The organism is Hymenobacter sp., from assembly GCF_036388155.1.
Lineage (GTDB): Bacteria > Bacteroidota > Bacteroidia > Cytophagales > Hymenobacteraceae > Hymenobacter.
On record NZ_DASVSI010000044.1, the window covers coordinates 1 to 88,500 of the forward strand.

Consider the following 88,500-nt stretch of genomic DNA (forward strand, 5'->3'; position numbering starts at 1 on the left):
AGGCCGTATGCTTTTCGGTCGCCGGCCTCGTCCAGCTCCCGGTAGGGCTGGTACCCAACGGCGGGCAGCCACTCCAGATTCCGGAAGCTGCTGCCGTTTGCCACCACCTGCGCGTCGGCGCCGCTGTTGGAAAAGCCCTGCGGGTTATACATTACTCGAAAGGTTAGGCGCAGCGAGTCGCCGGGAGGCAGGGGCTTGGCCAAGGCGTACATGTGCTGGCCGTGCTCCTTGTCCACCAGCACTGCCTTCGCGGACTGGTTGAAGTGAATGGCGGTGGTTTCGACTCCTCCCGTTCCCATGGCCAGATGCACGGAGTCGATGGGCGCTCCACTGTTATTCACCAGCAAGTAAGTGCCTTGTATGGCCACCCTCCGCTGCTGGGGGTACATTTCTACCTGGAGGTTTACGCCGGTCAACTGGGGCTGGGGCACGTGCAAGTAGTGCCGGAAGCGCTGTTCGTAGGCCGCCCGCAGCGCCTTGGTGGCAGAGGCGCTGGTGTAGTCGTGCAGCACGTTGGTGTTGTAGAAAATAAACCCGCCGAACACCACAACGCCCCCTCCCGCGGCCGCAGCCACCCGCGCCAAAGAACCCGTGAAGCGCCGGCGGGCCAGCTGGAGCCGGGCGGTGGCACTGGCTTCCCGCCCCCGCACCCAGAACAGCACCGCTACCACCGCCAGCAACAGCGCCCACGCCACCCAGTAGCCTTTGAACCACAGCCAGGGCGCCAGCGTCGGCCCAAAGCCGGCCATGTCGGTATAGGTCCAGGGCGGGCTGGCGGCATAGAGGAGCAGCTTGTGCTCAACGCCCAACTTCGGAGCGAAGGCGATGCACCCGTAGGCCAGCAGCGCCACCAGATGCCCCACAAACTTCTGATTGACGAGCACGTGCACGGCCAGGGCCAACAGGGCAAAGAGCAGGCAATCGACCAGTTGCAGCCCGAACAGGACCTGCACGTACAAGCCACTCTCTCCCCTGACCCTGCCCAGGGCTGCCTGTGCCACCAGTCCGGCGGCCATCAGGAAGGCCAGCCACACCACCAGCACGAGGGCCAGGGCCAGAAACCGGCTCAGGAACAGCACCCATTCGGGCACCGGCGCCGCGTTGGCAATTTCGCTGAGGCCGGTTTCCCGCTCCCGCCACACCAGCTCTCCGGCGTAGAAAATGATGAGCAACACGAGGATGCTCCAGAACGTCGCCGGCTGCGCCAGGGGCGCGGTCAGGTAATCCAGGACGAAGTCGGTTCTTGGGAGCAGGGGCACGCCCCGGCCCTTCAGGTTTCCGGATACGGTGGCCCCGACCAGCAAGGCCAGGAGTGCCAGCAGGGGCAAGCCGGCTTTGCTTGTGGCGAGCAGCCCAAAGCCTTGCCCGGTGAGCAGGCGCAACTGCTGCAGCTGCGTGGCCACCCCGTGCGTGCCCCTGGCCGGCGGCAGCACTGGGCCGGTTTCCCAGTCCAGTTGCTCCCGGGCCGCCAGGGTGGGTGTTGGCTGTTTACCCGGCTTAGCCTTGGGGCTGGCTTCGGGCAGCATCAGCTGAAAGCGGGAATAGGTAAATGCCAGCGCGCCCAGCGAGACGCCGAGCCACAGAAGACGGTTGGCAAGAAAAGAGCCCTCTAGCAGATACAGGCGCGTATTTTTCTCCAGTGGGCTCCAGTCGTTAGACATATGGTCGAGCACCGGCCCGAAGCTCATGGGGTCGGCCAGATTCCGCCATTGCCCCCCCGCATCGGGCAGCACCACCCACACCATGTAGGCCGCCACAAACAAAACCGCGCCGCCCAAGTAGCTTCCCATGGCCCGGCGGCTGAGCGCCGCCACCGAGAACTGAATGGCCGTTGCGAAAAAAGCGTTGGGCAGCACGATAAAGCCAAAGGCCGTGAGGTAGGCCGCCATCCGGAACGGCCCCAGCAGTTCGGCCTCTACCCCGCCGGCGTACATGCCCAGCAGCAGGCCCGCCGGAACCGCCAGCAGCACGAGGCCATTGAGCGCCAGGGCGGCCAGAAACCGTCCGCCCAAGTAGGCCGCTTTGCTGACGGGGGCGCTGTAGGTGAGCAAATGCATGCGCGTTTGCACGTCGCGGGCCGCGGCATCGCCCGCCACCGACGCGCCTACCAGCAGCCACTTCACGCTGCAGATTACCGCCACGCCCGCAACGACAATGGGCGCATTCACCAAGAAGTACCCGTCCCGCGCATCGGAGGCGTAGTTGGCCACGACAATCAGAAAAGCCAGCACCAGCATAGCCGCGAAGTAGAGCCAGGTAGTGGCCCGGCGCAGCTGGTACCAGAATTCGAGCGCAAAAATTCGTTGGAGCTTCATCGCGCGATTCCCTCCACTTGTGGCTGCCGGCTGGCCGTGCCGAAACAGCCCGCCATGGCCCCGAAATAGACGTCTTCCAGGTCCGGCTCCACCGCTTCGAAGCCGTGGCCGGGCCGGTCGGGGCTGTGCACGTGCACCAGGGTGCGGCCGCTCAGCAGCTTGGCCAAAATGACCTGGTGCTCCCGCTTCAGCGCAGGCAGGGCGGTTTTATCGGTCAGCTTGCGCCACATGCGGCCTTTGAGGGACGCCACGGCCTCCAGCGGCTCGGCTTCCAGCAGGATTTGGCCCTGGTTGATGATGGCCATTTTCGTGCACAGCTCCGACACATCTTCCACGATGTGCGTGGAGAGAATCACCACGCTGTTCTCGCCTAGCTCGCTCAGCAGGTTCAGAAAGCGCACCCGCTCGGCGGGGTCCAGGCCGGCGGTGGGCTCGTCTACTATCAGCAGCCGGGGGTTGCCCAGCAAGGCCACCGCCACGCCAAAGCGCTGGCGCATGCCGCCGGAGTAGCCGCCCAGCTTCTGCTTGCGCTTGTCCCAGAGGTTGGTTTGTCGGAGCAGGGCCTCGGTGGTGGCGCGGCGCTCTGCCCGGTTGGTGATGCCTTTCAGCACCGCGAAGTAGTCGAGCAGTTCCTCGGCGCGGGCTTGGGGGTACACGCCGAACTCCTGGGGCAGGTAGCCCAGCGTTTGGCGCACGGCTTCCTTTTGGTTCACCACATCGATGTCGCCCAAAAACAGCGCTCCTTCATCGGGCTCTTGCAGCGTGGCCAGCGTGCGCATCAGGGTCGATTTGCCCGCGCCGTTGGGGCCCAGCAGCCCGTACATGCCCGGCGGAATGTCCAGCGACACATTATCCAACGCCTGCACGCCGTTCGCATACCTTTTGGAGACGTTGCGGATGGCCAGGCCCAGCGGGTGCTTTCTCATATTATCTGATTTTCTTCGGTTTACTTGTTATCAGAGAAAGAAGGGCAGCCCCTGAACTGGTGCTTTTTCTCTATCTCGGGACGAAGCAATTCTTGCCGGGCGGGAAAGCGAAACCCGATATGCTAACGCGTCAAAGGAATCTGCCAAGCGGGGATTTGCTTCCGCCAAAGCCCTGGCAGGCCCCTTTCCACATCCCGTAGATTGAAAGGAGCAGCTGGTCGAAACGGTGGCCCGGGCAAGGACCGCAAGCCGCAACTTTGTGCCATGGACCGAGTCAAAAAAATCTTCCGGCTGATTCACCTATCCGTCTGGGTCTTGTTCACCTCGCTGGTCTGCTTGCAGTTGGGCGGCGACGGCACCGCCCACTGGCGTAGCACCGCCGTGGGATTCCTGGCAATCTGCCTGTATGTGTTTTACAGCCATTTCTACCTGCTGACCCACCATACCGGCACGAGAAGAAGCTATTTGCTCCGGCTAGCGGGCATCTGGCTGACCGGGCCGCTGCCTTTTCTGCTCTTCAACCACCAGCACCTGGATGCCGGAAATCATGCCATGCACCTGCTCACCACGGTGCCCATCTTCATTTTCCTGAGTTGGCTGGCCCGCATCACCGAGACGCTGGTGCTCAACACCATCAAGAAAGAGCAGCTGGAAAAACAGGCCGTGGAAGCGGAGCTGCACTACTTGAAATCGCAGATTAACCCGCACTTCCTGTTCAACACCCTCAACAACATCCACACGCTGGTGTACAAGCAAGCACCCGCCGCCCCGGAGGCGGTCATGCACCTGGCCTCGTTGATGCGCTACATGATTTATGAGTCCAACGCGGCCACGGTGCCGCTGGCCCGGGAAATGGACTACTTGCGCGACTACGTGAGCCTGCAGCAGCTCCGCTACAAGAACAGCCCGGTGGTGGACTTGCAGGTAGCGGGCGAGACGGAATCCCACTACATTGCCCCGCTGCTGTTCATCCACCTCCTGGAAAACGCCTACAAACACAGCCCCGCCCGGCTAGAACCCGGCGACCTGCAGGTGCGGGTGGACGTGCAAGCCGATACCCTGGCCTTCCGCGTGCAGAACCCCGTCGGAAGAAGCTTCGCTCACGCGCTGGAAGAACCCGGTGGCATCGGCTTGCCCAATGTCCGGAAAAGGCTGTCGTTGTTGTATCCGGACCAACACACGCTCACCATTCAGAACACCGGCGACACCTTTACCGTCCTTCTTACCATCCACGGCTTGGACGGACACGTCTGCACATCGCAAACGGAATTGGGCCCTCTTAAAGCCGTAGGCATTACTGTATCCCATGATTAAAAGAGTGTTCCTTCTATGCATTATCGTGTTTGCGTTGGCGACTGCGCTCTCGATGCGCTTAGAGGCCATGTCCGATGGTTATACAACGCTCGGTTTTCCCGTACCCTTTCTGCAATACACGAGCGGAAAATGTGTGGCCTGTGCACACTATTTTAAGTGGTATGCCCTAACCTTTGACTTGCTTATCAGCCTGATTGCTGCCTGTGGTGGGTTGAAGGCGTGGAAAATTGTGTTGGACAGGAGTGAGTAGCAGCCTAGTTTCAGTAAATCCACGGCCTTCAGGCCCCTGTCCATGAGAGAAAAGCTCACCTGCTACATCATTGAGGACGAGCACCTGGCCCAGGAAATACTGGAAGAATACATCCGGAAGGTCCCTTTCCTGGAGTTGAAAGGCTCCTACGTGAGCCCCTTGGAGGCCGCCTCTCAGTTAAAGGAAGACAAGCCCGACCTGCTGTTTCTCGACATCAACATGCCGGACCTGGATGGGCTCAGCTTCATTCCGATGCTGAACCCCAAACCCATGATTGTCCTCACCACCGCCTACGACCAGTACGCACTGAAGGCGTACGAGCTGGAGGTGCGGGACTACCTGCTGAAGCCCTTCACGTTCGAGCGGTTTTACAAAAGCGTTTTACGCCTGTACCAGGACCAGAGCCCCCGGCAACCCGCAGAAAAGAGAGAGGAAAAAGCAGCGCTCAAAAACGAGCAGGAGTATATTTTTCTGAAGGTGGGCCACCGCATCCAGAAAGTCGCTACCCGCGATATTCTCTTTGTGGAGGGGATGAAAGACTATTTACGGATTCATACCAGCGAGGAGAAGATTATGACGCTGCTGAATTTTGCCAAATTGGAGGAGCTGCTGCCCGCCCGGGATTTTGCCCGCGTGCACCGGTCCTTTCTGGTCGCCATCGACAAAATCGACCACATCGAGAAAAATCGGATTCAAATTGCCGACCAAATCATCCCCATCAGCGACACCTACGCCGAGGCTTTTTATAACATGCTGAAGGGGTTGCAGTAAGGTGAGGCTGGTAATAATGCTGTTTAGGAAGTGTTTCGCTGGCCGGTCCGACGCCCTAGGCGTCCGACCGGTTGTCGGTCCACGGCTATTGCGGTGTTGGGCTTGCGGCAACCGGTCCGACGCCTAGGGCGTCGGACCGGGCGGGGCCGACTTGCTGAATGCCTTCATTTTATTAGCTCCAGGCCTGAGAGTCGGCGTCGGCTTCACCGGGCATTGCTCCCTTGGCCACGGCTGGCACTGCGGCCCGGCGGCGCCCTAGTTGCCCACCCGGCCTTCCTCGTCGGAGCTGGCGGCGGCGCGGTGGGCCTGGGTTTTGCCGTTGCCGATTTTGCAGGTGAAAGTGAGCGTCACGCGGCGGCTTTCCCACTGGTTGTTCCAGGTCTGGTTCACGTTGTTGTAGTTGAGCGTGCTGCGGAAGCGGCTGGTGTTAAGCAGGTCGGCCACGCGCAGGCTGAGGGTGGCGCGCTCGGCCCAGAGCTGCTTTTTCAGGCCCAGATTGACGGCGCCGCTGGCTTTGGTGCGGTAGAGGCCCGACACGCCGGGCGAGTCGTAGCTGCCGCCCACCATCAGCTTGTAGCTGCGGGGCAGCACGAAGGTGTGCTCGGAGCTGGCCGCCCAGTTGTAGCTGGCCAGGCGCACGGGCCGGTCCTGGACGGTGGTGCGCACCTGGGTGTAGCTGCCGCTCAGCTGGTTGTCGACGCCCCAGTACTTGGCAATGTCGGTGTGGCCGCCCGAGCTCAGGGTGAAGGTGCTGGTTTCGGCCAGGTTCTGCAGGGTGCTGGTCGATACGCTGGTGTCGTCGTTCTGGGTCACCACGTTGTTCACGGTGTTGGTTTCGTGCAGGTAGCTCAGGCTCAGCACCTGGAAGTCTTTGTGCAGGTAGTTGAGCACGAAGGACTGCGAGAGCGCGGGGGCCAGGAAGGGGTTGCCCTGCTGGGCGGTGTAGAAGTCGGTGTAGTTGAGGAAGGGGTTCAGGTTTTGGTAGGCGGGGCGGCTGATGCGGCGGCTCACCGAGGCGCTCACCTGGTTGTGGCCGTCCAGCTGGTAGCTGGCGAAGGCGCTGGGAAACAGCTGGAAGTACTTGCGGGCAGTGCGCGGGCCCACGGCCGGCGTGCCGGTGGTTTGGGTGAGCTCGCCGCGCAGGCCGGCTTTCAGCTCGAGGTGGCCGAGGGCGGTGTTTACGCTCACGTAGCCGGCGCTGATGTGCTCGTCGTAGGCAAACTGGTTGGTGCGCAGGGCGTCGAGCCGCCAGCCGCCGTTCAGCAGCTGGTCGAATTGGATGGCGCTGCGCGAGGTTACCCAACTGGTTTTGGCGCCGGTTTCGGCCCGCCACTTGGTGCCGGCAAAGGGGTGCACGTAGTCGATTTTGGCGGCCCGAATGGCGGTTTCCGACGACGCGTCGCTGCGCAGCTGCTCGGCGGGCCGGCCCTGCTCGGCGCGGGGCGCAAACACCACGTTGTTGAAGCGTTGGTCTTTGGCGCTGGTGTAGCGCACGTAGTCGGCGGCGGCGCTCAGCTCGCGGCCGGTGCTGTCGAAGGCGTAGCGGTAGTACAGGTTCAGGGCCTGGTTGTTGCCGGTGCTGGTTTGGGGGTTGGTCATCTGGCGGCGGCCGCCGGGGGCACCGGCGCGGTCGGTGGTCACGGAGTTGCTGGTGCTCACGGCCTCGGTCTGGTTGAAGCCGCCGCGCAGCTGGACGCCCAGGCTTTGCGCGGGGGTGAGGGCCACGTCGGCGCCGGCGGTGTAGGTGGCCGAGTAAGAGAGGGGGCGCCACAGGTTTTCCTGGTTGAAGATGCTGTCGCGGATGTTGCGAATCATCGTCAGGCGGTTGAAGGAGTTGTAGCGGCCGCCGTCGAGGCGGGCAAAGAGGCGCACTTTGCCCGCGTTGTAGGCTAGGTTGGTGCCGGCCCAGCTTTTCTCGTAGCGGCCCTGGCCCTGGCCCAGGGTGTAGGTGCCGCTCAGGCCCGGCAGCTGGCTGCGGCGCAGCTTGATGTTGAGCACCCCGGCCGTGCCGGCGGCGTCCATCGAGGCGGGCGGGTTGGGCAGCAGCTCAATCTGGCTGATGGCCGTGGCGGGCAAGGACTTGAGGTAGCTGCTCAGCACCTCGCCCGACATGTAGGTGAGCTTGCCGTCTATCATCACGTTTACGCCGGTGCTGCCGCGGTACATCACGTGGTCGTCCTTGTCGAGGGTCACGCCGGGGGCTTTCTTGAGGATGTCGAGGGCCGTTTCGCCGGCCGTGTTCAGGCGGGCCACGTTCACCACGGTGCGGTCGGCGTGCTGTTCGAGCAGGGGCGTGGTGCCCACTACGGTCACTTCTTTCAGGGCCGTGGCGGCGGGCGCCAAGCGCAGCGCCGGCACCGCTACGGGCTCGTTGGCCACCACAAAAGCGGCGCTGCGGGCGCTGCGGTAGCTCAGCAGCAGGGCCTTCACGCAGTAGCGGCCGGGCTTTACGCCGCCAAAGGTGTAGGCGCCCTGCTCGGTGGTGGTTTGGGAGTTGGCAATGGTGGAATCGGGCAGCGCCAGCAGCACGGCGGTGGCGAAGGCCAGGGGCTGGCCGGTTTCATTGTGCACGGTGCCGGTGGCGGTGGGTTGGGCGGCGGCCCGCTGCGAAAGCGCCGGCAAGGCCAGGAGCAGCAGGACGAAGAAGCGGCGGCAGCAGGTAAAGGTGTTCATCGGAAAAGGGCGTTGGCTGATGGATGGCTCAAAGGTGAGCGGCCCCCTTTTCGATATAAAAAACATTATCCCAACGCCCCAAAACCCGCTGCTACTGCCTACAAAAGCACTTTTTCCATTTCGCATTCCAAAACCGGCCTTTCGCATAAAAAAGGTGCGGGCCCTGGCGGCTGGCGGTAGTTTTGGTTTCTCGGGTCAAAATGGGGCCGGCCCGCTGCCTGCCCCTACCCTTTTCCGCACTCCCATGAAAAACAAAGTCGTATTCTGGCACATCCTGGGCTGGCTGCTGTATGGCGGCTACGAGTTCCTTGGCGTGGCGCTGCACAGCAAGCACTTGCGCATCAGCCTGTGGCTCACGGCGTCCATGCTTTTTATCCGGATTATTGAGTTTTACCTGTGCTACCTCGTGGTGTACCCGCGCCTGCTGCGCTCGGGCCGGGGGCCACAGTTGGCAGCGGCCGTAGCGGGCGTGCTGGCGCTCTACATCGGCTTGCGGGCCCTGATTGAGGAAGCCATTTTCCCCGCTGTCCTGGGCTTCCATAATTACACCATTGACGGGTCGATTTATTATAAAATCGGGTACTACATCGGCGACAACCTCTTCTTCGGCAGCCCCATGATTGTGCTGAGCGCGGCCGTGTGGAGCGCGCAAGCCGCCCTGCGCCGCGAGCGCGAAAACCGCCAGCTGCGCGAAGAAAAACGCGCCGCCGAAGTGGCCTTTCTCCGGACCCAAATCAACCCGCACTTCCTCTACAACACCCTCAACATGCTCTTCAGCATGGCCTACCCGGTGGCTAAACCCGTGGCCAACGCCATCCTGAAGCTCTCGGAGCTGATGCGCTACATGCTGCACCAAACCCCCGACGGCCAAGTGGAGTTGGAGAAGGAAATCGACTACCTGCGCAACTACCTGGACCTGTACCGCCTGCGCTTCCCCGACAGCTTCTTCGTGGATTTCACCGTTACCGGCGAGCCGGCCGGCCGCCGCGTGGCCCCGCTCGTCCTCATTCCTTTTGTGGAAAACGCCATCAAGCACGGCGTGCTGGACGACCCCGAAAACCCGGTGCACATTCGCCTGAACATCGAAGGCGAGCAGGTGCAATTTGAAGTAGAAAACCAGCGCAGCAACGACCAGAAGGACGCCACCACCGGCATTGGCCTGCCCAACCTGCGCCGGCGCCTGGAGCTGCTGTACCCCGAGCGCCACGCGCTGCACGTGAATTCGCAGAACGAGCAGTTCACCACCTCGTTGCGCCTGGTGGGGTAAGCGAGTCGCCACAACCTCACCTCTACCGGGTACGACCCTGGTTCGCTTGACGCGCGAAGCCCGCGGAGAGGGGAGCCGGACGAGTTGTAGCGCGGACTTTCAGTCCGCGAGCTGCTCACATCTACACAGTTCACGCGCGGACTAAAAGTACGCGCTACAACTCGACGCCTGCCGTACTTTGCTCCCCAACTTTCCCGCGCCCATGATTCGTTGCCTTGCCGTTGATGACGAAGCCCCGGCCCTGCTCATCCTGGCCGATTACATCAGCCAGCTCCCTTTCCTCACGCTGGTGGGCACCACCACCAACCCCATCGAGGCGCTCACGCTGGTGCAGCAGGGCCGGGTCGACTTGGTGTTTCTCGACATTCAGATGCCCAAGCTCACCGGCCTGCAATTCCTCAAGCTGGCCGGCAACAAGTGCAAGGTCGTGCTCACCACCGCCTACCCCGAATACGCCCTCGAAGGCTACGAAAACGACGTGGTCGATTACCTGCTCAAGCCCATTTCCTTCGAGCGCTTCTTCAAGGCCGCTCAAAAGGCGCTGGCGCTGTTGCCGGGCCCGTCCGCGGCGGCCGTGGCTCCGGTGCCGATGGCCGCCGCGGTGGCGGCCCCGCTCGCGCCGCCAGCCGCCGGCCACATGTTCGTGAAGGGCGAAAGCAAGAACAAATTTCTGCGCGTCAACTACGCCGACATTCTCTACATCGAGGGGCTGAGCAACTACGTCTCCATTCACTTGCCCACGCAGCGCGTCGTCACCTACCAAACGCTCAAGGAGCTGGCCGAGACGCTGCCGCAGCCGCCGTTTCTGCGGGTGCACAAGTCTTTCATCGTGTCGCTGGACAAGATTCGCATGGTCGATGGCAACACGATTTATATCCTGGACAAGGAGATACCGGTAAGCGACACTTACCGCGAGCAGCTGTACCGGCTCATCCGCGAAGCTTAAGGAAGGACCTTAGCGGCATGTGGAGCCTGTTTATTATTGGTTTTTATACTGGTTAGCCGCCCGTTCATGCAAGGCCAGGGTGTAGTACTCGCCCTGTTTGCTAACATGCTCCGGCACTTCTCTTTCTTTCAGCCAATCGACGTTGCAGTGGAGCCGGCCGGCGTTGAAAGGGTTTGAAACTGGTGCCAGCAGTTAGCCCAACTCATCCCCGCCCAAACGCCTCAAATATGACGTTGGAACGTCTCTAATCGTGATGCGGGACTAATGCAGCAGCGCGCCCGCAGCGCCAATGTGCAAGCCGGGCGGCTGGCACCGCCCACGAAAAAGGGTAGCTGCGCTTTGCAGCTACCCTTTTTCATATGTCATGTCCTGCAACAATGACCAGCAGGCGTTTACTCGTCTTTCGTTGGCGAAGGCGTCGCTTTCTTCGTCGCCTTCATCAGCCAGTTCGCCACGGCGGCCACCGTTACCGTACTGGCCGCGGCCACCGCGGCCACCACTTTGTGGCCGTCCGGGGTTTCGGGTGAATTCACCAGGTCCTGGTACCGCTTCAGGGGATTGGCTTCGCTGGATTCAGCGGTCTGCTTGGGCGTGGAACCGGCGGTTGACTCGGCCGAAGAAACACTGGTAGGGAAGTCGTCGGGTTGGTTGCCGGAAGTGGTGGAATCGGTCATGGAAGGAACGGTTAGAGTGGTGGAAGCAGCAAGTGGGACACGTTGGGCGCTGGAGGAACGAAGTAACCAAAAGGCGCGCACCAAGAGGTACCCTCCCACCACCGCCAGTACCGCATGAGTTGGACGCATACAAGGATTACCTAACGTAAGGCAAGCCAGGCGCGTTATGGTTGAGCTACGCCCAACCGGCCAAGTCCCGGAAGCCCCACCCGACGCAGATGCCAAAAACCCAGGCAGAGAACAGCGGGCCCCATACGATGACCACAGGCCGCCTACGGGAAGAGGAACGGCCGCGCTCGTTGCAAGCGGACGAACAGGTTCTGAAATCCGGCTTGTTTACGCGGTCGGAATGCAGCTCAAACCGACTGGCTTTCAGCCGCCTACCTGAGCATGCCTTTCCCCGCCGCTTCGGCCCGGGCCGGGGTGGCCACCAACCGGGCGACCTGCTCGTAGTGGGCCAGCTCTTCGGCCAGCGCGGCCACCCGCCAGCCGATTTCGGCTTGCCGCGCGGCCTCGTGCGGCACCGCCCCCGAAACGAGGTGGGCGCGCTGCAGCCACGCGTACGCCCCGGCAAGGTCGTCGAACACCACGACCGTGGCCGACAGCGGGCGCACGGCCTCGTTGGCGAAGTGCTGCAGCAGCAAATTGGGCGCGCACACCCAGGCCAAGTACTTGATGCCGGCCAGGCCCAGGTGGGGCAGGAACTCTCCGGCCAGCCACGGCGCCGCCTCGGGGCTGATGCTCACCACGTCGCAGTTGCTGTTGAGCACGCGGGCGTAGGAGCGTTTCAGAAAGCAGCGGGCCAGCGTCAGGCACCCGGCTTGCACTTGCTTCAGGGTGAGGGTGCCGCGCCAATCGGCAAACAGCCAGTCGTTGGCCTTGTCGTAGTAAACGGCCACGGGCGCGGTGTCGTAGAGCAACTTAAGCATTGGGTGGGGAAAGCAGCAAGCGGCGCTAGAAAGCGCCGGCTATTCGGCAAAAGGACAGTGCAAATATTTAATTCAAAGGTAATTCTGCTCTCTCTACATTGAAAATGACATTCGCCTTGATTTATAGTGCATTATGCTGCTAATAAATTAGATTCCAGTAGCTTTTCCCGCGTTATGCCGGAATTTTATAAACAGAGTACAACAAGTGACTAGTTGCTACTACTGGTCTTATTTCCCCGGCACCCGCCGGGCCTTGCCAGCTAAAGTTCTTCCTCGTCCATCTGCGGGCTCGGACGGGGAATTGCACTGCGCTGAAAACAGTTACCAACATCGAAACCACAACTCTCCAACTGCTGGGCGCTGAGTTTCACGGGCCCACATGCCCGCCCAGTGGGCTCACCGGCCCCAAGAGCTGAAAGCAGAGCTGGAAGCGGATGCGCAACTACGCGGCGCGCATCGGGGGCAGGCCGACTTGGTGCAGTGGGAAAAGGGCAGCACAAACGAGCTTTGTACGCGCTGGGTGCGACGCACTGCTGAATCGGTTTAGAAGTCGGCTCCGCCCGGTCCGACGCCCTAGGCGTCCGACCGGTTGTTGGTAGCACAATCCCCTGAAAGCCCTGCCGACAACCGGTCGGACGCTTAGAGCGTCGGACCGGCCAGCGACATCCTTCTAAACAGCTTCACTTTGAAAAACACCGGCCCTCTTCACCGAATATGAAGCATTGCCTAGCCCTTTTGTACATCCTTGTTGCCCGGCCCGCCCTGGCGCAGCAGCCGCAGTTTACCGTCCACAACCTACCGCTCCCCCGGGAGCTGTCGTCGGCCGACAACCAGTTCTCTGGGCTCTCTATCAGCGCGGGCAAGCTGTTTCTGTTATCGGAAAGCCGGCTGCAAGACAACGCCGAAGCCAAGCTGTATACGGTGCAGCTCAAGGACCTGGAGCGGCAGCTCGCGGACTCGACGTACGTCCTGCCGTACCAGAAGCTGCCCTTGATAAACCTTCCTGCGCTTCGCACAAAAATAAATGCAGCGGGGCAGCGCTACGAAGGCCTTGAGGCGCTGCTTATCGACCGTGGGGTGGTGTACCTCTCCGTGGAAAACGACACCCACTCCCCCAACGGCTACCTGCTTCGGGGCGCGCTGAGCAGCAACGCCGTGGTCCTGGACACCACTTTCCTGGTGCCGCTCGCCAAGCCCGTTGCGGCTGATGGGGCGCCCATCTACAACGCCGGCTTCGAGGCGCTGGCAGCTTCGCGCAGGCGCCTGTTTGGCTTCTTCGAATTCAACTACTTCTCGGGCGAAAACTGCGCCTACGAGTTCACCAAGAAGCGCCTGCCAGCCGTCCGCCCGCCCCGCAAACGGCGCGTCGAGCGCGTACCGTTCCGCCTCACCGACATCACCGCCGTTGGCAGGCACCGCTTCACGGCCATCAACTATTTCTTTCAGGGCGGGGGCGAGGATGCGGTTTACCGGACGCCCGCCGGCGACCTTGCCAGCACGCAGCTTATCCAGGACCGGGGCACGTATCGCAGCTATGCCAGGCTGCTGACCATGGAGTGGAAAGGCCAGAAATTCACGTGGCGCCCCCTGTGGGAATTTCCGGAATCGTACCGGGGCTACAACTGGGAAGGCCTCGCGGCCTACCACGGCGGCTACTTCGTCATCAACGACAAATACACGCCCCAGCGCCCGTTTCGAACGACTTTGCTCTACCTTAAACGGGTACCGTAGCTGGGAGAAGCCTGCGTTAGGCAGCACGAAAGCTTCCCATCTGGTACCGTAGCTCCTTCGATTGCTCGTCCCCGGCCTACTTACGCCTGCTTCTGCGGTACGCCCCCGGCTTCTGACCAACCGCTGTGGGCCGGGCAGCCCATTGCCCGCAATTGCCTCGCCGCACTGTTTGGGCCGCAACCGCGCCTCTCTGCGGCTCCGCAACTTAAGTTAGCGCGTCTTTAACAAGCTGTTTGGGTTGGTTTCAGGCGTTCTTGGCCGCGGTAGAGACGCAACATCTTGCGTCTCGTCGTTCGCGCCGCCTAGCTATCGTTCGCCGCGTAGCTGTCGTTCACCGCATCGTCGTTCAACGACGAGACGCAAGGTATTGCGTCTCTACCGCGGCTCTTTTTTTAGCCAACTCAAACAGCCTCTATGTAAACTGCGTGGGCATGGCGCCAAACACCGCAGTTCGGTCCAAGTTATCAAGCAGCGCGCCGCAACCGAAGGCCGGCCTTGGGCCTACTTTCCGTTCCCTATTTTAGCCCCCGGCCCGGCGCTTGTGCCTTCCATCTCCTTATTCTAAGCCCCAAGTCCATGACTGCCGAACACCAGCGCCTGGCCGAAACCAACGCCCATCAAGTGCCGTGGCGCAAATTTGGGCCGTACGTGTCGGAGCGGCAGTGGGGCACCGTGCGCGAGGATTACTCGGCCGGTGGCAACGCCTGGAACTTCGTGACCCACGACATGGCCCGCTCCTACGCCTACCGCTGGGGCGAGGACGGCCTGGCCGGCGTCTGCGACGACCAGCAGCTGCTTTGCTTGGCGCTGGGCCTCTGGAACGGGCAGGACCCCATTCTCAAGGAGCGCCTGTTTGGGCTGAGCGGCCCCGAGGGCAACCACGGCGAGGACGTGAAAGAGGTGTATTACTACCTCGACAACCTGCCCACCCACTCCTACATGCAGCTGCTGTACAAGTACCCGCAGCGCGCGTTTCCGTACGAGTGGCTGGTGCAGGAAAACGCCCGCCGCACCCGCCAGCAACTCGAATTTGAGCTGCTGGACACGGCCATTTTTCACGACAACCGCTACTTCGACGTGTGCGTGGAGTACGCCAAAGCCGGGCCCGAGGACTTGCTCCTGCTGGTTACGGTGAGCAACCGGGCCGCCGAAGCGGCCACGCTGCACCTGCTGCCCCAGCTCTGGTTTCGCAACACCTGGGCCTGGGAACCCAGCGCTCCCCGCCCCCAGCTCGCGGCCACGCCGGACGGTGCCATTGCTGTCCACCATTCCAAACTGGGGGACATGAGCCTGTATTGCGACGAGGCGCCGGACTTGCTTTTCTGCGACAACGACACCAACACCGGCCGGCTCTACGGCGCGGCCCCGGCGGCCGGCCCCGGGTACTTCAAGGACGGCATCAACGACTACGTGGTGCACGGGCAGCACGCGGCCGTGAACCCGGCCCGCACCGGCACCAAAGCCGCGGCGCACTACGTGCTGCCGCTTCCGGCCGGGGCCAGCCAGACGGTACGCCTGCGCCTGGGCCCCGCCGGCCTGGCCCAGCCGTTTGCTGATTTTGACGAGTTGCTGGCCCTGCGCCGGCGCGAGGCCGATGCCTACTACGCCGTGCTGCAGGCCGGCCTGGCCGACGCCGACGCGCGCCGGGTGCAGCGCCAGGCCTGGGCCGGCATGCTCTGGAGCAAGCAGTTTTACTACTACGACGTGCCCGAATGGCTGGCCGGCGACCCCGCCCTGCCGCCCCCGCCGGCTGCCCGCGCCCACGGCCGCAACGCCGGCTGGAAGCACCTCAACAACGCCGACGTCATCTCCATGCCCGACAAGTGGGAGTATCCCTGGTACGCGGCCTGGGACTTGGCTTTCCACTGCGTGCCGCTGGCCCAGCTCGACCCCGGCTTCGCCAAGCAGCAGCTGCGCCTGCTCTGCCAGGACTGGTACATGCACCCCAACGGCCAGCTGCCGGCCTACGAGTGGTCGTTCTCGGACGTGAACCCGCCCGTGCACGCCTGGGCCACCTGGCGCGTGTACAAGATGTGCCAGAAGCAGAACGGCGGCGCCGGCGACCTAGACTTTCTCGGCACCGTGTTTCACCGGCTGCTGCTCAACTTCACGTGGTGGGTGAACCGCAAGGACCGCGACGGCCGCAACGTGTTCGAGGGCGGCTTCCTGGGCCTGGACAACATCGGGCTGTTCGACCGCTCGGCGCCGCTGCCCCCTGGCGCCTACCTCGAGCAGGCCGACGGCACCGCCTGGGTGGCCATGTACGCGCTCAACATGATGCGCATGGCCCTGGAGCTGGCCCGCACCCAACCCATTTACCAGGACCTGGCCAGCAAGTTCTTCGAGCACTTCCTCTACATCGCCGGGGCCATGACCAACATGGGCCACGAGGAAATGGACCTCTGGGACGAGAAGGACGAGTTTTACTACGACGTGCTGCACACGCCCGAAGGCGGCCGGCAGTTCCTCAAAACCCGCTCGCTGGTGGGGCTCATTCCGCTCTTCGCCGTGGAAGTGCTGGACGACGAGGTGCTGGCGGCCGTGCCCCAGTTCGTGGCCCGGCTGAACTGGTTCCTGGCCAACCGGCCGCACTTGGCCCGCCTCGTCAGCCGCTGGGAGCAGCCGGGCCAGGGCGCCACCCACCTGCTCTCGCTGCTGCGCGGCCACCGCATGAAGCGCCTGCTGGCCCGTGCCCTCGACGAGGCCGAGTTCCTGTCCGAGTACGGCGTGCGGTCCCTGAGCAAGTACCACCAGGCCCACCCCTGCCGCCTGCGCTACGCCAACCGCGACCTCGTGCTGCGCTACGAGCCGGGCGAGTCGGAAACCGACCTGTTCGGGGGCAACTCCAACTGGCGCGGGCCCGTCTGGTTCCCCACCAACTTCCTGCTCATCGAGAGCCTGCAGCGCTTTCATCACTACTACGGCGACGATTTTAAGGTGGAATACCCCACGCGGTCGGGCCAGTACTGCACCCTGCTCGAAATCGCCGACGCGTTGAGCGCCCGCCTCACGCGGCTGTTTTTGCGCAACGAAGCCGGCGTGCGCCCCGCCCTGGGCCCCGACAAGCGCTTGCAGCACGACCCGCACTTTCGCGACTACCTGCTCTTTCACGAATACTTCCACGCCGACACCGGCCGCGGCCTCGGCGCCAGCCACCAAACCGGCTGGACCGGCCTCATCGCCAAGCTGCTGCAGCCCCGCCCTGACGCTCGCACGCCGGACATTGGCAGCGGTTCCTGACATTGTTCAGCACCATGAAATCGGGGCCGACCATTCGAAAGCCCTGTTCAAGCACCACGTCAACGACGTGCCCATGACGGCCATTTGCCGCCCCATCGAAATCGAGTTGCCCCAGATGCTGGGCGAAGCCGAGGTGCCCGCCCGCGTGCTGCCAGTCAACGCCACTTTGCTGTAACGACGAGGTAACCGGTGCGGCCGTAGCTGCCCCGGCCTAGCCACGTTGCAGCACGCAGGCAATCGCCGCGGCCGGCACCGCCGAAATCGTAATGCGCAAAGCGCTAGCGACTACCAACGCCTACTACTGAGCCGGCGCAGCCCCGACCACAACCAAGCGGCCTCGGCGAACACCTGCGCAAGTAAATGGTTGAGCAAGAGTTAGCAATCTGAGTTACATCCCTTCTTAATTTAGAATTAATCTAAATAGATGTTGCTGAATGAGGCAATAGTGCAGAGCTTTGCGCTGTTTATAATCATTCTAAATAAGCATGCGTCTTCTTACTGCTCAGCGCCTCGTTCTGTTTTCCCTGCTCTTGCTGCTCCCCACCTTCCTCTGGGCCGCCGACCCCGGCCGCGGCGTGTTGTCGGGCACCGTGCGCACCGCCGACGGCCAGCCGGCGCCGTTTGTGAGCGTGGCCCTGAAGGGCACGGCCGTGGGCACCACCACCGACGAGCGGGGTTTTTACCGCCTCGCGGGCCTGGCCCCCGGCACCTACACGCTGGTGGTGCAGGGCCTGGGCTACGACGCCACGGAGCAGCAGGTGGAAATAAACGACCAGGCCACTGCCGACGTGGCCCTGGCCCAAACCACCCGCGAGCTGAGCGAGGTGCAGGTGCTGGGCCAGAAGCGCCGCACCGCCTCGGCCACGCGCACGGTGCAGGAGCTAATAGACATTCCGATGTCCATTCAGGTGATTGGGCAGGACGTGGTGCAGCAGCAAAACGCCTTCGACCTGGCCACGCTCACGCGCAACATCAGCGGCGTAAACCTGACCGGTACTTACGCGGGGCAGGATTCCTATCAGTTCTTCAACGCCCGCGGCTTCAACTTGAATAACTCGCAGAACTACCGCCGCAATGGATTGATGGTATGGAACATGGGTGCCCACTTCAACGACAATATTGAGTCGGTAGAATTCCTGAAGGGCCCGGCTGCTATTCTCTTCGGCGACGTGGCGCCCGGCGGGGTCATGAACTTCGTGACCAAGAAGCCGCTCAACTACGACTACCGCCGCCTGGAGCTGAAGGTGGGCGAGTACGGCTTGGTTCGGCCCACGCTGGACCTGTCGGGGCCCATCAACGAAAAAGGCTCCCTGCTCTACCGCGTGAACACCACCTACCAGCAGTCCAATAGCTTCCGCGACCAGGTGCGCAGCAACGCCGTCATGTTTGCCCCCAGCCTGACCTGGAACGTGACGCCGCGCCTGAGCTGGAACGTGGAGTATACCCTGAAGAAAACGGAAAGCTCCGACGACCCCGGCCTGGTGTCGCCGACGGGCACTTTTGAGGGCCTGCGGCAGTTGCCGCACAGCCGGTACCTGGGGGAGCCCCGCATGCAGTACGGCTTCACCGACCAGGCGGTGTACTCCACGCTCACCTACCAGCTCAGCGACACCTGGCGGGTGCGCAACCTGAGCTCCTATGGCTACACCACGCGCTCGCCTTACGGCCTGAGCCTGAGCCAGCCCGACGAAGTGGGCAACATCAGCCGCTACGAGTACAACTCCAACCAGTGGTTTGACACCCGCACCGTGGCCCTGGACCTGACGGGTACCGTGCAGACCGGACCCGTGAAGCACACGCTGCTCTTCGGCGCCGACTACTTCGACACGAACTCGCGCTTCACCGAAAGCGCCGGCTACAATTTGATAGACAGCACGTTCAACGTGTTCAACCCACGCTACAACCAGGCCTGCATCAGCTTCGACAATTCCACGTACAGCCCCTTCCGCTTCTTCTACGAGCGGGTGGGCGTGTACGCCCAAGACCAGCTGAGCGTGCTCAACGACAAAGTGCAGGTGCTGCTGGGCCTGCGCCTGAACCGCACCCGCCAAGGCAATAAGTACGACAACCCCGCTGACCGCCCGACCAACGTCAACCCCATCGCGACGGCCCGGCCCATCAGCCCACGCATCGGCTTGGTGTACAAGCCCATGCCGTGGCTGTCGGCCTTTGCCTCGTACACCAACAGCTACGAGGTGAACGCGCCCGCCGACTACGTGGGCGCCGTGAACGAAAACGCAATTGGCAACCTGGAGCCCACCGTGGCCACGCAGTACGAGGCGGGCGTGAAGGCCAACCTGCTGCGCGAGCGGCTGGGCGCCACGCTCACGGCCTTTCACATCGAGAAAAACAACATAACGGGCACCTACTACGAAAACCGCCTGGACCCCGCCGCGGCCGACTTCCGCTACTTCGTGTACTCTGGGGGCCAGCACCGCAGCCGCGGCCTGGAGCTGGACGTCAACGGCCGCGTCACGCCCGAGCTGGCCCTGACGGCGTCGGCGTCGCTCATCGACGCCCGCATTGTGGACGACCCGGCTTACACGGCCGGCAACCGCCTGGCCGGGGCCCCGCGCACGGGCTTCAGCGTGTGGGCCGATTACCAGGTGCCGCTCCGGACGCTCAAGGGCCTGACGCTGGGCTACGGCGTGTTCAACCGGGCGGGCTACTACGGCACCAACGAAAACCTGTACCGCACCCGCGGCTACACCACCCAAGACGCCGCCGTGGGCTACGCCTACAAGCAGTTCTCGACGCGCCTGAGCGTGACCAACCTCACCGACCGCCGCTACTTCCTGCAAAATTTCTCGCCCACCACCTGGGAGCCGCAGTGGGTGCGCCGCGCCGTGCTGAGCCTGGCCGTGAAATTCTAACCCTCCCCGTCCTGCCATGGCCACGTTCACCAAACGCGTCTTTACGCTGCATGCTTGGCTGGGCCTGATTGCGGGCGGGTTCATTCTGGTGTTTTCGCTGACGGGCGCCGCGCTGGTGTTCAGCCACGAGCTGGACGCGGCCCTCAACCGCCAGCAGCGCATCATTGCGGCCCCGGCGGCCGGGCAGCACCCCCTGCCCTACGACGAGCTCTATGCCCGGACCCGCGCCTACGCCGCGCCCCGGGGCTACGCGGTGGGCGCGTTTCGGGAGTTGCCCAAGCAGCCCACTGGCACCATCGACGTGGTGTTGCTGAAGGGCGAAGAGTACCAAAACGTTTTCCTCAACCCCTACACCGGGCAGGTGCTGGGCCCCCAGCAGCACGAGCTCACACGCTGGCTGCTGGAGTTGCACTACCAGTTTTTTCTGGGCCAGGTGGGCGAAGCCCTGGCCGCCTGCTTTGCGCTGGCCTTGATTGGCTCGGTGCTCACGGGCTTGGTGGTGTACCGCAAGCACCTGCTGCCGGTGCTCTTGTTCCGGCAGAAAATCAACTGGCGCAACTGGCGCACGGCTGCTTCGGGCCTGCACCGGGTGCTGGGCGTGTGGACGTGGCTGTTCAACCTGATGATAGCCACCAGCGGCGTGTGGTTTCTGCTGTACCTGCTGGAGCCGGCTTCCTGGCAACAAGCGCCGCCCACGGCCCCGCCCGCGCCGGTGGCCACCTCGCTCGACGCGGTGGTGCGCGAGGCGCAGCGCCGGCTGCCCGGCGCCCGGCTCACGTACCTGAACTTTCCCCGCGCTGCCGGGGCCACCACCGGGCAGCTCTACCTGGACCTGCCCGGCCGCTGGTGGCTGGGCGAATGGGCCACCACCGTCACCTTCGATGCCCGAACGGGCCAGATTACCGAAACGCAGTTGGAGGCGGACTTGCCCTTAAGCACGCAAGTGAGCAGCACGCTCGGGGTGCTGCATTTCGGGCAATACGGCGGCTTGCTGCTCAAGCTCCTCTACTGCTTCTGCGGCCTGCTCACGTCCACCATTAGCCTGACGGGTTTCCTGCTGTGGTGGCGCCGCAAGCGGCCCGGCAGCGCCCGCCAAGGGGCATTGGGGAAGCGCGCCTGCGTTTCGGCCTAAGCGCCGCGCTTCGCAAATGCATCATGGGCCAGTGGCTCAGCTTTGCTGGGGCGCTCAGAGGCGCTCATCACCTGCGCGGCACCAGCCTCAGGCGCCGCCAAATTGCTGTTTTAGCTTGGTCGGCAGGTGCGGCAAGGCCACTACTGCGGCCAACAACCCGGCTTCGGCGCGCCGGGTGAGGAGGATGTCGGCCACGGTTTGGATGGTGATGGCGGTGTCGGCGGCTTCGAGCAGCGTCAGCGCGTCGCCGGCTTGCACGGCGCCGGGTTTCTCTACCCGGAAGTAGATGCCCGACCGACCCGCCCGGGCAAAGTGCGCCACCATGCCGGGGTCGTCGAAGCGGGCGTTGAGCTTGTAGCAGGGCACGCGGGGCTGCACCGCCCGCAGCACGGCCGTGCCCACCCGAAACAGGTCGCCGATGCGCACCTGGGTTTCGAGCAGGCCCTCGGTGGTGAGGTTTTCGCCGAACAGGCCGGGCGTCCAGTCCGTCCAGGCGGGCAGTTGGGCCTGCCAGGCGGCGTAGTGGGCCGCGTCGTAGGCGTACACGGCCTTGTCGGGGCCGCCGTGCACGGTGAGGTCGGCTTGCTGGTCGCCGCGGAAGTTGTGGTGGGCAATGGGCACCGGGCCGGCCACCGGCGCCTTCCAAATGGCGGTGCGAATGGCGCGGCCGTGCCACTCCACCTCGCGCGGCAGCCCAACGTTGACGGAAAGTATGTTCATCGGCAAAAGTGTAGTAGGAACGTCAGAAATCCATCCATAAAACAGAAGTAACGTCATGCTGAGCTTGCCGAAGCATCTCTACCGCAATACTAAAATCAGTTAGTTGCGCGGCAGAGATGCTTCGACTCCGCTCAGCATGACGTGCTGCTTGCCACCAAGTGGCTTTTTGAACAGCTTCTACCGCAGCCGCCGCTCGTCTTCGCGAATGGCCAGGTCGTTGATGCTGGCGAAGCGGCGCTGCATGAGGCCATTGGGCGCAAATTCCCACATCTCGTTGCCGTAGGCCCGCCACCACTGCCTGGCCGCGTCGTGAAACTCGTACTCGAAGCGCACGGCCATGCGGTTTTCACCGAAGCTCCACAGCTCCTTTTTCAGGCGGTAGTCCAGCTCCCGGTCCCATTTGCGGCGCAGGAAGGCCCGGATTTCCTCGCGGCCCCGCAGGAATTCGGTGCGGTTGCGCCACTCCGAATCGGGAGTGTAGGCCAGGGCCACGCGGTCGGGGTCGCAGCTGTTCCAGGCGTCTTCGGCTGCCTGCACCTTTTGCAGCGCCGTTTCGAGCGTGAAGGGCGGAAAGGGCGGGCGCCCTTCGGCCGTTGGGGCGGGCTGGGCCAGCACGGCGTCCCACATGGTGTCGCCGCATTCCTCGTGCACAAACGGCGGCTCGTCGTCCGGGGCGGAGTTGCTATCAGGTAAGCTCATAAATTGAAGGTAAGATGGTGCAGCTTCACCTATCGACGCGCCGCCCCCTAATTCCTTACACCAGGCAAGCGTTGGCCGCGAGCCGGCTGCCGGCCACCCCGTTTTTCTTCGAATGGGCAGACTGAAGCCGGCGCTATGTTTCGGGCCCGTTACCGTTCGGTTACAGTTGCCGAAAAGCCTTTTTTGGCGCCTTCAGCAGGGTACTTTTACATCGAAAAGAGGCAGATAAGCCCCGCGTGGCCAGTGGGTGGACCACGCGGGCACTACCGACCTGTTAGCGTTAGCAAGTATCCCGGGTGGTTTATTGGTGAGTATATACAGAAACAGCCCCAACCTGCAAGTTGGGGCTGTTTTGCTGTTGGAACGGTGCCGGAGCAACGCGGCAACCCGAGTGGGCTATTCCACCGCTTCGGCCTCTTCGGCGAGGGCAGCGGGGGCTTTGGGCGCAGGCTTTCTGGCCGGTGCGGGACGCCGCGCCGCAGCCGGGCGGGCGGTTGGGGCCGGGCGCGAGGCGGTGGCTGGGGCGGCAGCTTCGGCGGCGGGAGCAGCAGCTTTGCCTTTTTTGCCGGCTTGCTTCTGCAGCTTGACGGCTTGCTTGGCTTGTTTGCGCTGCTGCTTTCCCAGTTGGGTGGCCAGGCGCTTGAGGGTTTTGCTTACGCCCTTAGGGATTTCGCCACCGGCTTCGGCCGTGGTGCCGAGGAAGGGCTGGAGCGACGCGGCGAGCTCGCTGGTGAGGGCTTTGCGGGCGCGCTTGCTGGTGGGCGCGGCCGGCTGGGCGGCCTTGGCGGATTTGGCCTGTTGCTTGGCCACTTGTTTGGCGAGTTGGCGCAGGGCTTTGGCAACGGCTTTGGGCGCTTGGCCAGCGCTGGTTGCGGTGGTGTTGCTGAGGTGGGGAGCTACAGCCTCGGCCAGGAGGCCCGCAAGCTGCTTTTTGGGGGTACTCATAACGGTACAGAATGGTGGTTTGGGAGTGGATGCGGCTTAGCGCATTGCCAGCAGCACCAGGGCCAGCACAACCATGCTCGCCATGAAAATGGTGACGATGAGGGTATCGCGCGAAGAAGGCGGGGCTGGTTCCATGGACAATATTACCGCAGCACTGGGAAACGGAGCCTCAAAACACCCCTTTTCCAATGTTAAGCTTTTTTGGAAAGGGCCGTATTGCTTGGAATTGGCGTATTCCCGGCCTTCGCTGCATTTGGTTGGCCGCCGCCTCCGGTTGCGGTTAATTAGCGGCCAGCTCTTCCACCGCCTCCCCCGACGGGGCGGGCACCTCGATGAGGCCCACCGTGCCGGCTTTGGGCAGGTACTGGCCGCTCACCACCGTGGTGCCGCGCAGCCAGCCTGCTACCGGCGCCACCACGTAGCCGTTGCGGGCGTAGCGGGGCACGGCCGCCAGCCGGGCCCGGGCCTGCGCCAGCGCCTGGGCATTGGCGGGGGTAGGCTGGCGGCGGTAGGCTTCGGCGGCGCGGCGCAAGGCCTCCTGCCCGCGTTGCAGCTCGGGCGTGCTCACGGGCACCCGGAGCCGGACCAGCACCTCCCCTTTGGCCACCGGGCGGCTGCCCCACACCAGCACTTCGGCTACGTGGCCGGCCTCGGCGGCTTGCGCGCGGCGGGCCACGGCGTCGGGGCGCCACGGGCGGGCCGGCTCCGGCGCGGAAGGTTGCGAGGCCGCTGGCCTGGGCCGATGGGCCACGCCCACTATCGAAGCGCCAATTATCAGTACCAGAAGCGCGAAAAAGTATTTCATGACAATGCGAAGCAAGCCGCCGCAGCAGTGGGCGGCCCGTCGGGGGTGTAGACGGATGAGGCGCTCACATCTTACATGAAACGGGTTGCTTTATCGTTAATTATTTGCTGAAAGAGCTCGGCGCGGGTTCGCAGGGGGTAACGGGGCCTGGCATTCGCCACCTTGCTCGCGTTGCCGGCGCGGGAGGGCGCCTAATGACCGGCGCGCCAGTCGTAGCCCAGCCCGGCTCAGCAGTCTTTGGGGCGGGCGTCGGTGAAGGCGCTGGTGCCCATGCGCTTGATGTGCTTCAGGCCGTATTTCAGGGGCGACACCAACCGCACAGTGCACTCATTTCCACGCCCACGTAGGGCGCAACAGGGCCTTGGGTTGCTTGATGGTGAACTGATGCGTGCAGGCGTGGGAACTTTGCCGCTAGCGGCCAGCGGTGCAGCGTTGAATTAAATAGCCTCGGCCCGCGGGACCTCACCCCCTACTGGGTACGCCCCCGGTTCGCTTGATGCGCGAAGCCCGCGAAGAGGGGAGCCACGGCGGCGCGGCCGTAGCGCGGACTTTTAGTCCGCGCGTGAACTGTGTAGGCGTAAGCAACTCGCGGACTAAAAGTCCGCGCTACAACTCGTCAGGCTCTCCTCGGGGGAGGAGCCGGGGCCGTGCCCGGTAGGGCTGGGGGTAAGGCTAGCCGGCCGCGCGATTACTTAAACCAGTCAAGCGGCGTTGGGCGAAGCAGTGTGCCCGCTTCGCCCAACTCCGCTTAACGTTCTTATCGCCCCGCACTTAGAGCGTGAGGCCTTATTTCCTGGCTCCGGGCAGCGCAGCCGAAGCTTTGGGCGGCGCCACAGCACCGGTAGTTGCGGCCAGCCCCAGGCCGGCCAGGTCTTCCCAGCGGTAATAATGGAAGGTCTGGCCTTCCGACATGGCCACGAACAGGCCGTGCGGGAAGCCCGGCAGGGCCGTGCTGGTCACCTCGGAGCCGTCGCTGATTTGGGCGGCTACGCGCACCACTTTAAGCAAGGGGTGGCTGTAGGGCTGGCCGGGAGTGCCTTCGCGGCGGAAAATCTGAAACTGGTTGGCGCCTTGGTCAGAAACCAGCAGGTAGCCGGTGGCCGGGCCGGTTTTGTAGATGGAAATGCCTTCGTGGTCTTCGGTGAAGCCGGTGGTGGCGAACAAGGCCAGCTCGGCGTTGCCCTTGGCGGGGTCGGCGAAGTACTGGCGCACGCCCACGCCCTCGTCGGAATAGTAGACGTAGCCGGCCTCGTTGTCCACGGCCACGGACTCGACCTCTTTTTTGCCGCTCCACTTGCCAAATTTGCGCACCAGCGTGGCTTTGAGGTGGCCGGTGCCGTCGTCGCTGAGCTGGTATTGCCAGAGGTAGTTGTCGCGGGGGCCCACTTTGCGGCCCACGATGGCAAACAGCGCACCGTCGGTGGGGCGGGTGTAGAAGGCGATGCCCATGGGCAGGCGCTCGGCCAGCGGCTCGCCGGCAAACACGTCCAGGTTGCCGCGGTCCAGGGGCTGCATGTCGGGCAGGCGGAAAGCGCGCAGCCGGAACATTTCGCGCTCGGTGGTGAGGGCAAAGTCGGTGGGTTGGCCGTTCAGCTTCAGGCCGTAGGCAATGTCCACGTTGTTGGGGCGGCGCAGGTTGCGCACGGTTTTGGCCGGCAGCATTTTGCCGTGCAGGTCGAAGACGTAAAGGCCGCCGTCGGAGTCTTTGTCGGTGCCCACCACCAGGCTCTGGGCGGGGTCGACGGGATTAAGCCAGATGGCGGGGTCGTCGGTGTCGTGGGGCACCGGGTCGGTCACGACGGCGGGCTGCACCACGGCCGCGGCACCAAGCGGGGCGCCCAGGGTGGCGGTGCTGGCCGACTGGCACTGGGCCAGGCACAGCGCCGCAGCCAGGTACCCAGCCAGCTTCAGCGCAGGAAAAGGAGAGAGATGCACAGGCCGAAAGAAAGGAGATTAGGGTTTGGGGTACTAGTTGCTGGTTGTCAGTTGTTAGTTGTCAGTTGTCAGTTTTTGGTTGTCAGGTTATTCTGATAAAATTGACAACAGAACCCTGACAACTGACAACCAACAACTGACAACCAGCAACTGACAACTAGCAACCACTTAATATTGGTTGCCCGAGCCGTTTGACTGGTAGGCGCCGACATCAAGGCCCGGTGCGGAGCCGGTGGGCGTGAAAACGCCCGGCACGTTCACGCTGCTCACCGCGTTGAGCGGCTGAAACGACGTGCGGCCCTTGCCGATGGCGGGCGAGCCGGCCTGCAGGTGCAGGTTGTCGGCGGGCTTCAGGAAGTTGGTCCACTGCATGAGGGTAGTGGGGGCCGCGGTGGTGCCCGAGGCCGTGGTCAGGTCCAGGGCCTGAAAGCGGGGGTTGTTGGCCTGGGCCGCGCCGCGCATGTCGGTGATTTTGCTGGTGGTGAGCGAGCCGGCGGTGGCGGCGTTGAACTCGGCGGCCTGGTCGGCGGTATTGGCGTAGTAGAACTGGTTGCCGTAGCGCACGTTGGCCGTGTCGGGGCGGTCGTCGGAGCGCAGGCGCAGGCCGAAGCGACAGTTGGCAATCAGGTTGTTGTAGACCAAGCCTTTGGCTTGCACCTCGTAGTTGATGGAGCCGCCGCGGCCCGATTTGGTTTGCCGGTAGCCGCAGTTCACGAAAGTGTTGTTGTAGGTCACTACGTTGGTTTGCACCGGCGAGCCGGCCACCGACGCCACCTTCACGCCGTTGGTGGAGCCGCCCACGAACACGTTGTAGGCGATGTCGCCCACGCAGCCCGCTTTGATGTTCACGGCATCGCCGCCCGCCTTGCCGGTTTTCTCAAACTTATTGCGCACAACGCTGAAGGTCGCGTTTTGCAGGCGAACGCAGTCGTCCACGGTGCCGTGCACGTAGGAGTCCTCCATCACGAAGCGGGCGTTGGGCTTGCGCGCCAGCAGGGAAATGCCAAACTTGGGGTCGCCGGCCGCGTAGCCGCTGGGCGCGTTGGCGCCGTAGGGCCCGCCCACGTAGGCGATGTTGGTCCATTTCAGGGCTATGAGCGTGGCACCGTCGCCGTTGATGCCGCCCCAATAGCCCTTAAACGCCGGGTCGGTGGCCGCGTCCACCACCGTCGAGCTGCCCTTGAGGTTGTCGGCCACGCTGATGTCGACGGGGCGGTCCTTGGTGCCCGTGCTCAGCAGCACGCCGTTGATGACAAAGCCGGGGTTGTTGGTGGCTTGGCCGAAGGTACTGAGGCTGCGCGGGTTGCCGAGGACGACAATCTTCACGCCGGCCTGTAGCCAGAGGGTGTCGCCGTCGTTCACGGTCACGTCGCGGGTCATGTAGTAGGGCGCGGTGCGGCCGGGGATGGTGCCCTTTAGCGGGCTGCGCAGCGTGTCGCCCGAAAACTTTTCGCCCACCACCCGCTCCGGGGTAGCCACGTCCACTTGGTTGTTGCAAGACGACAGCGCCGCGCCGGCAGCCAGCAGCAGCGCCAGGGCCGCCCGTGAGGTAAAGGTATTTGTCAGCATATAGGTTGGGGAGTTGAGGCGAAGCGAGGCTTTGCCAAGTCAAAAAGGGTTTGTGTTGATGATTGCGGAGACGATTTTCCAAACGGTCCTGCTGCGCTTGCCGAAGCAGCACTCCCGCGGCGCCTGTCATGCCGAGGCAGCAGCATCTTCTCACCGCCGAAAGAGTCGTGGAGACGTGAGAAGGTCCTTCGCAAGCTCAGGACGACAGGCGCCGCGGGAGTGCGGCGCGGACGTCAGACGAGCGGGCCAACTCAGAGAATTTTCTTACAGGTTGAAGCGTAGGCCTACCAGGTAATAGGCCTGATAGGTCTGGTTGATGACAGCCAGCCGGTCGGGCTGGGTTTGGTAGGGAAATTCGTTGACGGCGTAAGGATTGGGGGCCCGGATGTCGACCTGGTAAGGGGTGTTGAGCAGGTTTTGGGCTTTCACGTAGGCGGTCAGGCCGTAGCGGGCGGCGGCCCTGGTCAGGCGCTTTTCGGCCGACAAGTCCAGCTGCGACTGGGCCCGCTGCCAGTAGTCGAGGCCCACGAACTGGCCCACCTGCACGATGCGGGCACCGGTGTACACGTAGGCCAGCTGCAAGTCCAGGCCGTTGCGCACGTTTTTGTAGAGCACCGAGGCGTTGGCCACGTGCTTGGACTGCCCTTGCAAGGGCCGGGTCTGGGGCAGCAGGGTGCGGGCGTCGTCGGCGGTGGCCACGCGCTTTTTATCGGTCGTGATGCTGGACACCGTGAAGGTATAGTTGGTCGAGAGGCCCACCGAGCCCCAGAATTTCACGCCCACCCATTCGAAGCCGTAGTTGGTGGCCGTGCCGAAGTTGTTGGGCTGGTACACGGTGAAAGCCGTGCTGGGCAGCGTGACCAGGCCGTACTCGATGGGGTTGCGAATGTGCTTATAGAAGGCACCGGCCAGCACCTGGTCGTTGCCGGCCCCGAAAAACTCGTAGCGAACGTCGAGGTTGTGGGCCTGCGTGTGCAGCAGGTAGGGGTTGCCAGCTTCGGCGTAGGTATCGGTCACGCTGCCCGAGTTGTTGTAGGGCGTGATTTCGAAGTAGCTGGGCCGGCTGATGGACGCGAAGTAGGACCCACGCAGGTTCTGGCGCTTGCTCAGGGCGTAGCGCAGGTGCAGGCTGGGCAGCACATCGGTGTACCGCTGGCGGCCCTGGTAGGCGGGCTCGGTGCGGGCCAGGCTGGTGACGTAGCCCTGGTCGGTGTACTCCACCCGGACGCCGCCCAGCACTTCCACGGCGCCCGTGGCGTAGCGCAGCTGCCCGTAGCCGGCCCCGATTTTTTCCGTGGCCGTGTAGTTGTTGGCCCCCACGTAGATGCCCAGCGGGTTGAACACCGTGTAGGGCTCGCTGCGGATGTCGCGCTCGTCCACCGCAAGCTGGCCCGAGGCCCGCAGGCCGTAGGAGAGGTAGCGGTTGCGGCGGTCCTTGTGGCGGTAGAGGCCGCCGGCCGACAGGTCCAGGGCCTCGGTGAGGCGGTAGGTCAGGTTGAGGTAGGCGGCTTGGTCCTGGTCGGTGTTGTCGAGCCAGATGCGGAAGGCGTCTTGGTAGCGGTTGCCCGCCAGCCCGAGCTTGAGCGGCTGCTGGGCCAGGTCGGGCACGTGGTTGGTGGCCCGCGAGTACACCGCCGACCAGCTGGCCAGCAGGCGCCCCCACCCGTGCTCGCCCTGCAAGGTGCCGCTGGCAATGCCCTGCTGCTGAAAGCGCGAGCGCAGCAGCACGTCCACGTCGGGCTGGGCCGGGCGCTTGTAGGTGGTGTCGCTTTCGGCGCGGGTCTGCAGCTCGTCGAGGTTCAGGTAGAGGCCGTAGAAGCGCAGGGTGTGGCCGGGGCGCAGGCGGTAGTCGAGCTTGGCGTTCAGGCCGGTACGCCGCTGCTGGGTGGAGTACTGCTGCACCCGCAGCTCCTTGATTTGGGGCTGGTTGCTGATGTCGATGGTGGCGTCGTAGAAGTAGCCGTCCGAGCCGCGGCTGGTGTTTTGGTAGGAGCCGGCCAGCAGCAGCCCCAGGCGCTGGTCCTTGCCGTAGCGCCTGCCAAAGGTCAGGTTGCCCAGCAGGTTCGGGGCCGGCGGGCGCTTGGTGAAGCGCAGCCAGGGGAAGTCGCCGGGCGTGGCTTGGTAGGCGGGGCCAAACCGCTCGGCGGGCGACTGCTGGTTGATGTCACGGACGTCGAACCCCTGGAAGGGGCGGTCGAAAAACAGCTGGCCGTAGCCCGTGCCCAGCTGGCCGGTGAGCTGCCGCTCGGCGGGCGCGTCCTTCATCACCAAGTTCACCACGCCCCCAATGGCGTCGCCTTCCATGCTGGGCGTGAGGGCCTTGGTAACTTCCAGGCGCTGCAGCAGGTCGGCCGGGAAAATGTCGAGCGGCACGTAGCGGTTGTACGGGTCGGGCGAGGGAATCTTGATGCCGTTGACCAGCGTGTAGTTGTAGCGCTTGTCCATGCCGCGCAGGATGGCGTAACGGCCGTCGCCGTTGGTGCTGCGCTCCAGCGTCACGCCCGACACGCGTTGCAGCACGTTGGCCACCGTGATGTCGGGCGAGGTCTGGATGGCCTGGGCCGACACCACGTTCATCACGCTGGGCGCAATTTGCTCGGTGCGGCGGGCGGCGCCGTCGTCTTCCGGGTCGAGCCGGCCCTGCACCGTGACTTCGCTCAGCTCCTGGTTCTTATCGGTTAGGCGCAGCAGCACCGGGGCGGCGCTGGCCGCGGTCACGTGCAAAGCCAGGGAAAAGGGAGCGTACCCGGCCATCTGGCCCACCAGCTCGTAGTCGCCTTCGGGCACGTTGAGCAGCGCAAACGAGCCGTCGAGTCCGGCCTGGCTGTTGTGGGGGGTGTTCTTCAAAAACACCACCGAACCCACCAACGGCTCCCCCGTGCGGGCATCGGTCACACGGCCTTTTACGCCCCCGGCCAGCGCCGCCAGCGGCAGCACCAACCCGAGAAAGAAACAGAGGGATAAAAAACGCATGACGGAAAAAGAGGTAGCGGAATCGGTGGCCCAAAAGTCCCGTCAGCCCCACCCTATCGCCAAGAAACGCCCGTGAACAAAAAGGCAACACCCCGGATTTTGCCGTGAACAATCTGTTCACACGGCAAAATTATGCAGTGCAACTACCTGATTTACAACGGTAATTTCACCTGCACCAGTAGCCATTATGGTTGTGTTACCCCAACAAGTACGCTGCGTAAAGCGCCATCAGATGCCTTGCAGGAAGGCCGTCAGGCTCTCGCCCACTGGCAGGTTCAGGCGCTTGCGGAGGCGGTAGCGCATCACGCGCAGGCTGTCGAGCGACACGCCCAGCGAGGTGGCAATGTCCTGCGAGGTCAGGTTCATCTTGAGCAGGGCCACCAGCCGGCGCTCCCCGGCCGTGAGGGTGCTGCAGTGCTGCTGCAGCTTGTCGAAGAACGGCTGGTGCACCTGCTCGAACGTGGTGCGGAAGTCCTCCCAGTGCTGGTCGTGGTGGAAGTTCTGCCCGATTTGGTGCAGCAGCTGCTTGAGCTGTTTTTTCTGGTCGCGCTTGTCGTCTTTCACCAGCTCGCCCAGCTGGCCGCGCAGCTCTTCCAGCAGCTGGTTTTTCTGGATGACGTGCAGCGTGTGCGTGCTGAGCTCCCGGCTGCGCACGGCCAGCTCCTGCTTGAGGTTTTCTTCCTGCAGCTGCTTGTTTCGGAGCTCCAGCTGCAGCAGCTCGCGCTGGGTGTCGTACATGCGCTGGTTTTGCTCGCTCAGGGCCTGGCTGCTGCGGATTTTTAAGCGCTGCCGGCTGATGGTGGCCCAGGCCAGCCCCAGCAGCAGCAGCCCCACGCCGGCCCCGGCCAGCCCCAGCAGCCGGTTGAAGTAGCGCGCCCTGTCGAGCTGCGCAATCTGCTGTTGTTTGTGCTCCAGGTCGTAGAGCGTGTGCAGCAGGGCGAGCTGCTGCTGGTTGGTGGCCGAGTAGGTGGCCTCCTCGTATTTGCGGCTCAGGGCGGCGTAGTAGTAGGCGCTGTCGTTGCGCCCCAGCAGGCTGAACGTCTTGGCCAGGTCGCTGTAGGCCCCGCTGGTTTGGTGGTGTTCGCCGGTTTTTTGGGCCAGGCCCAGGGCCTCGCGGGTGCGGCCCAGCCCGGCGCGGTACTGCCCGGTTTTGCGCAGCACGTCGCCCAGGTTGTTGAGGATTTCGATTTGGCTGATTTCGTCGCCGCTCCGGCGGCTGCGCTGCAGCGCTTGGGTGAAGTAGTAGTGGGCCGAATCGTAGCGCGCCCAGTTTTCGAAGATGCTGCCCAGGTTCTCGTAAATCTTGCCCACGCCGGCCTGGTTGGCGCTGCGCCGGTAGTGCCGCAGGGCGAGGTGCTGGTAGTAGAACGCGCTGTCGTTGCGTTGCAGCTTTTCGCACAAGTGCCCGATGTTGCCGTAGGTCGCGGCCAAGCCGTTTTCGCTGGCGCGCTGCCCGTACAAGGCCAAGGCCCGCTTGTACTGGCGGCGGGCCTCCACGGGCTGTTTGTTGGCGTAGTAAAGCCTGCCCAAATCGTTGAAATTGTTGGCCAGCTGCTCGTGGAGGCCCAGTTTCCCAAACAGGCGGCTCGCCTGGCGGTAAAAGTCGAACGCCTGCGGATATTGCCCCAGGTGGTAGCAGAGCTGCCCCATGGCCTGCAGGCGGGTGGCCGCGGCCCGGGGCTGCTTGTTGGCCAGGGCCTGGCTGTACTGCGCCTTGAGTGCCCGCAGCAGAGAATCGGGCTGCTCCCCCAGCCGCACCCGGGGCGTGAGCTGCTCAATGGCGCTCACCAAGGCAGGCTGGGCCGAAGCAGGGCGGGCCGACGCAGCCAGTAAAAGTAGCAGCAGTAAACGTAGTGCACTCGGCTTGGTGGCAACGGCGCTTGTCATTAGCGGAGGGAATGGGTCCAATCGGTTAAAGGTATTTCATTCCGCCGGGGTCGGGATTTTATCAAATTGTGACCCGCGCAAAAGAAAATGCAGCCGGCCGCGCAAGGACGCCGGGCGCCCGGCGGGGGGCACCACAAAAGCCTCGCTTGGTGCGGCCAGCCGCCCCTTCCTTCCCCTGCTGAGCTTGCTGCCGCAGTCGGCCGCCTCCCGCTACGAAGAGCTGTTGCGCCCCGCCTTGTTCAACCAAGCGCCCGTCAACCAGCCGGCCTCCTACCTCGGCATGGCCAAGGAAACCCTGAGCCGGCTGCCCAGCCGGGCAAAAGAGCGAGCGAGGCATCTCATGAAAAAATCCGTCCCGCTCTCCCGCAGCGGCCAGGCCCTCCTGCTTGCGGCGGGCAGCCTTTCCCCAACGGGGGCATACATTTATCCTTGTATATTCAACCTTATGAACAAGCCGAAGGAAATAACTGGTTTTTTGGCTTTGCGGCGGGGAAATCACACCTTTTACGAAAATCAGGTGGCCACCCTTCTCCTGCAATGGCCGCCGGCAGCGGGGTGGGTGCACCCCTGGCTCGTTACGGTGCCCACGGGGCTTGAGGGCGCGTCTGCCCTGCTGGGCTACCCCGACGACCCCGAAACATGGTTCGACGCCGCGTTTACAGAGGCCCAGACCGACGCTGGCTACCAAAAAACCTACGTGGGCAAGATGATTATCAACGCCACCATCATGGACGCGACCACCTGCCGGGTGGTGGAGCCCCTCACGGTGCAAATCACGCAAGTTGCTCCGCCCCAAGAGGCTTCTTCCCAAAGCCGCCAGGCGTGGAAGCGCTGGAAAGGCCTGCTCGACGAGCCCCTCGGCTGGCCTTCTTTCTACGCGCCGACGCCGTTTGCCTCCCGCATTTCCTACAAAGCGCCGTATTTGGGCACTTTCTAGTTGGCAGCGAAAGGAAGGAGTACCCGTGGCGCCACAAAGAAGAAACCCCACGTCGCACAGCCAGCGCCACGCACGCACAGGACTGGCCAAGTGCCCCTCCGGTCGAAGGTCTTCACAAACACCCAATGAGCCCCGCCAGCAGCTGGCGGGGCTTTTTGTTGCGCCGGCAAAGCGTTTATCAAGCAGGCCGCGCCAGTGATGCCCGGTTAGGGTGTGTGGACAATAAGGACTCCGAAAGAAAGACCGTCATGCCGAGCGCCGCGAACCGAAGGTCGGCGTAGCCAAGCATCTTGCCCGAGCTTTTTGTCATCCTGAGCGCAGCGAAGGACCTTCTCACAATGAAACGACTTGTTGTGGCCTGAGAAGGTCCTTCGCTGCGCTCAGGATGACAATAAATGCGCTTAGGATGGCAATATATTGGATACTACCACACGCGCGATGCTTGGCTACGCCGACCTTCGGTTCGCGGCGCTCGGCATGACGGTCTTATGGTTGGCTGTCCACACAGCCTGGGCTGCCCGAGCAACTTTGGTGGGGGCTGAAGATGCCAGAGCGCCAATTTGCCGGGCCCATCAGGTGACTACAGAACGGTGCGGACGGGAAGAACGCGCTTCTTTGCGCCGTTCACCATTTTTCCCGCCCCATGAAACTTGTCATTGCGCTGCTAACCGTCTGGTTGGCTGCTTTCTCGTTGCCTTTCCAGGTCCAGACGCCGCCGCAGAAGACCGCCGCGCCCAAAGAGTACGTCATTACCCAGTTTGGGGCCGGCACCGACAGCACCAAGCTCAACACGCAGGCCATTCAGAAGGTCATCGACAAGGCCCATGCCGCCGGCGGGGGCACGGTGGTGGTGCCGAAGGGCGTTTTTCTGAGCGGGGCCCTGTTTTTCAAGCCCAACACGAAGCTGCGCCTGCAGGCCGGGGCCAAGCTCAAGGGCTCCGACAACATTGCCGACTACCCCCTGGTGCCGTCGCGCATGGAGGGCCAAAAGCTTGATTACTACGCAGCGCTGGTCAATGCCTACCAAGTGAACAACTTCAGCATCACAGGGCCCGGCACCATCGACGGGAACGGGCTGAAGTTTTGGAAAGGCTTCTGGGCCTACCGCGACTCCATGAAGCAGATTGGCAAATCGGCGACCAACCTGGAGGTGCACCGGCCCCGGCTGCTCTTCATCTGGGGCTGCAACGACGTGAACATTAAACAGGTAAAGCTGCACAACGCCGGCTTCTGGACCACGCACTTGTACCAGTGCAACAACGTGCTCATCGACGGCTGCGACATCCGCTCGCCCTTCCGGCCGGTGAAGGCGCCGAGCACCGACGCCGTCGACATCGACGTGTGCAAGAAGGTCACCATCCGCAACTGCTACATCTCGGTGAACGACGACGGCGTGGTGATGAAGGGCGGCAAAGGCCCCAACGCCCACAAGCTGCCGGAAAACGGACCGATTGAGGACGTGTTGGTGGAGAACTGCACCTTCGGCGAAGTGCACGCCGCCATGACCTGCGGCAGCGAATGCATCAACGCCAACCGCATTACCATGCGCAACTGCAAAGTGGAAAACGACCGGCCGCTGCTGCTGTTCAAAATGCGCCCCGACACCTACCAGGTGTACGAAAACATCACCGTGGAAAACGTGACCGGCCGCTGCGGCACCCTCGTCACGCTGTCGCCGTGGACGCAGTTTTTCAACATGGCCGGCAGCACCGAGAAGCCCTTCGGCACCATCCGCAACATCCGCATTGCCAACGTGAAGGTGAAAACCAAGCAGTTTGCGGTGCTCAACGGCAACCCGGCCGACAAAGTGGACAACATTGTCTTCGCCAACGTGGACGCCACGGCCGAAACGGCGGCGTTCCCCAACATGTACCCGAACGTGAAATTCGAAAACGTCACCCTCAACGGGGCACCGCTGAAGGCGTCGGGCGTGCGGGAAGGCACGGCGGTGAAGCCCCTGCTGCCCGACTAAGGTTCTGGGAAAGTCCCGTCATAAAAAGCCTCGCCAGCCACTGGCGAGGCTTTTTTCATGCTCAAGTTCTAAAAAGCCGCCTGCCTGCTGTAACCATTCCCCGGAAGCCGAGTGTCCGGGCTTGTGTGCTTTGGCCGCCATCACGCTCACTCACTTCCCAAATGCCTTGCCTTATGAACCAGAATAATCCCAACGTCCGACTCACCCGGCGGCCCTTGTTTCGGGCATCATTACTGCTACTTTCCGCGTGCCTGCTTCAGCAGCCAACCGCTTCTGCGCAACCAGAGCCCGGCAGCCTGCGCCCAGTTCCTCAAGTAGCGCTGCACGTGACCCCGCGTGTGGCTCCGCAAGTAGACCCGCACCACGACCTGCTGGCCACCGAAGGCGTCTGGCAGGCCGATGTCCGGCCGAATGGCATTCAGATGCGGTTTGAGAAGGAAGGCTACGCGGGCAAAGGCGTGAACGGCACCAGCTTTTCAGAATCCGAATTCAGCCGCCTGCCCCGGGAACAGCCCGGCGCCTTCACCCTGACCCGGGAAGCGGGGACCATGGAGTTTACGGGAAAGTTTGACGGCAACAAAGGCCAGGGCCGTTACCGCTTTGTGGCCAACCCGACCTACCGCGCAACCATGCAAAAGGTCGTGGCCGACGACCTCAACGACCTCGACCAAATGACGCTTTTCTTCGTGAATGCGAAAGCGGCCGATGCCCAGATGTTCAACCGCAAGGGCTACTCCGAGCTTCGCAAGGACGACGTGATTGCCCTGACGGCCCTGCACGTAGACGAGGCGTATTTGCAGTCGCTTCAGCAAAGCGGCATGGCCTCGCTGTCGCTGGAAAACGTGGTGGCCTTCAAAGCGCTGGGCATCGACGCGCCCTACATCAAAGCGCTGCGGGACGCAGGCTACACCGACTTCTCGGCCGAAGACGTCATCGTCCGGAAAGCGTCGGGCCGCGCCCCCAACCAACCCCGCACCATCCGTCCCCTCCCCAAAACGCCGCAGTCGAAAAAAGCCGACGACCGGTAGGCCCGCACAGCTCTTTTATTGGACACAAAAAAGCCCCGCCAGTAGCTGACGGGGCTTTTTATTGGTGCATTACCCTTGGGGCAAGGCCAGGGGCGTCCGTTATTTCTTGTCTTTGAGCGGGTCGTGGCCCCAGTTCATGAGGGAGTAGCGCCAGCGCGAGGTTTCCACGTCCTTTTGGTCGTGGGGGCCTTGGGCCGAGTGGCGGGCCACGTAGCTGTGCACCTTGTGCATGTGGGCTTCGTCGTCGGGCGTGAGGTCGGCCTTTTTCTTGTGCAGGATGTCGACGATGCGCTCACCGGAGTGGCGGCCGATGCTGTTGCCGTCGCCGCTGTCCTGGCCCACCGACTTCGATTCGTCGGTTTTCAGCCATTTTTCTATTTCGGAAGCCGTCATGTTGACGTCCTGCTTGAAGGTGGCGAAGATGTCGCCCGAATCGGAGGAGTTCGAGGTAGCCATGTGGAAAGGAGTTAGTGGAAGAAAGTACTATTCAGCTTACCCCCGTCGGCCCGACTAGGTTGCAACAACCACCCCGGCAAAGCCCCTTATTCGCGCCTTGCTGTGCGCACGAAACCGTTGTGCCAGGCTGCGCAAGCATGCGCTCAACCCGCCCGTGCCCGCGCTATTTCTCAGGCCGCCACGGGCGCCAACAGCTTCTCCATTTCGGCTTTCCGCAGCTCCAGCCAGGGCAGGGTGCTTTGGGCGAGGCCGCGGTGGAGGTAGTCTTTCCGCAGCGAGGCCAAGCGGCCCTGCCTGCGGGTGGGCATGGGGCAGCCACTGGATGCCCGCTGTAATGATATGGGCCCGGCCGCTATTCAAGAAGCGGAGCGGCACGCACGCATTCGAATACTTGCCTGCTCCTACTTTTGTGCCCTCACCTACCCCCTGCTTCAACCGCTATGAGCTCGCTGATTCAATTTGTTGCCAACTACGACGACTTGTCGACCGACAAGGGTTTTCAGTTCAAGTTTCACTGCGACCGGTGCCGCAACGGCTACATGTCGCGGTTTCAGCCCAACGCCATTGGCATCGCCGGGGGCTTGCTGCAAGCGGCCAGCAGCCTGTTTGGCGGGGCCTTCAGCGGGGCGGGCAATGCGGCCTACCACATTCAGCGGGCCGTGGGCGGCAAAGCCCACGACTCGGCCCTGGAAACGGCCGTGGCCGAGGGCAAGCAGCAGTTCAAGCAGTGCACCCGCTGCGGCCACTGGGTGTGCCCCGATGCCTGCTGGAACCACAGCGCCGGCCTCTGCGAAGACTGTGCCCCCGACGAGCAGGAGGAGCTGCGCGCCCAGCAGGCCCTGGCCGCCAAAGAGCAAATCCACACCAAAACCCGCGCCCAGGACTACACCCAGAACCTCGACTTCCTGAACCGCGACGCCCTGCTGCAGTGCCCCAACTGCCAGGCCAAGCTCGCGGCCGGCCAAAAGTTCTGCCCCAGCTGCGGCACGCCCAACCCCGCCGCCAAAGCCCAGGAGCGGTTCTGCACCGGCTGCGGCACCGGCCTCAAGCCCGAGCAGAAGTTCTGCGCCGACTGCGGCACGAAGAACTAAGCGGCCTCCTGCCGGGTGCCGGAATGGCCTGCCGCACAAGTGGCAACAAGCCCCGCCAGTGTCTGGCGGGGCTTTTGGCATAAGCCATTTACGAAGATTCAAGAATGAGCTGTGATTGAAGATTAGTACTCGATAAATTATTTAATCAAAAGTTCCTACGCCTATGATATGCCATTCATTAAGAAATCCTCAGACTGTTCTTCCTCTATTTCTTTGGAAATGGCTTTTATCATTGCATTAGCTTTTGCTTCATCAACGAAATAACCACTAGTAGAGAAGCTGTTTACCAGCATATTTATATCTATTTCTTTAAAATAATCATCGCATGATTCTGCACATAGAACATAAAATTTTTCACGTTCAAGGTTTAAAAACTTATAATCCGAAGTAGGTTCGGGCCCAAAGTCACCTTGCTTCTTATTACTTTTGTAGCGATTGATAAACCCTAATTTTTTAGATGCCATCAAGTTGATTATAGCATTATCTGAGGTATGACCTGACAAGACTTTGAGTGAATCATATTTCTCTTCATTCTCATGAAATATCGACAAACTACCGTAAATATCATCGTCTCCACCCCCTTCTCGCCATGCATTTACCTCAGAAAATACTTTATTTGCATTAATTCTCGCGAATACGTATTTTGAAGTCAGTAACACAGCAGCAGTAACAGGCTCTATATCTGGCCAGGCTTTTCTTAATTTCTCTAGACCAGCCAAGTAGTCCTGCAAAAATGTGTTTATCACATACTTTCTGAAGGAGCTAGGGTCAATACTGTAATATATATCAAGTGTATTTATATACCTATAACCCTTGCTACGAGCAATAGCTGATAGTATTTTCCCTTGCTTTGATTTTGAGTCCGTGAAGATGAAGCTAGCAGCAAAGTATTCTTGAATCGATTTATGCGCCCATTTGATATACAGGCCATCCTGTACAAAAAGGGGAACCTTGGTCAAAATATCTTTTAAAAAGTCAGATGGACTAAATTTCAGGTCTACACAAAAATCTTTAGCTTCTTTAATGATGGCCACAAGCTCATCTTTACTGAATTCAATCTTATTGAGACTCATGGAACGGTAACCCAAGAACCTTAATATCCTATGAAAATCATCGATTTCAAGTTTCGAATACTTATTTCTTGTGTAAGACTCCCCTTTCGTTAAATCATGACGTTCAAAAAACGCATCATATACTTGCCTGTAAAACAAATGCTTTTTTAAAGGAATTGTATGCTTGTGCTCAAACGCAGCAAATAAAAGAGAAACAAGTAGAGGATTTTTTAAGAATTCATCAATATTATCATTCTCTTTTTCTTTTAGCTTTTTTATCAATAAAGTAGAAATCTCACCACCAAAGTCATAATTTTTCAACAGTAAATAAGCTTCTTCTTTACGCAGAGCTCTTATTTTGAACTTTACAAAGTCTCCAAATGCTGTCAAAGCATCTTCAGGGCGCGATGTTAGGAGAAAGTAATTTTTTCTTGCCTTGTCTATAAAGTCCCTAATATTAGCAACTACATCTCGTCTATCCTCATGCTCAATTTCGTCAAATCCATCGAGCATGAAAACAAATCCGCCTTTACTGATTAACTCCAACACAAACGCTTCATCTGCTTTCTCGTTAATCATAGATAATTGACGAAAAATTTCATCCATTATAGTCGCGTCTTTCTTTAATCGACGCAATTCAATCAATAAAGGCACACCAACCTGTTGCTCAACAGCAGCTAAGAACAACCGTTTAGACAGGGTTGATTTTCCCATCCCAGCTGTATCAATTATAATTACTTTTTTATGATGTGGAATAAAATTACTTTCAAAAGAATCTATTAAGTGATTTTCTATTTTACCATTATCAGCATTGTTTACAACCTCTAAAGGCACATAAATATCTTTAAGATGACGCTTCTGATTACCAAGAACCAAAATACTTGGATTAGAGTACTTGTCATACGAATCAATTAAATATTGTTCGAATTGATTTTTAAAAGAATGTTCCGTTATTTGAATAGAAACGCCTTTTCTTTTGACAAGTCGTTTGATATTCGGCGTGATAAATTCATCTATTATTGCTTTGACAAACGGGGCTGCTATCGAAGCAATATCTTTGGCTTGAGTCAGGTCCATGTTATATAAATTCGCATTAGAAGTTGGTATGCTATTTTGAGCAAATGCAAATAAGCACAAAAACCTCCAGATTTAATTAAAACTATAAGTTACACCAAAAAGCCCCGCCAGCAACTGGCGGGGCTTTTGGTTTCTTCAGCGGCTTAGGTGGTGCGCTCGGCAGCGGGGTCGGCTTTGGCTCCGCCCTAGTTGGGAAGCTGCTAGCTTTACTCCATGCAGCTACCGGCAGCCACCCAGGAAGAACACCGCATTGCTTTTCAAGCATTCAATACTTCGTCGGGACTGGCGGAGTTCCTGCTCGACAACCGCTGGGAGAAGGTGCACGGCACCGCGCCTGGGGTTAGGCAGGTGCTGGTGGTGGTTGGCGGCACGCTCACGGTCAAGCCGCACCACGTTACCACGCTGGCTTGCCTACTGGAAGAATACCGCCTTGCGGGCGTGGCAATCCGATTTGAATCGGGTAATGCGACGGTGTACCGTTACTTGAAAAGCATTCACTTTTTCGCGCGTTTTACTGAGCCCGCCGCGGCTAATCAGGAATTTATTCAACCGCACGACCCCACTGCGTTTGGCTTGTGGCCGGTGGAACCCGAGGGCATGAACGATTTCGTGCGCACTGCTTACCAACATTTCAAGGCCCACTTTTTTCAGGACAAGAGCCTCGACTTTCTGACCATCTACTTGGGCGAGATGTTCAACAACGTATTCGACCACGCGTTCGCCGCCACCGCCACGGAGCGCGTGGCCTTTGCTATGCTGCAATACTACCCCACCAGCAAGCGCCTGTTGATTGCTGTTTCGGATTTCGGCATGGGCATTCCCCAAACGGTCAACCGCTTCCTGCAAAGCCAGCACCAGGAACCCGTAACGGCGCCGGAGGCGTTACGCAAGGCCCTGGAATTACGCTTCACCGCACAATCTCGCCCACACAATCAGGGCCGGGGGCTCGACACCCTTCGCACCGGAGTGCGGGAGTTGAACGGCACGCTGACCATCCAAACCACCCGCGCCATCTACCACGTCAGCCGGGAAGGCGCCGAATACGTTCACGAGTTATCCGACGTCGCGTTTCCCGGCACAACCCTCACCGCCAGAATTTATTACCAGGGAACGAGACCCGAAGAAAACGACATCCTCGAAGAAGAAACCGCGCTTTTTTGAGCAGAACAGCGTATACTAGGCTATTATTTCCCGCACCATCCGCCCCACCCCATGTCCACTACAGTTCACAACGGCCCGGTTCTGAGGGTAGCTATCCTTACCCCCGGCACTATTTCCAACGCCGACGGCTACCAGTTGTTGTTGGCGCTGAAGGAGGCCATGGCCGCGCAGCCCGGCCCCGTCACGCTCGACCTGACCGGCGTCATTGGCTTCTCCAGTTCGTTTCTAAATTCCTCGCTCGGCGCCTTGTTTGAAGAAATGGGCGCGGCCGGCTTCAAGCGCCTGCGCCTGAGCAACTACAAACCCACACAACTCAAGCAGCTAAAGGACTATATGACCGACGTAGCGCAAACGCACAACGCCGGGTAATCTTAGCCTCGTTTGCAACACCACCCAAAAAAGCCCCGCCAGCAGCAACTGGCGGGGCTTTTTGTTTCACTCACAGTTTAAGTGGCAGCATGGGACTTCCCAGAGCACACGCCGCCAGCAGCTGGCAACTACAGTACGGTGCTCACGCCGCGGCAATGGCCTTTTGCGGTGTTCATCATTCGTCAGACTTATGAAAATTGCTTTGCGCTGCTAACTGGTTGCCTGGCTGCCTTTGGCTGCTTTTTCGCGCGGCAACACCGCGCAGGTAGGGGCTCCTTCTAAGGAGTAGGTCATTACCGAATTCGGGCTGGGCACCGACAGCGCCAAGCTCCATACGCCGGTTTGGTGATTTTGGGCAGGGGCTCACGGGGAGGCCAGGAGCCTCGACAACTTCCGGCGCCTGGCCCGGTTTCATCAGCAATTGCTGGCCCAGAAACATGAACACAACGGGCCGGGCTCAAAACGCCTTGCAATGAGCTCACGGCACTGGAAATGACGCTAGCCGGCGCCATTTAGCAACCGCGTGCTTTTCGTGAAGCGGTACTGAATCAACGGCCCAACCGCCGCCGCTCTTGGAGCTGTTTGCGTAGTACTCCCCGCCCCGGCTAGTACCTTAGAGCCGCTGTCCCCTGCGTTTAGTAGCGTTTTCATGCTCGACTTCCCTGCCCCAGCACTCCCAACCGACCTGCCCGCTTCGGCCGAAATGGTGGAAGTGCTGCTCAACATTTCGCTGAGCGGAATGATGGCGCTGCGCCCCGTGTACGACGCCGAGGGCGCCACCATCGTCGATTTTACCTGCGTGTATTTTAACCCGGCCGCGCAGCAACTGCTGCGCCTGCCGGCGCGCCCCGCCGAGTCGTTTCTGACGCTCTACCCCACGGCCAGGGCGGCGGGCGTGTTTGAGTTCTACCGCAACGCCTTTCGCTCGGGCCACCTTGAGCGCCGCCAGAACAACTACCAGCAGGACGGCCTCGACGGCTACTTCCTGCTGGTGGCCCAGCGCCAGGCCGACGTCCTGCTCGTGAGCTTCACCGACACCAACGACCAGCCCCGAACCGAGATAGAGCAGGAGCTGCGCGCCAGCCAGGCCCGCGAGCTGAAAGCCCGGGCCGAAGCCGAAACCGAGCGCAACCTGCTGCGGGCCATGCTCACGCAGTCGCCCGTGGCCATTGCCCTTTTTAGCGGCGACGACTGCGTGGTGACCACCGCCAACGAGCTGGCCTGTTCCCTGTTGGGCCACTCGCCCGCCGAAGTGCTGGGCCGCCCCCTGCTGGAAGGCGTGCCGGAACTGCGCGGTCAGGGCTTCATCGAGCTGATACAGGAAGTGGCCCGCACCCGCCAGCCCTACATAGGCACCGAAGTGCCCGCCAACCTACTGCGTAACGGCCGGCTGGAAACGAGCTACTTCAACTTCGTGTACAAACCCTTGCTGGGCTCCCGCAACGAAGTGCTGGGCGTCATCGACATTGCGGTGGAGGTGACGGAGCAAGTGGTGAGCCGCCGCCAGGTGCAGAACCTGAACGAGGAACTGGCCATCCTCAACGAGGAGCTGCAAGCCAGCAACGACGAGTTTCAGTCCACCAACGCGGCCCTGACCCTCTCCGAAGAAGCCCTGCACGCCCTCAACCACGAACTGGAAGCCCGCGTGGCCGAGCGTACCCGGCAGGCGCAGCAGCAGCAGGAGCTGCTCCGCCAGATTTTGGCGCAGGTGCCGGCGTCCATTGCCACCTTCGCCGGCCCCGAGCACCGCTTCACGTTCTTCAACGAGCCTTTCCAACAGCTTACCCGCGGAAGGGCGGAGCTAGGCCGCACCGTGGGCCAAGCTTTTCCGGAGGCGGTGCCGCAGGGCTTTCTGGACCTCATGGACAAGGTGTACGCCAGCGGCGAACCTTTTGTGGGCAAGGAGCTGCCGGCCGAGCTGCTCGACCCCGCCACTGGCCAGCACGGGTCGTTTTTTATCGACGTCGTCTACCAGCCCCTGCGCGACGACCGCGGGCGCACCACCGGCATTCTGGCCTTCGTCATCGACTCGAGCGAGAAAGTGCGGGCCCGCCAAGCCTCCGAAACCACGGCCCAACGCCTGCGCCTGCTCACCGACGCCCTGCCCGTGCTCATTGGCTACCTCGACCGCGAGCGGCGCTACCGGTTCGTGAACCATGCCTACCGCACGTGGTTCAACATCGACCCCGCCGCGCTGCTGGGCCGCCCAGTGCGCGACGTGGTGGGCGAACAGGCCTACGCCAACACCGAAGGCTACATGACCCGCGCCCTGGCCGGCGAGCGGCTCTCCTTCGAGGCCCGCATGCCCTACCGCGAAGGCTTCGTGAAGCACGTTCACACCGACTACATCCCCGACGTGCAGCACGGGGCCGTGCAGGGCTTCTACACCCTCGTCACCGACATCACGGACCAGGTCCTGGCGCGCGAGCAGGTGCAGGAACTAAATGAGGAGCTGGCCGCCATCAACGAAGAGATGCTGGCCGCCAACGAAGAGCTGCGCGACACCAACAACCGCCTCAGCCACACCAACGTGGACCTCGACACTTTCGTGTACACGGCCTCGCACGACCTCAAAGCGCCCATTGCCAACATCGAAGGCCTGCTGCACGCCCTCAGCGAGCAGCTGCCCGCCGCCGCGCGGCAAGATGCGGACATCCAGCAGCTGCTCGACCTCATGCACGTGTCCGTCGACCGGTTCCAGCGCACGCTCACCCACCTCACCGACGTGTCGAAGCTGCAGCAGGCCCACGCCGAGCCCCCGGAAGCCGTGGACCTGGCCGCGGCCGCCGAGGCCGTGCGCCTCGACCTGGCTCCGGAGCTGGCGGCCACCGGCGGGGAGCTCGTCATCGACGTGGCGGCCTGTCCCACCGTGCGCTTTTCGCCCAAAAACCTGCGCAGCATCCTCTACAACCTGCTCTCGAACGCCATCAAATACCACGCCCCCGACCAGCCGCCGCGGGTGCGCCTCTACGCCCACTGCGCCGACGGCCAGGCCTTGCTGGAAGTGCACGACAACGGCCTGGGCCTGACGCCCAAGCAGCAGAACAAGCTGTTTGTGATGTTTCGGCGCCTGCACACCCACGTGGAGGGCACCGGCGTGGGCCTGTACATGGTGAAGCGCATGGCCGAAAACGCCGGCGGCAGCGTGCGCGTGCAGAGCGCGCCCGGCGTGGGCTCCACCTTCACGGTGCTGCTGCCCGATGTGGCCTAAACCCAACCGGCCCGTCTTACGTAGGGACGGCGTATGCCGAAGCTGAGCAGCGTGTTGTTGGTCGATGATGACCCCACCAATAATTTTTTGAACGAGCGGTTGCTCAAACGCCTGGAAGTAGCCGACCACGTGATGGTGGCGGGCAACGGCCAGGAAGCCCTCGCGGTGCTGCAAAGCGCCAGCACCGGGCCCCAGCCCCACTACCCCGCCCTCATCCTGCTCGACATCCAGATGCCCGTGATGAACGGCATCGAGTTTCTGCAAGCGTTTCAGCAGTTGCCCCCGGCCCACCAGCGCGCCACCGTGGTGGTGCTCAGCACCTCCACCGACGTGCGCGACCTCATCAGCCTCAGCGGGCTGCCCGCCGCCGGCCGCATCAACAAACCCCTGACTCAGGAAAAGCTCAACACCGTGCTCCAGCTGCATTTCCAGCGGCAGCCGCCAGGGTAACTACCCAAGCGACACGCAAAGCCGCCCCGTTTCTATTCCACGTGGTGCCGGGCTACCATAGCGAAGCCAGCCGCTCAGCCAGTTCCTGCGCAGCCAGGGCACGTCCACGCGCCGTCCACGCCGGTGCCTTGGGTGCCCTGCTGGCGCACGCCGCCCAAAAACAGCGTATGGCCCACCCGCTGGTTGCGCCCGCTGGCAAAGCGGTTGAGGGCGCTTTCCTTGAGCGTGGGCTGGACGGCAGTGATTGCTGGTCAGCTGCGGGTCGTTCAGCACCGGCGGCTTGTTCACCAGGTTCACGAGGCCGGCAATGGCTCCGCCGCCGTAGAGCGTGGAGCGTACAGTGTGGAGCTGGCGCAGGACGAACTCAATCTGGTGCAGGTCGAGCGGCGGAATCTGCAGGGTGCCGAACAAGCCCGAGTAGCCGCCCGGCAGCGGGAGGCCGTCGCGCAGTAGCTGGGAGTAGCGCCCGGCAGGCCCTGATGCGCAGGGCGGCGTTGCTGAAATACTCCGGCCTCAACAAAAAGAAAGCTGCGCCGTTCAGCGTAAAATAATTCGCCGAGGCAATGTACTGCGTTGCTTCTTGCACCCACTTTTTAGCAGGGAATCTCCTCTTTGCTAACAGCCCCGTGATTACCTTTAGATAATGCAGCCCTTCACGAACCGTGTTGCGAAGCATCTGCGGCTGTACGCTGCCTGGGACGATGCGGCGTTGGTGGAAGGGTTGCGGCGCGGCGACGAACGGGCCTTCGAGGAAACCTACCGCCGCCACGGCTTCGCCCTGCTGGAACTGGCCTATCGCAGAACGAGCTCCCGCGAAGCCGCCGAGGAAATCGTGCAGGACTTGTTCACCACCCTCTGGCACAAGCGCGCGGTGGTCGACGTTCAAAAACTCAAGGAATACCTGAGCACGGCGGTGCGCTACCGCGTGATTAACCTGATTAGAGACAAATCCATCCACAACGGCTACATCGCCTTCTCGCGCGCTGCAGCCAGCGAGGCCGACTACCATACCGAGGAGGACTTGGCCGCTGCTGACTTATCGGTGGCCCTCAATTCGGGCCTGGCCCACCTGCCCACCCACACCCGCGAGGTGTTTCAGCTGAGCCGCATGGAGCACCGGTCGGTGCCGGAAATTGCCGTGCGGCTGAAGCTGTCGCCCAAAACCGTGGAGTACCATTTGACTCGTGCCCTGAAGCTGCTGCGCGTTTCGCTGAAGGATTTCCTGGTGCCGCTGGTGCTGCTGCTAATGCGGTAAGTAGGCGTTTTAAAGGGGTTGGCATTTCGCTATACTAGTGTAGAGACGCAACATTTTGCGTCTCGTCGTCTGCGCCGTTTGCGTCTCGTTCGGGCGTCATCGTTCAACGCCGAGACGCAAAATATTGCGTCTCTACACCAAGTATTTGATTAGTCAATAAAAATTATTTTACAACCGAGACCAGGGGTCGGGATGGGATTGAGTGACTATTAAGTCAGAACCCCTACCCTGGCTTTGTAATGGACCCATCAGAATTCCGCGCGCTGCTGCACCGCTACCAGCAAGGCGAGTGCACGCCCGCCGAAAAGCGGCGCGTTGAGGAATGGTATAATGGTCTGGGCACCGAGCAAAAGCTGGACCTGAGCCCACTGGAGCGCAACGAACTGGTAGATTCCGTTTGGCAGCGCATTAGCGAGCAAACCACCGCTGCTCCTAATGCCCCGACCTGGGCCACCGGCCAGGAGCCCGTAGGCAACCCGCGTTGGACTACAGGCGTGCGCTGGGCTGCGGTGGCGCTGCTGGCCTTGGGCACCGGCGTAGTAGGCACCTATCTGGGATGGAATCCTGCCAAAGAAGTTGCTCAGGCCCCTACTGAGTCAAGTAGCGCCGACGCTGCGGGCTGGCTGGTGTCGGCCAATACCTCCACGCACGACGTCCGAGTAGCCCTGCCCGACGGCAGCTCCATTGCCCTGGCGCCGGCCAGCACGCTCAAATACCCGCGCGCCTTCACGGGTACCCAGCGCACGGTTTACTTGACTGGCGCGGCTTTTTTCGACGTTTCCCACGATGCCAAGCACCCGTTTTTGGTTTACACCGATAAGGTGGTGACCAAGGTGCTCGGCACCAGTTTTCGGGTGGAGGCCTACGCGGGCCAAGCAGAGGCACAGGTGCAGGTGAAAACCGGGCGCGTGCAGGTGACGCCCCGCGGCGAAGTGGCCGCCAGTGGCACGGCCAGCGTGCTAGTGCTGCCCAACCAACAGGCCGTGTATTCGGCCACGCGGCAGCGATTGCGGCGCGAGGTGGTGGCCCAGCCGGCGCTGCTCAAGCCGCAATCCTTCGTGTTTGACAACCGGCCGGTGGCGGAAGTGCTCACGGCCCTGGAGAAGGCCTACGGCGTGGCCATTGTGTACGACGCCGCGGCTGTGCGCAACTGCACGCTCAACCTGGGGCTGGGCGACGAGCCGCTGTTTGCCAAGCTCGACGTCATCTGCGAAACACTGGGCGCTTCCTACGAAAAGGCCGACGGCCGCATCCTTTTTCACAGCCAGCCCTGCCCGGCCGAATAACCTGCATGCCTCTCACCTTCACTCGCCTATGAAGTAATTCCCGCAATCGATTCCGGCTTTGCCCGAGTAGTTCTGCAGCGCCATTTGTGGCTTTCAGAATGCCGAAACGCCGATTTCTCTCATCTCACCATCCCACCATTTTACGTATGAAACCTTCCTTACAATTCCCGCCACTGCTGTTGCGCCTCAAGCGGTTGGCGGTGTTGCCCGGCCTGCTGTGGTGCCTGCTCTCGGGCATGAGCGCCGCGCACGCTTCCGAGGCCCAGCCCATTCTGGAGCAGCCCATTACGCTGCAAGTGCGAGAGGAGCGCATGGCCGCTGTGCTGAGCAAGATTGAAGCCCAGGCCAAAGTGCGATTTCAATACAGCCGCCAACTCATTGGGGCCAACCGCCGCGTCTCAATTAACGCCGTGGGCCAGCCCCTGGCGCAGCTGCTTAACCAGCTGCTGGAGCCGCTGCAAGTCAGCTACAAGGTGGTGAACGACGGCATTATCCTGCGGCCCGCCACCGTGTCTGCGGCCGGCGCGGCCCCGGCGGCCGACGTGCCCGTGACCGGCCAAGTGGTGGACGAAAAAGGCGCGGGCCTGCCCGGCGTCAACGTCATCATCAAAGGCGGCACCAACGGCACCCAGACCGACATGGACGGCAAGTTCACGCTGAGCGTGCCGGAAGGCTCCACGCTGGTGTTTTCCTTCGTGGGCTACACCGCTCAGGAAGTGGTGGTGGGCACGCAAACCACCTTCAACATTGCGCTGGCGCCCGACGCCAAGGCCCTGAGCGAAGTGGTGGTGGTGGTGGGCTACGGCACCCAGCGCCGCCAGGACCTGACCGGCGCCGTGGCCCGCGTCGACGGTGCCGAAATCGTGAACCAGCCCGTGCAAACGCCCACCTAGGCCTTGCAAGGCAAGGTGGCCGGTGTGCAAATCATCAGCGACGGCACGCCGAACACGCAGCCGCGGGTGCGCATCCGCGGCACGGGCACGCTGCTGGGCGGCGCCGAGCCGCTGTACGTGGTGGACGGCGTGCAAACTACCGACATCCGCAACCTGAGCAATGCCGACATTGCGAGCATCGACGTGCTGAAAGACGCTTCGGCCGCGGCCATTTATGGGGTGCGCGGGGCCAACGGCGTGATTATCGTGACCACCAAAAAGGGCGCGCTGGGCAAGCCGGTGCTGGCCTACAGCGGCACGGTGGGCTTCAAGGAAGCCGCCAACGTGGTGGAAATGGCCGACGCCGGGCAGTACACCAGCTACATCAAAGACATTGCCCCGACGACGATGCTGCCGGCCTCCCCGGGTTCGACGGACTGGTACGACGAGCTGCTGCGGCGCGGTACTTTCCAGAACCACAACCTGGCCGTGTCGGGCGCTACCGAGAACGTGCGCTACTACTTCTCCGGCAACCTGCTGCAGGACGACGGCACCATCATCATCAACAAGTTTCAGCGCCTGACGGTGCGCTCGAACACTTCGTTCAGCTTGTCGGACAAGGTCACGATTAGCTCGCAGGCTTCGTTCAGCCACGCCGATACGCGCATTGTGAACCTGAACACGGCCTACAACAACGCCTACCGGGCGGCCCCCATCATTCCGGCCAAACAAGGCGGGCGCTACGGCAACACCTCGGCCTTCGGCAACGTGGGCAACCCGATAGTGGACATCGAGAAAAACGACAACAAGTCCCTGGACAACCGCTTGCAGGGCAACATCGCCCTCGACCTGCGGCCCATCGAAGGCCTGACGCTGCGCTCGGCCTTCAACGTGGACCTGGAGTCCAACAACAACCGCGCCTACGACTACCAATTCCGCAACGACGAGAGCACCTTTTTGGTGGCCGGCGGCAACCAGCGCCTCGACCGCAGCAACCTGGGCGTGACCCAGACCAACCGCTACCGCTACTTGTGGGAAAACACGGCTACTTATCAGCGCACCTTCGCCGAGAAGCACAGCCTGACCCTGCTGGCCGGCACCGTGGTGGAGGAAGGCCAGACCACGCCGCTCTCGGGCTCGCGCAAGGACGTGCCCGCCGACCCCAGCCAGTGGTACCTGAACACCGGCGACCCCACCACGGCCGTGAACAACAACGTGGACCCCGACGACCCCGCCCCCGGCCTGCCGGCCAAGGACCGCCGCATCTCCTTTCTCGGCCGCGTCAACTACGCGTACAACAACCGCTACCTGCTCACCACCAACTTGCGGCACGACGCCACTTCGCGCTTCAACCGCGACCGGCGCAACGGCTTTTTCCCCTCGCTGGGCTTGGGCTGGGTGGTGTCGGAAGAAAACTTTCTGAAAGACGTGTCGGCGCTGAGCTTCCTGAAATTTCGGGCCAGCTACGGCCAGCTCGGCAACGACCAGATTCCGGTGAACTCCAACGTGGTGACGGCCAACTCCGGCATCCCCTACGTGTTCAACGGCAACACCGTCCTGGGCGCCACCATCACCGAAATCAAGGACACCGACGTGCGCTGGGAAACCACCACGGAGTACGACGCCGCCATTGAATTCGGCTTTCTGGACAACCGCCTGACCGGCGAGGTGACCTACTACAACAAGCGCACCTCCAACGCCCTGATTCCCGTCAACGTGGCGGGCATTTTGGGCGACCCCAACAACCAGCTCATCACCAACGCGGCCGACATTACCAACCGCGGCGTGGAAGCGGCCCTGAACTGGCGCGCCGCCATCGGCGAAAGCCCCGACTGGAGCTACAACATCGGCGCCAACGTGACCTTCAACAACAACCGCATTGCCAACCTCAACGGCGGCCAGGCCCTGATTGCGGGCTACAACGGCGTGACCAAATCGGACAACGGCCAGGCCGCCGGCAGCTTCTTCCTGCTCGACGCCATCGGCGTGTACCAGAGCGCCGACGAAATTGCCCGCTCGCCCAAATCCGCTTTCAACCCGCAAGTGGGCGACCTGAAGTACGCCGACTCGAACGGCGACGGCGTCGTGGACCTGCTTGACCGCCGCTACTACGGCTCGTACCAGCCCCCGATTTATTACGGCATCAACGGCGGGGTGAATTTCCGCAACGTGGACTTGTCGTTCGTGTTTTCGGGCAACTTGAAAAACGAGGTGTACAACGCCAAAAAGCAGGCCCGCAGCAGCATCCTCAACAACGTGGAAGCCAGCTTTGTCAACGACCGGTGGACGGCCGCCAACCCTTCCAACACCGACCCCAGCGCCATCCGGGAAAACCTGCCGAACTCGACCTACTTCCTGGAGTCGGGCGACTACCTGCGCCTCACCAACCTGGTGCTGGGCTACACCCTGCCGGGCGGCCTGCTCGAGCGCGCCCGCCTGGGCTCGGTGCGCATTTTTGCCTCGGCCCAAAACGTGTTTACGGTCACCAATTACACCGGCTTCACCCCGGAACTGGCCGGCGGGCCCCTGGATTCGGGCATCGAGCTGAACACCTACCCCACCAGCCGCACCGCCACCCTGGGGCTGAACGTCACCTTTAAATAACCCACCCGATGAACCCGATATTCTCCGCCATTCCCCGCCGCGCCGGCACGGCCGCGCTGGCCCTGTCGCTGGCTCTGGTCAGCGGCTGCAAAGATTACCTCGACGTGCCGCCCCAGGGCCAGCTCAGCGAAGACGCCATCCGCACCGACCCCGCCGCGGCCCAGAAGCTGGTTGACGGCGTGTACAACTCGCTCTACCTCGGCGGCTTCGGTCCTGATACCCAGGGCCTGCAGTTCGTCATCCTCACCGACATTGCCTCCGACGACGCCGATAAGGGCAGCTCGCCGAATGACTACCTGGCCGATGCCGGCGGCGTGGACGCCTTCACGCTGAACTCGACCAACGGCAACATCAACAACGTCTGGAACGGCTACTACCAAGGCATTTCGCGGGCCAACCAAGCGCTGGACAAAATTCCGCTGAGCCCGGCGGCCGACGTGGTGAAAAACCGCCTGCTGGGCGAGGTGCGCTTCCTGCGCGGCTACTTCTATTTCAACCTAGTGCGCCTGTTCGGCGGCGTGCCCAAACTCGACCGCGTGCCCCAGGCCTCGGAACTCAACAACCCCGAGTTTCAGACGCGGGCTTCGGCGGCCGACATCTACACCTTCCTCATCGCCGACCTGCAGTTTGCCGTGGACAACCTGCCGCTGAAAGGCGCCACCGAAACCGGCCGCGCCACCAAAGCCGCCGCCCAGACCCTGCTGGCCAAAGTGTACCTCTACCAGAAAAACTACCAGAGAGCTTTTGAGCTGAGCGACGAAATCGTGACCGGCAAATCGGGCGCCTACTCCCTCATTCAGAACTACGCCGACATCTGGCGCACAGTGGGGGCCAACAGCAGCGAGTCGATTTTTGAGGTGCAAACGGGCGTGAACGCGGCCTGCAACAACTCGGCCATCGAGCTGTACTCCGTGAGCCAGGGCCCGCGCTCGGGCGGCAAAGGCGGCTGGGCCGACCTGGGCTTTGGCTTCAACATCCCCACCCAGCAACTAGTGGACGCCTACGAGCCGGGCGACGTGCGCCGGGCCGGCACCATCATCTTCATTCAGCCCACGGCCCCGGCCGGGCAGCGTTCCACCGGCACGGTGCTGTGGGACGGCTTCCGCATTCCCAGCCAAGACTCGGTGGAGAACCCGCGCTATAGCTACAAAGCCTACCACAGCCGCACCCGCGAACCCAACTGCGGCAACAACGACTACCTGCCCAAGAACGTCCGCATCCTGCGCTACGGCGAGGTGCTGCTCATCCACGCCGAAGCCGCCCTGCAAACCGGCAACGCTGCCGCTGCCCTCACCGACCTGACCGCCGTGCGCACCCGCGCCGGCCTGGCCGCTAGGCCCGCCACGCTGGAAAACATCTGGGCCGAGCGCCGGGTAGAGCTGGCCCTCGAACACGACCGGTTCTTCGACCTGGTGCGCCAGGAAAGCGTGCAGCCCGGCCGCATCGTGCCCATTTTCGCCGCACAGGGCAAGACGTTCGTGAAAGGCAAAAACGAGCTATTCCCCATTCCCCAGCCGCAAATTGACCTCAGCGGCGGGCGTCTGACGCAGAACCCGGGGTACTAGGACATTTGCTTCTTTTAAGCTAAAAAAGGCCGTCATGCCGAGCGCAGCCAAGGCATCTCACCCACTCCGTCTGTCATCCTGAGCGCAGCGAAGGACCTTCTCACGAGTGAACGAGGATTTCTACTTTGAGAAGGTCCTTCGCTATGCTCAGGATGACAGACGATTGGATTACTACCGGACGCGAGATGCCTCGGCTGCGCTCGGCATGACGTTCATTAATAAGCACTCATGAACCCAAAACTTCTCCTATTCCTGCTGCTCTTGCTGCCCGGTTTCCTGCAGGCCCAGCAGAAACCCGTACCGAAAAAAGCGCCGGCCAAAGCTGTTGCTTTTGACCCCAAAAAGCGGCCCCGCAACCTCACCGATGAGCAGCTGCTGAACCTGGTGCAGCGGCAGACTTTTCGGTACTTCTGGGACTTTGGGCACCCGGTGTCGGGCATGTCGCGCGAGCGCAGCAACGTGGCCTATGACTACGGCAATGAGGTGGTGACCACCGGCGGCACTGGCTTCGGCATCATGGCCATCATCGTGGCCGCCGACCGCAAGTGGATTACCCGCGAGCAAGCCGCCACGCGCATCTACAAAATCGTGCGGTTTTTGGAGAAGGCCGACTCCTACCACGGCGTGTTTCCGCACTGGCTGGACGGCGCAACGGGCAAGGTCATCAAGTTCAGCTCGAAAGATGATGGCGGCGACATCGTGGAAACTTCCTTCCTGATGGAAGGCCTGATTTGCGCCCGCCAGTACTTCACCGCCGACACGCCCCTGGAGCGCGACGTGCGCAACCACATCCAGTGGATGTGGGAAAACGTGGAGTGGAACTGGCAAACCCAGGGCGGCCAAAACGTGCTCTACTGGCACTGGAGCCCGAACAACGGCTGGAGCATGAACCACCAGATTCACGGCTTCAACGAGTGCCTCATCACCTACGTGCTGGCCGCGTCCTCGCCCAAATACGCCATCGAAAAACCAGTGTACGACCAGGGCTGGGCCGTGGGGCCGGAGTTTAAAAATGGCAAGGAGTACTACGGCATCAAGCTGCCGCTGGGGCCGGACATGGGCGGGCCGTTGTTCTTCACGCACTACACGTTCCTGGGCCTGAACCCCCACGGCCTCAAGGACCAGTACGCCAACTACTGGCAGCAAAACCAGAACCACACGCTTATTAACTACCAATACTGCGTCGAGAACCCCAAGAAGTTCAAGGGCTACGGCCCCAACACCTGGGGCCTCACCGCCTCGGACAGCTACAAGGGCTACGCCGCCCACAACCCCAAGGAAGACCTGGGCGTGATTTCGCCCACGGCCGCGCTCTCGGCCTTCCCTTACACGCCCGAGCATTCCATGCGCGCCCTGAAACATTTTTATTTCGACCTGGGCGACAAAATCTGGGGCGAATACGGCTTTGTGGACGCTTTCAGCGAGCAGCACGACTGGGCCGCCAAATCCTACCTGGCCATCGACCAGGGGCCCATTGTGGGCATGATTGAGAACCACCGCTCGGGCTTGCTCTGGAAGCTTTTCATGAGTTCGCCCGACGTGCAGCGCGGCCTGACCCAGCTCGGCTTTGAGAGCCCAACAATTAAGAAATGATTCCGGCGCGGATATAAAGGCTTACCGAAGCATTTTTGTCGTACCTAATCTTTGCTGCCAGATTTGGTACCACAACCGCTCAGATAAGTCTCTCTATGAAACACCCTTTCTTGCCGTCACGCTTGCTTGCCTTTTTCTGCTTCGTATGCTTTGCGGCGTTTTTGAGCTTGCCCACCACGGCGCAAGTCAGAAAAAAGCGGACCCGCCCGGCCAAAACGGCGGCTACGCCGGCTGCTGCCGCGGCCAAGCCGGTGAACCCAGCCCCCGTTCGCCCCACCTACTGCAACCCGCTGAACCTGGACTACGGCTACGCGCCCAACCCCGACTACACCACCGCCGGCCGCCACCGCACCACCGCCGACCCCGTCATCACCTTGTTTAAAGACGACTACTACCTGTTTTCGACCAACCAAAAGGGCTACTGGTGGAGCCACGACCTGGGGAAATGGACGTTTGTGCCCCACTCGTTTCTCAAGCCCGGCAGCACCACGCTCGACGACCTGAACGCGCCGGCCGTGTTTGCGCTCGGCGACACGCTGGTGGTGTACGGGTCGAGCACCGAGAAGGGCGCCCCCATTTGGATGAGCACCGACCCCAAAGTCGGCTCTTCGTGGCAGCAGCGCGTCGCGGCCTTCCAAATTGGCGCCCAGGACCCCGCCTTTTTCCTGGACGAAAACGGCAAGCTGTACCTCTACTGGGGCAACTCGAGTAAGGAACCGCTCTATGGGCAGCAGCTCAACCGGAGCACGTTCAAACCCATGGGCCGGCGCAAGAAGCTGGTCGAGCTCGACGACGAGCGGTTTGGCTGGCAGCGCACCGGCGAGCTTGCCGACAACGCCGGGCTGGCCCCCTTCCTGGGCGGCGCCTGGATGACCAAGCACGCCGGCAAGTACTACCTGCAGTACGCCGCGCCGGGCACCGAATTCAGCGGTTTTGCCGACGGGGTGAGCGTGGGCAACAGTCCGCTGGGCCCATTTAAGCCGCAGGGGCACAACCCGTTTTCCTACAAGCCGACCGGTTTTGCGCGCGGCGCCGGGCACGGCAACACCTTCCAGGACCGGTGGGGCAGCTGGTGGCACGCCTCCACGGTGGCCGTGGGCGTGAAAGACAAGTTCGAACGCCGCCTCGGCCTGTGGCCCGCCAGCTTCGACCCCGCCGGGACACTGTTCGCCAACACTTCCTTCGGCGACTACCCGCACTACCTGCCCAGCGGCCTCACCGACTACGGGCAGAGCCTGTTCACGGGCTGGATGCTGCTCAACTACAACAAGCCGGTGCAGGCCTCGTCCACGTTTGGCGCCTACGCGGCCAACAACGCGGTGGACGAGAACATGAAAACCTACTGGAGCGCGGCCACGGGCCGGACCGGCGAGTATCTGCAAACCGACCTGGGGCGGGCCAGCACCGTGCACGCCGTGCAGATAAATTACGCCGACCAAGACGCCTCCCTGCAGGGCAAGCCCGCGGGCTCCTACCACCAATACCGCCTCTACCACTCCCTGGACGGCAAAACCTGGAAGCTGCTGGTCGACAAAAACCAAAACACCACCGACGTGCCCCACGACTACGTGGAGCTGTCGGTGCCCATCCGGACGCGCTACCTCAAGCTGGAAAACCGGCACGTGCCCACCGGCCGGTTCGCCATCAGCGGCTTTCGGGTGTTTGGCCGCGGCGGCGGCAGCCCGCCCGAAAAAGTATCGCGCATGACGGTGCTTCGCGGCAAAGGCGACAAGCGCACCGCCTGGCTGAAGTGGCCCGCCGTGGACGGCGCCTACGCCTACAACATCTACGTGGGCAACGAATTCGACAAGCTCTACACCTGCATCATGGTGCACGGCGCCAACGAGTACTACTTCAAAGGCATGGACAAAGACCAGACCTACTACTTCACCATTGAGGCCGTGAACGAGAACGGCGTTTCGGCCCGCACCATCGTGCAGGGCACCCGGTAGGCCGCCTGCTCTCCGGCCGCGCCTTGGGCGGCTTCCGCTCACACTTGCTCATCCCATCCTTACACTCCCACCCTCGCCATGAATAGGCTGTCCCGCACTTCCTCCCTCCTGCTCGCCCTGCTGTCGCTCAGCCCCCTGGCGCAAGCCCAACCGAAGAAGGCCGCCCCAGCCTCCACCACCGACCCTAAGATGAAAACCTTCATCGACGGGCTGATGGCCAAGATGACGCAGGAGGAAAAGATTGGGCAGCTGAACCTGGTGTCGGTGGGCTTCGACGTGACGGGGCCGGTGGTGAGCAAGGACGTAGACGCCAACATCCGCAAAGGGCTGGTGGGCGGCGTGTTCAATACTTACACGCCCATTGCGGTGCGCAAGCTGCAGGAAATGGCCATCAAGGAGTCGCGGCTGCACATTCCGTTGATGTTTGGGTACGACGTCATTCACGGGCACCGCACCATTTTCCCCATTCCGCTGGGGCTGTCGGCCAGCTGGGACCTGCAGGCCATCGAGCAGAGTGCCCGCATCGCGGCCGAAGAATCGACGGCCGACGGGCTCGATTGGGTGTTTTCGCCGATGGTCGACATTGCCCGCGACGCCCGCTGGGGCCGAATTTCCGAAGGCGGCGGCGAAGACCCGTACCTGGGCTCGCGCATTGCCGAAGCCATGGTGCGCGGCTACCAAGGCCCCGGCAACGACCTCACCAAGCCCAACACGGTGATGGCCTGCCTCAAGCATTTCGCCCTCTACGGCGCCGCCGAAGCCGGACGCGACTACAACACCACCGACATGAGCCGCCAGCGCATGTACAACGAGTACCTGCCGCCCTACAAAGCCGCCATCGACGCCGGCGTGGGCTCGGTCATGTCCTCCTTCAACGACATCAACGGCACGCCCGCCACCGGCAATAAGTGGCTGATGACTGACCTGCTGCGCCGCCAGTGGGGCTTCCGGGGCTTTGTGGTGACGGACTACACGGCCATCAACGAAATGGTGGCGCACGGCGTGGGCAACGACGCTCAGGTGTCGGCCATGGCCCTTAACGCGGGCATCGACTAGGACATGGTGGGTGAAATTTTCCTCAAAAACGCCGCTCAAAACCTGAAGAGCGGCGCCGTGAGCAAGGCCCAGCTCGACGCCGCCTGCCGCCGCATTCTCGAAGCCAAATACCGCCTGGGCCTGTTCCAGGACCCCTACCGCAAGGTGAGCGCCGAGCGCGCCACCAGTACCCTGATGAAGCCGGAGTTCATTGCCGCCGCCCGCGACATTGCCCGCAAAAGCCTAGTGCTGCTGAAAAACGAGCGCAACGCCCTGCCCCTGAAAAAGACCGGCTCGGTGGCCCTCATTGGCCCGCTGGCCAACCGCCAGAAGGATGTTATTGGCAGTTGGAGCGGCGCTGGGGACCCGAAGCAGGCCGTGTCGGTGGAGCAGGGCCTGCGAGCCGCCGCCCCGGGCCTGAAAATCACCTACGCCAAGGGCGCCAACATTGCCAACGATGCCCAGATGCTGGAGCGCCTCAACGCCCACGGCGGCGAGTTGGAAATTGACAAGCGCAGCTCCGAAGACATGATACGCGAAGCCGTGCAGGTGGCCCAGGGCGCCGACGTGGTGGTGGCCGTGGTGGGCGAAAGCCAGGGCATGACCGGCGAAGCCGCTAGCCGCGCCGACCTCGGCCTGCCCGGCCAGCAACTAGAGCTGCTCAAGGCCTTGAAGAAAACCGGCAAGCCGCTGGTGCTCGTGCTCATGAATGGCCGCCCGCTGACCCTGGCTTGGGAAAACCAGAACGCCGACGCTATTCTGGAAACGTGGTTTGCGGGCACGCAGGCCGGCAATGCCATCGCCGACGTGCTGTTGGGCGCCTACAACCCCAGCGGCAAAATCACCGCCACGTTCCCGCAGGTGGTGGGCCAGGTGCCGCTCTACTACAACCACAAAAGCACCGGCCGGCCCTACGCCGGCACCGACAAGCTCGACAAGTACAAGTCGCGCTACCTCGACGTGAGCAACGAGCCGCTGTACCCCTTCGGCTTCGGCCTGAGCTACACCACCTTCAGCTACGGCAAGCCCACGCTGAGCAAAACCACCATCGGCCCCACCGAGACGCTGGAAGTGAAGGTGACGGTGCAAAACACCGGCAACGCCGACGGCGAGGAAGTGGCCCAGCTTTACATCCGCGACATGGTAGGCTCCATCAGCCGGCCGGTGCAGGAGTTGAAGGGCTTCCAAAAAGTGCTGCTGAAGAAGGGCGAAAGCAAAACCCTCACCTTCCGCCTCGCCCCCAACGACCTGAAATTCTACAACGATAACCTGGCCTTCGTAGCCGAGCCCGGCGACTTCCAGGTGTTCGTCGGCGGTAACTCCCGCGACGTGCAAACGGCGTCCTTCAAGCTAGCCGCGAAGTAGAGATGCGACCCTTCGCGTCTCCGGGCCCGCGCCGTTCGGGCATCGTCTAGGCGCCGGTCGTTCAACACCGAGACGCGAAGGGTCGCGTCTCAACAGCCGTTATGCTAGCGTGGGAAAGCTTGGTACAACCGCCCCTTCTCATTGCTCACCACGAAGGTGGAATCATCAAGAAAAACGAGCCCTTCGGCCTGACCGGTGGCGGGCAGGGCACGGAAGCTTTTGCGCCCATCGAAAAGGCGCTGGCCGGGCTGTCGGGCGAAGAAAAACACGCCGCCGTAGGCCAGTAACGCAACCGTGCGTCCGTCGGGGCTAATGTCGGCGGCGGTAATGGGCCGGTTCAGGCGGATACTGTCGCGTAGGGTGGCCACGTGGCGGCCGGGGCGGGCCGGCACCACGTAGTGCTTCGCCCACTGCTTCAGCGCCCGGCTTTTGCTGAACAAATGCAGGGTGTCGTTGTGCCAAAAAAACGCCTCGCAGTCGAAATTGCGCTGGGTCCAGCGCGGCGGGAAGGCTCGTTGGTCGGCAAAGCGGAAGGCAATGGTATCGACGGCGGGGCGGGCCTGGCGCGGGTTGAGGCGGTAAATGGCCAGGTCGCGCCGCTGGTTGCCGTTGTTGCCGAAGTCGCCGATGTAGAAGTTGCCGGCCGGGTCCTGGGCCAGGTCTTCCCAGTCGGCATTGGGCAGCGGGGCCAGGTCCAGCGTACGCAACACCCGGCCGGAGGGCTCCAGCAGCGTGAGCCGCGCCGGGATGCCGGAGTCGCCGTGGTTCCACAGGTAGCGAACCGAATCGGCCCGCGCCAAGCCGGAGCTTTCGCGCTGCGTGCGGGGCAGCCGGCCTACCCGGTGCACCACGTAGCGCGCACGCGCAATCTTGCCCCGGCCGTGGTTGCGGGGCGCCCCCCACAGCACCGCGTGCAGGAATACAAGGGCCGGAAAAAGCAGGTCGCGCAACATGGGTGGATGAGCAGGTGAACAAAAGAAACGTCATGCCGAGCGCAGCCGAGGCATCTCGCGTGTGGTAGTAATTAAATCGTTTGTCATCCTGAGTGCAGCGAAGGACCTTCTCAAGTTAGAACTCGTCGTTCAGTCGTGAGCAGGTCCTTCGCTGCACTCAGGATGACAAACGGGCGAGCAAGATGCTGCGCTCGGCATGACGTTTTCTTTGCTCGCCGCCCATTACCCAAGCCCCTACAAGCCCAATTCCTGCGAATGGCGCAAGGCGTCGCGGCTCTGCTCGAAATAGCACGTTTCCACCCCCGCTAACTTGATTTCGGCCAGCGCAGCTTCCGCCGCTGTCCGGCCCTTAGCGCTCACCTGCCGGATGTACACGGCCCGCACCCGGCCGGGGTAGCGCTTCACCACCGCGGCGTAGATGCCCGGGTCCTGCTGCGAGTCGTCGCCGAGCAAGACAAAGCTCTGGCCGGGGCAGGCCGTGAAAATCCGCACGATGCGGTCGAGCTTGGTGGTGTGCTTGTTTTGGCCGGTGTGGCGCAGCTGGCTCAGGCGCTTGAGCTGGCTGAGCTGGAACACGCCTTTGGGCATTTGGTGGTGGGCCGCAAACTCCGTGATGAAATCGTAGAGGTTCCACTCGCTGCTGCTCACGTAGAAAAACGCGTTCGGCCGGGCCGGCGTGGCCGGGCCCGCCTGGGCCAGCCACTGGTAATGTGTGGCCACGTCGGCAAACGGGGCCCGGCTGCGGGCGTTGCGGCTCAGCAGCACCCACAGGCGCTGCCAGCGCGTGGCCGAGTGCGACACCAGGAAGGTGTCGTCAATGTCGGAAATAAACGCATAGGGCGTCTCGTAGGGCACGTGCACTTCGGTGCTCGCGTGGGCCAGCGTGGCGCCAGTAGTGGCGTCGAGCAGCTCGGCAATGGCGGGGTGCCAGCCGGCCGGCAGCGGGCTGGGAATGGGCACTTCGAGGCGGAAGAAACCGTCGGCGTCGGTGCGGGCGCCCACGGTCTGGCCGCCCACGGTCACGCGCACCGGCACGGCAGCCCAAGGCCGCACCAGAAACAAACGCAGCAGCCCCCAGGCGTTGGCCCAGAAATTTACCCGTTGGTAGGTGCGCGCCAGCGGGCTCTGCCGAAAGGCGTGGCCTTGCACCACCAGGCAGTCGGGACTGCCAAAGCCGCGGTATAGTTTGAGGGTGGGGCGCCGGGTGAGGCGCAGCCGGGCCAGGAGTTTCTCGGTCATGGGGCAGCAGAAGTTCGGCCGTGGAAGTCGAAACCCCGTTACGAGGCAGACGAAGGAATGGATGAGCTACTGGCTGCCCTACGGCGCCAACTCCGCTCATCATCTGGTCCTTCTGTGCTCACCATACAGTTCACCCAATCATGCCGTCACCGTCTTCTCCTCTGCGTTTTCTGTTCGCGGTCAACCCAGCTTCGGGCAGTGCCGAAAAAGTAGACTGGGACGCCACCATTCGCGACTATTTCGCCGACTTGCCGCACACGGCTGAAGTGCTCAAGCTCACGGGCGAAGACGACGAAACCGCCTTGCAAGAGCACATCGCACAGCATCACCCCGACCGCCTCGTGGCCGTGGGCGGCGACGGCACCGTGAAACTGGTGGCCGAGCAAGCCCTGGCCGCCAACCTGCCCATTGCCGTGCTGCCCGCCGGCTCGGCCAACGGCATGGCCAAAGAGCTGAACCTGCCCCTCAAGCCCGTCGACGCCCTGGACATTGCCGTGCACGGCATGGAGAAATCCGTGGACGTCATCTACCTGAACGGCACCGACCTCTGCCTGCACCTGAGCGACATCGGCCTGAATGCCCAACTGGTGCGCCACGCCCAAAGCAACAACTGGCGCGGCATGCTGGGCTATGCGCGGGCCGCATTCTGGTCGCTGCTCCGGCGGCGGCTGATGCGCGTGCGCATTCAGTGCGACGACGAGCAGGTGGAGCGCACGGCCTTTATGGTGGTGCTGGCCAATGCCCGCGTGTACGGCACCGGCGCCACCATCAACCCCGAAGGCGACGTGTCGGACGGCAAGTTTGAAGTGGTAGTGCTGCGGCGCTTGGTCGGCCGCGAGCTGCTGAAGATGTTCTGGCGCTTCCGCCCCTTCGACCCCGCCGCCGTGGAAATCTTCTGCACTACGTCGGTTCAGTTAGAAATTAAGCGGCCCGTCGACTTTCAAGTCGACGGCGAATACCGGGGCAAAACCACCCACGTCGACGCCGAAATCCGGCCCGGGGCCCTGCGCGTGCTGGTGCCAGAGGACTAGCCGGGCGTCAGCCACGCCAGTTCAATCACCGCCCCCGCCGCAACCGCCACAGCCACCACAGCCGCTGCCGTCGCCTCCGCCCCCATCGCTGCCACAGCCCGAGCCACCATCGGCGCTACTGCCGGTGTTCGGGGGCCGCAACGCCGGAATCAACGCGTCCAGGCCCAGCGCACTCAGTTCGTTGACGCCGAACAGGGCCACGGAAAGTGCCACCGTTTGAGCGGTGAACGGTGGCCCCGCCTGCTGGTGCTGCTGGACCACGGGCGCCATTTCGCGCAGCAAGCCCTGGCCCCGACGAGTTGCCCACATACCATATACCTGGCGGTAAAGCACTACGACTGCGACCAAGCCAGCTAGTGACAGCAGCAACAACCCTACGGGCCGGTCCCGGCTGGCGCCCACCGCTATTTTGGCCACCCCAAACAAGCCCAGGCCCGCGGCCACCAGCACCGGAATGCGGTCCAGGCGCTGCCGTTCTGCGGCTGGTAGCAGCAGGCCCTTGGCTTCCAAGGAGCGGTCGAGGGCCTGTAGTGCCCCGATGTTGGCACCCTCGGCCTGGTCCCGCACTTTGTCCAGGTCCGACCAACCAGCGGGGATTATCAGGTTCCAGATGGCCCGCTCGTACGGCTCGGTGGGCGGTGCGGCGTCGGTGCGCTTGATGCGGCGACCGTCCACCAGTTCGGCTTTGCCGGCGTGCACCAGAGAAGCCACGGCGCTCACGCTCAGCCGCTGGCCGCGCTCAGCCAGCCGGGCCAGCTCGTAGGTGCTGGGCAGGGGTCCCAAGTAGGCATCAGCGGGCCCGAGGCCCTGGCGTTGCAGCCACAGCGTTAGCAAAGCCAAAGCCCCAAACAGCCCCCAGAACAGCCACAAAAACTCGGTGCCGTACCAGTTGAGCGGGTTCAACGGGGTGCGGGCCGTGCACCCCACCAGCGCAGCCGCGGCCAGCACTGTGGCCCATTCGCGCCCGCCCAGCCGCAGCGACCAGCGCGGCCGCGGCAGCAGCCACTGCCGCCGCAAGTTGACGCGCCGGAAGTGGGCCGCCTCGCCGAAGCGCACCGCCGCCGGCGGCCAGATGTCGGCCGGGGGCAGTGCGCCAAACGCGGCCACGTAGGCCTGCAAGGTGCGCCCGTACCAGTCCCGGAACTTGTGGCCCTCGGCGGCGCCGCCTTTGGTGGGGCCGTGGTGCAACGGGAAGCCCAGCACCTCCCCGCACATCTCGTCCCAGTACGAGCGGGTGTACACCAAGTGCAGGTGCCAGGCCTGGTCTACTTCGTCGGAAGGGGTGACGGGATGCCCACAGGTGGCGGCCAGGAACACAAATTTCTTGTATTCGAGCACCACGCGGCGGGCGTAAGGCTCGGCCCAGCCGTTGTCGCGCGCCAGGCGCTTCGAGAACGAGAAAGCGGCCCCGGCGTCCAAATCCAGGGCTTCGAGTTGGTCCCACAAAGCGGCCGTGGCCGCGGGGGAGCGTGCTGCGAAATCAGGAGTGATAATCAACGCCGCAAAGGTAACGGGGGCCCTAATCAACTTATTCTGAATGACGCGCCAGCAGGGCCGAGAACACAATAAGATAACACGACGAAGCCCGGCTCATGAGCCCGGCCACCGAAGTCATCAGGGGGCGGGTCAGGGCCGGTCCTTGCAGATTGCTCAGACGCTTGAGCGTCGGCTGTGCGCCCTGCCTTACAGCCTCATTTCCGTTATGCTCCTTTCCGTGCGCCACGTGGTTCGCCCGGCCTTAGCTGTTGCTTCCTTTTTCACAGGTGCTTTGGGCCTGCTGGTCGTCCCGGCGCACGCGCATGTTCAGGTCAGCGCGGGGCTGAATGTCAACAAACCCCCGTTTATGAGCGGACGCCGGGAACACAGAACCGCCGTCGCGGAAACTGGGCTTGAAGTAGGCGCCATGGCCATTGTTGCCCGCGCGCATTCCACACGGGAGCCGGCCCTGCTTTTGGCGCAAAAGTGGTGCAAAAGGCCCTTCGTATCAACGATGAGTTCGAAGAAAACGGGTCAACGTTCCACCACCAAGTTCATCTACCGCTTCCGTTACGCGGCCCTGCCCCTCAACCTGGCGTATTATCAGCGGGCCGACGGCCACGGTGTTCGTCTTCCCGCTGGTTTTCGGCTGGTTTTACCACGAGGTGCACAGGACGCGCCCGCCGTGCCCGCCCCCGAACAGGAACACCTGCAGTTGACGTAGCCGGGGCCTTTCGGGCGTACCGGCCAGCGCGTGGGGGGCCAAGCACGTTGGCCGGCAAAGAGGTTGGACACGTAAACAGGGAACGGAAAGCAGCGGCGCAGGCTTCTCAAGATGAAATACGGCCGCTTTCCACCGTCGTCTCCGCCGGCCCACGCCCGAACGCTGCGCTTGGGTGCGGCCTCCACCAGGCCGTCATCCCGCCCCTATGAATCGAACGTATTTGCTCTTATTGGTGCCGCTGGCCCTGCTGCTGTTGCCCGCGGCTCAACGCTCTTCGCCCCCGAGCCTGCAACAAACCCTGCAAGCCAACGAATGGAAAAAGCGGGTGCTGCTCGTGGCGGCGCCCACGGCCGAGCACCCCGACTTTCGGGCGCAAAAAGCCCAGCTAGCCACCGCCCCGGCCCAGCTTTCGGCCCGCGACTTTCTGGTAATCGACGTGCTCTACGACCAGCTCTCCCCGGCCGATAAGAACTACCTGACCAAAGAAATTGGGGTGCAGCCGCCCCGCTTCGCCACCGTCCTCATTGGCAAAGACGGCCGCGTGAAAATGAAAAGCGCCCGCCCCATTCCCCTCGCCAAACTCTTTGGCACGGTAGACCAAATGCCCATGCGCAAGCAGGAAATGCAGCGCGGCGTGATTGATACAGAGTAGCCCCTTAAAGTGCCACGAAAGTCATTTTCCAGTCCACTGACAAGCAGAGCCAATAAGTCCGTCATGCGAAGCACCTCGCGTGGGGTAGTAACCCAATCGTTGAAAAGGATTAGTGGCGGCACGCGAGATGCTTCGCTGCGCTCTGCATGACGCTTTTTTAGCTTCCAGCACTATCCCAACGACTTCGTGAACCCGACTTTAATCTTCACCTGGAAGTCGGCAATGACTCGGAAGATTTCCTTCAGCGTCACCTGTTCCACTTTGGTCAGGCTCTTGGGGTCGAGGTAATTATCGGGCGTGGTATGGTCGCTGATGATTTGAACGGCCTGTTTTTTCAGGCGCACGCCCATGAGGTAGTAGTAGGACTGCAGCAACTCGTGAGCCTCGCGCTCCTTGAACACGCCCAGCGCCTTGAGGGCCTCCAGCCGCTCGCCGGTGTTGGTGGCGAAGATGCGGTGCTTGAGGGCGTACATGCGCACCAAATCGACGATGGGCGACATGGTGCGCTTCAGGTTGAACACCTGCTGCGAGCCCACCGCAAACGTGCGGATGTTATTGAAAAACGTGAGCGGCGGCTCGTACTGCAGCGCATTCACGGCCATGTAGTGGAAAAACCGGTCGCGCGGCTTCTGCAGCTCCTCGGCCAGGAACTCGTGCAGCTCGTCCATGATGGTGGCGTCGCCATACAGGTAGCGGCAGTCGAACGAGGCCGCGAACTGCATGCCGGCCTCGGGGTTCGAGTCGGTCATCCATTCCACGTAGTTGCGCTTCCAGTGCGAGAGCGAGTGCGTCCACTTGCCGTTCTTGGCCATAAAGCCGCCGTCGCAGTAGCTGAAGCCAATTTCGTTCAGCCGGTCGCTCACGATTTCGGCGAAGCGCAGGAAGTACGTGCGCACCAGCTCGCGCTGCTCGTTGGCCTTGTCTTCGTAGATGATGGCGTTGTCCTGGTCGGTGAGCAGGGTTTGCTCCTTGCGGCCCTCGCTGCCCAGCACCATGTACACGAACTTGGCCGGCGGCGGCCCCAGCTCGGCAATGGCGTCCTCAATCAGCTTCACGGCAATGGTGTCCGACACCGTGGTGATGACCTGGTTCACGATTTCGGGCTTCACGCCGCGGTTCAGCAGCTGGTACACCATTTCGGGAACTTGCTCCCAGCGGCGCTTTAGCTCGGGCACGGCCTGGGCCTGCTTCACCGACTGAATGAAGATGAACGGCGACTGGGCCTGGTCATCGGTCAGCAGCTTGTTGCGGCTCAGAAAGCCTACGTATTCGCCGTCGGTTTCCACCAGCAGGTAGCGCGTTTTGGTGCGGAACATCAGCAAGATGGCCTCATACACAAACGCCCGGGAGCTGATGCTGACTACCGGCGCGTCCACGATGGTTTCCACCGGCTGGCGGGCGTCGGCCAGGCCAGCCACCACCTTGTCGCGCAGGGTAATGTCGGTGACGTAGCCGATGATTTGGCCGTTCACGTCGGCATCGGTGATGAAGTAGCAGCTGGTGCGGGCGGCGGCCATGCGCTGGGCCACCTCAAAAATGGGCGTGTAGGCGGCACACAGCACCACCGGCCGCATTTCCAGCGTTTCGATGCGGCGCGAAAACAGCTGGTCCGACGCCAGGTAGCTGGACGCCGCGCTGGTGGCGGGCCGCACAAAGTGGGCGTACTCCTCGTTCTGCATGCGCTGCCCGTAGCGCGCCGTGAAGAAATTGAAGAAGCCCTCGTAGCCCTGGCACAAAGCCAGAAACTCGCGCCGGTGCAGGAAATACACGCGGGTGTTGCGCTTGGCCAGCACCGTGCGCAACGACTTCTTCTTGTTTAGCAGCAGCGAAATGCCGCCGTAGCACTCGCCCCGGCGGCTGTATTCCACCACGCGGCGGTTCTGCTGGCTGTCGTAGAAAAACGTTTCGTACTCACCCTCTACCACAATGTCCAGCCCGCGCAGCTTGGTCACGTCCTGGTGGTAAATGATGGCCTCGCGCGGGTGGTGCACCTCCTGCAAGCCCTCGGCTACTTCCGCCAACACGTCCTCAGGCAGCAAGTCGAACGGCTTCACAGTGCGGAGAAAGTCAAGTTTGGAGGACATGGGTGGCGGGGAGGGGTTGGCAAGGCAAAGTTAGAGCCCCGGCCGCTCCGGTCGGCCCGCCCTAGGCGGGCCGACCGGTTGCCGCCTGAACGACTTGCTTAGCCAGTACCGGTCGGCCCGCCTAGGGCGGGCGGACCGGAGCGGCCGGTCGCGGCGCTCACCCGGCCAGGAAAAACGCCAGCAGCACCAGCACCACGCCCGTAATGAGCAGCCACGCCGCTACGCCAACTTTCAGCCGAGGCCGCCGCTTGCGCGGTGCTTTCACCGGCGCAGCCACCAGGCCCACCGGTCCCTGCTGGGCCACAGTTTCTTCGGTGATGGTGCCTTGGCGGGTGAGTTCGAAAAAGCAGCGAGCCGTGGCTCGCGCGTCGGCCAGCGCGTCGTGCTCCTGGCCCATGGGCTCGTGGAAGAGGCGCTGGTGCAGCTCGCCGAGGCGCAGGAAACGCTGGGCTTGGTAGCGCAGCAGCGGCCCGGTGGCGCGCATGGTGCAGAAGGTGGGCAGCTGGTCCAACGGGTTTTTCAGCCCCGTGCGGTGAAACCCCACTCCTATCATGTGGTAGTCGAGCTGCATGAAGTGGGCCACCACCAGCGGCTGGTATTGCAGCAGGTCGCGGTGCAGGCGGCGCATCACCGAGTGGCGCGACTGGCCGTGCTCGCGCAAAAAGTCCACCGTGAGGCCGTGCACTTCGCCAGAAGCCGGACTCAGGTCGTAGTCGCTGGGCTGGATGTAGTGGTTTTCCTCCTTCACCAGCTGCCCGTCGCGGGTGTGCACCACCCAAGCCAGCTGCACGATGTGGGGCCAGTTGACTTGGTCAGAATACGGCTTGCTCCAATCGCGCGGAATGCCCGAAGTTTCGGTATCGACGAACAGCAGGTACTCTCTCACAGCGCAGGCAGCTGGGACCGTTAGGCAAAATCAGATTACAAAAATCCGAATAAATCCGGTAAATATTCTACGCGAATGCAGAACGGTGTAGAGACGCAATATTTTGCGTCTCGTCGTCCGCGCCACCAGTTAAATCGTTCTCTTTTAACCATTCCATCACCGTTCAACGCCGAGACGCAAAATATTGTGTCTCTACACCGCGAGCGGTTGCTCCTGCAGCGCGCCCGACGACTCCCGTTTCAGCAGCTTCGGTTGGAGCACGATTTTGCGCGGCGAAAGCTGGCGGTTGCGCTCCTGAATCATTTCCAGCAGCAGACGCACGGCGGCGCCGCCCATTTCCTCGCAGAGCTGGTCGACGGTGGAGAGCATGGGGTCGGTGAGCGAGGAGAACGTTTCGTTGCCGAACCCGGCCAGCGCCATGTCCTGCGGCACGCGCAGCCCGTGCTGCTTCAGCGCCCGCAGCGCCCCCACGGCGGTGAAATCCCCGGCCGAGAAGATGGCATTGGGAGGCTGCGGTAGGGCCAGCAGCCTCCGCACGCCTGCCGGACCATCGGCCATGGACATGTCCTTGAACAACACCACTAATTCTTCTTCCACCGGCAAGCCCGCGTCGCGCAGCGCCTGAGAGTAGCCCTGGTACCGGTCTTTGTAGATGTTCAAATGCTGCGGCCCGCCGAAATGCGCAATGCGCCGCCGGCCTTGCTCCAGCAAGTGCTTGGTCATTTGGTAGGCGCCCTGGTAGTCGTCCACCACCACGGCGCTCACGTCGCTGCCGTTCAGAATGCGGTCGAAAAACACCAGCGGCATGTGCCGCTGCTGCACCTTGTGAAAGTGCTTGAAATCGTGCGTGGAACGCGACAACGACACTAGGATGCCGTCGACCTGCGCGTTCATCAGCGTTTCCACGTTTTTGGCTTCGTGGGCGTTGTCCTCGTTCGACTGGCACAGCATCACGTTGAAGCCGGCCTGGTTGGCCACTTCCTCGATGCCCTTCACTACCAAGGCAAAAAAGTGGCCGTCGATGTTGGGCACGATGACGCCCAGCGTGTTGCTGCGCCCTTTCCGCAGGGCGGCGGCCAGGTGGTTGGGCTGGTACTTGAGCTGCTCGGCCAGTTTCCACACCCGTTCCCGCGTGGCTTCGCTGATGCGGGAGTGCCCACTCAAGGCGCGCGAAACGGTGGAAACGGCCAAGTTTAGCTCTTGGGCAATGTCCGAGATGGAAGCGCGTTTGGGGGCCAAAGCAGTGGCGAAAAAGGTGGAAAGGATTGTGGGAGCAATACAGCAAAAGTAAGCTGTTTCTTTTTGGTGTTTTTCGCCCGGTGCAAACGTTTTTTTAGGGGCCTATTCTTGCCACACGGCCACGCCGCCGGGCTCGAGGTCGCGGGTGCCCACCAGCAGCTTGGCGCCGGCCGGCGCGGGCACGGGGTGCTTGGCCGAAGTGAAGTTCGTAGCCACCCAAAACCCATCGCGCCAGTTCACTACAAACTGGTCGGGCAGGGCGTCCACGGCCACGTTAGCGGCTGCGTACACGCTGCGCAGCACCTCCCGCTCCAAGTCGCCGTTCATCGACTCGACGCCCACATAGGTCACGGTGCCTTTGCCCAGCTTGCGGGTGGTGACAGCAGCCGAGCCGGCGTAGAACTGGTCGGCGTAGGTGGCCAGCGTGGTGGTGCCCGCGTTGGGCACCAATATTTCGCCCCAGGTTCCCCAATCGTACTTTTTGCCTCCCACGGCCACCTGGCCTTTCATTGGCGAAGGCAGCATGTCGAAGGGCCGGTCGCCAAACTTAGCGCCAATGAGGTCGAGGATGGGGGCTCCCCAGGAGCCTTCCCAGAGCATGCCGCGGCGGTCCTTCTGCCCGGTGCGGGCGCTGAGGATGAGGTGGCCGCCGTTCTGCACGTAAGTGGTCCAACGGGTCACTAGGGCTTTGTCGAGCAGCTGGTAGGCCGGCGCCACCACGAAGGGGTACTGGCTAAAGTCCCGGTCTTCGGTGAGCACGTCGACGGGGCAGTTCATGGTTTTCAGCGCGCCGTAGTACCAGAATAGGTGCACCAGCGTGTTCCAGCGGTTGGTGGAGGGGTGGTTGTCGAGGTCGAAGCGGTTGTTGAAGTTGTAGAGGAAGGCGGTGCGGCGAGCGGCCAGGCGGGCCGGCATCTTGGCGTTGGGTTTCCGCAGCTTGCGCAGTTCGGTTACTTCGCGCATGGCTTGGGCGTATTCCAGGCCGCCGGGCAGGGGCGTCACCCCGTCGGGCCCCACAAAGCCGTAGTGGTACAGCTCGCTGCCGGCCAGCGGCTGCCGGTAGCGGTAGCTGCAAATCAGCTTGGCGCCTGAGCCGAACGAGTGCATTATCCACATGTGCACGGCGCCGGGGTAGGGCTGCGGGTTCACGTCGCCCCAGTTCACCTGGCCGGGCTGCAGCTCCATCACGCCCTCGTTGCCATTGAGGGCGCGGGTGAAGTCGTGCATGAAGCCGAAGCTGTTGGCGCTGCCCAGCCGGAAGCCCAGCGGGCCGTTCTGGCCAAAGGTTTCGCCGTGCACCGGGTAGGTGGTCCAGGTGGTGATGTCCAGGTCCTTGCTCGACAGCGACGGGTTTACGTCGCGGTGGTTGGCCATGAAATTGGTGGTCACCCACTGGTTGCGGCTGTGCTGGCGTAGCGTGGCGGCCTGCTCGCGGATGTAGTCGGCGGCTTCGTCGGCAAACCAGCGCTGGTGCTCCAGCTGGGCGTGTGGGTTGGGCGTGGCCACCAGCTCTTCCTGGTTGGGGATGCGCACCTGCTCGAAGTTCTGGTAGAGCTGCGACCAGAACGTGTTGCCCCAGTCGCGGTTCAGGTTGGCAATGGTGCCGTACTTCTTCTTCAGCCACGCCTGGAAGCGCGTGCGGCTGAACTCGTCGTAGGAAAACTGCCGGCCGTAGTGGCTCAGCTCGTTGTCAATCTGCCAGCCCACCACGGCCGGGTTCTTGCCGAAGCGCTGGGCCAGCTGGGTGTTGATTTTGGCCACGTACTGCCGGTAGAGCGGCGAGCTCCAGTTGCCCTGCTCGCGGGTGCCGTGCATCATGCAGCGGCCCTGGGCGCTCACCATCAGAATTTCGGGGTGGTTTTCGGCCAGCCACACCGGCGGCGTAGCGCTGGGGGTACACAGCACCACTTTCAGGCCGGCCTTGCTGGCCAGGGCCACGGCGCGGTCCAGCCAGTCGAGGTTGTATTTGCCTTCTTCGGGCTCATAGAGGCCCCAGGCAAACTCGCCCATGTGCACGAACTCCAGCCCCAGCTTGCGCATGTTGGCGAAGTCGCGCGCCCACTGGCTTTCCGGCCACGCCTCGGGGTAGTAATACACCCCAATGGTCATCATGTCGGCATCGGGGAAATAGTCCGTACCCGTTTTCGCGGCCGTTGCTGCCGCGGCCTTGGTTTTTTTCTGAGCCATGGCATCGGGCGAGCTCAGCAAAAGCACTCCGGCCAGAAGGCTGCCAAGCAAGCGGTAAGCGTGACGCATAGGAAGGAGGTTGGCGGTAAGTAGAAGGGTAAGCAGGCTCAAAAGCTCTGCGATGCTCATCTGGCGTCCGCGCAGCCGAAGCATCCCTCTCGCAATGGTAAATCAATCGAATGATTCAGAGCAACTCTAAGGTCAGTATGCGTTGTAGCGCGGACTTTTAGTCCGCGAGTACCAAGCATTTCGACTCGCGGACTAAAAGTCCGCGCTACAACACGCCGATTTCAAATTGCCCTGGTTGGGCAGTAGAGATGCTTCGGCTCCGCTCAGCATGACGGGCAACGAAGCAGAATTGGGCGGCTAACCCAGAAAAACTAGCTGCTATAGTTAACGTCGTTGGCGGCTTCCTTGTAATGCACTTCCGACAAACCGCGCAGGCGGTCAGCGCTGAATTCGGGGGTGATGTCGCGCTGTGGGTCGCCCAGCATTTCGTAGCCCACCATGAACTTGCGCACGGTGGCCGAGCGCAGCAGCGGCGGGTAGAAATGCATGTGCAGGTGCCACTCGGGGTGCTCCTCGCCATCGGTGGGGCGCTGGTGCAAGCCGGCCGAATACGGGAAGGAGATGTTGAACAGGTTGTCGTAGCGAATGGTGAGGCGACGAATGATGTCGGCCAAGCTGGTGCGCTCGTCGTCGGTGAGCTGGGTAATGTCCTGCACCGGGCGGCGCGACACCACCAGCGTCTCGAAGGGCCACACGGCCCAATACGGCACCAGCACCACGAAATGCTCGTTTTCGAGCACCACCCGCTCCTGCTTTTCCAGTTCCAGCTTCAGGTAGTCGCTGAGCAGGGTGCGGCCGTGCTCCTGGAAGTAGGCCAGCTGCTGCACGCTTTCGCTTGCGGGCTCGCCGGGCACGGTGCGCTGGGCCCAAATCTGGCCGTGCGGGTGCGGGTTCGAGCAGCCCATGATGGGGCCCTTGTTCTCGAAAATCTGCACGTAGTTGATGTCCGGCCGCGCGCCGAGGGTCTGGAATTCATCCACCCACAAATCCACGACTTTCCGGATGGCAGGCGTAGTCATTTGGGGCAAGGTGAGGTCGTGGCGCGGCGAGAAGCAGATGACGCGGCAGATGCCCGATTCGGCCTCGGCCCGCAGCAACCCGCCTTCGTTCACGCTGCCCGTGGGCACGTCCACGGTCAGGGCGCCGAAGTCGTTGTTGAACACGTAGGTGCTTTCGTACTTCGGGTTCACCTCGCCGCCCACGCGGCTGTTGCCGGGGCAGAGGTAACAGGTGGGGTCGTAGGCGGGGCGGTTGTCCTGCTCGGCCTCTTCCTGCTGGCCCTGCCAGGGGCGCTTGGAGCGGTGCGGCGACACCAGGACCCATTCGCCAGCCAGGGCGTTGAAACGGCGGTGCGGGTGTTCGGTGGAATCGAAAGAAGCCATGAGTTTAGTTGTTGGTTGTTTGTTGTCAGTTGTTAGTCGTTGGCTTGCTAATTGTCGCTTAAGAATAGTCAGCCGTTTGCGACCAACAACTGACAACTAGCAACCAACAACTACACTGCCCCCACCCCGGCCACAATCGTGGTTTGGTAGGTTTCCAGCTTCAGGCCCAGCTTCTCCTGGTAGGCGGCGCTCACGCTGGCAATGAAACCATCCACGTGCTCGGGGGCCACCAGGTTGATGGTGCAGCCGCCGAAACCGCCGCCCATCATGCGGGCGCCAAACACGCCGGGCGCGGCTTTCGCGGCTTCTACTAGCACGTCGAGTTCGGCGCAGCTCACTTCGTAGTCGTCGCGCAGGCCGGCGTGGGAGGCGTACATGTCCTGGCCAAACGCGGCGAGGTCGCCATCTTCAAGGTGCTGGCAGGCCGTGACCACGCGGGCGTTTTCCTGCACCACGTAGGCGCAGCGCCGGTACACGGTGCCGCCCAGCTCGGAGCGGTGCGCTTCGAGCTGCTCCATGGTGGCATCGCGCAGGGTTTGCACCTGCGGGTAGTGCTGCTGCAGCACCGATACGCCGCGCTCGCACTCCTGGCGGCGGGTGTTGTATTCGGAGCTGGCCAAGCTGTGCTTCACGCCGGAGTTGCAGAGCACGATGCGGGCCGCAGCGGTGTCGAAGGGGAAATACTCGTATTCCAGCGAGCGGCAGTCGAGGCGCACCACGTGGCCGTCGCGGCCAAACAGGCTGGCGAACTGGTCCATGATGCCGCACATCACGCCGGCGTAGGTGTGCTCAGCCTTTTGGGCAATGCGCGCCAGCTCCATGGTGTCGAAGTTGGTTTTCAGCAGGAGGTTGAGGGCAAACGCTAGCCCGCACTCAATGGCGGCCGACGACGACATGCCCGCACCTTGTGGAATGGTGCCGCCAAACACGCAGTCGAACCCCGGCACGGCCACGCCGCGCTGCTGGAACTGCGCCGCCACGCCCAGGAGGTAGTTGGCCCAATGCGTTTCGCTGGGGGCAATTTCGGCCGCGTTGGCCAGCTCCAGGGTTTCGTTCAGGTCGTGGGCCACCAGCCGGATTTGGCCGCTCTCGTTCAGGCCCACGGCAAACGTGGCTTCTTTATCGACGGCCGCGGGCAGCACAAAGCCGCCGTTGTAGTCGGTGTGCTCGCCAATGAGGTTGACGCGGCCGGGGGCCCGCACTAGCAGGGGCTCGTAGCCGAAGCGCCGTTGAAAATCGGAATGAATGTCTTGGGAAAGAGGGGCTGACATGGGCGAATGGTGAGGGAAGAGAGAAAGGCCAGATGCAAATCTGCATTACGCAGCTTACGGCTGCAACGACGGCGTGTGGCAATCGAGGGCGAAAAGTAGCACGTAACGCTAGGTAATGCGCAAACGTTTGCAAGTAAAATCCCTTGCCTTACCTTTCGAGCCGGGTTGCTTTTACCCCCGCCACGCGTCGCAGCGAAGGGGTTGAGAACCCGCCTGACTTATCATTCCAGCTCAATTCAGCCGGGTGCGCGCCGTTGCACACGGCGCGGCTTGTCCAGTGGGCTCCCTTCGTTTCTCGCATGCGCTTTCGCTTCGCTTTCCTGCTTATAGCCACCTTATTTTCTCATTCGATTGTGCCGCTTCCGGCCGCGGCGCAGGCCGATGCCAAACTGCCGAGCGGCGACGTGTTCGTGGACAAGCAAGGCGTGCTGCGCTGGCAGAAGGGCAAGCAGGAAGTGGCTTTGTTTGGGGTGAACTACACCACGCCGTTTGCCTACTCCTACCGCGCCGTGCAAAAGATGGGCGTGCCGCACGAGCAGGCCATTGCCCAGGACGTGTACCACCTCTCGCGCATGGGCGTCGACGCCTTCCGGGTGCACGTGTGGGACGTGGAAATCACCGACACCACCGGCAACCTGCAGGACAATGAGCACCTGCGCCTGCTCGACTACCTGGTGAACCAGCTCAAGCAGCGCAGCATCAAAATCATCCTCACGCCCATTGCCTACTGGAACAACGGCTACCCCGAAAAGGACACCGGCACGGGCTTTTCCAGCATTTTCTCGAAAACCCAGGCCTACACCAACCCGCGCGCCATTGCCGCCCAGGAGCGTTACCTCACGCAGTTTCTCAACCACCGCAACGCCTACACCAAGCTCCTCAACCGCGAAGACCCCGACATCATTGCCTTCGAGGTGTGCAACGAGCCCCGCTACAACAAGCCCGAGCCGCCCATCACCAGCTTCGCTAACCGCATGGTGGCGGCCATCCGGGCCACGGGCTGCCGCAAGCCGGTGTTCTACAACGTGTCGGAAAACCCCGACGTGTACGAGGCCATTCTGAATGCGAAGGTTGACGGCCTCACCTACCAGTGGTACCCGCAGGGCCTGGTGGGCAACCACTCGCTGCGCGGCAACTTCCTGCCCTACGTCGACCAGTATCCCATCCCCTACCGCACCGACAAGCGCTTCACCAGCCGCGCCAAGATGGTGTACGAGTTCGAGTCGGCCGACATTATCCAGCCGGTGATGTACCCCTTTATGGCGCGCAGCTTCCGCGAAGCCGGCTTCCAGTGGGCCACTCAGTTTGCCTACGACCCCCTGCCCATTGCCCACGTCAACACCGAGTACCAAACCCACTACCTGAACCTGGCTTACACGCCGGCCAAAGCCATCAGCACGCTCATTGCGGGCAAGGTTTTTCGGACCGTGAAGCGCGGGCAGCAGTTTCCGCGCTACCCGCAGGATTCAGTGTTTGGGGCTTTCCGCGTGAGCTACCGCCAGCAGTTGAGTGAGATGAATACAGCGGATGAATTCTACTACACTGCCAACACCAGCACCACGCCCAAGCAGGCGGGCAAGCTGCGCCACGTAGCGGGCGTGGGCTCGTCGAAAGTGGTGACCTACGGGGGCACCGGCGCCTACTTCCTCGACCGCCTCGCCCCCGGCGTGTGGCGCCTGGAAGTGCTGCCCGACGCCGTGGCCATCCGCGACCCATTTGAGAAAGCCTCGCTCAGCAAGCCCGTGACGCAGATTTTGTGGAACGAGCAGCCGCTGCAAGTGTCGTTGCCGGATTTGGGCAGGACCTTTTCGTTGAAAGGACTGAACGAAGGCAACACCGCGCAGGCCACTGCCGCCGACGGCCGCGCCACCGTGCGGCCTGGCGTGTACCTGCTGGCCGCAGCCGGCAAGTCCACCACCGCTTTCACGGCCCAAACAACCTACAACCACATCAAGCTGGGCGAGTTTGTAGCGCCGGCCCCCAGCCAGCTGGGCCCGCAAGTGCGCCACACGCCCGCCGTGCAAACCACCGCAGGCCAGCCGCTACGTGTCAGCGCCACCCTCACCGGCGTCGCGCCCGGCGACAGCGTGTTTCTGGTGGCGCAGCACTACTACGGCCGCACCCGCACGCTGCCCATGAGCACTGCCCGCTACGCCACCGTGGAAGCCACTGTACCCGCCGACTTGCTGTACCCCGGCGAGCTGCGCTACTGGATTGTGCTGCGCAAAGGCACGCAGGCCACCACATTTCCGGGCGGCTTCGCGGGGCAGCCGCGCGACTGGGACTATGCCCACGCTGAGCACTACGCGGTGCCCATCGTGGCTGCTGGCACGCCGCTGCCGCTGTTCCAGGCCAGCCGCGACCAAGAGCAAATTGAGGCGCGTGGCGTATCTCAAAACTCGTGGTCGGACTACGTGACCACCGGGACCGGCGCGCTGGCGCTGCGGCTGGTGCAAGGCCCGCCCCGCGAGGGCCAGCCCGCCGCCACCGGCCCGGCCAGCAGCCTGCGCGCCTACTTCGGCGACCGCCTGGCCAGCCGTGCTTCGGACTTGGCCGGTTTCACCGAAGTAGTGGTGCGGGCCCGCGCCGCCCAACCCGGTGCGGCCCTCAAAGTGACGCTTGCCACCAAGGACGCGGTTGCCTACGCTGCCCCGCTTGCCCTAACTGCCGAAATGCAAGACGTGCGCATCCCGCTGAGCGCCTTCCAGCCCGAAGCCCTGCTGCTGGTGCCCCGCCCCTACCCTGGTTTTCTGCCCTTGCTATTCAAGCCCGCCACTACCCCCAGCCTCAAGCTCGCCGACGCCGAAGTGCTGCAAGTGGTGTGGGACGCTGCCACTCCCACCAACGGCCCGCTCAGCGTAGACATCGAGTCGGTGTTGCTGCGCTAGCCGCTTGCTGATACTTGTTTCTCAAACCCCGCATCTTCCTAATTCTAAACGTCATGCTGAGCGCAGTCGAAGCATCTCTACTGCTCCACTAATCAGATTTAGTATCGCAGTAGAGATGCTTCGACTGCGCTCAGCATGACAGTGCCATCCCCGCATACACGACAACACCCTTCTCACCCACACGCTTTGCCCTACTCCTTGCGCCTAGTCACTATCCTACCCAGAATGTCCAAAGCCCTCCTTTTCACCGGCCTCCTGCTCACAGCCCTTCAGGCCACGGCCCAAAAGGCACCAGCTGACGTTGTCAACTTCAACCAAAACTGGCAGTTTGTGAAGGACGTGGACACCACTGTCACGGCCAGCCTATTCACCAAGGCCACCGGGACGTGGGCTGCGGTTTCGCTGCCGCACACGCCGCGGCTTGAACCCGTGGTGACGGACCAGCAGCAGTGGCAGGGCATCAGCTTCTACCGCAAGTTTTTCCGGGTGCCGTCGTCGGGGCCGGGGCCGCGCGTTGCGGTGGAATTTGGTGCCGCCATGCACACCGCCGACGTGTACCTGAACGGCCAGAAGCTGCAGCGTCATGTGGGCGGCTACCTGCCCTTCACGGTGGACATTTCCAAACAAGTGAAGTACGGGCAGGAAAACTGCCTGCTGGTGCGCCTCGACAACCGCGACAACCCCGCGGTGCCGCCCGGCAAGCCGCTCAAGGGCCTCGACTTCAACTTCTACGGCGGCCTCTACCGCCCGGCCCAAGTCATCCTCACCGACCAGCTGCACATTTCCGATGCTGTGCAGGCCGGCCGCGTTGCTGGGGGCGGCGTGCTGCTGCACTACGAAAACATCAACCCGCAGTCGGCCACGCTGCACGTGCAAACCGAGCTGCAAAACGACGCCACCCAGGCCCAGTTTGCGCAGGTGCGCACCATTCTGCTCAACGAGAAAGGCCAGGAAGTGGGCCGCGCCACCAGCGAAGCCAGCAACATTGCGCCCGGCGTGTATAGCCGCGTCAAGCAGCAGCTTACCATCAGCCAGCCGCAGCTGTGGTCGCCGGACCAGCCCTATCTGTATCGCGTGGCGGTGGAGGTGCTGCGCGGCGGCAAAGTGGTCGACCGTCAGGAAATCACCACCGGCGTGCGCAGCATTAAGTTCGCGGCCAAAACCTTCCTGCTCAACGGCCAGCCACTGCGGCTGCGCGGCACCAACCGCCACCAGGAGTACCCCTACCTCGGCTACGCCATTTCGGACAACGCCCAGTACCGCGACGCCTGGAAAATAAAGGAAGCGGGCTTCAACTTCGTGCGCTGCTCGCACTACCCGCCCTCGCCCGCGTTCCTGCAGGCCTGCGACGAGCTGGGGCTGCTGGTGATGGACTCGGCGCCGGGCTGGCAGTTTTTTGGCAACGAGGAGTTCGCCAAAAACAGCATGCAGGACATCCGCGATATGGTGCGGCGCGACCGCAACCACCCCAGCATTGTGCTGTGGGAAGCAGCCCTGAACGAGACCGACATGCCCAAGCCCTTCATGGACGCCGCCCACAAGGCCGTGCACGAGGAGCTGCCCTTCGCCGACAACGTGTACACCTGCGGCTGGCTCGACTACGCCTATGACGTGTTCATTCCGGCCCGCCAGCACCTGAAGGCGCCCGACTATTTCAACAAATACGCCAAGGACAAGCCGCTGTTTCTGTGCGAGTACGGCGACTGGGAATACTACGCCCACAACGCCGGCTTCAACCAAACGGCCTTCTCCGGCTTGAAGGAATCGGAGCGCACCTCGCGCCAGTTGCGCGGGCAGGGCGAGCGGGCGCTGCTGCAGCAGGCCCTCAACTTTCAGGAAGCCCACAACGACAACTTCCGCGGGCCGGCCGTGGGCGACGCCAACTGGCTGATGTTTGACTACAAGCGCGGCTACGCGCCCGACATTGAGTCGTCGGGCATTGCCGACATTTTTCGGCTGCCGAAGTTCGCCACCTACTTCTACCAAAGCCAGAACGGCCCCGTGCCCGACCGCAACGGCTTCGGCAAACCCATGGTGTACATCGCCAACTACTGGCAACCCTCGTCCAGTAAGCAAGTGGTGGTGTACAGCAACTGCGACGAAGTGGAACTACAGCTCAACGGCAAAGCCATGGCCCGCCAGAAACCCGACAAAAATGCCTTCTCCGACCGCGTGGCGCACGCGCCGTTCACGTTCACGGTGCCCGCTTTTGCACCGGGCTCTCTCAAGGCCGTGGCCTACCGCGCCGGCAAGCCCGCCGCCACCACCCAGCGGCGCACGCCCGGCGCGGCCCACCACCTGCAGCTGACCTACGACCGCAGCGGCCGCGACGCTAGCGCCCACGACGTGCTGTTTGTGTACGCCGCCGTGGTAGACGCCAACGGCACGGTGCTGCCCGACGCCACCGCGGCCATTCGCTTCGCAGCCACGGGCGGCGAAGTGGTGGGCGACACGTCCGTGAAAGCCGAGGCTGGCATTGCCACGGCTTTGCTCAAAACCGGCGCCGAAAAGGGCTCGGTGCAAGTCACGGCCACGGCTGCTAGTATGTCCGCAGCGACGCTGAAAATACCTGTTCGCTAATAAGTGCGGTTGCGCGTCCGATACCGGAATGTTATGTGCGCAAGTGGAATCGATTGCGCTTTAAATCCGTAATCCTTTAATATTGTTAATAACGGCCTGATGCGGTGGTAGCGCCTAACACGCTTTGCTCAATCCTATGAAGAAACCCTTCCTCTTGCTGCTGGCCCTGAGCTGGCTGGCCAGTTTGGCCCATCCGGCCGCTGCCCAAACCCCCGCGCCGTTTGCCAAGGGCGCCGACATCAGCTGGGTCACGCAGATGGAACAGGCCAATTACCTGTTCTACGACCAGACCGGGGTGCAGAAAGAGTTGTTTCAATTGCTGCGCGGCTACGACATGAACACCATCCGGCTGCGGGTGTGGGTGAACCCGGCCGGCGGCTGGAACGGCAAGAACGACGTGGTCGCCAAGGCCATCCGGGCCCGCAACCTGGGCTACCGGCTCATGATTGACTTCCACTACAGCGACGAGTTTGCCGACCCCGGCCGCCAAAACAAGCCCGTCGCCTGGCAGAGCTTCACCCTGGCGCAGCTAAAAACGGCCGTGTACAACCACACCTTCGAAGTACTGGATTCGCTGAAGGACAACAACATCGTTCCCGAGTGGGTGCAGGTAGGCAACGAAACCAACGACGGCATGCTCTGGCCCGAAGGCCGCATCACGGCCAGTGGCTTCGGCAATTTCGCCCAGCTTGTGGACCAAGGCTACGCCGCCGTGAAAGCCGTGAACCCCACCAGCAAGGTCATCGTGCACATATCGAATGGCTTTAACAATAATCTGTTTCGCTACATTTTTGATGGCCTCAGCGCCAACGGGGCCCGCTACGACGTCATTGGCCTGTCGCTTTACCCCACCACGACCAACTGGCCCACCCTCACGGCTCAGTGCCAGGCCAACATGAACGACCTGGTGGCCCGCTACCCCGGCAAGGAAGTGATGGTGGTGGAAACCGGCATGCCCGCCAACACCCCCATCCCCGCCGAACAGATGCTGCTCGACCTCATGGCCAAAACCCGGGCCGTGCCCGGCGGCAAGGGCCTCGGGGTGCTGTGGTGGGAACCCCAGGCCTACAACTGGATGGGCTACGGCCTGGGCATGTGGAGCAGCAACGGCCGCCCCACCACCGCCATCAACGCGTTTTTGGACAATCCGCCCGCCCGCGGCTTGGTCTACAACCCCGGCTTCGAGTACACCGGCCCCACCCAGACCCCGCTGGGCTGGTCCACGGCCGGCGACGCCGATGCCGACCTGACCCAGAACTACGGGGTGAGCACCCTATACCAGCTGGGCCACCAGCGGGCCTCGGCCTACCAGGTGCGCACCTACCAGCTGCTCGCCAACGTGCCCAACGGCACCTATACCCTGCGCGCCATGGCCCAAAGCACCGGCGGCCAAACCACCTGCCAGCTCTACGCCGCCGGCTTTGGGGGCCCGGAGCTGACCGCCAATGTGCCCGCTAGTGCCGGCAACTGGGTACCGGTGCAAGTGCCCGGCATCACGGTCACGAACGGGCAATGCGAAATCGGCCTGCGCTCCACTTCCCCGGCCAGCGCCTCGGCCAGCCTGGACGACGTGGAGTTTGTGTCGTCCACGGCCACGGCCACCCGGCCAAGCACACCCGGCTTTGCGGCTACGGTATACCCCAATCCGACGGCTGGGCCTCGTTCCGTTGCCTTCACGCTCGACCGCGACGAAACCGTGGAGCTCTCCCTGGTCAGCCTTACCGGGCAACTGGTCCGGCAGTTGAGCCCGCCCAGGCGCTTGGGCCGCGGTGCGCAAACGCTGCCGTTTACCACGGCCGGGTTGGCTGCGGGCACCTACTTCCTGCGCATCACCCACGGGCACCAAACGGAGGTGCGCCCGTTGATACAACTGTAGGAATATTGACTTTTTGTAGTTTTATTTCTACAGGAAAAATTCGCGCTGCTCTCATTTTCTCACCATAACCACCAAATTCCCATGAAACCGTTCTTTACTCTTGCAACAGTCGCCTCTTTAGCGGCGGCCTCGCTCTCGGCCAATGCCCAATTCACCGTCGACGGCAAAGCCGATGCTGCCGAAATAGGCACGGGCCTTGGTAAATACCAGCTAGCCGGCAGCTACACCGGCACCCGCCTCGACGGTGACCGCGGCCTGCGGTCCGTGTACGTGGGGTACACGGCTACCACACTCAACATTATGGTGGTAGGGTCGGCTCAAGCGGCCAATTCCGGTGATTACCGTGCCCTCGTTTTGTATCTGAATACACCCGCTCGGGCTGGCGCTCCAGCCGGGGTACAGTTGGGTGGTAACGACGGCCAGTCACCGCTCAAACACCGCCCTACTCTGGACCTGCAAACCGACTACGGATTACGGGCTTCGGTCGGTCCAGGTGCCACTGACGTTTATTTCAGTAACGCCTCCTACGTGACCGGAACCGGTGCTCCCACTGCGGGCACCGACAATTACGTGGGCTCGGGCAATAAAAATGGCACCGCCGTTACGTCGACGACGGCCATTTTAACGGGCAGCCGATTTGCTTATTTAAACACCGCCACCCTGACGGATAATACCAACAATGCTGGTTTCGAAATTGAAATTCCGTTGGCGGTGCTCGGTGGCACTACGCCGCTCACAGCGGGCAGTCGACTTGACTTATTTGCGGCATACACCAACGGCGACGGGGTATTCTTCACCGACGTAATTCCGCAGATTGCTGGCCAAACCACGGCCCTGGGCGCCGACCCGAACTTCACCACCATCGCCGGCAATCAGTCGGTGGGCTTCGTGCTGGGCACGGGCGTGCTGGCCAGCCGCAACGCCGTGGCCAATGGCCTCGACTTCCAGGTGTACCCCAACCCCGCTTCGGCCACAGCCAAAGTGGCGTACACCGTGCCCACGGGCCGGCAGGCGGTTTCGGTGGACGTGTACAATGCCCTGGGCCAGCGCGTGCGCTCCCTGGCCAAGGCCGAGCAGGCCGGTACCCAGGAAATTGCGCTGGGCAGCTTGCCCGCCGGCGCCTACCTCGTGAAGCTGCGGGTGGGCGACCAGCTCACCAGCCGCAAGGTGGTGGTGCAATAATTAAGTAATGGGCCAAAAGCAACCGTTCGCTTTGCCGGGCCCGGTTCCCTGGCTTACTTCTGCACGATTCTTTAACCTCCGCACAAAAAAGGGCGGCCCCGTAGCGGGGCCGCCCTTTTGCGTTTTGTCGGCGGCGCTTACTGGGCCACTGGCTCAATGGAGAAGCCGGCTTCCTGCACGGCTTTCACTAACTGCGGCACGTTGGCCGAAGTGGCTTCAACAGTCAGAATCTTGTCGGGGTTGGCGGTGTCGACCTGCCAGTTGTTGGCGCCGACTTCCTGGTTGAGCACGGGCGTGATGGACCGAATGCAGTTGGCGCAGTTGATGGTGGTTTTGAAACGAAGCGTGGACATGGCAAACAAGGGTTTAGACGAGTGAAGCCCGGGCGGCGCACCAACGGCACACCCTCTGGGACAACTCAAAATTACCGGCGCGGGCGCAGGCGCCTCGCACAGGATTGCGACCTAAACCTGCCAAATTCTGGCCTTGGTTCCCGCCTGGGGTCGGGCTAGGCTTTCTTTTCCAGCTCCATGCCGCACACGGGGCACTTGCCGGGCTTGGTGCTTTCGCTGCCGGCGCAGCCCATGGGGCACACGTACTGCGCTTCGGGGGCGGGCTTTTCGGCCGACGTGGCCGTGGGCGTGGCCGCAGGTTTGTCGGCGGCGGTGGCGGACTTGTCATTGCCGCAGCTGCTGAGCAGCGAGGCAGTCAAACACAAAAGGGGAACGAGGGCGAGGCGAAGGCGCTGGAACATAGGGAGGCAAGCGGGGCTGAGCAGGCGCCATCAGGTTGCGTGGCGGCCGGAGTTTTATTCACCCGCAAAGGTACCCATTGCGGCCTCCCCGGCGGTAAGTGCCAGGCCCGGTACTTACCGCCTCCTGCCACGGCTGGCTACGGCTGGGGCCGCGAAAAGCGCGGGTCCTTGGTGAAGTCCGTGTCGGTGAGGGTGTGCAGGAAAGCCACAATCTGGGCCTTCTCCGTGGCGGTGAGCTCCAGCTTGGTGCTTTGCTGGCGCGGGTCGTTGGTGGTGTTGAGCAGCAGCGGGTCGATGGTGGGGCTGTTGAGGGCCACGTGCTCGTTGTAGTGGTCCACCACCTGCTCCAGGGTCTGGAAGCGGCCGTCGTGCATGTAGGGCGCCGTGAGGGCGATGTTGCGCAGCGAGGGCACCCGGAACTTGCCGTTGTCGGTGGGCTGGTTGGTTATCGCGCCCAGGCCGCGGTCGGCGGGCGCCACGTCGAGGCCGTTGTTGCTGAAGGTGTGGTTGGTTTGCAGGTCGCCGCTGTGGCAGTCGCCGCAGTTGCCGCCCCGGTTGCGGCCGTCGGGGTGGGTGATGAACAAGCGCAGGCCCTGCAGCTCGTCGGGACTGAGTGCAGTTCTATCGCCCCGCTGAAACTTGTCGAAGCGCGAGTTGCCCGAAATCAGGGTGCGCTCGAACTGGGCCAGGGCCTTCAGGGTGTTGGCTTCGGTGAGGGCATTTTCGCCGAAGGCCTTGCGGTAGAGCGGCGGGTAGGCGGGCATTTGCCGCAGGCGGGCCACGCCGGCGGCCAGCGACTGGTGCATTTCCACGGGGTTTTCGATGGGGATGCGGGCCTGGGTTTCGAGGCTGGCCGCGGCGCCGTCCCAATTCAGCTTGGGCTCCCACAGCAGGTTGGCCAGCGACATGGCGCTGCGCGGCGACAGCGCCTGGTTCACGCCCCGGGCGCGGGGCAGGCCGTCGGTGAAGGCCAGCTCCTGCCGGTGGCAGGAGCCGCACGACACCGTGTTGTCCACCGACAGGGCCTGCTCGTAGAACAGCTGCCGGCCCAGGGCCACGCCTTCCACCGTGAGGGGGTTGTCGGCGGGCTGCGCCTCGGGCTGCGGGAAATTGCTGGGCAGCGTCAGGTTGTAGGGCGTGGGCGCGGCTGCCACGGGCTCGTCGGGCTTCACGGGGTCGGTGCCGTCCTCGCCGCAGCCGCTCAACAACGCACCGGCCAGCAGCGCCAACAGGGGGAAAGGTTTGGTCATCGTAGGAGCGGGCAAGAAGCGGAGAAGTGACAACAGCCGGAGCAACGCGCAGTAGCCAAAGATATTACTCGTCGGGGCAGCACACAACCCCCGGAACAGCAGGACATTGTTTTCGCCCCCGGCGTTCCGTGCCGCGGTTGCGCAGAAGCGGTTCGGGGCAGTGCCGCTCCATTCGTTTGATGGGCCGAAACTTCCTGGGCGGCCACCAGCGAGTACCCCGGAGTTTCACTTCGGCCCGCGGGAACGACAGCCCCGAGCGGTTTTGTGACGTTCTGTCGGGCCGAAGTGAAACTTCGGGGTACTCGTTCTTGCGCACGCAAGCCGGACGCGGGCAGCGTCCGCTGTGGTTTCTCCCGCGCTGCTACACGCTCACCTCGAAGCTGACGATGGTGCCCCGGCCCACCTGCGACTGCACCGACAGCTCGCCGCCCAGCAGGGCCACCCGGTTGCGCACGCCGGCCAGCCCGATGCCCGCGAGCGGTTGAGCGGCCAGCGCGGCCGGCTCGAAGCCGCGCCCGTTGTCTTCCACGCTCACGTCGAGGCGGCCGTCTTCGTGCACCACGTGCACCACCACTTCGGTGGCCTGCGCGTGCTTCATCACGTTGTTGAGCAGCTCCTGCACCACGCGGTACACCGCAATTTCCACGCGCGGGGGCAGGCGTTCTTCCAGGCCGGCCGCGTGCAGGCGCACCGGCAGGCGCACCCGCGCCACCCGCTTGATGAGCTCTTCGAGGGCCGTGCGCAGGCCAAAGTCTTCCAGAATGCCGGGCGTGAGCTCGAAGGAGATGGTGCGCGCCGTGCGGATGGCCTCGTCCAGCAGCTTGAGCGACTCGCGCGGGGCCGGGCGGGTGCCGTCCAGGCTGAGCTTGGTGGCGTAGAGCAGCTGGCCCAGGCCGTTGTGCAGGGCCTCGGCAATGCGCTTGCGCTCGCTTTCCTGGGTGGTGAGGATGGCGGCCAGCACTTCCTGCTGGCGGCGCAGGCGCAGGCGGGTGGCTTCCTCGGCCAGCCGGTCGCGCTCGGTCACGTCGCGGATGATGGCCAGCACGCCGGTGGGCGGGGCTTCGCCGTCTTTCAGGGGCACCAAGTAGGCGTCGTAGTGGCCGGGGCGCACGTTGAACGGCTGGCGCAGGCAGGTCACGGGCTCGCCGGCCTGGGCCTGGCGCACGGCATCGCGCGACTTCTCGTCGAGGAAGTGCAGCACCTCAAACGCCGGCCGCCCCATGACCTCGGCGGCCGACAGGCCGAAGTAGCGGGCGGCTTCCGCGTTCCACGTCACGATGCGGCTGTCCGCGTCGAGGGCAATGATGCCGTCCACGGTGTTGTTGAGCAGGCTCTCGGTGAAATCTTTCTCGCGGCGCAGGGCGTTTTCGGCCTCGCGGCGGGGCGTCACGTCGCGCATGATGCCGATGAGGCGCTGGGGCCGGCGGTGCTCGTCGCGCACCAGCCGGCCCACGGCGGCCACGTAGCGCACCTGGCCGTCGGCGCGCGTGATGCGGTGCTCTACGTCAAGGGCTGCTTCGCCGGCGGCGGCCAGGCGCAGGTCCTCGGTCATGGCGGGCCGGTCGTCGGGGTGCAGGGCTTGCTTCAGCACCTCGAACGGCACCGGCTCGGGGTCGTATTCCCGCCCGAAAATGGCCTGGGCGCTGGCGTCCCAGTACAGCAGATTTTCGGCCATGTCCCACATCCACACGCCGCTTGCCGACGCGGCCAGGGCCAGCTGCAGACGCTCCTGGCTGAGGCGCAGCTCGGCTTCGGCGGCGCGGGCGGCCGTCACGTCGCGCCACAGGATGTGCACCAGCGGCAGGCAGCCGTCCACCTCAATGGGCGTGAGCACGGCTTCCACCCACATGGGCTCGCCCGTGGCCTTGTGCATCAGGGCGTCGCAGCGCTTCGAGCCGGTGCGCAGGGCTTCGGTCGTGCTTTCGCGAAACAGGTCCACGGTGCGGCGGCCGTCGGGCTGGTGCTCGGGGGAGTGGGCCCACGCCGCCTGGCCCACCAGCTGGCGCTTGTCGGTGGCGCCCAGCAGGCGCAGGGCCGCCTGGTTGCAGTCCACGTACTGGTGGCCTTGCAGCAGCACCACGGCGTCGTTGCTGTCGTCGAACAGCCGGCGGAAGCGGGCCTCGCTGGCGGCCAGCGCCTCGGTGGCCTGGTGGCGGCTGGTCACGTCCAGCACGGCCAGCCGGCACACCGGCCGGCCGGGTCCGTCCACGCGCAGGCCCTCCAGCAGGCCGTGAAACGGCGCCTGGTCTTCGCGCTGCAGCAGCAGCTCCAGGCTCTGGGTGGTGTCCGTGGCCAGCACCCGGGCCAGGAACTGCCCGAAGTCCAGGCGCGCTGCCGGCGCCACAAACAAGGCGAAGCGGCGGCCCACCAGCCGCCGCCGCGTGGTGCCCAGCTGCTGGCCGGCCCGCAGGTTGAGCTGCGTGATGACGCCCGTTTCGGAGAGGGTGAAATAGCCCACCGGGGCAAAATCGTAGAGGTCCACGTACTCGGCGCGGGCGGCCTGGGCCTCGGTCTGGGCCAGCAGCAGCTCTTCGTACTGCATTTCCAGCTCAATCTGGTGCACTTGCAGCTCCTGCACCAGGCGTTTGGTTTCTTCGAACGAGTGGGGCTCGGCTACCTGCGTCACCAGCTGGCGCCGCTTTTCGGCGCGGGTGCGCAGCTCCAGCAGGGCCTCGTGCGCGATGGTGGCGGCGGTCGGGTCGGGCGGCGTGTGGTCGGGGTGCATGGCGCGGGCGCGGGTGAGGACAGGGAAGATACGCAACACAAGCCACGGGCGGCCTAAAATTCCTACCTTCCGCCCGCCGAGTGGCGCCGCATACCCAACCGTATTTCTTTTTTCTATCCCTCATGCCCAATCAGTTCCATTCCGACATTCCGGCCCCGGTTTTAGCCGACGTGCAAACCCACCTCGACGCCATCAAGGCGGCCCTATCGCCCTACCTGGTGTCGCTCACCCCGGAAGAGCGCAAAACCATGCTGCGCATGGCCGACAAAACGGTGGCCTTCGTGACCAAAACCACCGAGTACGCCACCACCAACGCCGCCTTCGTGCCCGGCTTCGTGGACCTGGCCGAGCTCAAACAAGACTCGGCGGCCGTGGCCGCCCTCACGCCCTTGCGCCAGCAGTTCGAGCAGCTGGCCCTCGACACCGACTCCACGGTGATGACGGCCGGCGGCGAGGCCTACGGCAACTCGCTCACCATCTACAACAACATCAAGTTCCTGGCAAAAAACAAGCAGCCCGGCGCCCAGGCCGCCTACGACGACCTCAGCCAGCGCTTCGTCGGCAACGCCGGTGCCGGCCGCAAGCCGGCGCCAACGCCGGCTTCGGCGTAGGGCCTGCCCAAAAATACCCGCTTTTAACCCAGCTCGTCGCGCAGCGCGTAGCTAACCCAGCCCGTTGTGCAGGGCGTAGCTAAACCAGCCCGTCATGCAGCGCGCAGCGAAGCATCTCGCGTGGGGTAGTAATCCAATTGGTGTCATCCTCATCTGGCGTCCGCGCAGCGAAGGGCTTTATCAGGTTAGAACAGTTCGTTTCATCGTGATAAGGTCCTTCGCTGCGCGGACGCCAGATGAGGATGACAGACGGAGCGGGCGAGTCGCTTCGGCTGCGCGGACGCCAAATGAGCAGGGCCGCTCAGGTATTGGCTGAATAGATTCGAAATAGCCGCTCCGCCCCCGATTTCGCCTCAATTCAGCCCGATTTCCTCGGTTCGACCCGCGAAATCGGGCTTTTTTGGGCCGAAATCGGGCCGGCGAGGCTCGATTTCTGAGGTTGGAGCCCCGAAATCTGGCCATGGTGGACCGATTTCGGGGCTCGAAGGGAGGATATCGGGCCGCGGTGGACCGAAATCGGGGGTCGGACCCCCCAT

The 88,500-nt window shown here is 62.7% G+C and carries 62 protein-coding genes and 1 pseudogene; 34 read left to right on the forward strand and 29 right to left on the reverse strand.

The genetic code is table 11. The features are described 5' to 3' along the window. Positions 1-2,315 (reverse strand): annotated as a pseudogene (locus VF629_RS06525) (ABC transporter permease); the annotation flags it as partial. Further along, on the reverse strand, positions 2,312-3,241 hold the full coding sequence (locus VF629_RS06530; protein WP_414653855.1) for an ABC transporter ATP-binding protein: 930 nt from the start codon (positions 3,239-3,241) through the stop codon (positions 2,312-2,314). The pseudogene VF629_RS06525 and the gene VF629_RS06530, both read right to left, overlap by 4 nt. Positions 3,242-3,505: 264 nt before the next feature. Between VF629_RS06530 and VF629_RS06535 the strand changes: the two genes are divergently transcribed. Further along, positions 3,506-4,555 (forward strand): sensor histidine kinase, encoded by a 1,050-nt coding sequence (locus tag VF629_RS06535; RefSeq protein ID WP_331057653.1) that lies wholly within the window; start codon positions 3,506-3,508, stop codon positions 4,553-4,555. Positions 4,556-4,847: 292 nt separating this feature from the next. Further along, positions 4,848-5,576, forward strand: a complete 729-nt coding sequence (locus VF629_RS06540; RefSeq protein WP_331057654.1) for a LytTR family DNA-binding domain-containing protein — start codon at positions 4,848-4,850, stop codon at positions 5,574-5,576. 255 nt (positions 5,577-5,831) lie between these two features. On the opposite strand, the gene VF629_RS06545 is transcribed toward VF629_RS06540, so the two are convergent. Continuing rightward, complete coding sequence (locus VF629_RS06545) at positions 5,832-8,249, reverse strand: TonB-dependent receptor (protein WP_331057655.1); 2,418 nt, start codon at positions 8,247-8,249, stop codon at positions 5,832-5,834. Between the two features lie 244 nt (positions 8,250-8,493). Here VF629_RS06545 and VF629_RS06550 point away from each other — a divergent pair, with 244 nt between their 5' ends. Next, entirely contained in the window at positions 8,494-9,516 is a 1,023-nt protein-coding gene (locus tag VF629_RS06550) for a sensor histidine kinase (protein ID WP_331057656.1), read from the forward strand. 202 nt (positions 9,517-9,718) lie between these two features. Next, positions 9,719-10,462 carry a LytTR family DNA-binding domain-containing protein gene (locus VF629_RS06555; protein WP_331057657.1) on the forward strand — a complete coding sequence of 248 codons (744 nt, stop codon included), beginning with the start codon at positions 9,719-9,721 and terminating at the stop codon, positions 10,460-10,462. Positions 10,463-10,854: 392 nt separating this feature from the next. On the opposite strand, the gene VF629_RS06560 is transcribed toward VF629_RS06555, so the two are convergent. Together VF629_RS06560 and VF629_RS06565 are read right to left on the reverse strand one after the other, a co-directional pair. Beyond that, positions 10,855-11,136 carry a hypothetical protein gene (locus VF629_RS06560; RefSeq protein ID WP_331057658.1) on the reverse strand — a complete coding sequence of 94 codons (282 nt, stop codon included), beginning with the start codon at positions 11,134-11,136 and terminating at the stop codon, positions 10,855-10,857. A 380-nt stretch (positions 11,137-11,516) separates the two neighbouring features. Continuing rightward, positions 11,517-12,065, reverse strand: a complete 549-nt coding sequence (locus tag VF629_RS06565) for a hypothetical protein (RefSeq protein ID WP_331057659.1) — start codon at positions 12,063-12,065, stop codon at positions 11,517-11,519. Positions 12,066-12,800: 735 nt separating this feature from the next. Here VF629_RS06565 and VF629_RS06570 point away from each other — a divergent pair. The 5 genes from VF629_RS06570 to VF629_RS06590 all read left to right on the forward strand — a co-directional run bounded on the left by VF629_RS06570 (position 12,801) and on the right by VF629_RS06590 (position 21,041). Then, positions 12,801-13,796 carry a hypothetical protein gene (locus VF629_RS06570; protein WP_331057660.1) on the forward strand — a complete coding sequence of 332 codons (996 nt, stop codon included), beginning with the start codon at positions 12,801-12,803 and terminating at the stop codon, positions 13,794-13,796. Positions 13,797-14,372: 576 nt separating this feature from the next. Next, positions 14,373-17,036 carry an MGH1-like glycoside hydrolase domain-containing protein gene (locus VF629_RS06575; protein WP_331057661.1) on the forward strand — a complete coding sequence of 888 codons (2,664 nt, stop codon included), beginning with the start codon at positions 14,373-14,375 and terminating at the stop codon, positions 17,034-17,036. Then, complete coding sequence (locus VF629_RS06580; protein WP_331057662.1) at positions 17,020-17,211, forward strand: hypothetical protein; 192 nt, start codon at positions 17,020-17,022, stop codon at positions 17,209-17,211. Before VF629_RS06575 ends, VF629_RS06580 begins: the two co-directional genes overlap by 17 nt. 310 nt (positions 17,212-17,521) lie before the next feature. Then, the gene (locus VF629_RS06585; protein WP_331057663.1) at positions 17,522-19,909 is read left to right on the forward strand and encodes a TonB-dependent receptor; all 2,388 of its coding nucleotides are present in this window, start codon (positions 17,522-17,524) and stop codon (positions 19,907-19,909) included. 16 nt (positions 19,910-19,925) lie between these two features. After that, on the forward strand, positions 19,926-21,041 hold the full coding sequence (locus VF629_RS06590) for a PepSY-associated TM helix domain-containing protein (protein ID WP_331057664.1): 1,116 nt from the start codon (positions 19,926-19,928) through the stop codon (positions 21,039-21,041). Between the two features lie 87 nt (positions 21,042-21,128). Here VF629_RS06590 and VF629_RS06595 read toward each other — a convergent pair whose 3' ends face one another. From VF629_RS06595 to VF629_RS06630, 8 genes are all read right to left on the reverse strand, one after another. Beyond that, the gene (locus VF629_RS06595; protein WP_331057665.1) at positions 21,129-21,761 is read right to left on the reverse strand and encodes an MOSC domain-containing protein; all 633 of its coding nucleotides are present in this window, start codon (positions 21,759-21,761) and stop codon (positions 21,129-21,131) included. A gap of 177 nt (positions 21,762-21,938) precedes the next feature. Then, positions 21,939-22,388: a nuclear transport factor 2 family protein gene (locus VF629_RS06600; RefSeq protein ID WP_349256784.1), complete on the reverse strand. Its 450-nt coding sequence runs from the start codon at positions 22,386-22,388 to the stop codon at positions 21,939-21,941. 468 nt (positions 22,389-22,856) lie between these two features. Beyond that, positions 22,857-23,405, reverse strand: coding sequence for a hypothetical protein (locus VF629_RS06605; protein ID WP_331057667.1), 549 nt, complete (start codon positions 23,403-23,405; stop codon positions 22,857-22,859). Between the two features lie 280 nt (positions 23,406-23,685). Next, positions 23,686-24,210, reverse strand: a complete 525-nt coding sequence (locus tag VF629_RS06610) for a hypothetical protein (protein ID WP_331057668.1) — start codon at positions 24,208-24,210, stop codon at positions 23,686-23,688. Between the two features lie 786 nt (positions 24,211-24,996). Beyond that, positions 24,997-26,145: a phytase gene (locus VF629_RS06615; RefSeq protein WP_331057669.1), complete on the reverse strand. Its 1,149-nt coding sequence runs from the start codon at positions 26,143-26,145 to the stop codon at positions 24,997-24,999. A 168-nt stretch (positions 26,146-26,313) separates the two neighbouring features. Then, complete coding sequence (locus tag VF629_RS06620; protein WP_331057670.1) at positions 26,314-27,714, reverse strand: hypothetical protein; 1,401 nt, start codon at positions 27,712-27,714, stop codon at positions 26,314-26,316. Positions 27,715-27,978: 264 nt separating this feature from the next. Then, positions 27,979-30,687 carry a TonB-dependent receptor gene (locus VF629_RS06625; RefSeq protein ID WP_331057671.1) on the reverse strand — a complete coding sequence of 903 codons (2,709 nt, stop codon included), beginning with the start codon at positions 30,685-30,687 and terminating at the stop codon, positions 27,979-27,981. Between the two features lie 228 nt (positions 30,688-30,915). Then, positions 30,916-32,574, reverse strand: a complete 1,659-nt coding sequence (locus tag VF629_RS06630; RefSeq protein ID WP_331057672.1) for a tetratricopeptide repeat protein — start codon at positions 32,572-32,574, stop codon at positions 30,916-30,918. A 184-nt stretch (positions 32,575-32,758) separates the two neighbouring features. Between VF629_RS06630 and VF629_RS06635 the strand changes: the two genes are divergently transcribed. The 3 genes from VF629_RS06635 (at position 32,759) to VF629_RS06645 (ending at position 36,511) form a co-directional block, all read left to right on the forward strand. Further along, a complete protein-coding gene (locus VF629_RS06635; protein ID WP_331057673.1) occupies positions 32,759-33,511 on the forward strand; it encodes a hypothetical protein in 753 nt (250 codons plus the stop codon). 643 nt (positions 33,512-34,154) lie between these two features. Further along, complete coding sequence (locus tag VF629_RS06640) at positions 34,155-35,483, forward strand: glycoside hydrolase family 28 protein (protein WP_331057674.1); 1,329 nt, start codon at positions 34,155-34,157, stop codon at positions 35,481-35,483. Between the two features lie 173 nt (positions 35,484-35,656). Continuing rightward, a complete protein-coding gene (locus VF629_RS06645) occupies positions 35,657-36,511 on the forward strand; it encodes a hypothetical protein (RefSeq protein WP_331057675.1) in 855 nt (284 codons plus the stop codon). Between the two features lie 99 nt (positions 36,512-36,610). Here the strand turns inward: VF629_RS06645 and VF629_RS06650 are convergent, their stop codons facing one another. Together VF629_RS06650 and VF629_RS06655 are read right to left on the reverse strand one after the other, a co-directional pair. Next, on the reverse strand, positions 36,611-36,967 hold the full coding sequence (locus VF629_RS06650) for a DUF3140 domain-containing protein (protein ID WP_331057676.1): 357 nt from the start codon (positions 36,965-36,967) through the stop codon (positions 36,611-36,613). A gap of 170 nt (positions 36,968-37,137) precedes the next feature. Next, positions 37,138-37,275: a hypothetical protein gene (locus tag VF629_RS06655; protein WP_331057677.1), complete on the reverse strand. Its 138-nt coding sequence runs from the start codon at positions 37,273-37,275 to the stop codon at positions 37,138-37,140. A gap of 132 nt (positions 37,276-37,407) precedes the next feature. On the opposite strand from VF629_RS06655, the gene VF629_RS06660 reads away from it, so the two are divergent. Then, complete coding sequence (locus VF629_RS06660; RefSeq protein ID WP_331057678.1) at positions 37,408-38,058, forward strand: zinc ribbon domain-containing protein; 651 nt, start codon at positions 37,408-37,410, stop codon at positions 38,056-38,058. A gap of 161 nt (positions 38,059-38,219) precedes the next feature. Here the strand turns inward: VF629_RS06660 and VF629_RS06665 are convergent, their stop codons facing one another. Next, positions 38,220-40,187, reverse strand: a complete 1,968-nt coding sequence (locus tag VF629_RS06665; protein WP_331057679.1) for an NACHT domain-containing protein — start codon at positions 40,185-40,187, stop codon at positions 38,220-38,222. 213 nt (positions 40,188-40,400) lie between these two features. Between VF629_RS06665 and VF629_RS06670 the strand changes: the two genes are divergently transcribed. From VF629_RS06670 to VF629_RS06730, 13 genes are all read left to right on the forward strand, one after another. Beyond that, positions 40,401-41,348, forward strand: a complete 948-nt coding sequence (locus VF629_RS06670) for a hypothetical protein (protein ID WP_331057680.1) — start codon at positions 40,401-40,403, stop codon at positions 41,346-41,348. Between the two features lie 51 nt (positions 41,349-41,399). After that, entirely contained in the window at positions 41,400-41,717 is a 318-nt protein-coding gene (locus VF629_RS06675) for an STAS-like domain-containing protein (protein ID WP_331057681.1), read from the forward strand. Positions 41,718-42,366: 649 nt separating this feature from the next. Then, positions 42,367-44,928, forward strand: a complete 2,562-nt coding sequence (locus VF629_RS06680) for a PAS domain-containing sensor histidine kinase (RefSeq protein WP_331057682.1) — start codon at positions 42,367-42,369, stop codon at positions 44,926-44,928. Between the two features lie 33 nt (positions 44,929-44,961). Then, the gene (locus VF629_RS06685; protein ID WP_331057683.1) at positions 44,962-45,378 is read left to right on the forward strand and encodes a response regulator; all 417 of its coding nucleotides are present in this window, start codon (positions 44,962-44,964) and stop codon (positions 45,376-45,378) included. Positions 45,379-46,021: 643 nt separating this feature from the next. Then, positions 46,022-46,633: an RNA polymerase sigma-70 factor gene (locus tag VF629_RS06690; protein ID WP_331057684.1), complete on the forward strand. Its 612-nt coding sequence runs from the start codon at positions 46,022-46,024 to the stop codon at positions 46,631-46,633. A gap of 239 nt (positions 46,634-46,872) precedes the next feature. Further along, positions 46,873-47,919, forward strand: a complete 1,047-nt coding sequence (locus VF629_RS06695; protein WP_331057685.1) for a FecR family protein — start codon at positions 46,873-46,875, stop codon at positions 47,917-47,919. A 146-nt stretch (positions 47,920-48,065) separates the two neighbouring features. Further along, positions 48,066-48,812, forward strand: coding sequence for an STN domain-containing protein (locus VF629_RS06700; protein WP_331057686.1), 747 nt, complete (start codon positions 48,066-48,068; stop codon positions 48,810-48,812). Between the two features lie 3 nt (positions 48,813-48,815). Then, positions 48,816-51,395, forward strand: a complete 2,580-nt coding sequence (locus tag VF629_RS06705; protein WP_331057687.1) for a SusC/RagA family TonB-linked outer membrane protein — start codon at positions 48,816-48,818, stop codon at positions 51,393-51,395. 8 nt (positions 51,396-51,403) lie between these two features. Continuing rightward, entirely contained in the window at positions 51,404-52,960 is a 1,557-nt protein-coding gene (locus VF629_RS06710; protein ID WP_331057688.1) for a RagB/SusD family nutrient uptake outer membrane protein, read from the forward strand. A 228-nt stretch (positions 52,961-53,188) separates the two neighbouring features. Continuing rightward, positions 53,189-54,553: a glucoamylase family protein gene (locus VF629_RS06715; RefSeq protein ID WP_331057689.1), complete on the forward strand. Its 1,365-nt coding sequence runs from the start codon at positions 53,189-53,191 to the stop codon at positions 54,551-54,553. A gap of 95 nt (positions 54,554-54,648) precedes the next feature. Next, positions 54,649-56,505 carry a family 43 glycosylhydrolase gene (locus VF629_RS06720; RefSeq protein WP_331057690.1) on the forward strand — a complete coding sequence of 619 codons (1,857 nt, stop codon included), beginning with the start codon at positions 54,649-54,651 and terminating at the stop codon, positions 56,503-56,505. A 78-nt stretch (positions 56,506-56,583) separates the two neighbouring features. Further along, complete coding sequence (locus VF629_RS06725; protein ID WP_331057691.1) at positions 56,584-57,561, forward strand: glycoside hydrolase family 3 N-terminal domain-containing protein; 978 nt, start codon at positions 56,584-56,586, stop codon at positions 57,559-57,561. 3 nt (positions 57,562-57,564) lie between these two features. Then, positions 57,565-58,905: a glycoside hydrolase family 3 C-terminal domain-containing protein gene (locus VF629_RS06730; protein ID WP_331057692.1), complete on the forward strand. Its 1,341-nt coding sequence runs from the start codon at positions 57,565-57,567 to the stop codon at positions 58,903-58,905. Between the two features lie 104 nt (positions 58,906-59,009). Here the strand turns inward: VF629_RS06730 and VF629_RS06735 are convergent, their stop codons facing one another. Next, positions 59,010-59,858 (reverse strand): hypothetical protein, encoded by an 849-nt coding sequence (locus tag VF629_RS06735; RefSeq protein WP_331057693.1) that lies wholly within the window; start codon positions 59,856-59,858, stop codon positions 59,010-59,012. A 234-nt stretch (positions 59,859-60,092) separates the two neighbouring features. After that, positions 60,093-61,097 carry an App1 family protein gene (locus tag VF629_RS06740; protein ID WP_331057694.1) on the reverse strand — a complete coding sequence of 335 codons (1,005 nt, stop codon included), beginning with the start codon at positions 61,095-61,097 and terminating at the stop codon, positions 60,093-60,095. A 140-nt stretch (positions 61,098-61,237) separates the two neighbouring features. Here VF629_RS06740 and VF629_RS06745 point away from each other — a divergent pair, with 140 nt between their 5' ends. Continuing rightward, positions 61,238-62,128, forward strand: a complete 891-nt coding sequence (locus VF629_RS06745) for a diacylglycerol/lipid kinase family protein (RefSeq protein WP_331057695.1) — start codon at positions 61,238-61,240, stop codon at positions 62,126-62,128. Between the two features lie 21 nt (positions 62,129-62,149). Here VF629_RS06745 and VF629_RS06750 read toward each other — a convergent pair whose 3' ends face one another. Further along, positions 62,150-63,625, reverse strand: a complete 1,476-nt coding sequence (locus VF629_RS06750; protein WP_331057696.1) for a TIGR04222 domain-containing membrane protein — start codon at positions 63,623-63,625, stop codon at positions 62,150-62,152. 205 nt (positions 63,626-63,830) lie between these two features. On the opposite strand from VF629_RS06750, the gene VF629_RS06755 reads away from it, so the two are divergent. Beyond that, positions 63,831-64,328: a hypothetical protein gene (locus VF629_RS06755; RefSeq protein WP_331057697.1), complete on the forward strand. Its 498-nt coding sequence runs from the start codon at positions 63,831-63,833 to the stop codon at positions 64,326-64,328. Between the two features lie 205 nt (positions 64,329-64,533). After that, positions 64,534-64,980 carry a DUF4174 domain-containing protein gene (locus VF629_RS06760; protein ID WP_331057698.1) on the forward strand — a complete coding sequence of 149 codons (447 nt, stop codon included), beginning with the start codon at positions 64,534-64,536 and terminating at the stop codon, positions 64,978-64,980. 170 nt (positions 64,981-65,150) lie between these two features. On the opposite strand, the gene VF629_RS06765 is transcribed toward VF629_RS06760, so the two are convergent. The 6 genes from VF629_RS06765 to galK form a co-directional block, all read right to left on the reverse strand. Beyond that, complete coding sequence (locus tag VF629_RS06765) at positions 65,151-67,064, reverse strand: DUF294 nucleotidyltransferase-like domain-containing protein (RefSeq protein WP_331057699.1); 1,914 nt, start codon at positions 67,062-67,064, stop codon at positions 65,151-65,153. 157 nt (positions 67,065-67,221) lie between these two features. Continuing rightward, entirely contained in the window at positions 67,222-67,950 is a 729-nt protein-coding gene (locus tag VF629_RS06770; protein ID WP_331057700.1) for a 3'-5' exonuclease, read from the reverse strand. Positions 67,951-68,142: 192 nt separating this feature from the next. After that, positions 68,143-69,189, reverse strand: a complete 1,047-nt coding sequence (locus VF629_RS06775; RefSeq protein ID WP_331057701.1) for a LacI family DNA-binding transcriptional regulator — start codon at positions 69,187-69,189, stop codon at positions 68,143-68,145. Between the two features lie 102 nt (positions 69,190-69,291). After that, positions 69,292-71,445 carry a beta-galactosidase gene (locus VF629_RS06780; protein ID WP_331057702.1) on the reverse strand — a complete coding sequence of 718 codons (2,154 nt, stop codon included), beginning with the start codon at positions 71,443-71,445 and terminating at the stop codon, positions 69,292-69,294. Between the two features lie 311 nt (positions 71,446-71,756). After that, positions 71,757-72,827, reverse strand: a complete 1,071-nt coding sequence (locus VF629_RS06785; protein WP_331057703.1) for a UDP-glucose--hexose-1-phosphate uridylyltransferase — start codon at positions 72,825-72,827, stop codon at positions 71,757-71,759. Positions 72,828-72,937: 110 nt separating this feature from the next. Beyond that, on the reverse strand, positions 72,938-74,098 hold the full coding sequence (gene galK / locus VF629_RS06790; RefSeq protein WP_331057704.1) for a galactokinase: 1,161 nt from the start codon (positions 74,096-74,098) through the stop codon (positions 72,938-72,940). A 299-nt stretch (positions 74,099-74,397) separates the two neighbouring features. On the opposite strand from galK, the gene VF629_RS06795 reads away from it, so the two are divergent. The 4 genes from VF629_RS06795 to VF629_RS06810 all read left to right on the forward strand — a co-directional run bounded on the left by VF629_RS06795 (position 74,398) and on the right by VF629_RS06810 (position 82,624). After that, positions 74,398-76,986, forward strand: a complete 2,589-nt coding sequence (locus VF629_RS06795) for a cellulase family glycosylhydrolase (protein ID WP_331057705.1) — start codon at positions 74,398-74,400, stop codon at positions 76,984-76,986. Positions 76,987-77,211: 225 nt separating this feature from the next. Next, entirely contained in the window at positions 77,212-79,566 is a 2,355-nt protein-coding gene (locus VF629_RS06800; RefSeq protein ID WP_331057706.1) for a glycoside hydrolase family 2 protein, read from the forward strand. A 136-nt stretch (positions 79,567-79,702) separates the two neighbouring features. Continuing rightward, a complete protein-coding gene (locus VF629_RS06805) occupies positions 79,703-81,442 on the forward strand; it encodes a glycosyl hydrolase 53 family protein (protein WP_331057707.1) in 1,740 nt (579 codons plus the stop codon). 81 nt (positions 81,443-81,523) lie between these two features. Beyond that, complete coding sequence (locus VF629_RS06810; protein ID WP_331057708.1) at positions 81,524-82,624, forward strand: T9SS type A sorting domain-containing protein; 1,101 nt, start codon at positions 81,524-81,526, stop codon at positions 82,622-82,624. A gap of 137 nt (positions 82,625-82,761) precedes the next feature. On the opposite strand, the gene VF629_RS06815 is transcribed toward VF629_RS06810, so the two are convergent. The 4 genes from VF629_RS06815 to VF629_RS06830 all read right to left on the reverse strand — a co-directional run bounded on the left by VF629_RS06815 (position 82,762) and on the right by VF629_RS06830 (position 87,392). After that, positions 82,762-82,977 carry a hypothetical protein gene (locus VF629_RS06815; RefSeq protein WP_331057709.1) on the reverse strand — a complete coding sequence of 72 codons (216 nt, stop codon included), beginning with the start codon at positions 82,975-82,977 and terminating at the stop codon, positions 82,762-82,764. A gap of 155 nt (positions 82,978-83,132) precedes the next feature. Continuing rightward, entirely contained in the window at positions 83,133-83,378 is a 246-nt protein-coding gene (locus tag VF629_RS06820) for a heavy metal-binding domain-containing protein (protein WP_331057710.1), read from the reverse strand. A 137-nt stretch (positions 83,379-83,515) separates the two neighbouring features. Then, complete coding sequence (locus VF629_RS06825; protein WP_331057711.1) at positions 83,516-84,628, reverse strand: cytochrome-c peroxidase; 1,113 nt, start codon at positions 84,626-84,628, stop codon at positions 83,516-83,518. Positions 84,629-84,989: 361 nt separating this feature from the next. After that, positions 84,990-87,392, reverse strand: a complete 2,403-nt coding sequence (locus tag VF629_RS06830) for a PAS domain S-box protein (protein WP_331057712.1) — start codon at positions 87,390-87,392, stop codon at positions 84,990-84,992. Between the two features lie 83 nt (positions 87,393-87,475). On the opposite strand from VF629_RS06830, the gene VF629_RS06835 reads away from it, so the two are divergent. Further along, entirely contained in the window at positions 87,476-87,964 is a 489-nt protein-coding gene (locus VF629_RS06835; protein WP_331057713.1) for a hypothetical protein, read from the forward strand. The last annotated feature ends 536 nt before the right edge of the window (positions 87,965-88,500 follow it).

What these genes read in the sequence shown, in the direction of transcription:
- VF629_RS06530 (WP_414653855.1), bottom strand. Translation starts at nt 3,241, where the DNA reads ATGAGAAAGCACCCGCTGGGCCTGGCCATCCGCAACGTCTCCAAAAGG.
- VF629_RS06535 (WP_331057653.1), top strand. Translation starts at nt 3,506, where the DNA reads ATGGACCGAGTCAAAAAAATCTTCCGGCTGATTCACCTATCCGTCTGG.
- VF629_RS06540 (WP_331057654.1), top strand. Translation starts at nt 4,848, where the DNA reads ATGAGAGAAAAGCTCACCTGCTACATCATTGAGGACGAGCACCTGGCC.
- VF629_RS06545 (WP_331057655.1), bottom strand. Translation starts at nt 8,249, where the DNA reads ATGAACACCTTTACCTGCTGCCGCCGCTTCTTCGTCCTGCTGCTCCTG.
- VF629_RS06550 (WP_331057656.1), top strand. Translation starts at nt 8,494, where the DNA reads ATGAAAAACAAAGTCGTATTCTGGCACATCCTGGGCTGGCTGCTGTAT.
- VF629_RS06555 (WP_331057657.1), top strand. Translation starts at nt 9,719, where the DNA reads ATGATTCGTTGCCTTGCCGTTGATGACGAAGCCCCGGCCCTGCTCATC.
- VF629_RS06560 (WP_331057658.1), bottom strand. Translation starts at nt 11,136, where the DNA reads ATGACCGATTCCACCACTTCCGGCAACCAACCCGACGACTTCCCTACC.
- VF629_RS06565 (WP_331057659.1), bottom strand. Translation starts at nt 12,065, where the DNA reads ATGCTTAAGTTGCTCTACGACACCGCGCCCGTGGCCGTTTACTACGAC.
- VF629_RS06575 (WP_331057661.1), top strand. Translation starts at nt 14,373, where the DNA reads ATGACTGCCGAACACCAGCGCCTGGCCGAAACCAACGCCCATCAAGTG.
- VF629_RS06585 (WP_331057663.1), top strand. Translation starts at nt 17,522, where the DNA reads ATGCGTCTTCTTACTGCTCAGCGCCTCGTTCTGTTTTCCCTGCTCTTG.
- VF629_RS06590 (WP_331057664.1), top strand. Translation starts at nt 19,926, where the DNA reads ATGGCCACGTTCACCAAACGCGTCTTTACGCTGCATGCTTGGCTGGGC.
- VF629_RS06595 (WP_331057665.1), bottom strand. Translation starts at nt 21,761, where the DNA reads ATGAACATACTTTCCGTCAACGTTGGGCTGCCGCGCGAGGTGGAGTGG.
- VF629_RS06600 (WP_349256784.1), bottom strand. Translation starts at nt 22,388, where the DNA reads ATGTGGGACGCCGTGCTGGCCCAGCCCGCCCCAACGGCCGAAGGGCGC.
- VF629_RS06605 (WP_331057667.1), bottom strand. Translation starts at nt 23,405, where the DNA reads ATGAGTACCCCCAAAAAGCAGCTTGCGGGCCTCCTGGCCGAGGCTGTA.
- VF629_RS06610 (WP_331057668.1), bottom strand. Translation starts at nt 24,210, where the DNA reads ATGAAATACTTTTTCGCGCTTCTGGTACTGATAATTGGCGCTTCGATA.
- VF629_RS06620 (WP_331057670.1), bottom strand. Translation starts at nt 27,714, where the DNA reads ATGCTGACAAATACCTTTACCTCACGGGCGGCCCTGGCGCTGCTGCTG.
- VF629_RS06625 (WP_331057671.1), bottom strand. Translation starts at nt 30,687, where the DNA reads ATGCGTTTTTTATCCCTCTGTTTCTTTCTCGGGTTGGTGCTGCCGCTG.
- VF629_RS06630 (WP_331057672.1), bottom strand. Translation starts at nt 32,574, where the DNA reads ATGACAAGCGCCGTTGCCACCAAGCCGAGTGCACTACGTTTACTGCTG.
- VF629_RS06640 (WP_331057674.1), top strand. Translation starts at nt 34,155, where the DNA reads ATGAAACTTGTCATTGCGCTGCTAACCGTCTGGTTGGCTGCTTTCTCG.
- VF629_RS06645 (WP_331057675.1), top strand. Translation starts at nt 35,657, where the DNA reads ATGAACCAGAATAATCCCAACGTCCGACTCACCCGGCGGCCCTTGTTT.
- VF629_RS06650 (WP_331057676.1), bottom strand. Translation starts at nt 36,967, where the DNA reads ATGGCTACCTCGAACTCCTCCGATTCGGGCGACATCTTCGCCACCTTC.
- VF629_RS06655 (WP_331057677.1), bottom strand. Translation starts at nt 37,275, where the DNA reads ATGCCCACCCGCAGGCAGGGCCGCTTGGCCTCGCTGCGGAAAGACTAC.
- VF629_RS06660 (WP_331057678.1), top strand. Translation starts at nt 37,408, where the DNA reads ATGAGCTCGCTGATTCAATTTGTTGCCAACTACGACGACTTGTCGACC.
- VF629_RS06665 (WP_331057679.1), bottom strand. Translation starts at nt 40,187, where the DNA reads ATGGACCTGACTCAAGCCAAAGATATTGCTTCGATAGCAGCCCCGTTT.
- VF629_RS06670 (WP_331057680.1), top strand. Translation starts at nt 40,401, where the DNA reads ATGCAGCTACCGGCAGCCACCCAGGAAGAACACCGCATTGCTTTTCAA.
- VF629_RS06675 (WP_331057681.1), top strand. Translation starts at nt 41,400, where the DNA reads ATGTCCACTACAGTTCACAACGGCCCGGTTCTGAGGGTAGCTATCCTT.
- VF629_RS06680 (WP_331057682.1), top strand. Translation starts at nt 42,367, where the DNA reads ATGCTCGACTTCCCTGCCCCAGCACTCCCAACCGACCTGCCCGCTTCG.
- VF629_RS06685 (WP_331057683.1), top strand. Translation starts at nt 44,962, where the DNA reads ATGCCGAAGCTGAGCAGCGTGTTGTTGGTCGATGATGACCCCACCAAT.
- VF629_RS06690 (WP_331057684.1), top strand. Translation starts at nt 46,022, where the DNA reads ATGCAGCCCTTCACGAACCGTGTTGCGAAGCATCTGCGGCTGTACGCT.
- VF629_RS06695 (WP_331057685.1), top strand. Translation starts at nt 46,873, where the DNA reads ATGGACCCATCAGAATTCCGCGCGCTGCTGCACCGCTACCAGCAAGGC.
- VF629_RS06700 (WP_331057686.1), top strand. Translation starts at nt 48,066, where the DNA reads ATGAAACCTTCCTTACAATTCCCGCCACTGCTGTTGCGCCTCAAGCGG.
- VF629_RS06710 (WP_331057688.1), top strand. Translation starts at nt 51,404, where the DNA reads ATGAACCCGATATTCTCCGCCATTCCCCGCCGCGCCGGCACGGCCGCG.
- VF629_RS06715 (WP_331057689.1), top strand. Translation starts at nt 53,189, where the DNA reads ATGAACCCAAAACTTCTCCTATTCCTGCTGCTCTTGCTGCCCGGTTTC.
- VF629_RS06720 (WP_331057690.1), top strand. Translation starts at nt 54,649, where the DNA reads ATGAAACACCCTTTCTTGCCGTCACGCTTGCTTGCCTTTTTCTGCTTC.
- VF629_RS06725 (WP_331057691.1), top strand. Translation starts at nt 56,584, where the DNA reads ATGAATAGGCTGTCCCGCACTTCCTCCCTCCTGCTCGCCCTGCTGTCG.
- VF629_RS06730 (WP_331057692.1), top strand. Translation starts at nt 57,565, where the DNA reads ATGGTGGGTGAAATTTTCCTCAAAAACGCCGCTCAAAACCTGAAGAGC.
- VF629_RS06735 (WP_331057693.1), bottom strand. Translation starts at nt 59,858, where the DNA reads ATGTTGCGCGACCTGCTTTTTCCGGCCCTTGTATTCCTGCACGCGGTG.
- VF629_RS06740 (WP_331057694.1), bottom strand. Translation starts at nt 61,097, where the DNA reads ATGACCGAGAAACTCCTGGCCCGGCTGCGCCTCACCCGGCGCCCCACC.
- VF629_RS06745 (WP_331057695.1), top strand. Translation starts at nt 61,238, where the DNA reads ATGCCGTCACCGTCTTCTCCTCTGCGTTTTCTGTTCGCGGTCAACCCA.
- VF629_RS06755 (WP_331057697.1), top strand. Translation starts at nt 63,831, where the DNA reads ATGCTCCTTTCCGTGCGCCACGTGGTTCGCCCGGCCTTAGCTGTTGCT.
- VF629_RS06760 (WP_331057698.1), top strand. Translation starts at nt 64,534, where the DNA reads ATGAATCGAACGTATTTGCTCTTATTGGTGCCGCTGGCCCTGCTGCTG.
- VF629_RS06765 (WP_331057699.1), bottom strand. Translation starts at nt 67,064, where the DNA reads ATGTCCTCCAAACTTGACTTTCTCCGCACTGTGAAGCCGTTCGACTTG.
- VF629_RS06780 (WP_331057702.1), bottom strand. Translation starts at nt 71,445, where the DNA reads ATGCGTCACGCTTACCGCTTGCTTGGCAGCCTTCTGGCCGGAGTGCTT.
- VF629_RS06785 (WP_331057703.1), bottom strand. Translation starts at nt 72,827, where the DNA reads ATGGCTTCTTTCGATTCCACCGAACACCCGCACCGCCGTTTCAACGCC.
- galK (WP_331057704.1), bottom strand. Translation starts at nt 74,098, where the DNA reads ATGTCAGCCCCTCTTTCCCAAGACATTCATTCCGATTTTCAACGGCGC.
- VF629_RS06795 (WP_331057705.1), top strand. Translation starts at nt 74,398, where the DNA reads ATGCGCTTTCGCTTCGCTTTCCTGCTTATAGCCACCTTATTTTCTCAT.
- VF629_RS06800 (WP_331057706.1), top strand. Translation starts at nt 77,212, where the DNA reads ATGTCCAAAGCCCTCCTTTTCACCGGCCTCCTGCTCACAGCCCTTCAG.
- VF629_RS06805 (WP_331057707.1), top strand. Translation starts at nt 79,703, where the DNA reads ATGAAGAAACCCTTCCTCTTGCTGCTGGCCCTGAGCTGGCTGGCCAGT.
- VF629_RS06810 (WP_331057708.1), top strand. Translation starts at nt 81,524, where the DNA reads ATGAAACCGTTCTTTACTCTTGCAACAGTCGCCTCTTTAGCGGCGGCC.
- VF629_RS06815 (WP_331057709.1), bottom strand. Translation starts at nt 82,977, where the DNA reads ATGTCCACGCTTCGTTTCAAAACCACCATCAACTGCGCCAACTGCATT.
- VF629_RS06820 (WP_331057710.1), bottom strand. Translation starts at nt 83,378, where the DNA reads ATGTTCCAGCGCCTTCGCCTCGCCCTCGTTCCCCTTTTGTGTTTGACT.
- VF629_RS06825 (WP_331057711.1), bottom strand. Translation starts at nt 84,628, where the DNA reads ATGACCAAACCTTTCCCCCTGTTGGCGCTGCTGGCCGGTGCGTTGTTG.
- VF629_RS06835 (WP_331057713.1), top strand. Translation starts at nt 87,476, where the DNA reads ATGCCCAATCAGTTCCATTCCGACATTCCGGCCCCGGTTTTAGCCGAC.